At 72.3% G+C, this 115343-nt stretch carries 99 protein-coding genes and 2 riboswitches (2 of these 101 running past the window's edge); of the genes, 44 read left to right on the top strand and 55 right to left on the bottom strand.

Features of this window, described 5'->3' with window-relative positions:
- A protein-coding gene (locus E5083_RS06310; protein ID WP_135784602.1) for a discoidin domain-containing protein crosses the window boundary here: on the top strand, positions 1-2143 show its 3' portion. 14 nt of this gene lie to the left of the window's left edge; the window shows 2143 of its 2157 coding nt (coding positions 15-2157); its start codon lies beyond the left edge, outside the window; its stop codon occupies positions 2141-2143.
- 302 nt (positions 2144-2445) lie between these two features.
- Positions 2446-2682: a chaplin gene (locus tag E5083_RS06305; protein WP_130330423.1), complete on the top strand. Its 237-nt coding sequence runs from the start codon at positions 2446-2448 to the stop codon at positions 2680-2682.
- A 62-nt stretch (positions 2683-2744) separates the two neighbouring features.
- Here E5083_RS06305 and E5083_RS06300 read toward each other — a convergent pair whose 3' ends face one another.
- Positions 2745-3905 carry an acyltransferase family protein gene (locus E5083_RS06300; protein ID WP_135784601.1) on the bottom strand — a complete coding sequence of 387 codons (1161 nt, stop codon included), beginning with the start codon at positions 3903-3905 and terminating at the stop codon, positions 2745-2747.
- Positions 3906-4227: 322 nt separating this feature from the next.
- On the opposite strand from E5083_RS06300, the gene E5083_RS06295 reads away from it, so the two are divergent.
- The 3 genes from E5083_RS06295 to E5083_RS06285 all read left to right on the top strand — a co-directional run bounded on the left by E5083_RS06295 (position 4228) and on the right by E5083_RS06285 (position 7714).
- Positions 4228-4668: a Fur family transcriptional regulator gene (locus E5083_RS06295; protein ID WP_135784600.1), complete on the top strand. Its 441-nt coding sequence runs from the start codon at positions 4228-4230 to the stop codon at positions 4666-4668.
- Positions 4669-4703: 35 nt separating this feature from the next.
- Positions 4704-6944, top strand: a complete 2241-nt coding sequence (gene katG, locus E5083_RS06290) for a catalase/peroxidase HPI (RefSeq protein ID WP_135784599.1) — start codon at positions 4704-4706, stop codon at positions 6942-6944.
- A 167-nt stretch (positions 6945-7111) separates the two neighbouring features.
- On the top strand, positions 7112-7714 hold the full coding sequence (locus E5083_RS06285; RefSeq protein WP_135784598.1) for an Rv1733c family protein: 603 nt from the start codon (positions 7112-7114) through the stop codon (positions 7712-7714).
- 9 nt (positions 7715-7723) lie between these two features.
- On the opposite strand, the gene E5083_RS06280 is transcribed toward E5083_RS06285, so the two are convergent.
- Together E5083_RS06280 and E5083_RS06275 are read right to left on the bottom strand one after the other, a co-directional pair.
- Complete coding sequence (locus E5083_RS06280) at positions 7724-8611, bottom strand: serine hydrolase (protein WP_135784597.1); 888 nt, start codon at positions 8609-8611, stop codon at positions 7724-7726.
- Positions 8608-9471 (bottom strand): LysR family transcriptional regulator, encoded by an 864-nt coding sequence (locus E5083_RS06275; protein WP_135784596.1) that lies wholly within the window; start codon positions 9469-9471, stop codon positions 8608-8610. Before E5083_RS06275 ends, E5083_RS06280 begins: the two co-directional genes overlap by 4 nt.
- 133 nt (positions 9472-9604) lie before the next feature.
- Between E5083_RS06275 and bla the strand changes: the two genes are divergently transcribed.
- The 3 genes from bla (at position 9605) to E5083_RS06260 (ending at position 12094) form a co-directional block, all read left to right on the top strand.
- Entirely contained in the window at positions 9605-10513 is a 909-nt protein-coding gene (gene bla, locus E5083_RS06270; protein ID WP_135784595.1) for a class A beta-lactamase, read from the top strand.
- A gap of 278 nt (positions 10514-10791) precedes the next feature.
- Positions 10792-11721, top strand: a complete 930-nt coding sequence (locus E5083_RS06265; protein ID WP_135784594.1) for a hypothetical protein — start codon at positions 10792-10794, stop codon at positions 11719-11721.
- 190 nt (positions 11722-11911) lie between these two features.
- Entirely contained in the window at positions 11912-12094 is a 183-nt protein-coding gene (locus E5083_RS06260) for a hypothetical protein (protein ID WP_135784593.1), read from the top strand.
- Positions 12095-12106: 12 nt separating this feature from the next.
- Here the strand turns inward: E5083_RS06260 and E5083_RS06255 are convergent, their stop codons facing one another.
- Both E5083_RS06255 and E5083_RS06250 read right to left on the bottom strand, forming a co-directional pair.
- Positions 12107-13078, bottom strand: a complete 972-nt coding sequence (locus tag E5083_RS06255) for an aminoglycoside phosphotransferase family protein (protein WP_135784592.1) — start codon at positions 13076-13078, stop codon at positions 12107-12109.
- 344 nt (positions 13079-13422) lie between these two features.
- The gene (locus E5083_RS06250; RefSeq protein ID WP_135784591.1) at positions 13423-14517 is read right to left on the bottom strand and encodes an ROK family transcriptional regulator; all 1095 of its coding nucleotides are present in this window, start codon (positions 14515-14517) and stop codon (positions 13423-13425) included.
- A gap of 92 nt (positions 14518-14609) precedes the next feature.
- Between E5083_RS06250 and E5083_RS06245 the strand changes: the two genes are divergently transcribed.
- Positions 14610-15878 (top strand): DUF1479 domain-containing protein, encoded by a 1269-nt coding sequence (locus E5083_RS06245; protein ID WP_135784590.1) that lies wholly within the window; start codon positions 14610-14612, stop codon positions 15876-15878.
- Between the two features lie 7 nt (positions 15879-15885).
- Here E5083_RS06245 and E5083_RS06240 read toward each other — a convergent pair whose 3' ends face one another.
- Positions 15886-16662, bottom strand: coding sequence for an isoprenyl transferase (locus E5083_RS06240; RefSeq protein ID WP_244317401.1), 777 nt, complete (start codon positions 16660-16662; stop codon positions 15886-15888).
- Between the two features lie 104 nt (positions 16663-16766).
- Between E5083_RS06240 and E5083_RS06235 the strand changes: the two genes are divergently transcribed.
- Positions 16767-17735 (top strand): TAXI family TRAP transporter solute-binding subunit, encoded by a 969-nt coding sequence (locus E5083_RS06235; protein ID WP_244317400.1) that lies wholly within the window; start codon positions 16767-16769, stop codon positions 17733-17735.
- Here E5083_RS06235 and E5083_RS06230 read toward each other — a convergent pair.
- The 4 genes from E5083_RS06230 to E5083_RS06215 all read right to left on the bottom strand — a co-directional run bounded on the left by E5083_RS06230 (position 17714) and on the right by E5083_RS06215 (position 22069).
- Positions 17714-19072: a HAMP domain-containing sensor histidine kinase gene (locus E5083_RS06230; protein ID WP_244317454.1), complete on the bottom strand. Its 1359-nt coding sequence runs from the start codon at positions 19070-19072 to the stop codon at positions 17714-17716. The genes E5083_RS06235 and E5083_RS06230 overlap by 22 nt on opposite strands.
- Before the next feature lie 23 nt (positions 19073-19095).
- Complete coding sequence (locus E5083_RS06225; protein ID WP_135784587.1) at positions 19096-19767, bottom strand: response regulator transcription factor; 672 nt, start codon at positions 19765-19767, stop codon at positions 19096-19098.
- 72 nt (positions 19768-19839) lie between these two features.
- The gene (locus tag E5083_RS06220; RefSeq protein WP_208753983.1) at positions 19840-21192 is read right to left on the bottom strand and encodes an MFS transporter; all 1353 of its coding nucleotides are present in this window, start codon (positions 21190-21192) and stop codon (positions 19840-19842) included.
- A 118-nt stretch (positions 21193-21310) separates the two neighbouring features.
- Positions 21311-22069 (bottom strand): GNAT family N-acetyltransferase, encoded by a 759-nt coding sequence (locus E5083_RS06215; RefSeq protein WP_135784586.1) that lies wholly within the window; start codon positions 22067-22069, stop codon positions 21311-21313.
- Between the two features lie 123 nt (positions 22070-22192).
- Between E5083_RS06215 and E5083_RS06210 the strand changes: the two genes are divergently transcribed.
- Positions 22193-22822, top strand: coding sequence for a helix-turn-helix transcriptional regulator (locus E5083_RS06210; protein WP_244317399.1), 630 nt, complete (start codon positions 22193-22195; stop codon positions 22820-22822).
- Positions 22823-22852: 30 nt separating this feature from the next.
- On the top strand, positions 22853-23821 hold the full coding sequence (locus tag E5083_RS06205; RefSeq protein WP_135784584.1) for a threo-3-hydroxy-L-aspartate ammonia-lyase: 969 nt from the start codon (positions 22853-22855) through the stop codon (positions 23819-23821).
- A gap of 58 nt (positions 23822-23879) precedes the next feature.
- Here E5083_RS06205 and E5083_RS06200 read toward each other — a convergent pair whose 3' ends face one another.
- The 7 genes from E5083_RS06200 to E5083_RS06170 all read right to left on the bottom strand — a co-directional run bounded on the left by E5083_RS06200 (position 23880) and on the right by E5083_RS06170 (position 30151).
- Entirely contained in the window at positions 23880-24371 is a 492-nt protein-coding gene (locus E5083_RS06200; protein ID WP_135784583.1) for a peptidylprolyl isomerase, read from the bottom strand.
- 202 nt (positions 24372-24573) lie between these two features.
- Positions 24574-25818, bottom strand: a complete 1245-nt coding sequence (locus tag E5083_RS06195) for a cytochrome P450 (protein WP_135784582.1) — start codon at positions 25816-25818, stop codon at positions 24574-24576.
- Positions 25819-25962: 144 nt separating this feature from the next.
- Positions 25963-26118: a DUF6131 family protein gene (locus tag E5083_RS06190; protein WP_135784581.1), complete on the bottom strand. Its 156-nt coding sequence runs from the start codon at positions 26116-26118 to the stop codon at positions 25963-25965.
- Between the two features lie 128 nt (positions 26119-26246).
- Complete coding sequence (locus tag E5083_RS06185; RefSeq protein ID WP_135784580.1) at positions 26247-27320, bottom strand: NAD(+)/NADH kinase; 1074 nt, start codon at positions 27318-27320, stop codon at positions 26247-26249.
- A 107-nt stretch (positions 27321-27427) separates the two neighbouring features.
- Positions 27428-28285, bottom strand: coding sequence for a CAP domain-containing protein (locus E5083_RS06180; protein WP_135784579.1), 858 nt, complete (start codon positions 28283-28285; stop codon positions 27428-27430).
- Between the two features lie 434 nt (positions 28286-28719).
- Positions 28720-29241, bottom strand: a complete 522-nt coding sequence (locus E5083_RS06175; RefSeq protein WP_244317398.1) for an alpha/beta hydrolase family protein — start codon at positions 29239-29241, stop codon at positions 28720-28722.
- A gap of 64 nt (positions 29242-29305) precedes the next feature.
- On the bottom strand, positions 29306-30151 hold the full coding sequence (locus E5083_RS06170) for a helix-turn-helix transcriptional regulator (protein WP_135784578.1): 846 nt from the start codon (positions 30149-30151) through the stop codon (positions 29306-29308).
- Between the two features lie 86 nt (positions 30152-30237).
- On the opposite strand from E5083_RS06170, the gene E5083_RS06165 reads away from it, so the two are divergent.
- Entirely contained in the window at positions 30238-31029 is a 792-nt protein-coding gene (locus E5083_RS06165) for an SDR family NAD(P)-dependent oxidoreductase (protein WP_135784577.1), read from the top strand.
- Positions 31030-31065: 36 nt separating this feature from the next.
- Here the strand turns inward: E5083_RS06165 and E5083_RS06160 are convergent, their stop codons facing one another.
- The gene (locus tag E5083_RS06160; protein ID WP_208753981.1) at positions 31066-31911 is read right to left on the bottom strand and encodes a DUF1206 domain-containing protein; all 846 of its coding nucleotides are present in this window, start codon (positions 31909-31911) and stop codon (positions 31066-31068) included.
- Between the two features lie 134 nt (positions 31912-32045).
- Here E5083_RS06160 and E5083_RS06155 point away from each other — a divergent pair, with 134 nt between their 5' ends.
- The gene (locus tag E5083_RS06155; protein ID WP_208754010.1) at positions 32046-33170 is read left to right on the top strand and encodes an MFS transporter; all 1125 of its coding nucleotides are present in this window, start codon (positions 32046-32048) and stop codon (positions 33168-33170) included.
- A gap of 10 nt (positions 33171-33180) precedes the next feature.
- On the opposite strand, the gene E5083_RS06150 is transcribed toward E5083_RS06155, so the two are convergent.
- Complete coding sequence (locus tag E5083_RS06150) at positions 33181-33597, bottom strand: DUF1398 family protein (protein ID WP_135784574.1); 417 nt, start codon at positions 33595-33597, stop codon at positions 33181-33183.
- 117 nt (positions 33598-33714) lie between these two features.
- On the opposite strand from E5083_RS06150, the gene E5083_RS06145 reads away from it, so the two are divergent.
- Entirely contained in the window at positions 33715-34149 is a 435-nt protein-coding gene (locus tag E5083_RS06145; protein WP_135784573.1) for a MarR family winged helix-turn-helix transcriptional regulator, read from the top strand.
- Between the two features lie 5 nt (positions 34150-34154).
- Here the strand turns inward: E5083_RS06145 and E5083_RS06140 are convergent, their stop codons facing one another.
- From E5083_RS06140 to E5083_RS06130, 3 genes are read right to left on the bottom strand one after another with little or no spacing between them, the layout of a single operon-like run.
- Positions 34155-34775, bottom strand: coding sequence for a hypothetical protein (locus E5083_RS06140; protein WP_135785240.1), 621 nt, complete (start codon positions 34773-34775; stop codon positions 34155-34157).
- 41 nt (positions 34776-34816) lie between these two features.
- On the bottom strand, positions 34817-36397 hold the full coding sequence (locus tag E5083_RS06135; protein WP_135784572.1) for a glycerol-3-phosphate dehydrogenase/oxidase: 1581 nt from the start codon (positions 36395-36397) through the stop codon (positions 34817-34819).
- Positions 36394-36993 (bottom strand): TetR/AcrR family transcriptional regulator, encoded by a 600-nt coding sequence (locus tag E5083_RS06130; protein ID WP_135784571.1) that lies wholly within the window; start codon positions 36991-36993, stop codon positions 36394-36396. The genes E5083_RS06135 and E5083_RS06130 overlap by 4 nt, the downstream gene beginning before the upstream one ends.
- A gap of 80 nt (positions 36994-37073) precedes the next feature.
- On the opposite strand from E5083_RS06130, the gene E5083_RS06125 reads away from it, so the two are divergent.
- From E5083_RS06125 to E5083_RS06110, 4 genes are read left to right on the top strand one after another with little or no spacing between them, the layout of a single operon-like run.
- Complete coding sequence (locus E5083_RS06125; protein ID WP_167513476.1) at positions 37074-38666, top strand: FAD-binding oxidoreductase; 1593 nt, start codon at positions 37074-37076, stop codon at positions 38664-38666.
- 20 nt (positions 38667-38686) lie between these two features.
- Positions 38687-39598, top strand: a complete 912-nt coding sequence (locus tag E5083_RS06120) for a YegS/Rv2252/BmrU family lipid kinase (RefSeq protein ID WP_135784570.1) — start codon at positions 38687-38689, stop codon at positions 39596-39598.
- 41 nt (positions 39599-39639) lie between these two features.
- Positions 39640-40905: a glycosyltransferase family 4 protein gene (locus tag E5083_RS06115; protein ID WP_135784569.1), complete on the top strand. Its 1266-nt coding sequence runs from the start codon at positions 39640-39642 to the stop codon at positions 40903-40905.
- Positions 40902-41696: a transferase gene (locus E5083_RS06110; RefSeq protein ID WP_135784568.1), complete on the top strand. Its 795-nt coding sequence runs from the start codon at positions 40902-40904 to the stop codon at positions 41694-41696. Before E5083_RS06115 ends, E5083_RS06110 begins: the two co-directional genes overlap by 4 nt.
- Before the next feature lies 1 nt (position 41697).
- Here the strand turns inward: E5083_RS06110 and E5083_RS06105 are convergent, their stop codons facing one another.
- Both E5083_RS06105 and E5083_RS06100 read right to left on the bottom strand, forming a co-directional pair.
- Positions 41698-43629 carry a glycoside hydrolase family 5 protein gene (locus E5083_RS06105; protein ID WP_135784567.1) on the bottom strand — a complete coding sequence of 644 codons (1932 nt, stop codon included), beginning with the start codon at positions 43627-43629 and terminating at the stop codon, positions 41698-41700.
- A 129-nt stretch (positions 43630-43758) separates the two neighbouring features.
- Positions 43759-45831, bottom strand: a complete 2073-nt coding sequence (locus E5083_RS06100; protein WP_167513475.1) for a SpoIIE family protein phosphatase — start codon at positions 45829-45831, stop codon at positions 43759-43761.
- A 95-nt stretch (positions 45832-45926) separates the two neighbouring features.
- Here E5083_RS06100 and E5083_RS06095 point away from each other — a divergent pair, with 95 nt between their 5' ends.
- Positions 45927-46514 carry a DsbA family protein gene (locus tag E5083_RS06095; protein WP_167513474.1) on the top strand — a complete coding sequence of 196 codons (588 nt, stop codon included), beginning with the start codon at positions 45927-45929 and terminating at the stop codon, positions 46512-46514.
- 107 nt (positions 46515-46621) lie between these two features.
- Positions 46622-47008, top strand: a complete 387-nt coding sequence (locus E5083_RS06090; protein ID WP_135784564.1) for an NUDIX hydrolase — start codon at positions 46622-46624, stop codon at positions 47006-47008.
- Here E5083_RS06090 and E5083_RS06085 read toward each other — a convergent pair whose 3' ends face one another.
- The 3 genes from E5083_RS06085 to E5083_RS06075 form a co-directional block, all read right to left on the bottom strand.
- On the bottom strand, positions 47009-47359 hold the full coding sequence (locus E5083_RS06085; RefSeq protein ID WP_135784563.1) for a thioesterase family protein: 351 nt from the start codon (positions 47357-47359) through the stop codon (positions 47009-47011). It abuts the gene before it with no gap.
- A 77-nt stretch (positions 47360-47436) separates the two neighbouring features.
- Complete coding sequence (locus E5083_RS06080) at positions 47437-49947, bottom strand: ATP-dependent Clp protease ATP-binding subunit (RefSeq protein WP_135784562.1); 2511 nt, start codon at positions 49945-49947, stop codon at positions 47437-47439.
- 100 nt (positions 49948-50047) lie between these two features.
- Positions 50048-51802: an FUSC family protein gene (locus E5083_RS06075; protein WP_135784561.1), complete on the bottom strand. Its 1755-nt coding sequence runs from the start codon at positions 51800-51802 to the stop codon at positions 50048-50050.
- A 112-nt stretch (positions 51803-51914) separates the two neighbouring features.
- Between E5083_RS06075 and E5083_RS06070 the strand changes: the two genes are divergently transcribed.
- Positions 51915-52556 carry a DUF1345 domain-containing protein gene (locus E5083_RS06070; RefSeq protein WP_135784560.1) on the top strand — a complete coding sequence of 214 codons (642 nt, stop codon included), beginning with the start codon at positions 51915-51917 and terminating at the stop codon, positions 52554-52556.
- Here the strand turns inward: E5083_RS06070 and E5083_RS06065 are convergent, their stop codons facing one another.
- From E5083_RS06065 to E5083_RS06035, 7 genes are all read right to left on the bottom strand, one after another.
- A complete protein-coding gene (locus tag E5083_RS06065) occupies positions 52557-53000 on the bottom strand; it encodes a molybdenum cofactor biosynthesis protein MoaE (RefSeq protein WP_135784559.1) in 444 nt (147 codons plus the stop codon). It abuts the gene before it with no gap.
- Between the two features lie 54 nt (positions 53001-53054).
- On the bottom strand, positions 53055-53330 hold the full coding sequence (locus tag E5083_RS06060) for a MoaD/ThiS family protein (protein ID WP_135784558.1): 276 nt from the start codon (positions 53328-53330) through the stop codon (positions 53055-53057).
- A gap of 47 nt (positions 53331-53377) precedes the next feature.
- Entirely contained in the window at positions 53378-54583 is a 1206-nt protein-coding gene (locus E5083_RS06055) for a molybdopterin molybdotransferase MoeA (RefSeq protein WP_135784557.1), read from the bottom strand.
- Positions 54580-54861 carry a DUF6457 domain-containing protein gene (locus tag E5083_RS06050; RefSeq protein ID WP_341869862.1) on the bottom strand — a complete coding sequence of 94 codons (282 nt, stop codon included), beginning with the start codon at positions 54859-54861 and terminating at the stop codon, positions 54580-54582. The genes E5083_RS06055 and E5083_RS06050 overlap by 4 nt, the downstream gene beginning before the upstream one ends.
- A 34-nt stretch (positions 54862-54895) precedes the next feature.
- On the bottom strand, positions 54896-55927 hold the full coding sequence (moaA, locus tag E5083_RS06045) for a GTP 3',8-cyclase MoaA (RefSeq protein ID WP_135784556.1): 1032 nt from the start codon (positions 55925-55927) through the stop codon (positions 54896-54898).
- A 326-nt stretch (positions 55928-56253) separates the two neighbouring features.
- Entirely contained in the window at positions 56254-57282 is a 1029-nt protein-coding gene (gene cydB / locus E5083_RS06040) for a cytochrome d ubiquinol oxidase subunit II (RefSeq protein ID WP_135784555.1), read from the bottom strand.
- Between the two features lie 23 nt (positions 57283-57305).
- A complete protein-coding gene (locus E5083_RS06035) occupies positions 57306-58871 on the bottom strand; it encodes a cytochrome ubiquinol oxidase subunit I (protein WP_135784554.1) in 1566 nt (521 codons plus the stop codon).
- A 316-nt stretch (positions 58872-59187) separates the two neighbouring features.
- On the opposite strand from E5083_RS06035, the gene E5083_RS06030 reads away from it, so the two are divergent.
- The 3 genes from E5083_RS06030 (at position 59188) to fdhD (ending at position 63773) form a co-directional block, all read left to right on the top strand.
- Complete coding sequence (locus tag E5083_RS06030; protein WP_135784553.1) at positions 59188-61488, top strand: FdhF/YdeP family oxidoreductase; 2301 nt, start codon at positions 59188-59190, stop codon at positions 61486-61488.
- A 160-nt stretch (positions 61489-61648) separates the two neighbouring features.
- On the top strand, positions 61649-62827 hold the full coding sequence (locus E5083_RS06025; protein WP_244317397.1) for an MFS transporter: 1179 nt from the start codon (positions 61649-61651) through the stop codon (positions 62825-62827).
- A 109-nt stretch (positions 62828-62936) separates the two neighbouring features.
- Positions 62937-63773 (top strand): formate dehydrogenase accessory sulfurtransferase FdhD, encoded by an 837-nt coding sequence (gene fdhD, locus E5083_RS06020; RefSeq protein ID WP_135784551.1) that lies wholly within the window; start codon positions 62937-62939, stop codon positions 63771-63773.
- Between the two features lie 45 nt (positions 63774-63818).
- Here fdhD and E5083_RS06015 read toward each other — a convergent pair whose 3' ends face one another.
- Entirely contained in the window at positions 63819-64754 is a 936-nt protein-coding gene (locus E5083_RS06015; RefSeq protein ID WP_135784550.1) for a LysR family transcriptional regulator, read from the bottom strand.
- 326 nt (positions 64755-65080) lie between these two features.
- Between E5083_RS06015 and E5083_RS31965 the strand changes: the two genes are divergently transcribed.
- The 4 genes from E5083_RS31965 (at position 65081) to E5083_RS05995 (ending at position 72046) form a co-directional block, all read left to right on the top strand.
- The gene (locus E5083_RS31965) at positions 65081-66841 is read left to right on the top strand and encodes an FUSC family protein (RefSeq protein WP_279632441.1); all 1761 of its coding nucleotides are present in this window, start codon (positions 65081-65083) and stop codon (positions 66839-66841) included.
- Positions 66842-67052: 211 nt separating this feature from the next.
- Positions 67053-68033: a Dyp-type peroxidase gene (locus tag E5083_RS06005; RefSeq protein ID WP_135784548.1), complete on the top strand. Its 981-nt coding sequence runs from the start codon at positions 67053-67055 to the stop codon at positions 68031-68033.
- 111 nt (positions 68034-68144) lie between these two features.
- Entirely contained in the window at positions 68145-69584 is a 1440-nt protein-coding gene (gene gad, locus E5083_RS06000) for a glutamate decarboxylase (protein WP_135784547.1), read from the top strand.
- Positions 69585-69748: 164 nt separating this feature from the next.
- Positions 69749-72046, top strand: coding sequence for an FdhF/YdeP family oxidoreductase (locus tag E5083_RS05995; RefSeq protein ID WP_135784546.1), 2298 nt, complete (start codon positions 69749-69751; stop codon positions 72044-72046).
- 73 nt (positions 72047-72119) lie between these two features.
- On the opposite strand, the gene E5083_RS05990 is transcribed toward E5083_RS05995, so the two are convergent.
- A complete protein-coding gene (locus E5083_RS05990) occupies positions 72120-72563 on the bottom strand; it encodes an Hsp20/alpha crystallin family protein (RefSeq protein WP_135784545.1) in 444 nt (147 codons plus the stop codon).
- Positions 72564-72767: 204 nt separating this feature from the next.
- Between E5083_RS05990 and E5083_RS05985 the strand changes: the two genes are divergently transcribed.
- The gene (locus tag E5083_RS05985; RefSeq protein WP_135784544.1) at positions 72768-75401 is read left to right on the top strand and encodes an ATP-dependent Clp protease ATP-binding subunit; all 2634 of its coding nucleotides are present in this window, start codon (positions 72768-72770) and stop codon (positions 75399-75401) included.
- 25 nt (positions 75402-75426) lie between these two features.
- A complete protein-coding gene (locus E5083_RS05980) occupies positions 75427-75717 on the top strand; it encodes a hypothetical protein (RefSeq protein WP_135784543.1) in 291 nt (96 codons plus the stop codon).
- Between the two features lie 79 nt (positions 75718-75796).
- On the opposite strand, the gene E5083_RS05975 is transcribed toward E5083_RS05980, so the two are convergent.
- Positions 75797-76264: a GreA/GreB family elongation factor gene (locus tag E5083_RS05975; RefSeq protein ID WP_135784542.1), complete on the bottom strand. Its 468-nt coding sequence runs from the start codon at positions 76262-76264 to the stop codon at positions 75797-75799.
- Between the two features lie 43 nt (positions 76265-76307).
- Complete coding sequence (locus tag E5083_RS05970; RefSeq protein ID WP_135784541.1) at positions 76308-77723, bottom strand: glucose-6-phosphate dehydrogenase; 1416 nt, start codon at positions 77721-77723, stop codon at positions 76308-76310.
- Between the two features lie 218 nt (positions 77724-77941).
- Between E5083_RS05970 and E5083_RS32215 the strand changes: the two genes are divergently transcribed.
- A complete protein-coding gene (locus E5083_RS32215; protein WP_370454205.1) occupies positions 77942-78019 on the top strand; it encodes a 50S ribosomal protein bL37 in 78 nt (25 codons plus the stop codon).
- Between the two features lie 67 nt (positions 78020-78086).
- On the opposite strand, the gene E5083_RS05965 is transcribed toward E5083_RS32215, so the two are convergent.
- Positions 78087-79532 carry a sugar porter family MFS transporter gene (locus tag E5083_RS05965; RefSeq protein WP_135785238.1) on the bottom strand — a complete coding sequence of 482 codons (1446 nt, stop codon included), beginning with the start codon at positions 79530-79532 and terminating at the stop codon, positions 78087-78089.
- Positions 79533-79747: 215 nt separating this feature from the next.
- Here E5083_RS05965 and E5083_RS05960 point away from each other — a divergent pair, with 215 nt between their 5' ends.
- A complete protein-coding gene (locus E5083_RS05960; protein WP_244317396.1) occupies positions 79748-80776 on the top strand; it encodes a cation diffusion facilitator family transporter in 1029 nt (342 codons plus the stop codon).
- A 9-nt stretch (positions 80777-80785) separates the two neighbouring features.
- Here E5083_RS05960 and E5083_RS05955 read toward each other — a convergent pair whose 3' ends face one another.
- Positions 80786-82075 (bottom strand): YhgE/Pip domain-containing protein, encoded by a 1290-nt coding sequence (locus tag E5083_RS05955; protein ID WP_135784540.1) that lies wholly within the window; start codon positions 82073-82075, stop codon positions 80786-80788.
- Between the two features lie 239 nt (positions 82076-82314).
- Here E5083_RS05955 and E5083_RS05950 point away from each other — a divergent pair, with 239 nt between their 5' ends.
- The 3 genes from E5083_RS05950 to E5083_RS05940 all read left to right on the top strand — a co-directional run bounded on the left by E5083_RS05950 (position 82315) and on the right by E5083_RS05940 (position 86893).
- Entirely contained in the window at positions 82315-83670 is a 1356-nt protein-coding gene (locus E5083_RS05950; protein ID WP_135784539.1) for an NAD-binding protein, read from the top strand.
- A 95-nt stretch (positions 83671-83765) separates the two neighbouring features.
- The gene (locus E5083_RS05945) at positions 83766-84308 is read left to right on the top strand and encodes a DoxX family protein (RefSeq protein WP_135784538.1); all 543 of its coding nucleotides are present in this window, start codon (positions 83766-83768) and stop codon (positions 84306-84308) included.
- 281 nt (positions 84309-84589) lie between these two features.
- Entirely contained in the window at positions 84590-86893 is a 2304-nt protein-coding gene (locus E5083_RS05940; RefSeq protein ID WP_135785236.1) for an FdhF/YdeP family oxidoreductase, read from the top strand.
- 65 nt (positions 86894-86958) lie between these two features.
- Here E5083_RS05940 and cydB (E5083_RS05935) read toward each other — a convergent pair whose 3' ends face one another.
- Together cydB (E5083_RS05935) and E5083_RS05930 are read right to left on the bottom strand one after the other, a co-directional pair.
- Positions 86959-87960: a cytochrome d ubiquinol oxidase subunit II gene (gene cydB, locus E5083_RS05935; protein WP_135784537.1), complete on the bottom strand. Its 1002-nt coding sequence runs from the start codon at positions 87958-87960 to the stop codon at positions 86959-86961.
- Positions 87961-87972: 12 nt separating this feature from the next.
- The gene (locus E5083_RS05930) at positions 87973-89508 is read right to left on the bottom strand and encodes a cytochrome ubiquinol oxidase subunit I (RefSeq protein WP_135784536.1); all 1536 of its coding nucleotides are present in this window, start codon (positions 89506-89508) and stop codon (positions 87973-87975) included.
- A gap of 218 nt (positions 89509-89726) precedes the next feature.
- On the opposite strand from E5083_RS05930, the gene E5083_RS05925 reads away from it, so the two are divergent.
- Positions 89727-91163, top strand: a complete 1437-nt coding sequence (locus tag E5083_RS05925; RefSeq protein WP_135784535.1) for a phytoene desaturase family protein — start codon at positions 89727-89729, stop codon at positions 91161-91163.
- On the opposite strand, the gene E5083_RS05920 is transcribed toward E5083_RS05925, so the two are convergent.
- The 3 genes from E5083_RS05920 to E5083_RS05910 all read right to left on the bottom strand — a co-directional run bounded on the left by E5083_RS05920 (position 91148) and on the right by E5083_RS05910 (position 93831).
- Positions 91148-91732, bottom strand: coding sequence for a hypothetical protein (locus tag E5083_RS05920; protein ID WP_135784534.1), 585 nt, complete (start codon positions 91730-91732; stop codon positions 91148-91150). The genes E5083_RS05925 and E5083_RS05920 overlap by 16 nt on opposite strands.
- 52 nt (positions 91733-91784) lie before the next feature.
- A complete protein-coding gene (gene gap, locus E5083_RS05915; protein WP_135784533.1) occupies positions 91785-92780 on the bottom strand; it encodes a type I glyceraldehyde-3-phosphate dehydrogenase in 996 nt (331 codons plus the stop codon).
- A gap of 94 nt (positions 92781-92874) precedes the next feature.
- Positions 92875-93831, bottom strand: coding sequence for a GlxA family transcriptional regulator (locus E5083_RS05910; protein WP_135784532.1), 957 nt, complete (start codon positions 93829-93831; stop codon positions 92875-92877).
- Positions 93832-93939: 108 nt separating this feature from the next.
- Between E5083_RS05910 and E5083_RS05905 the strand changes: the two genes are divergently transcribed.
- From E5083_RS05905 to E5083_RS05880, 6 genes are all read left to right on the top strand, one after another.
- Positions 93940-96696, top strand: coding sequence for an AfsR/SARP family transcriptional regulator (locus E5083_RS05905; protein WP_135784531.1), 2757 nt, complete (start codon positions 93940-93942; stop codon positions 96694-96696).
- Positions 96697-96889: 193 nt separating this feature from the next.
- Positions 96890-97102, top strand: coding sequence for a hypothetical protein (locus E5083_RS31645; RefSeq protein ID WP_244317395.1), 213 nt, complete (start codon positions 96890-96892; stop codon positions 97100-97102).
- Positions 97103-97219: 117 nt separating this feature from the next.
- Complete coding sequence (locus tag E5083_RS05895) at positions 97220-97897, top strand: DUF4232 domain-containing protein (RefSeq protein ID WP_135784529.1); 678 nt, start codon at positions 97220-97222, stop codon at positions 97895-97897.
- A 58-nt stretch (positions 97898-97955) separates the two neighbouring features.
- Positions 97956-98107, top strand: a riboswitch (cobalamin riboswitch).
- Between the two features lie 36 nt (positions 98108-98143).
- On the top strand, positions 98144-98365 hold the full coding sequence (locus tag E5083_RS05890; protein ID WP_135784528.1) for a CbtB domain-containing protein: 222 nt from the start codon (positions 98144-98146) through the stop codon (positions 98363-98365).
- A 21-nt stretch (positions 98366-98386) separates the two neighbouring features.
- A complete protein-coding gene (locus E5083_RS05885) occupies positions 98387-99142 on the top strand; it encodes a CbtA family protein (protein WP_135784527.1) in 756 nt (251 codons plus the stop codon).
- A gap of 113 nt (positions 99143-99255) precedes the next feature.
- The gene (locus E5083_RS05880; RefSeq protein ID WP_135784526.1) at positions 99256-100116 is read left to right on the top strand and encodes an ASCH domain-containing protein; all 861 of its coding nucleotides are present in this window, start codon (positions 99256-99258) and stop codon (positions 100114-100116) included.
- A gap of 14 nt (positions 100117-100130) precedes the next feature.
- On the opposite strand, the gene E5083_RS31100 is transcribed toward E5083_RS05880, so the two are convergent.
- The 4 genes from E5083_RS31100 to E5083_RS05860 form a co-directional block, all read right to left on the bottom strand.
- Positions 100131-100601 carry a hypothetical protein gene (locus E5083_RS31100; protein ID WP_167513473.1) on the bottom strand — a complete coding sequence of 157 codons (471 nt, stop codon included), beginning with the start codon at positions 100599-100601 and terminating at the stop codon, positions 100131-100133.
- Positions 100602-100666: 65 nt separating this feature from the next.
- Positions 100667-101230 carry a histidine phosphatase family protein gene (locus E5083_RS05870; protein WP_135784525.1) on the bottom strand — a complete coding sequence of 188 codons (564 nt, stop codon included), beginning with the start codon at positions 101228-101230 and terminating at the stop codon, positions 100667-100669.
- Positions 101231-101296: 66 nt separating this feature from the next.
- The gene (metE, locus tag E5083_RS05865) at positions 101297-103609 is read right to left on the bottom strand and encodes a 5-methyltetrahydropteroyltriglutamate--homocysteine S-methyltransferase (RefSeq protein WP_135784524.1); all 2313 of its coding nucleotides are present in this window, start codon (positions 103607-103609) and stop codon (positions 101297-101299) included.
- Positions 103610-103770: 161 nt separating this feature from the next.
- Positions 103771-103989, bottom strand: a riboswitch (cobalamin riboswitch).
- A gap of 70 nt (positions 103990-104059) precedes the next feature.
- Positions 104060-105388, bottom strand: coding sequence for an amidohydrolase (locus E5083_RS05860; RefSeq protein WP_244317394.1), 1329 nt, complete (start codon positions 105386-105388; stop codon positions 104060-104062).
- Between the two features lie 184 nt (positions 105389-105572).
- On the opposite strand from E5083_RS05860, the gene E5083_RS05855 reads away from it, so the two are divergent.
- Positions 105573-105746, top strand: a complete 174-nt coding sequence (locus tag E5083_RS05855; RefSeq protein ID WP_031179489.1) for a thiazolylpeptide-type bacteriocin — start codon at positions 105573-105575, stop codon at positions 105744-105746.
- Between the two features lie 110 nt (positions 105747-105856).
- Here E5083_RS05855 and E5083_RS05850 read toward each other — a convergent pair whose 3' ends face one another.
- From E5083_RS05850 to E5083_RS05825, 6 genes are all read right to left on the bottom strand, one after another.
- The gene (locus E5083_RS05850) at positions 105857-107788 is read right to left on the bottom strand and encodes a TOMM precursor leader peptide-binding protein (protein ID WP_208753980.1); all 1932 of its coding nucleotides are present in this window, start codon (positions 107786-107788) and stop codon (positions 105857-105859) included.
- Positions 107785-108537 carry an ABC transporter permease gene (locus E5083_RS05845; protein ID WP_135784523.1) on the bottom strand — a complete coding sequence of 251 codons (753 nt, stop codon included), beginning with the start codon at positions 108535-108537 and terminating at the stop codon, positions 107785-107787. The genes E5083_RS05850 and E5083_RS05845 overlap by 4 nt, the downstream gene beginning before the upstream one ends.
- On the bottom strand, positions 108534-110795 hold the full coding sequence (locus E5083_RS32210; protein ID WP_425276695.1) for an ATP-binding cassette domain-containing protein: 2262 nt from the start codon (positions 110793-110795) through the stop codon (positions 108534-108536). The genes E5083_RS05845 and E5083_RS32210 overlap by 4 nt, the downstream gene beginning before the upstream one ends.
- Positions 110792-111910: a lantibiotic dehydratase C-terminal domain-containing protein gene (locus tag E5083_RS05835; RefSeq protein ID WP_135784522.1), complete on the bottom strand. Its 1119-nt coding sequence runs from the start codon at positions 111908-111910 to the stop codon at positions 110792-110794. The genes E5083_RS32210 and E5083_RS05835 overlap by 4 nt, the downstream gene beginning before the upstream one ends.
- Positions 111907-114639 carry a lantibiotic dehydratase gene (locus tag E5083_RS05830; protein ID WP_135784521.1) on the bottom strand — a complete coding sequence of 911 codons (2733 nt, stop codon included), beginning with the start codon at positions 114637-114639 and terminating at the stop codon, positions 111907-111909. Before E5083_RS05830 ends, E5083_RS05835 begins: the two co-directional genes overlap by 4 nt.
- 64 nt (positions 114640-114703) lie before the next feature.
- On the bottom strand, positions 114704-115343 hold the end of the coding sequence (locus E5083_RS05825; RefSeq protein ID WP_135784520.1) for a SagB family peptide dehydrogenase. 947 nt of this gene lie beyond the right edge of the window; 640 of the gene's 1587 nt are visible here — the last part of the coding sequence; its start codon lies beyond the right edge, outside the window — the gene reads right to left on this strand; it ends in the stop codon at positions 114704-114706.

Raw genomic sequence — 115343 nt, 5'->3', positions numbered from 1 at the left:
CCTGGGGACAGCGCTCGCCGCCACGGCAGCGCTGCTCGCCCTGCCCACCCTCCAACCCCCGGCCGTCGCCGCGACGGACGCCGCCCAGGCCGGCTGCAACACCGCCAACGCCGCGCAGGGCAAGCCCGCCACCGCCTCGTCCACCGAGAGCGCGGGCACCCCGGCCTCCGCCGCCTTCGACGGCGACACGGGCACCCGCTGGTCCAGCGCGTTCGCCGACCCGCAGTGGCTCCGCGTCGACCTCGGCTCGGTGCAGGACCTGTGCGGCATCGACCTGAACTGGGAAGCCGCCTACGGCAAGGACTTCCAGCTCCAGAGCTCGACCGACGGCACGAACTGGACCACGCTCAAGACCGTCACCGGCGGAACCGGCGGTACCAGCTCGTACGCGGTGAGCGGCTCCGGCCGCTACGTCCGCATCAACGGGACGGCCCGCGCCACGACTTACGGCTACTCGCTGTGGGAGATGGCCGTGCACACCGGCACCACCGGTGTCCCGCCGGTGCAGGGCGGCGGTGACCTCGGCCCGAACGTGATCGTCGTCGACCCGAGCACGCCGAACCTCCAGCAGAAGTTCGACAGTGTCTTCGCCAGTCAGGAGTCGAACCAGTTCGGCTCCGCCCGCTACCAGTTCCTGATGAAGCCGGGCACGTACAGCAACATCAACGCCCAGCTCGGCTTCTACACCTCGGTCTCCGGCCTCGGGCTCAACCCCGACGACGTACAGATCAACGGTGACATCACCGTCGACGCGGGCTGGTTCAACGGCAACGCCACGCAGAACTTCTGGCGTTCGGCGGAGAACCTCGCCATCCGCCCGGTCAACGGCACCGACCGCTGGGCCGTCGCCCAGGCCGCGCCGTTCCGCCGTATCCACGTCCAGGGCGGGCTCAACCTCGCGCCCAACGGCTACGGCTGGGCCTCCGGCGGCTACATCGCCGACTCGAAGATCGACGGCACGGTGGGACCGTACTCCCAGCAGCAGTGGTACACCCGCGACAGCTCGGTCGGCGGCTGGACCAACGGCGTCTGGAACATGGTCTTCAGCGGGGTGCAGGGCGCGCCCGCGACCAACTTCGACAGCGGCCCGTACACCACGCTGGACAACACCCCGGTCTCGCGTGAGAAGCCGTTCCTCTACCTCGACGGCTCCACGTACAAGGTCTTCGTCCCGGCCAAGCGCACCAACGCGCGGGGCGTGTCCTGGCCGGCCAACGCCGGCTCCTCGCTGCCGCTCGACCAGTTCTACGTGGTCAAGCCCGGCGCAACCGCGGCCACTATCAACCAGGCGCTCGCCCAGGGGCTCAACCTCTTGTTCACCCCGGGCGTCTACCACCTGGACCGGGCCATCGAGGTCACCCGCGCCAACACCGTGGTGCTCGGCCTGGGTCTCGCCACCATCGTCCCGGACGGCGGCGTGGACGCCATGCACGTGGCCGACGTGGACGGCGTGAAGCTCGCCGGCTTCCTCATCGACGCGGGCAGCGCCAACTCCGACACCCTGCTGCGGATCGGCCCGGCCGGCTCCACCGCCGACCACTCGGCCAACCCCACCACCATGCAGGACGTGTTCGTGCGCATCGGCGGTGCCGGACCCGGCCTCGCCACCAACTCGGTCGTGGTCAACAGCAACAACGTGATCATCGACCACACCTGGCTCTGGCGCGCCGACCACGGCAGCGGCGTCGGCTGGGACACCAACCGCGCCGACTACGGCCTGCGCGTGAACGGCAACGACGTCCTGGCCACCGGCCTGTTCGTCGAGCACTACAACAAGTACGACGTGTACTGGGCCGGCCAGCGCGGGCGCACGATCTTCTTCCAGAACGAGAAGGCGTACGACGTGCCCAACTCCGCCGCCATCACCCATGACGGCATCGTCGGCTACGCGGCCTACAAGGTCGCCGACTCGGTCACCTCGCACGAGGCATGGGGTCTGGGCAGCTACTGCAACTTCACCACGGACTCCTCGATCGTCCAGGCGCACGGCTTCCAGGTCCCGGTGAACTCCGGGGTCAAGCTGCACGACATCCAGGTGATCTCGCTCGGCGGCAAGGGCCAGTACGCCCACGTCGTCAACAACACCGGGGCCCCCACTTCGGGGTCGGACACCGTCCCGTCCAAGATCACGCAGTTCCCGTAGCGGGGAGCGCGGAGCCCGGAAGGCGGGCTCCGCGGGCCGCGCCTAGGGTGGCGTGCACGGAGGGCCGCGCGGCCCTCCGTCGCGGCCCCCGGCCCGGTCAGGCGTCCGAGCGGCCGGCCGCCCAGGTCAACTCCTGGGCGGCCGGGCCGACTTCACCCACCGGGAGCTTCCCGCTCCCACCTCGGACGGTCCCCGGACCGGGGGCTGCCGCCCGAACGGAGTAGCACGGCGGGCGCACCGCCCGGGCTGCCGCTGTGATGGAGGAGTCCCCACCCTCGATTCAGTGAGGCAACCTCATGCGTATGCGCAAGCTTGCTGCAACGGCCGTTCTCGCGGGCGCCCTTGCCCTCTCCGGTGCCACGGCGGCCCAGGCGGCCGACCCCGACCCGACCACCGGTGTCGCCGCCAACAGCCCCGGCGTCGCCTCCGGGAACGTCATCCAGATCCCGGTGGACGTCCCGGTCAACCTGTGCGGCAACACGATCGACGTCGTGGGCCTGCTGAACCCCGCGTTCGGCAACATCTGCGCCAACTCCTGACGGCGCGATGCGAAGGGTGCCGGTCCCTCATCCTTGAGGGGCCGGCACCCGGCTGCCATGGGTCACTCGGCCGCGACCGGCTCCTTCTGGACGGCGGGCCGTTCCTTCGTACGGCGGTCCCGCAGCAGCAGGCGCCGGACCGGGCGCTCCACACCCTCGAACAGCGCCCAGGACAGCGCGAGCGAGATCGCGAACGCGGCCGCGGTCACCCCGATCCCGGCCACGGCGCCGAAGCGCGGCTTGTCGCCCAGCACGGAGATGCCCGCGCGCAGCACCAGCAGATGCACCATGTAGAACGCGAACGACAGCTCCCCGAGCCGCACCAGCCGCCGCCCCCGCCACAGCGTGGGCTGCCCGCGCAGGTCGGCCACGGCCGCCGCCGGGATCAGCAGGGTGAACCCGGCCAGGGTGCAGGAGGTGGCCGCGTAACCGGGCGCCACCTGGGGGACGAGGAAGTAGCCGAGGATGGCCAGGGCCAGCGAGCCCTCCACGCCGGGTCCGCGCCAGCGGCCGAGCAGCACCAGCCGCGCGGTGACCGTGCCGAGCACGAACTCCGGCAGCCGGGCCAGGGGCAGCGAGTACATCGGCTGGTTCAGCCAGTGATGGGCGTCCGCCCAGGCCAGGGTCAGCGCGACCACCGCCGCGAGGCCGCCGAGGGCCAGCGTGCCGCGCGCGTTCAGCCGGCGCAGCAGCCAGAAGAGGGCCGGGAAGAGCGCGTAGAAGAACGCCTCGCAGGCCAGCGACCAGCTCACCGGGTTGAGCGTCTGCCACCAGGGCTGCCACCAGGAGTGCACCAGCGACAGGTTCGCCAGGGTCTGCTTCCAGGTCGGGAGGGCCGGCTTGCCCATGGCGAAGGCGATGGCGACCGCGAGCAGGGCGGTGGCCAGGTGGACCGGGTAGACGCGGGCGATCCGCCGCCGCCAGAAGCCGGGCGCGCGGTCGCCGGGCCGGGCCGACCAGGTCAGCACGAACCCCGACAGGATGAAGAAGAACGACACCCCGGTGCCGCCGGGTGTGAAGGCCCAGGAGACCAGGCGTCCGGCCTGGCCGCCGAGGTAGCCGAAGTTGTTGATGTGCAGTCCGAACACCAGCAGGGCCGCCACCCAGCGCAGTCCGGTGAGCGAGGGCAGCGCGGGTCTGACGCCGTCCGGTGGGGCGGGGGCACCGGCCGCGCCGGGCCGTGCGGGCGGCGTCCGGGGCGTCCGGGTCGTCGCCGTGGTCATCCGATCACCTGCCGCTGGAGATTCGCGTGGGGCATGAAGGGGACTGCTGCCCTCCGGTGCCCCGACATTCACGTCATGCCGGAAACATCACACTGCTGCCGAACGAGAGAGCCTCCGCCCTGCCACGGATGGCGGGCCGGGAGCACCCGGACGAGTGAGCGCCGCCCCGGCGGGGAACCACCCCCTCGGCGGGTTCCGTTTCATTCGGTAAGTGCCGGTGCGTACGGGTACGTACCGGTGTCGACCAGTGACCCTAAGAAGTCAAAAACTTGTACAGCTCGTTTTCTTGAATCATTCGTGTTTAAGGCGCTAGTGTTCCCCCATGACCGCATCCCAGCCTCCGACCACCGCCGCCGCGGAACTGCGTGGTGCGGGTCTCCGCGTCACGGCGGCCCGCGTCGCGCTGCTGGAGACCGTCCGCGCGGGCGACCACCTCGGTGCCGAGGCGATCGCCGCCCAGGTCCGCGAGCGAGTGGGCCACATCTCCGTACAGGCCGTCTACGAGGCCCTGCACGCGCTCACCGCCGCTGGGCTCATACGCCGCATCGAGCCGGCCGGCAGCGCCGCCCGGTTCGAGGGACGCGTCGGCGACAACCACCACCACGCCGTGTGCCGCTCGTGCGGTGCCGTCGCCGACGTCGACTGCGCGGTGGGTCACGCGCCCTGCCTGACCGCCTCCGACGACCGGGGCTTCGTGATCGACGAGGCCGAGGTCGTGTACTGGGGCATCTGCTCCGACTGTTCCACCGGCCGCAGCTCCTAGCGCCGCTTTATCCCGCCCTTTCCGGAAGGATCGACATGCCTCACAACGAAGACGCGATCGTCACCGACCCGAAGCCCGAGGAGACCGGCGGCTGCCCCGTCGCACACGGAGCCAGTGCCACCTCCCTGCACCCCGCCCTGGGCAGCGGCAACGACCGCTGGTGGCCCAAGCAGCTCAACCTGAAGGTCCTTGCCAAGAACCCGCCCGTCGCCAACCCGCTGGGCGAGGAGTTCGACTACGCCGAGGCGTTCTCGAACCTCGACCTGCCGGCCGTGAAACGCGACCTCGCGGAGGTGCTCACCACGTCCCAGGACTGGTGGCCCGCCGACTTCGGCCACTACGGCCCGTTCATCATCCGCATGGCCTGGCACAGCGCCGGCACCTACCGCACCCGTGACGGCCGCGGCGGTGGCGGCACCGGCCAGCAGCGCTTCGCCCCCCTCAATAGCTGGCCGGACAACGCCAACCTGGACAAGGCCCGCCGGCTGCTCTGGCCGGTGAAGAAGAAGTACGGCAAGAACATCTCCTGGGCCGACCTCATGATCCTCGCGGGCAATGTCGCGCTGGAGACCATGGGCTTCAAGACCTTCGGCTTCGGCGGCGGCCGCGTGGACGCCTGGGAGCCCGACGCCGACGTGTACTGGGGTCCGGAGACCACCTGGCTCGGCGACGAGCGCTACACCGGCGACCGTGAGCTGGAAGAGCCCCTCGCGGCCGTCCAGATGGGCCTGATCTACGTCAACCCCGAGGGCCCCAACGGCAACCCGGACCCGATCGCCGCGGCCCGCGACATCCGCGAGACCTTCGCCCGCATGGCGATGAACGACGAGGAGACCGTCGCCCTGATCGCGGGCGGCCACACCTTCGGCAAGACCCACGGCGCGGGCCCGTCGAGCGACGTCGGCCCCGACCCGATGGACGCCCCGATGGAGCAGCAGGGCCTCGGCTGGAAGAGCAGCTACGGCACCGGCAAGGGCCCCGACACCATCACCTCGGGCCTGGAGGTCACCTGGAACTCCACCCCGATCACCTGGGACGTCAACTTCTTCGCCACCCTCTTCGGCTACGAGTGGGAGCTGACCGAGAGCCCCGCCGGCGCCAAGCAGTGGAAGCCGAAGGACGGCGCGGGCGACGGCACCGTGCCCAGCGCCTTCGACCCGGACAAGAAGATCGCGCCGAACATGCTCACGACGGACCTGTCGCTGCGCTTCGACCCGATCTACGAGCCGATCTCCCGCCGCTTCTACGAGAACCCCGAGGAATTCGCGGACGCCTTCGCCCGCGCCTGGTACAAGCTGACCCACCGCGACATGGGCCCGAAGTCGCTGCTGCTCGGCCCCGAGGTCCCCGAGGAGACGCTGCTCTGGCAGGACCCGCTGCCCCAGCCGGTGGGCGAGCCGATCGACGCCGCCGACGCCGACGCGCTCAAGGGCAAGATCCTGGACTCCGGTCTCACCGTGGCGCAGCTCGTCAGCGCCGCGTGGGCGTCCGCGTCCACCTTCCGCGGCAGTGACAAGCGCGGCGGCGCCGACGGCGCCCGCGTCCGCCTCGAGCCGCAGCGCGGCTGGGAGGTCAACGACCCGGACCAGCTCGCGCTGGTGCTCCGCACGCTCGAGGGCATCCAGGAGGAGTTCAACGCCTCCGCCGGTGCCAAGCACGTCTCCCTGGCCGACCTGATCGTCCTCGGCGGCGACGCCGCGGTGGAGAAGGCCGCGAAGGACGGCGGCTTCCCGGTCGACGTGCCCTTCACACCGGGCCGCGTGGACGCGAGCCAGGAGCAGACCGACGTCGAGTCGTTCGAGGCGCTCAAGCCCGCCGCCGACGGCTTCCGCAACTACGCCGGCAAGGGCAGCAACCCCGGCCGCGCCGAGTACGCGCTCGTCGACCGCGCCAACCTGCTGACCCTCACCTCCCCGGAGCTGACCGTCCTCATCGGCGGCCTCAGGGTCCTGGGCGCCAACTACCAGGACTCCGACCTGGGCGTCTTCACCGAGACGCCGGGCGTGCTGACGAACGACTGGTTCGTCAACCTGCTCGACCTCGGCACCACGTGGAGCTCCACCTCCGAGGACCAGGCCACCTTCGAGGGCCGCGATGCCGCCACCGGCGCGGTGAAGTGGACCGGCACCCGTGCCGACCTGGTATTCGGCTCCAACGCCGAGCTGCGCGCCGTCGCCGAGGTGTACGCCTCCGACGACGCCAAGGAGAAGTTCGTCAAGGACTTCGCCGCCGCGTGGCACAAGGTGATGAACCTGGGCCGCTTCGACCTCGCCTGAGTCGCAGCACCCGCGGGGGCGCCCCCGAACCGGTTGGTTCGGGGGCGCCTCCCTGTCTGTTGTACCCCCTCCCGCCTGCGGTTCTTCCGCCCCGGCCGTCCGTACTGCGGGCGCGCCGGGTCAGGTGCACGATGGTGGTGTGGGCAGGCGAGAGGAGGCGGCTGCCGATGACTCGGACACCTCCGGAAACGATCACCCCGATACGACTCTGGCGCTGGCGGCGCAATCCGCTGCGCAGACACGGCGACCTCGTCGAGGCGTGGGTCGTGCTCCTCACCTGGATCTTCGTCGTACTGGGCGGTGCCCTCGCGGGCTGGGCGGCCGCGAGTTCCGTGGACTCCGCGCTCGCCGAGCGCCGCGACCAGGTACATGAGGTCCGCGCGGTCCTCACCGGTCCGGCGCCGAAGACCGCGCCCTCGCGCGGCGGCTACGACGACGACCGGGTGTGGGCCAAGGTCCGCTGGACCGACGGCAAGGGCGCGGTGCACACCGACAAGGCCAAGGTGAGCCCCGGCACCCCGGCCGGCACCACCGTCGACCTGTGGACCGACGGCACCGGACGCACCGTGCCGCCGCCCGCCTCCATGGCCGAGTCCCTGCTTCAGACCGTGCTCACCGGCGTCCTCGTCGCCCAGATCACCGGCACGGCCGTCTGGGCCGGCGGACGCCTGGTGTGCGGCACGCTCGTCCGGCGCCGGCTCGCGGAGTGGGACGAGGAGTGGAGCCGCGTCGGCCCCGAGTGGAGGCGGCTCAGCGGCGGCAGAGGCTGACGCCCGGCCTCACTTCCGCAGCGCCTCGAACGCGCGCCGGGCGGCGACCCCGATCGCCAGGTCGATGTCCGGCGCCAGGGACGCCCTGCGGTCCGCGCGGGTCAGCGCCGCCAGCGCAACCCGGTCGCCGGAGTCCGCCTCCACCACCCCGATCTCGTGCCGCAGATGCAGGAACGACCCCGTCTTCCCGCTGAACCGCAGTGAGTCCGCGCGCAGCTCGCTCACCATCCGGTGGGCGAAGACCTGCAGGCCCATGAGCCGGCGCAGTTCGGCCGTCGCCGCCGGGTCGGAGATCTCGTCGCGCCACACCCGCTCCAGCAGGGAGACCAGCGCCCCGGCCGTCCCGGTGCTGGCGTGCGCCGGGTCCAGCGTCTCGATGGTGTGCCGGCCGGTGCGCTCGTCGCGTACGGCCAGCTCCAGGGCGAGCGAGAAGTCGTTGCCGGAGACGCCGGCCGCGCAGGCGTACATGTGGTGCAGCCGGTGCCGTACCCGCAGGCCGGGGCAGTCCCAGGAGCGCAGCCACTTGTCCACCTCCGGTACCGGGACCAGGTCGAGGAGGAGGTCGGCGGCGGCGTTGTCGCTCACCGAGAGCATCATCAGCAGCAGGTCGCCGACGGCCAGCGTCGCCGGATGGCGGAATGCCGCGAGCCCGGTCGGACCGGCGCTCCCGGCGGAGGGTACGTAGGTCACGGGCCGGGCGGGGTCGAGTGCCCCGGCCGTGATCCGGTCCAGCACGACCAGGGCCAGCGGGACCTTCACCACGGAGGCGAGGGGCACCGGTACGTCTTCGGCGAAGCCCAGCTCCTCGCCGGTGTCGATGTTCCGGGCCAGGAATGAGCCCCGGATGCCGAGCGCGTCCCACTCGCGGGCGATGCCGTCCGCCACCTCGGTGCTCATCCCGTCACCTCCGCCAGGGACTCCGCCAGCCACTGAGGTACCTCGCCCGACTCCCCGTGGGACTCGCTCGCGCCCATCTCGTACCCCCGGTGCAGGGAGGTGTCGGCCAGCGGGGTCCAGCTCGCGCCGTGCTGCCGGGCGAAGGGCTCCGCGCACAGCAGCCGCGCCCGCCCGGCCAGCGTGTCGGCCAGCGCGGCGGCGGCCGGACCGGCCGGCCGTACGAGGGTCTCCGGCAGCCCGGCTCGGGCGGCTGCCCGCGCCAACCGGTCCTGCGCGTACGGCACTTCGTCCTCCTCCAGGGTCAGGATCGGCAGCCCGGCCACCCCTCGGGGCGGACGGAGGTCCTCCAGGTGGAGGGCGCGCCGGGCGAGTTGTCGCCCCGCGGCCAGGCCGAGTGGGACCCGGAGTGCGGCCCGTTCGGGGGCCACGCGGAGCAGGGCGTAGGTCAGCGAACCGTCACCAAGGCCCGACTGCCTTTGCAGCGGCGGGAGTTCGCGTACCGCCAGCGTAGTGCCGTGCTCCGTACCGGCGCGGAGTACGCCCGCCAGGGCCACCGGCGCGCAGTGCGCGGGCACGCCCACGACCCGTGTCCGCGCGGCGCGGGCCGAGCGGGCGGCCTGGTCCAGCCGGCCGGCGCGCTCCAGCACGTCGCGTGCGTACGGGAGGAGTGAGGTGCCGAACTCCGTCACGGTGACCTGGCGCCGGGAGCGATCGAACAACTGGCCGCCGAAGTGCGCCTCCAGCGTCTTGATGCGGCGGCTGAGGAGCGGCTGTGCGATCCCCAGCCGGTCGGCGGCGCGCGAGAAGCTCACCTCGTCGGCCGTTGCGGTGAACGCCGCCAGATGCGCGAGCAGATCCATCCAGGAGTCATATCAATAAGTCATGGAGCGTTCAAAGTTCACTCTTGGACATGAGCGGTGTCCTGCTGTTTCGCTGTCACCCGTCGGTGATCCAACTGGCCCGACGGCCCAACTCCCGTGAAGGAAACCGCACATGACCCGTGCCACCCCCGTCCCGCGACGCACCCTGTTCCGCGCCGGCGCCGCCCTCACCGCCGCTGCCGCCGCGACCTCCGCCGCCCCCGCCTTCGCCGCCCCGAACGGCCCGGCCGTGCTGCGCCCCGAGCTGGCCGCGCTGGAGAAGCGGTACGGCGCGCGGCTCGGTGTGTACGCGCACAACACGCGCACCGGTGCGACGGTGGCGTACCGCGCCGACGAATCGTTCGCCATGTGCTCGACGTTCAAGGCCATCGCCGCCGCGGCGGTCCTCCGCGACCACGGCGGCCGGGCCGCGCTCGGCGAGGTGATCCACTACCCGCCGGCGGACATCCTCGCCAACTCCGAGCAGACCAAGGCCCATCAGGAGACCGGGATGGCGCTGGGCGAGGTGTGCGCGGCCGCCATCCAGTACAGCGACAACACGGCGGGCAACCTCATGCTCCGCCGGATCGGCGGCCCGGCCGGACTCACCCGCTTCTTCCGCTCCCTCGGCGACCGGGTGAGCCGGCTCGACCGGTGGGAGACCGACCTGAACACCGCCGTACCCGGTGATCCGCGCGACACCACCACCCCGCGCGCCCTCGGCCGCACCTTCGAACTGCTCACCCTGGGGCGGGCGTTGAGCGGCGGCGACCGGGAGCAGCTCGTCGGGTGGCTGCGCGGCAACACCACCAGCGGCAAGCGGTTCGGCGCCGGGCTTCCGTCGGACTGGGTCCTCGCGGACAAGACCGGTACCGGCTCCTACGCCACCGCCAACGACCTCGGCGTGGCCTGGACCGGCAAGGGCACGCCGCTGCTGCTGTCCGTGCTGTCCACCAAGCCGACGCCCGACGCGCCCGTGGACGAGGCGCTGATCGAGGAGACGGCACGGCTGCTCGCGGCCACCCTCGCGCCGGGGGAGTAGCCGCATGCGGCCCCGCTCCGACCGGCCGGGCCGACCCGTGCAAATTCGGGGATGTCGGGTCCCGTACCGAAATCTGCCGTCCGTGCTGACCTGCGTATTCGGTTCCGGCGCAACTGTGATGATGCTCAACTCGTGGAAAATTGACGGGAGTTGTAAAGGCGACAAGACTCTGACCGTCCTCGCTTCCGCCTCGGGCGGGCGAAGGGACACGGGGCGCCGCGCGCCGGTTGGCGCGCGCCCTGCCACCTCCCACACCTTTGAACGGACAGAGGCTCACCTTGGCACGCTCGCAACCAGCCAGATTTCTCGCCACGGCCGCCGCGGCCTTCCTCGCGGCGACCGCCGCGCCGCTGATCGGCGCCACCGCCGCCCATGCGCAGGAGGGCGGCGACTGCTCGTCCGCCACCGTGCAGTACCGACTGGTCGACGCCGACGGCAAGGTCGTCGGTGCCGACTGGTCCTCGCAGGGCGGGTTCCACCAGTGGGACACCGTCCCCGGCACCGTCGAGGTCCGCCTCGCGCCCGGCCAGAGCGTGGGCGAGGGGTGCAGCTACCCCGTCTCCCTGGCCGAGTACACCACCGAGGGCCCGAACTGGGCGTCCTCCGGCCGTCAGGAAATGATCGACAAGGCCACCGTCCACCTCACCGCGAAGGACGTCGCGGGCAAGGACGACGACGGGCGCACCTGGCAGAAGCTCAGCATCAAGGCGCCGACCTGCTTCGGCCAGATCGACCTGTACGGCGAGGACACCGCCTACGACGGCAAGGAGGGCGAGGGCCACGGCCCGCTGCCCGACGTGCGCGCCGGCGTCCTCACGCCGTACCACCTGATAGCCGCCTGGAACGGCGGGGACAAGCGGTGCGAGACTGCCGGTACGCCGGAGTCGGCCACGCCGAGCCCGTCCGCGCCGGAGACCTCCGCGAGCCCGGCGCCCTCCGCGCCGCCCGCCGGGAGCGAGCCGAGCGCGCCCGCCGAGGGGAGCAAGCCCCCGGTGAGCCCGAAGCCCGGCGCGACGCCGTCCACCAACGCGGACGTGCCGCCGGCCCAGTCCAGTCCGCCCGCGCCCAAGTCCTCGCCCAACGGCGGTAATCCGCCGCTGGCGGAGACCGGTGCGGGTGCCCCGGTCGGCATGCTCGCGGGTGGGGCCGCGCTCGTGCTGGCCGTGGGAGCCGGGACGGTGTACGCCTCGCGCGCACGCCGTTCCTGACCCCTCCCGCGTCACCGGCGCGGGAAGGGGAGGCAGGAGGGGGAGCCGTCGGCGGACGGTTCCCCCTTTTCGGCTTTACCCCGCCTGGTTTCCCAGTACCGGCAGTAACATGATGATCTTTCTCCGGAAGTTACTCACCAGTTTCAATCAGGCGCCGTCCGCGTGGGCGCGCCCTCCTCCGGAGATGACCATGTCCGCTACCGACGAGGCGTTGGCCAACGCCCGTACCACCTATGAGCAGCACGTAGGGACCTGCCGGCAGTGCCGTGCCGACGGCGCGGCCTGCGCCGTGGCCAAGGTCCATCTGCGCACGTACAACAACGCCCGCCGTGACCATCTCCGGGCCACGGGCGGCGCGGCTCCCAGAGGCTGAGGTCTCCGGGGCTCAGAACGGGGGAGCGTCCCCGGTCTCCAGCAGTGAGCGGACGCCGTTCGTCGCCTCCGTCGCGGACGGGAAGAGCCGGGTCCAGGCGCGGGCCCGGCCCAGCGCGCCCAGCCGCCAGGCGAGTCGGGCCGCGCGGCGGAGTTCCGCGGTCGACAGCCCGAGGTCCGTCCAAGGCTCCAGGTAGGCGTCGCGCAGGCGGGGGAGCACCTCGGGGCCGTACCGCTCGGCCGCCCGCTGGGCCGGGATGCGCAGACTGGCGAAGGGGTGCGAGACGATCGCGTCTCCCCAGTCGAAGTAGGTGAACCGGCCCGGCTCCGGGTGGAAGAGCTGGCCCTCGTGCAGGTCGGCGTGGTCGAGGGAATCAGGGACGCCGAGCGCGTCCAACTCCGCGCACCAGTCGACCAGTCGGGGCCGCAGTGCGTCGAGCCGGGCCCGCTGCTCCGGCTCCAGCGAACCGTTCCCGTCCCGCAACCGGTCGAACGACGCGGGCACTTCGCTCACCCGCAGCGTCGGGACGCCGAGCGCGGCAAGTCCGTTGACGCGCGGAACCAAGGCCCGCTGCATCCTCGCGTACCCGCCGAGCAACTCCTCCCAGGCCCGCGGCGGAGCCTCCACCTCCCGCAACAGCGGCCCACCATCCGGCAGCAACGACCACCCCCGGCCGCCATCCACAGCCAACGGCCGCAGCACATACTCCGGCACCCACCGAGCCAAGGCTGCGGTCAACGGCCCCTCGAACAGGCTGCCAGGCGGATTGGCCTTGAACCACACGGATGCTTGCCCACCCACCGGCACCCGCATCAACACCGACCAGGGCCGCACCCGAACCCGAACCACCCCACTCAACCGCAGCCCATGGTAAGCGAGTTGTGCATCCACCCACCCAAAGACGGCCTCCCGCCAGGCCCCCTGCTCCCAGGGCGTCACCACATCGGGGTACGCCCCCCGATCCACGTCCACCGTGCGCTCCATCGGGCCATCCCAGCACGGCACACCGGCCCTGGCCAGGGGGTTTTCGCCGCGCGGCCCGAGTGGGCAGCCCCGTCACCGCTCGCGAGCCCGGCCGTCGGCCGGCCCCCACGGTCCCTCCGCGGACGGGAGGCGGCCCGTGCGGGGGTCGCCGGCCGGTCCGTGAGCTGGTGCCTCCTTGCCGGCACCGCAGGCTCTCAACGCGACCACCGCCCAGAGGGAGCGGGAGCCGGGCCGATCGCCGTGTGCTGAAGGCGCGCCCCTCACCACCGGCACCGCCCGCTCGCGCACCGCCGTCAGACCCCGGTGGGCCGAGCTTGGCGGTCACCTTCTCCGGCCAGGAGTACTCACCGCGCGTCCCCCACAACCAGCTCCCGCAGCTCCACCACCGCCCGCTCCCGCGCCGCCGTCAGCTCCGGGGAATCGACCGTCGCCGTCACCACCCCCACGGGCCGTGGGCCGGCGGAGAGTTGGCGGTCGATCGCCGCCCGCATCGCCGGAAGGCGCCCCCACTCGCCGCCCAGCACGATCAGGGCCGGGTCCGCCAGGGCAACGGCCGCGCTCAGCACGCCCCCCACCGCCCGCGCCAGCGTCTCCGTTGCACCGGCGTCGGAGGCGAGGGCCGCCTCCAGCGCCGGTACGTCGATCGCCGTCGAGCCCGGCCGGCGGAGGCCGAGCGCGGCGAAGACCTCCGTCAAGGGCATCGCCGTACCGGACGGGCCGATCGTGCACACGTGGGCGATTTCGCCGGCCAGGCCCCCGTGGCCGCGGCGGACGGCGCCGTCTGTGACGACGGCGGAGCCGAGGCCCTCGCCGAGGTGGACGTAGACGAAGTCGTCGACGCCCACGGCCGCGTGTTCGGCGCGGGCGGCCCAGTTGACGTCGTTGTCCACCAGGACGGAGCCGGTGACGTGCGGGGCGAGGACGGTGGCGGGGTCGAGGGCGCCGACGAGGAAGGGGGCGTCGGGGAGGCGGACCAGGCGGCCGGTCGCGCGGTCGACGGGGTCGGCCGCGCTGACGACGGCGAGCCGGGAGGGACCCCCGAGCTGGGACGCCGCCTCGGCCAGCGCCCTGGCCGCCTGGTGCTCGCCCGCGTCGCGGCCGAGGCCGGCGTGAGCCCGGCCCACGGTGTCGCCGAGCGCGTCCACCGTCTCCGCCGTCACGCCGCGCGGCGAGATGCTCGCCACCAGCGCCGTACCGAGCCCCGGCGCGAGCGCGTAGTACGAGCCCGAGCGGCCGCGCCCCGTCGTGCGCTCGCCGGTGTCCACCACCAGGCCGGAATCCGCGAGGCGCTGCACGGCGTCGGAGATGGTCGGCTTGGAGATGCCGGTGCGGGCCGCTATCTCGGCGCGGGTCAGCCGCCGGTCGGCCATGAGGGCGCGCAGCACGTTCTCGTCCGTGAGCGCGCGCAGCATCTCCAGCGAGGGCTTGGCGGGTGTCATGTACGCCAGTCTAGTAAGGACTCTTGCCCAAAGCCGGCGCCCCGCATACCGTTGATTTGGTAAGGAGCCCTCACCAAAGGAGCTGGGCCGCCATGACCCTCACCCGCAGCGAGCTGCCGCACTGGGAGACGATTCCGACAGATCTCCCCGCCGCGATCCGCGAGATCAAGACCGCCCTCCGGACCCGCATCAAGGCGTCCGGCCGCGGCGTCGAGGAGGTCTTCGCCGCCGTCGAGCACCGCGTGGCCGCCCGCGTCGCGGAGATCGAGGCGGCCGGTGACGACGTCTGGCCGGTCGTCGACTACGCCGACATCGAGAACGGCACCGTCACCCCCGAGCAGTCGGCCCGCATCACCGCCCGCGGCTGCCTCGTCGTACGCGGCCACTTCCCGCGCGAGCAGGCGCTCGCCTGGGACGCCGGGATCGTGGACTACGTCGAGGGCAACCGCTTCTTCGAGAACTACACCGGCCCCGGCGACGACTTCTTCGGCAGCGTCGGCTCCAAGCCGGAGATCTACCCGGTCTACTGGTCCCGGGCCCAGATGGAAGCACGGCAGAGCGGGCGCATGGCCCGTGTGCAGTCCTTCCTCAACTCCTTCTGGCGGCACACCTCGAACGGCGTCCAGTGGTTCGACCCCGACCGCGACGCCCTCTACCCCGACCGCATCCGCCGCCGCCCGCCCGGCACCGACTCCGCCGGCCTCGGCACCCACTGCGACCCCGGCACCCTCGACCTGTGGATGACCGGCGCCTACCAGCGGGCGTTCCGCCACCTCTTCGACGGCACCGCGGAGGAGTACGACCCCTGGGACCCGGCCCACCGCACCGAAGGCCCCCAGTACCCCGGCTCCACCATGTGCTCGGCGTTCCGCACCTTCCAGGGCTGGACCGCGCTGTCCGACATGGACCACGACCAGGGCGTCCTGCACACCGTGCCGATCCCCGAGGCCATGGCCTACCTGATGCTGCGCCCGCTGCTGGCCGACGTCCCCGAGGACGACATGTGCGGGGTCACCGTCAACCAGGTCTTCCCCGCGAGCGAGAAGTGGCACCCGCTGCTGATGCGGGCGCTCACCGGCATCCCCGACGTCCGCGCGGGCGACTCCGTCTGGTGGCACTGCGACATGATCCACAGCGTGGCCCCGGTCCGGGACCAGCGCGGCTGGGGCAACGTCATGTACATCCCCGCCGCCCCCTGGTGCCCCCGCAACGAGGCGTACGCCTCCTCGGTGCGCGAGGCTTTCCTCACCGGCTCCAGCCCGGCCGACTTCCCCGAGGAGCACTACGAGCGCACCTGGCCCGACCGCTTCCCGGCCGCGCGCCTCAACGCCACCGGCCGCCGGGGCCTCGGCCTGGACTGACGCCCGCTCAGCGCCCGTAACGCCGCTCGCGGGCCGCGTACGAGCGCAGTGCGCGCAGCAGGTCGAGCTGGCGGAACGCGGGCCACAGCACGTCCACGAAGTGCACCTCCGCGTACGCCGACTGCCACAGCAGGAAGCCGGAGAGGCGCTGCTCGCCGGAGGTGCGGATGACGAAGTCGGTGTCGTGCCCGGCGGGGGAGTACAGGTTGTCGGTGATGTGCTCCAGGTCGAAGTCGGCGGCCAGGTCGCGCGGGTCGCCCCCGGCGCGGATGTGCTTGTCGAAGGCGGCCCGGACCGCGTCCACGATCTCCCGGCGCCCGCCGTAGCCGACCGCCACGTCGACCTTCAGACCGCCCCGGCCGGCCGTCGTGGCGGCGGCCTCCTTCAACACCCGCGCGGTGTCGCCCGGCAGCAGGTCCAGCGCGCCGATGATCTCGATCTCCCACGGCGCGTCGGTCGCGCAGACCCGGCGCACGGTCTCCTCGATGATGTCGAGCAGCGGGCCGAGTTCGGCGGCCGGACGGTGCAGGTTGTCGTCGGAGAGCATCCACAGGGTGACGTGGCTGATCTCGGCGTCGGCGCACCAGTGCAGGAAGTCGGTGACCTTCGCGCCGCCGACCCGATAGCCCTCACGGACGTCGGTGTGCCCCGCGCCGCGCGCCCAGCGCCGGTTGCCGTCCAGCATGATCGCCACATGCCGGGGCCGGGGCAGACCCTCCAACTTGCGGTTCAGCCGCCGCAGATAAACCGCTTCCAGCGCCGAGCGCAGTGCCTTCCATGCCACGCCGAGATCCTTCCAAGGCCGGGGGGACGAGGTCGCAAACGATAGCGGCAATTGCCGGGGGCGCATCGCCCGGCCACCCCCAGCACGGGCGTTACGCTGCCGCGGTGACGGGCCGACCGATCAGCCGACGCGGGCTGCTGCGCTCCGCCCTTCTGGGCGGACCGGCCCTCGCGCTGCCCGGCTGCGCCCGGGACGACGGCCCGCACCGGCGGCTCACTCTGGCCACGGGCGCCCCCGGCGGCCCGTACCACGCCTTCGGACACGCCCTCGCCGCCGAGGCCCCCCGTACCCCGCCGCACCCCCGCCTTACACCGGTGAGCACGGCCGCCAGCGTGGACAACCTCCGCCGCCTGGCCACCGGTTCGGCCGACCTGGCCCTCGCCATGGCCGACGCCGCCGAGCAGGCGCTGCACGGAGCGGCGCCCTTCACGGCCCCGGCCCGCGTGACCGCGCTCGCCCGCGTCTACGTCAACTACACGCACCTTCTGGCGCGTGCCGACGGCCCGGTGCGCTCCGTGGCCGACCTTGCGGGCCGCCCCGTCTCCACGGGCGCGGCCGGCTCAGGGGCCCAGGTGCTCGCCGGGCGGCTGCTGCGGGTGGCGGGGCTGACGGGCGGGCGCGCGGTACGGGAACAGCGGCTCGGGCTCGCCGAGTCGGTGACCGCGCTGCGCCGGGGCACCGTGGACGCCGTGATCTGGGCGGGCGGGGTCCCCACCCCGGCCCTGTCGGCGCTCGCCCGGCAACTCCCCTTGCGTGTACTGCCGTTGGAGGCCGAGGCGGAGGCCCTGCGTGCCGAGTACGGGCCGGTGTACTCGGCGGTCACCCTGCCCGCGGGGGTCTACGGGCTCACCGCCCCGGTCACCACCATCGGCGTCGGCAACTATCTGCTGGCCCGCCCGCAAGTACCGGACCGGGACGCGTGTGACGTACTGCGCGTGGTGTTCGCCCGCTGGCGGGTGCTGCTGCGCGAGGTGACCGCGGGCGCGCGGCTGGAACCCCGCTTCGCCGTCGCCACCGGCGATCTCCCTCTGCATCCGGGGGCGGTGGCGTACTACAGGTCGGTGTACGGCTGACCCGGCAGCCACAGCTCCACCAGCAGCCCGCGCGGAATCCCGGCCCGTACGGCCAGCCGTCCCCCGCTGAGCCGGGCGATCTCGTCCGCGATGGCCAGACCCAGACCGGTACCCGGCACGTTCTGATGCTCGGGCGCCCGCACAAAACGCCGCGTGAGCAGCGGGAGTTGGTCGTCGGGGACACCGGGTCCGTCGTCGGCCACCCGCACCACGACCTGACCGTCCTCGACGGCCTCCGCCGACACGGTCACCCGGCCGCCCGCCGGTACGAACTTCACCGCATTGTCCAGCGCCGCGTCCAGCACCCGCCCCACCGCGTCCGGCACCGACCGCACCCGTAGGCCGGGCGGCACCTCGCTCACGGTGAGCGTCAGCTCCGAGGCGTCGAACACCGGCCCCCAGGCCGCGATCCGGGCCGCCACCGCGCCGGAGAGGTCCTGTTCGGCTCGCTCGGCCGAACCCGACTCCACCCGCGCCAACGCCAGCAGCCCGTCGAGGAGTTCGGCCAGCCGTTCCGCCTCGTCCAGCGCGCGGCTGTGCTCCTCGCGGCCCGGCCCCGGCGCGAGATGCGGTTCCACGTTCTCCAGTTGCAGCACCAGCGTGGCCAGCGGATTGCGCAACTGGTGCGAGGCGTCCGCCACAAAGGCCCGCTGCCGCCCGATCGAGTCCGCGACCGCCTCCGCCATGACATTGAACTGCTCACGCAGGCTCCGGAGTTCGGGCGGCCCGGTGTCCGACACCGCCCGCGCCTCCAGCCGCCCCGAGGCCAGCCGCGCCACCGCCCGGTCGAGATCGCGCACCGGACGCATCAGCCAGCGGGTGATCCCGGCCGCGACCAGGGCGGCCGCCGCGAAGGCCGCGAGCGCGCCGCACGCGATCAGCAGCCAGCGCACGGTCACGTCCCGGCGCGCCGCTCCGGTCGGCACGGCCATCAGCACCGCCCCGCTCACCCGCTCGTCCCGGCCCACCGGCTCGGCCAGCACCAGCCGGTGCGGCCCCCACGGCCGCACCGTCGGCAGACGCTCGGTGGACCGGCCGGTCAGCGCCCGCCCCAGCGCCTCCCGCGCCCGAGGAGACGGCACCGGCACCCCGGCCCGCGCGATGGTCCGCCCCGAGGTGTCCGACACCGCCACCGAGGCGCCGTACAGCCCGGCGTACCGGCGGATCTCCGTGGACAGCTCGGTGCGGTCGGCGGGGGAGCGGACCCGGTCCGCGAGGTCGGCGAACCGGACGGCGTCCGCCCGGCGTTGGAGCAGCAGATGCTCGGTGCGCCCGGCCGCGTACGACTCGGCCAGCGGGACGGACAGCAGCAGGGCCGCCGCTCCCATCAGTACCATCAGCACGGCCAGCAGCCTGCGCCTCATCGCGGGCCCAGTTGATAGCCGAAACCCCTGACCGTACGCACCAGTTCGGCCCGGCCGGTCTTGGCGCGGATGCCCGCCACGTGCACGTCCAGCGAACGGGACGCGGCGAGGAAGGCGTCGCCCCAGATCCGGTCGAGGATCTCCTCGCGGGAGTGCACCTCCTCCGGGCGGGCGGCCAGCATCGCCAGCACGTCGAACTCCCGCCGGGTCAGCCGTACTTCCGTTCCCGCGACGGTGACCGTGCGGCCCGCGAGGTCCACCTCCACGTCCCCGGCGCGCACCGGGCCGGGACCGGCGTCCGGGCGCGGGGCCAGGGCGCCGCTGCGGCGGCGGACGGTATCGATGCGGGCCATCAGCTCGTTCATCCGGAACGGTTTGACCACGTAGTCGTCCGCGCCCGCCCGGAGCGCCTGCACGATGTCCCGCTCCTCGCAGCGGGCCGTCACCACGATCAGGGGTGCCGCGCACACCGTGCGCAGCCGCCGGAGCAGTTCCAGCCCGTCCAGGTCGGGCAGCCCGAGGTCCAGCAGCACGAACTCGGCCTCCCGCACGTGCCGGAGCGCGTCCAGGGCGCGGGCGGCCCGGCGCACGGTGTGGCCGCGCTGGGCCAGGGCCGTGGTGAGCGCCTGGGCCATCCGGTCGTCGTCCTCGACGAGCAGGGCGTGCATGGGAAGTCCTCGTGCCGGGTGCTGACCTGGGCCGCAGCCTATGCGGCGACCCGGGTCCGCTGCCGCACCGGGTCAGCCGGCCGCCTTCGCGGGGGCGCGCCCGGCGCCGGTGTCCGCGTCCGCCTCGGCCCGGCTCAGCGCCGCGTCACGGGTGTCCGGCATCAGCACATAGGTGACCAGCGAGACCAGCGCGCACCCCGAGACGTACCAGAAGAACATCTTCTCGTGGCCGGCGTCCTTGAACCACAGCGCCACATACTCCGCCGTGCCACCGAACAGGGCGTTGGCCAGCGCGTACGGCAGGGCCACACCGAGCGCGCGCACCCGCGTCGGGAACAGTTCGGCCTTCACGGCCGCGTTGATCGAGGTGTACCCGGTGACGATCACCAGCGCCAGCAGGGACAGCGCCAGCGCCGACCAGTACGAGTGCGCCGACCCCAGCGCCGTCATGATCGGGTACGTGCCCACCGTGCACCCCACCGCGAAGGTGATCAGCAGCGGCCTGCGGCCGATCCGGTCGGACAGCATCCCGGCCAGCGGCTGGATCGCCGCGAACACCGCGAGCGCGGTGAAACTCACCAGCGTGGCCGTCGACTTGGCCATGCCCGCGCTGCCGATCAGATACTTGGTGAGATACGTGGTGTACGTGTAGTAGGCCACCGTGCCGCCCAGGGTCAGCGCCATCACCAGGCCGGCCTCCCGGCGGTGCTCCCACAGCGCCTTGAGCGAGCCGCGCGCGGTGTCGGTGCCGCCGCCCGTCTCCTCGGTGAACGCCTCCGTCTCCGTCAGCCGCCGCCGCAGCCAGAACACCACCAGCGCGAACACCGCGCCCAGCACGAACGGCACCCGCCAGCCCCAGCTCTGCAACTGCGCGGTGGTGAGGGTGTGCTGCATCGTGATCAGGATCGCCAGACCGAGCAACTGCCCGCAGGTCATGGACACATACTGGAAGGACGAGCCGAGCCCGCGCCGGTTCCGGGCGGACGCCTCGGTCAGGTACGTCGCGCTGGCCGCGTACTCGCCGCCGATGCTCAGCCCTTGGAGCAGCCGTGCCAGCAGCAGCACCAGCGCGCCGAAGTAGCCCGCCTGGCCGTAGGTCGGCGCGACGGCGATCAGCAGGGCCGCGACCGACATCAGGGTGACGGTGAGGGTCAGCGCGCTCTTGCGGCCGTGCCGGTCCGCCGCCCGCCCCAGCACCCAGCCGCCGACCGGACGCATCAGGAAGCCGACCGCGAAGATGCCGGCCGTGTTCAGCAGCTTGGTCGTCGGGTTGTCGCCGGGGAAGAAGGAGTCCGCGAAGTAGATCGCGAAGCTGGCGTAGACGAACCAGTCGTACCACTCCACGAGATTGCCCAGCGAACCGCCGATCAGGGCGAAACGGCGGGCTGCGGGGGTCACCGTGGGCGGTGCGGCGGACGCGGACATGGCGGCTCCAGACGAACGGGGGACGGGGCCCGCCGTGCGACGCCGGACCCGGATGCCGCCCGAGCATGCGCCGCGCACCCGCCCCGGACAAGGGACGACGCGCAGATCTAACACGCCGCTAAGGAAGCGGCGCGGCCAGCCGCAGATACAGCCGGGTGCCGCCCGGCCGGAAGCCGACCCGCTCGTACACCCGCCGGGAGCCGTCACCGGTGGGCTCCAGCCACACCGACCCCGCGCCCCGCTCGAACAGCACCCCGGCCAGCGCGGAGGTGACGGCCGCCGCGACCCCTTGCCCCCGGTACGCGGGCCGCGTGCCCACCCCGGCCAGCTCCGCCGTGCCCTCGGCGGGCGCCGAGCAACTGGCCGCCCCGGCGCATGTGCCGTCCTCAGCGCGCACGAACCGCACGGCCCCACCCCGCTGCTGCGTCCGCCGCAGCAGCGAGGCACCGTCGGCGGGGGCGGGGAACTCCGCGCCGAACGCCTCGGTCAGGGCCGCGTCGATCTCCGCGAACTCCGCGTCCGTAGCGGGGGATTGCGTGGGAGGCAGGCCGGCGGGGCGGGTGAGCGTGGCCGGGGTGCAGACCAGGTACTCGTGCATCGCCTCGGTGCTGAAACCCGCCCGGCGCAGCGCCGGTTCCACCTCCGGTGCCGCGTCCGGGGCGAACTCCAGCCGGGGGAGCAGCCCGCGCTTCTGGAACTCGCCCACCAGGGCGGCCACTTCGGCCTCCGTGGGGGCGGTACCGGGCAGCGGGGTCGCGTAGTTGACGTAGGGGCTGGTCGTCGCGGGGTCGAAGCCCGCCACGAAGCCGCCGACCCGGACCGGCTCCGGGCGGCGCAGCAGGTTGGCGGCGGCGAAGTTCTGCACATCGAGGGGCACGGCACCGCACGCTGCCACAGCGGGCCCGGCCGGCCAACCGAATTGCGGCCCTGGTGCGGAGGTCGGCGTAGATGTATCGTCCAGAACTGGAAAACCCGTCCAGCGGCTACGGAGGCGATGTCGATGGGGTCCTCCGAGGACGAACATCTGCTGGGCGAGGCCGAGAAGGTCGCCGTCGCGCTGGGGCGGATGTTTCCGGGGCTGTGCGAGGTCGTGCTGCACGATCTGCGGGACCCGGACCACGCGATCCGGGTCATCGAGAACAACCTCTCCGGCCGCGCCCCCGGCGACCCCGCGACCGAGCTGGGCCTCGCCCGGATCGCGGACCCCCGCTACCCGGACGTCGTCCAGAACTACCCCAACCGCTTCCCCGACGGCCGCCCCGCCAAGAGCACCTCCATCGGCATCCGGAACAGCGCCGGCGAGTACATCGCGGCCCTCTGCCTCAACCTGGACGTCTCCGTGCTCTCCCCGGTCGCCCTCGCCCTGGCCAACCTGGTCGCCACCGGCACCGAACACGGCGCCGAGCCGTTGGAGACACTGCGGGACCGGCGCGCGCGGGAGCTGCGCGGGACCGTGGAGGAGCTGGCCGCGCGGCGCGGGGCCACCCCGAGATCGCTGGGCCGGGACGCCAAGCGCGAGCTGGTACGGCAGCTTCACGGCGAGGGCTGGTTCGACGCGCGGGACGCCGCCCGGACCATCGCCGACCTGCTCGGGGTCTCCCGCGCGACCGTCTACAACTACACGAAGTAAGAGCCCACACCACTCCCTGGGGGACCCACCATGCCCGCCGAACCGCACCTCACCCTCGACGACGTCCGCGCGGCCGCCGCCCGCCTGGTCGGCGTCGCGCACCGGACCCCCGTCCTCACCTCGCGCACCCTGAACGCCCGCGTCGGGGCGGAGGTGTTCATCAAGTGCGAGAACTTCCAGCGGGTCGGCGCCTTCAAGTTCCGGGGGGCCTACAACGCCGCCGCGCAACTGCCGCCGGACCAGCTCGCCAAGGGCATCGCCGCCTTCTCCTCCGGCAACCACGCCCAGGCCGTCGCGCTGGCCGCCCGGGAACTGGGCACCACCGCCGTCATCCTGATGCCCGAGGACGCGCCCCGCTCCAAGATGGAGGCCACCCTCGGCTACGGCGCGGAGGTCGTCACCTACGACCGCTACACCGAGGAGCGCGCCGCGCTCGGCGAGGGCCTGGCGAAGGACCGGGGGCTGGCGCTGATCCCGCCCTACGACCACCTCGACGTCATCGCGGGTCAGGGCACGGCCGCGCTGGAACTGCTGGAGGAGACCGGGGAGCTGGACGCGCTGGTGGTGCCGGTGGGCGGTGGCGGGCTCATCGCGGGCAGCGCCGTCGCGGCGAAGTCCCTGTATCCGGCGGTGCGGATGATCGGGGTGGAGCCGGAGGCGGGCGACGACACCAAGCGGTCGCTGGAGGCGGGGGAGCGCGTCACCATCCCGGTGCCCCGCTCCATCGCCGACGGGCAGGTCCTGCCGAGCCCGGGTGAGATCACCTTCGCGCTCAATCAGCGGCTGGTTGACGCCATCGCGCTGGTCAGCGACGAGGAGATCGTCGAGGCCATGCGGTTCGCCTTCGAACGTCTGCGGATCGTCCTCGAACCGAGCGGTGCCACGCCGCTCGCGGCCCTGCTGTCCGGGCGGATCGAGAACCTTCCGCCCAGGGTCGGCGTCATCGCCTCGGGCGGGAACATCGACACCCGGCGCTTCGCGGAACTCACCGCGGGCTGAGCCGGGCACCGGCCGCCGTGCCCCCGGCCTGCGGGGGCACGGCGAATGGCGGGGCGGATCAGACGGTGCCGCTCGCGGAGACCGAGACCTTGGCCTTCGGGGCGCCGCTGCCACTGCCGAGGGACTCGATGCGGTCCACCACGTCCTGGCCCTCGACGACCTCGCCGAAGACGACGTGCTTGCCGTCCAGCCAGTTGGTGACGACCGTGGTCACGAAGAACTGCGAGCCGTTGCTGTTCGGGCCCGCGTTCGCCATGCTCAGCAGGTACGGCCGGTCGTGCTTGAGGTTGAAGTTCTCGTCGGGGAACTTCTCGCCGTAGATGCTCTTGCCGCCGGTGCCGTTGCCGTTGGTGAAGTCACCGCCCTGGAGCATGAACTGCGGGATGACCCGGTGGAAGGGGGAACCGGCGTAGCCGAAGCCGTGCTCGCCGGTGGCCAGCTCGCGGAAGTTCTTGGCGGTCTTGGGCACGACGTCGTCGAAGAGACGGAACACGATCCGGCCCGCCGGCTCGTCGTTGATGGTGATGTCGAAGTACACGTTGTCGCTCATGTAGATCAACCTACCGTCGCTCGGCCCCGGACGTTCGCCGGAGCCCGGCACAGCGGACCGCGTCGGGCCGGTCCATTTGCGGGCACTCGGGGTCAAGTGTGCACGCGCAAACACCCACCGACCCCATCAAGTGACGGCTGATCGCTCGATGTTGGCCCGAATCCGGGCCTCCCTCGTACGCAGGGGCAAACCCCGCCGGGCGCTACCAGGTCACCGGCAGTGTTCTCGGACCGCGAATCAGCCCGTCCCGCTGGAACTCGACCTCCTCGGCCGGTACGGCGAGCCGCAGCTCCGGGAACTCCGTCATCACGGCCTCGATCAGCACCTCGGCCTCCATCCGGGCCATCAGCGCGGCCAGGCAGAAGTGCGGGCCGTGCCCGAAGGCGACATGCCCCGCGCCGGAGCGGTCGAAGTCCAGCAGATCCGGGGTGGGGAAGGCGGACGGGTCCCGGTTGGCGGCGACGTAGGCGTTGTAGACCACGTCCCCCTTGGGGATCAGATGGTCGCCGATCCGCACGTCCTCGGTGGCGATACGGGGGATTCCGACGCCGTTGCGGTGCGGGACGTACCGGAAGAGTTCCTCCACCGCCTTCGGCAGCAGCTCCGGCTCCCGGCGCAGCCGCTCGAACTGGTCCGGGTGGGTGAGCAGGGCGTACATCATGGAGCCGCTGTTGTTGCGCACCGCGTGCCCGCCGCTGACGTACACGGCCATGGCAAGCGAGATCGCCTCGTCCTCGGTGATCTCACCGCTCGCCGCGGCTGCCGCCAGCACTCCGGCGAGGTCCTCGCGGGGCTCGGTGCGGCGGCGCTCCAGCAGCGCGACCACCCGGCTCCGGGTGTCCTGGCGGGCCGCCTGGTTGCGCTCCTTGGCGTTCGCCTTGGTCAGCAGCGCCTCCGAGTTGCCGGCCCAGTTGCGCCAGTCGTCCTCGTCGGCGCCCAGGAAGGCGCAGACCACCGCGATCGGGAACGGTGTGTACAGGTGCTCCATGAGGTCGCCGGGCGCGCCTGCGCGCCGCATGCCCCGGAGCATCTCGCGGGCGGTGCGCTCGGCCAGGGGCCGCAGCCGGGCCATGCTCTTGGCGGTGAACGCCCGCGCCACCACCCGGCGCAGCACGGTGTGCCGGGGCGCGTCGATGTACTGGAGGCCGGCCGTCTGCGAGGCCACCGTCTGCGGCGCCATCGTCGTCACCGAGCGGCCCTGCAGCTCCGCGCGGGAGAAGCGGGGGTCGGAGGTGACGAAGCGGACGTCCTCGTAGCGGGTGACCAGCCACGCGTGCCCCTCCCCGTAGGGCAGGCGGATACGGGTGACCGGCTCGTCGCGCAGCAGCGAGTCCAGGAACGGGTCGGGGTCCAGCGCGGGCAGGTCCTCGACCAGCCATGGCCGCACGGGCGGCGGAGGCGGGGAGGACGGGGGTACGGGTTCGACGGACGCGGAGTCGAAGGTCATGGCGGGTCCCTTCACCAGCAGTGTCCGTCAGCCTCCCGCAGCCGCACGGGTCCCGCATGCGGGGTTCCGCCACATCAGCGGTCCCCCTGGCGCACCGGAGTGCATCAGGGGGACCGCCGGGGCCGGGAGGTCACCACCGAAGGGTCACCAGTAGTGCCGACGGCCGGCGACCGCGTGACCGGTGGCGCCGAGAATCCACAGGACGGCGCCGATCACCGCGAGAATGATGCCGATCGTCCACAGGATCGAGATCCCGGTGAGAAAACCGATGATGAGCAGAATGACACCGATGGCGAGCATGGTGTGCCTCCAGCCGTAGGAGAAGTACCTGCTCTCCTAGTGCCCCGATGCGGGACACATTCTCACTCCGGAGCGGGAAACCTGGACATCCTTTCGAGCTGATTGGCGTCGAGCGGCGTTTGTGCAGGTCAGTGGTGTGGCGGGGGTGCGTCGGGGGACGGGGGCAGGGCCAGATGACCGAGGTCGCCGGGCGGCGGGGAGCGTACCGGCCACAGCGGGGCCGCCTGTCCGTCCGCGACCGCCGCGGGGGCGTCGGTGAGGTTCATCCGCTCGCGCAGCCGCCCGTAGAAGTCCATCGGGCCCAGCCGCACCGCCCGCAGCCGCCGGGGCGAGGCGTACACGCCGATCCAGTCGCCGGGGTTCAGTACGCCCCGCACCTGGCCGTCGATGCTGACGGCGGCCTGGCCGGAGCGCTCCAGCACCCGGAACGCGATCGGCTCGTCCGGCGCCGCCAGCACCGAGCGGTCGAACGTCATGTGCGGGGCGACCGGCGTGAACAGCAGCCCCTCCATGCGCGGCGAGACCACCGGACCCCCGGCGGCGAAGCTGTACGCGGTCGACCCGGTCGGGGTGGCCACCAGCAGCGCGTCGGCGGAGTACGAGGCGAGGAGCTGGCCGGCGATGTACACGCCGACCGACACCTGCCGGTCCCGGGTGAGCTTCTCCACGACCACGTCGTTGAGCGCGGTGACGTTCAGCGCCACGCCCCAGTCGTCGCCGACCGTGCACTCCCCGCGCACCCGTGGCGGCGGCAGCATCGGGCCGCGCCCGTAGCGCACCAGGTCCGCCATGTGCGCGGGCACGCCCAGCGGGCAGGAGGCGCGCATGGTGAGCAGCATCCGGCTCTCGACCTCGTACCGGCCCTCGTACACCGCGTCCAGCGCGGCCCGTACGGCAGGGGCGGGCACCTCGGTCAGGAAGCCGACCCGGCCGAGGTCGACGCCGAGCACCAGGGCGTCGTTCTCGGCGGCCAGGCGGGCGCCGCGCAGGAAGGTGCCGTCGCCGCCCAGGGTGACGATGAGGTCCGGGTCGCCCGCGCTGTCGACCTCCTCGCGGGCGCTGTGCCGGGCACCCTCCTGCCAGACGTCGATGTCGGCGCAGCCCACGTCGTGCGCGGCGCACCATTCGCGCACCGCGTCCGCCGCGGCGACGGCGGCCGGGCGCCCGGCGTGCACGACCAGACCGATACGGCTCACCGTCATCCCGACACCCGTCTCCCAGCCGACCCGCACGAGGGTCCCATCCTCACCGGGAGGCGGACAGGCGTACGGGACGCCACGCCGCCGGGGTGTCGGCGGCACTCCGGGCGCTACCTGGCGGTGCCGAAGTCCTGGGTCCAGTAGCTGCCGGGCTGGGCGAGGCCCACGCCGATCTCCTTGTACGAGCAGTTGAGGATGTTCTCCCGGTGGCCGGGGCTGTTCATCCAGCCGTCCATGACCTGCTCGGGCGTCGCGTAGCCGTAGGCGACGTTCTCCCCGTACGCGCTCCACTGGTAGCCGGCGGCGGTGATGCGCGAGCCGGGGTCGGAGCCGTCGGAGCCGGTGTGCGACATGGTGTTGTGCGCGGCCATGTCGGCGCTGTGGTCCTGCGCGGCCTTGCTCAGCGTGGAGTTCAGTGCGACGGGGGAGCAGCCGGCCTTGGCGCGCTCGGCGTTGACCAGGTCCACGATCCGGGCCACGTCGCCGGAGGCGGTCGCGGCGGGCTGCGGGGTGCTCGGGGCGGCGGCGGTGGCGGTCTGCACGGGGCGGGGCGCGGTGGAGACCTGGCGCACGGTCGGCGTGGAAACCGGCTTCGCGGAGGCCGACTTGAGGGCGGCGGGCTTGGCGGTGACCGGCTGGGCGGTCTTCGCGGGCTTGGCGGCCGCCGTGGTCTTCGCCGCCTTGGGGGCCTGCTGCGCGGTGCGGGTGGGCGCCGAGGTGGGCCGGTGCCCGGTGCGGGTGCTCGGGGAAGCGGAGGGGGTCGCGGGGGCGGCGGTCTGCTTCCGCACCTGGTGCGACGCGTGACGGGGGCTCTGCTCCGTCTGCCAGGCGGTGGCCTCGGTCTGGCGGCCGGAGTCGTCCTTCCAGTCGACGCAGGCCACGGCGGCGGTCGGTACGCCCACCGCGCCCACGGCGACAGCGGCTATGAGCACCCGCCGGTACTGCTGGTTCTTACGGTGCTTTCCCATGCGTGAAACCTCATTCGGTAGGCGCCGGGCGCCGCCGCGCGGCTTCCTCTTGCTGGAACCCGCCTCCCGAACAGCAAAAGACGCCCTGCGAGTCGTCATTCTTAGGACGGTCACACAAGGCATGCAAAGGGATGGTCGTACTACCGTGCTTCGTAGACCTCGGAGCCCCTTGCCAAGGTCACGCAGGCATGCCGACCCGGCAGCAGCGGCTTCCGCCCCCTGCTGCCGGGCCGTCAGAACCCCTCATGATTTGCGAAAGCGAGCTTCTCGGGCGAGTGGATCAGCCACTCCGGGGGACAGCATGATCCAAATGCCCGCCAAGACGGACAAAGCGCACTTGTCGTCACGGCTCGTCACCTACTAAGGGACACCCGTAGGTCATCGGAGCCTGTGAGGGATGTCACGGAACCATCCCCTTGTCCGGGCGCTCGGGGCTACAGGTTCGCCGCGAAGAAGGACTCCAGGCGCTCCAGTGCGGGGCCGGTGAACTTCGGCCGGTCGTACAGGTCGTAGTGGCTCGCGCCCTGCACCACGAAGATGTCCTTCTTCGCCGAGCGCGCCCGGTCGAACAGCTCGAACCCGTCCCGGTACGAGCCGAAGCCGCCCGGCACGTCACCGACGACGATCTGCAGGGGCTGGGCCAGCAGCACCTCGGCCAGGTGGAAGGCGTCGAACGCGAACGCGGCCTCCAGCCCCGAGAAGCGCAGCTTGTTGGGGGAGTTGGGGTGCTGCCCGCGCTCGGTGGTGTAGTAGTCGACGGCCTCGACGATGTCGACGTCGGTGAGCCCGGCCTGCTCGCGCTCCTCGGCCGAGCCGGGGATGTACCCGGTGGTCAGCGGTTCCGCTCCGCGTGCCTCGGCCGTGCGCTGCCTGCCGATCGCCTCCAGGGTGCTGATCGCCGCGTCCGGGGTGAGGTCGCCCTCGCGCATCAGGCGGCCGTAGTTGGCGCCGACCACCGTGGCCAGGGCCTTGATGCCCCCCTGGGCCGCGGACGCCCACGCAGCCGAGGGGCGGCGCGGTTCAGCCTGACACGTCCATCCGCTGGGTCCCCACGACCGACAGCAGCCGGAGCGCCTCCTCGGAGGCGGAGCCCGGTGTGGCGGTGTAGAGGACGATGCGCTGGTCCCGGTCCGGGACGTGCAGGGCATCGCAGTTGACGGTCAGCGGGCCCACCACCGGGTGGTGGAAGGTCTTGGCCAGGGTCGGCAGCACGGACACGTCGTACGCCTCCCAGAGCCGGGTGAACTCCTCGCTGCCCGCCAGGAGTTCGGCCACCAGGCCGGTCACCTCGGGGGAGTCGGGATAGCGGGCGGAGGCCGCGCGCAGCCGCTGCGCCGAGTCGCGGGCGAACTCGGCGCCGTCCGAGACGCCGTACAACGCGCCCTGGTGCGAGCCGAGGAAGACGCGGCGGATCAGATTGCGGTCGCGGCGCGAGAGGGCGGAGAAGTCCTCCATCAGGGCGGCCGCCAGGTCGTTCCAGGCGAGCACCTCGCCGATCGCCGACGTGACGATGGCGGCCGTTCCCGGGAGCCGGGTCAGCAGGTCCAGGATGCTCTGCCGCACCTCGCGCGGGGGGCCGGGCGGCGGGGCCGGGGGCGCGCCGGCGAGATGGTGCAGGTGGTCGCGCTCGGCGTCCGTCAGGCGCAGCGCCCTGACCAGCCCGGACAGCACCTCGCGGGACGGGCGCGGGCCGCGTGCCTGTTCCAGCCGGGTGTAGTACTCGGTGGAGATGAACGCCAGTTGCGCCACCTCCTCGCGCCGCAGCCCCGGCGTACGGCGGCGCGGCCCGGCGGGCAGCCCCACCTCGGCCGGCCTGATCCGCTCGCGCCTGTCCCGCAGAAATGCCGCCAGTTCGTCTCGGTCCACGGGTCCAGTCTGCGCCGTTCCGGCGGCGCCAGCCAGGTACCGCCTGTGCCTGGATGAGCCCGGCCGGGCGGCGCAGGCTCGACGGTATGAACGCCACAGCGACAGACACTTCCGTCACCACTGGACTGCTCCCCGGCAAGGTCGCCTTCATCACCGGCGCCGGACGCGGGATCGGCGCCGCCGCGGCCCGGCTCTTCGCCCGCGAGGGGGCGCGGGTCGTGCTCGCCGCCCGCAGCGAGGACCAGCTCAAGGCGGTCACCGACGAGATCCGGTCCGAGGGCCGCACCGCCGATCACGTGGTGTGCGACCTGGCCGACGGGGACGCGGTGCGCGCCGCCGTCGACCGCGTCGTACAGCTCCACGGACGCCTCGACATCGCCTTCAACAACGGCGCCGCGAACCAGGCGCCCGGCCCGCTGGACGAATTGCCCGAGGACGAGTTCGACCGGCTCTACACCGTCAACCTCAAGGGGCAGTGGCTCGCCATGAACGCCGAGGTCGCGGCCATCCGGGCCACCTCCGGCAGCGGCGCGATCGTCAACAACTCCTCCGTCGGCAGCCTGCGCGGCAACCCTGAACTGCCGGGCTACGGCGCGATGAAGCGGGCCCTGAACAGCATCACCGAGTCGGCGGCCGTCACGTACGGCCCGGAGGGCATCCGCGTCAACGCCATCGCGCCCGGCAACACGGCCACCGAGATGATGCGGGCCTGGGAGGAGAAGGCGCCCGGCCTCCAGGAGCGGCTCCAGGCGCACACCCCGCTGCGGCGGGACGCCCGGCCCGAGGAGATCGCGGAGGCCGCGGCCTGGCTGCTGAGCGACCGCGCCTCCTTCGTCACCGGCGCGGTCCTCCGGGTGGACGGCGGCGCCCTCACCTGAGAAGGCGGGGCGCCGTGGTCGTGGCCGGCAGGAGGGTCACACCTTGCGCCAGCGGGCGTTGCACCAGGAGAACACGCCGAACGCGGCCAGCCCCAGCGCGATCAGCGCCAGCAGCCAGGGCCCGGCGGGCAGGTCCCGGAACGAACGCAGGGTGTCGTCCATGCCCTTGGCCTTGCCCGGCTCGTGCTGGACGGCCGCGATCAGGGCGAACACCCCGGCCACGGCGAAGACGACGCCACGGGCCGTACCGCCGCCCACGCCCAGGACGTCGACGACCTTCCGTACGGTGGGGGACATCTCGCCGGTGCGCAGATGCTTGCGGAACTTCCGCATCACCGCCCGCGCCGCGATGTAGACCCCCGCCCCGATCACCACGAGCCCGGCGGCACCGACGATCCACTGGCCGCCGGGCCACTTCAGCGCCATCGCGGTCACGTCGTCGCTCTGCTGGTCCGAGGAACCGCCGCCGCTGCCCTTCTGGCCGGCCGCGTAGGACAGCACGGAGTAGGAGACGAACGCGTAGAACACCGCGCGCGCCGCGGACATCGCCCGCTTCGACGCCTTGGTGCCGTCCGGGCCGGCGCTGCCGACCACCGCCTCCGACAGCCGCCACAGCGCCATGCCGGCCAGCGCGATGCCGACGACCCACAGCATGGCGGCGCCGAACGGCTTGTCCGCCAGCTCGGAGAGGGCGCCGCCGCGGTCGGCCTGCTTCTTGCCGCCGTCACCGCCCAGGGCTATCTGAAGGGCGATGACGCCCACGAGCAGGTAGATCAGTCCACGGGCGACGAAGCCCGCCTTCGCCGCCGCGGTCATCGCCGGGCTGTCGGCCGCTCGCCGGGCCTGCCCCCGACCGCGCTGTGCCAGAACGCTTGAGTCCATGACACACCCGATGCCCCGGCGTGTCCGCGTCACGCCCGACCGGCGCCGACGTGCCAAGGTGAGGTGTGATCGACTCCTCCCGGCGGCGCCCCGGCCCCGGCTACCTCGGCGCGGCGGGCGTCTTCGCCGTGGGCATGATGGGTACCACGCTGCCCACCCCGCTGTACGGGCTGTACCGGGAGCGGATCGGGTTCTCCGAGCTGATCGTGACCGTGGTGTTCGCGGTCTACGCGGTCGGCGTCATCGTCGCCCTGCTGCTGGCCGGCGGCGCCTCCGACGTGCTGGGACGGCGGCCGGTGCTGGTCGTCGCCCTGGTGCTGTCGGCGCTCAGCGCGGTGTGCTTCCTGCTGGAGGGCGGGCTGCCGCTGCTGTACCTCGGGCGGGTGCTGTCCGGGTTCTCGGCGGGGCTGTTCAGCGGCACCGGTACGGCCGCCGTCCTCGACCTCGCGCCCCCCGGGCGCCGGGGGCGGGCGGCGCTGGCGGCCACGGCGGCCAACATGGGCGGGCTCGGGCTCGGGCCGCTGGTCTCCGGGCTGCTCGCCCAGTACGCGCCCCGGCCGCTGATCCTGCCCTTCCTCGTCCACCTCGGCCTGCTCGCCGTCGCGCTCGTCGTCACCCTGCTGCTCACCGAGACCGTCCACCATGAGGGGGCCCGGCCACCGCTCAGGCCACAGGGGATGCGGGTGCCGCCCGAGGTGCGCGGGGTCTTCGGACCGTGCGCGCTGGCCGCCTTCGCCGGGTTCTCCCTGCTCGGCCTGTTCACGGCCGTCGCGCCCGCGTTCCTCACCGAGACCCTCGGCGAGCACAACCTCGCGGTGACCGGCGCCGTGGTCTTCAGCGTGTTCTGCGCCTCCACCGGCGGCCAGCTCCTCATGGGCCGCATCGGCGCCCGCGCCGCCCTCCCCTGGGGCTGCGCCGTCCTCGCCGCCGGTCTCGTCCTGGTCGGCACCTCCCTCCTCGTGGAGTCCCTCCCCCTCCTCCTCATCGGCGCCCTCACCGGCGGCGCGGGCCAGGGCATGGCCTTCCGCGCGGGCCTCACCGCAGTGGGCGCGGCGGCTCCCGAGGAACACCGCGGCGCCACCATCTCCGCCTTCTTCGTCGTCGCCTACCTGGGCATCTCCCTCCCGGTCGTCGGCGTGGGCGCGTTGACGGTGGGGCTGGGGGTGCGGGGGGCGGGGATGGTGTTCACGGCCTGCGCGATCGTGCTGGTGGTGACGGTGGGGGCACGGGTACGGGTGCATCCGCCGCGCACACTGTGAACGCGGCTCCCTAGAGGGCGACTTCCGGGTACGTCTCTACGTAGCTCTCCTCGCCCGCGCCGTAGTAGGTACAGGTCCGCGCGGCCAGGTCCACGTCGTACCGGACCACGCCCGCCTGCCAGCAGCCCCGGACGAACTCCGGGAAGGCGGTCTCGCCCGCCTGGTCGGCGCGGAGCGCGGCTATCAGGGCCGCGCGGTCGAAGGGCGGTACGTCGGACATGCCGGTGAGCAGGGGCTCGCCCTGCACGGCCACGGGGCCCGCTTCGGTGAGGTACAGCATCGCGTTCGACGGCACGGTCATCGCGCAGCGGGTCACTCCGGCCTGGCGGAGGGCTTCGGCGAGGTAGGGGAAGCCGCCGACCTTGGGACGGACCTCGGCGGCACGGGCCATGGCGGCCTTGAGGGTGGGGATCGCGGGGGTGGACATGGGGAGCCTCCTGGTTCGACTGATGGCAATACGTTGTCATTAAGGCAACATGTTGTCAATGAGGCTCATGGCAAGCTGTTGCCGTAGCGACAGCGCGTTGTCATGCGGGAGGCGTGGATGCGGGACGAGGCAGCCCTACTGGTCGCCGAGGTGTACGAGGCGGCGGGGGCACTGCGCCGGCTGGGGGAGCGGACCGCCGGTACGGAGGGGCTCACCCAGGCGCGCTGGCAGGTGATGAGTGCGGTGTCCAAGGACGGGCTGACCGTGCCCCAGGTGGCCCGGCGGCTGGGGGTGAGCAGGCAGAACGTGCAGCGCGTCGCCAACGACCTCGTCCAGCTCGAGCTGGCCGCCTTCACCGCGAACCCGGACCACCGGGGCTCCCCCCTGCTGGCGCTCACCGAGAGCGGCGGGGTCGCGCTCACCCGCCTCACCGAACGAGCCGAGGCCACCCACCGGGAACTCTTCGGGGACATCCCCGAGGACGAGATCAGGGCGACCCGGACCGCCCTGCGCCGGCTGCTTACCGCGCTCGACCGGCACGAGGACGGCTGACCGGTTCAGCTCGGGGTGCGCACCGTCGTCGTCACCCTGACCTGGCACGGCAGACGCGGAGTCGAGCCGAACCCGAAGCGGACAGGTGGGTCCACCGGGGCGAGGGGGCCCAGGTCGCGGCCCTCGAAGGTGGCCGTCGCCGTCGTGAGCCGGTGGAGGTCGCGGGCGCCGTACCACTCGTAGCGGCCGTTCCCGGCGGAGCCGCGGGTGCGGACGCCCATCAGCAGGCGGGCCACCGGGTCGGTCAGGGCGGCGGAGGCGGGCCGGGAGGTGACCGGGGCCGCCAGGTGGAGCAGGGTGCCCAGGGCGCCCCGGCGGCCGACGGTGAAGCGCAGGTCGAGCAGCGGCCCGGACGTCACGGTCCACCGCGCCCCGGCGGTCCGTACCTCCACCGGCACCACCCGTACCTCGTCGAACGCGTACGTCCCCGCGATGAAGTCCGCCACCTCCCCGGTCGGCGCCAGCAACGTGCGGTGGCCGTCCGGGTGTTCCAGCATGACGTCGCTGAAGGGGCCGAAGGGGGTACGGGGCCAGTGGCCCAGGACCAGGCGGGTGCCGGAGGTGGTGCCGATGCCGGTGATCCAGCCGTCGAAGCGGAGGTCGACGGAGTCGCGCGCGGGGGGCATCACGGGCAACGGATGCCCCTGGCGCGAAGCCGCGAAACAGGTCAGACGCCCGATGGGGTGGCCCGCGACAGGATCTCGGCGGCGACCCCGAGGGCCTCGGCGCGGTCCTCCGGGACGAGGCCGATGCGGGTGCGGCGGTCCAGGAGGTCGGACGGGTCGAGGGCGCCCTCGTGGCGGGCGGCCCAGAGGAGTTCCGCGCGGGTGACGGGGTGCCCGAGGAGCACCGGCTCGGCGAGCGCCGGGTCCCGCTCGGCCAGGGCGAGGACGGCCGGGGCCTCGGTGCCGTAGCGGCGGACCAGGCGGGCGGGCGCGGGCAGGCCGCGCAGGTGCTCCGGGGCGGCGGCGCCGACCAGGGGGAGCGCGGCGGTGGGGGAGGGCGCGGAGGTGAGGCCGCACGCGTCCACCGCGTCCTGCGCCATCCGCCGATACGTCGTGAGCTTGCCGCCCACCACGGTGACCACCCCGTCCGACGAGGTCAGCACCGCGTGCCGCCGCGAGATGTCCGAGGTGCGCGCCGAGCCGGGGGCGCCCGGCACCGACGTGTCCAGCAGTGGGCGCAGCCCGGCGAACGCGCCGTCCACCTCGTCCCGCCGCACCGGCGCGTCCAGCACGGAGCCCAGTACGTCCAGCAGGAAGCCGATGTCCGTCTCCGGCACCTCGGGCACGTCCGGGACCGCGCCCTCCACCGGCTCGTCGGTGAGACCCACGTACGTACGGCCGTCGCCCTGCGGAAGCACCAGGACGAAGCGGTTGGTCTCGCCGGGCACCGGTATGTGGAGGCCGGCCGGGAGCGCGCCGAGGCGCTCGGAGCGCAGGACGAGATGGGTGCCGCGCGAGGGCCGTACGCGGAAGCCGTCGACCAGGCCCCCGGCCCACACGCCGGCCGCGTTGACGACGGCACGCGCCCTGATCTCCCCTTCCTCGCCGGTGAGTTCGTCCCGGAAGCGGGCCCCGGCCGGGCCCAGCGACAGGGCGCGGACGCGGGTGAGAATCCGGGCGCCGTGCGCGGCGGCGGTGCGGGCCAGGGCGGTGACCAGGCGGGCGTCGTCGGTCACCTTGCCGTCCCAGGACAGCAGGCCGCCGCGCAGCCCGGCCGCGCGCACCGAGGGCGCCAGGTGCCGGGCCTCCGCCGCCGACAGCCGGCGGGGCACCGGCAGCACCTGGCGCGGGGTGCGCGCGGCCAGCCGCAGCATGTCCCCGGCCCGGAACCCCGCCCACGCCAGCGACGCCTGCGCCCGCGACACCAGCGGGGTCAGCGGCAGCACGAAGGGCTGCGCGGCCACCAGATGCGGTGCCGTACGCGTCATCAGCACGCCCCGCTCGACCGCGCTCTCGTGCGCCACGTCGAACTGCCCGGCCGCCAGATAGCGCAGGCCCCCGTGGATCAGCTTGGAACTCCAGCGGGAGGTGCCGAAGGCCAGGTCGTGGGCGTCGATCGCGACCACGTCCAGACCGCGCGCCGCCGCGTCCAGGGCGACGCCCGCCCCCGTGGCGCCGAGGCCCACCACCAGCAGGTCGGCCGTGCCGCCCCCGGCCGCCCCGGCCAGCTCGCGGGTGCGGCGGGCGGCGTCGAGCGACGAACCCGGTGCCGCCGTACGGTCGGCGCGGTCGCGGTTGCTCATGGGGTGAGGGTCCTCTCCAGAAGGGTGCGCAGCTCGCCCAGGAAGGCGGTGGCGTCCAGCTCGGCGTCGTCCTCGTCGGTCATGGTGCGCAGCGACAGCGCGAAGGACTGCACCAGCAACAGCACGGCGCGGGCCTGGCGTCCGGGGTGCGTCACCCGTACCGAGCCGTCCGCGTGGCCCTCGCGCAGGGCGTCGGTCAGGAGCGCCAGCAGGGCCTCCTGGGTGGCGCCGCGCCGGTCGAGGACGTAGGGGAGCAGCAGCTCGGGGTCGACGTCCAGGATCTTGTGGAACAGGGGGTGGTCCCGGAACTCGGTGACGCCCGCGACCAGTCCGGTCACGATCCGGGCGCGGGTGTGCGGGCCGTCCGACGCGGCGGGCATCGCGCGGGTGGCCACGGCGAGCCACTCGCGGGTCATCAAGTCGCCCACCAGCGTGCGCAGATCGGGCCAGCGCCGGTACAGGGTCATCCGGGAGACCCCGGCGCGGCGGGCCACGTCGGCGAGCGTGGTGCGGCGGACACCTACGGCCAGGACGCAGTCGCGCACCGCGTCGAGCACGGTGTCGGCGTCCGAACGGTTGTGACGGATGGACGTCATGTGTAACAGTGTAACGCCCCGGCGGCCGGGGGGAGATGGCGCCGCACACACCGAACCGACCTGGCGAGGACGACCGTTCGATGGACATGCTGTGGAACGGCTGGGGCGACCCGGCGAAGGCGGCCCCCCTGCCCGACGCGGTGGCCGGACTCCTGCACGACCTGCTCGGCGTCCGCCCGAGCCCCTCAACTCCCGTGGCGCTGAAAGACCTTGAGCTGTCCGACCCCACGCTCACCCCGGCCGCGCTCAAGGACCTCGCCGACGCGGTGGGCACGGCGGACCACGTCCGCACCGACGCCGAGAGCCGCGTCCGGCACATCCGGGGCAAGTCCACGCCCGACCTGCTGCGCATCCGCGCGGGCGACGTCACCGACGTACCGCAGGCCGTCGTCCTGCCCGCCTCTCACGAGGAGGTGCTCGCGGTGCTGCGGGCCTGTGCCGCACACGCGGTGGCGGTCGTGCCGTTCGGCGGCGGCACCAGCGTCGTCGGCGGACTCGCCCCCGAGCGCGGGGAGTTCATCGCGCTCGACCTGCGCCGGATGGACGCCCTGCTCGACCTCGACCCGGTCTCCCGCACCGCCGTCCTCCAGCCCGGACTGCGCGGCCCACAGGCCGAAGCCCTGCTCGCCGCACAGGGGTTCACGCTCGGGCACTTCCCGCAGTCCTTCGAGTGGGCCACCGTCGGAGGCTTCGCCGCCGCCCGCTCCAGCGGCCAGGCGTCCGCCGGGTACGGCCGCTTCGACGAGATGGTCCTCGGCCTCACCCTCGCCACCCCCGAGGGCACCATCGAGACCGGCCGCGCCCCGCGCTCCGCCGCCGGACCCGACCTGCGCCAGCTCGTCCTCGGCTCCGAGGGCGCCTTCGGCGTCATCACCTCCGTCACCGTCCGGGTACGGCCGCAGCCCGAGCAACGCCTGTACGAGGGCTGGCGGTTCGCCACCTTCGCCGAGGGCGCCGCCGCGCTGCGCAGGCTCGCCCAGGACGGACCCCGGCCCACCGTGCTCCGGCTCTCCGACGAGACCGAGACCCTGGTCGGCCTCGCCCAGCCCGACGCCATCGGCGCCGCCCTCGCCGACGGCGGCACCGGCTGCCTCGCCGTCACCGGCTACGAGGGCACCTCCGCTGACACCGCCCGGCGCCGCGAGGAGGCGGCCGCCGTGCTGCGGGAGTGCGGCGGCACCCTCGTCGGCATCGAACCCGGTGAACGCTGGGCCCACGGCCGCTACGAAGCGCCCTACCTGCGCGACGCCCTCCTCGACGCCGGCGCCTTCGCCGAGACCCTGGAGACCGCCGCGTTCTGGTCCCGGATACCCGAGCTGTACACCGCCGTACGCACCGCCCTCACCGACACCCTGACCGGCGCCGGCACCCCGCCCCTGGTCATGTGCCACATCTCCCACGTGTACGAGAACGGCGCCTCCCTCTACTTCACCGTGGTCAGCGCCCAGGGCGAGGACCCCGTCGCCCACTGGACCCCGGCCAAGCACGCGGCCAACGAGGCCGTGCTCGCGGCGGGCGGCACCATCTCCCACCACCACGGCGTCGGCACCGACCACCGCGACTGGTACGTACGCGAGGCCGGACCCCTCGCCGTCGACGCGCTGCGCGCCGTCAAGGCCCGCCTCGACCCCGCCGGGCTGCTCAACCCCGGCGTCCTGCTCCCCACCGACTGACCGCGCCCGGAGGCACACCGATGCGAGAGTTCACCGCCGTGGTCAACCCGACCGCGGGCGCCTCCACCGGGGCCGCCACGCTGCTCCAGGTGGCCCGGCACCTCCGGGAGGCCGGCGCCACGCTGGAGACCGAGTACAGCAACAGCCTCGCCCACGCCCGCGAGACCGCCCTGCGCGCCGGAGAGAGGGGCCGGGTCGTCCTCGCCGTCGGCGGCGACGGCATGGCCGGCGGCATCGGGGGAGCGCTCAGCGGCACCGGCGCCGTGCTGGGGCTCGTACCCGCCGGACGCGGCAACGACTTCGCCCGCGCCCTCGGCCTGCCCGCCGACCCCGCCGCCCTCGCCGAGATCCTGCTGCACGCCGAGCCCCGGCGCGTCGACACCCTCGAGGTCGAGTCCGCCGTCCACCCGCGCACCGTCGTCCTCGGCAGCGTCTACGCCGGGGTCGACGCCCTCGCCAACCGGTACGCCAACCAGTCCCGGCTGCTGCGCGGCGCCGCCTCCTACTACGCGGGCGGCCTGCGCGCCGTGGCCGGCTGGCGCACCGCCGAGTACCGGATCACCGTCGACGGCGAGGAACAGCGGCACCGCGGCTACACCGTCGTCGCCGCCAACTCCCCCTACTACGGCTTCGGCCGCGCCATCGCCCCCGCCGCCGAACTCGACGACGGCCTCCTCGACATCGTGCTGATCCGCGAGGCCCCGCGCCGCCTCTTCTTCACCCTGATGAACGAGCTGAAGACCGGCGCCCACCTCCGCCGCCCCGAGGTACGGGTGCTGCGCGGCCGCGAGCTGCGCATCGAGGCCGACCGGCCCGTGCCGTACGGGGCCGACGGCGAGGTGGAGGCCGCCCTCCCCGTCACCGTCCGGGTCCGCCCCGCCGACCTGGCCGTGCTGTGCCCTTCACCGGGCCTTGAGGACACGAAGCGGTAACGTCTGGCAACCGCGCCCGTGTCGACAAGGTCTGGACCGGCATGAAGATCTCTTTCCTGCTCCACAACGCGTATGCGATCGGAGGGACGATCACCACCACCTTCAACCTGGCCGGAGCGCTCGCCGAACGGCACGACGTGGAGATCGTGTCCGTACTCCGCAGCCGCGAACGCCCCCCGCTCACCCTGGACCCCCGCGTCCGGCTGCGGCCCCTGGTGGATCTGCGCGCGGAGCAGGACCACCCGGCGCACCGCGAACCCGCGCGGGTCTTCCCGGCCGCCGAGGGACGCCACCGCGAGTACAGCAGACTGACCGACGAGCGGATCGCCGCCCAGCTCGCCGGCACCGACGCCGAGGTCGTCATCGGCACCCGCCCCGGCCTCAACGTCCACCTCGCCCGCCAGGCACCCGACCGCGTCCTCCGCGTCGGCCAGGAACACCTCACCTGGGACCACCACTCGCGCCGGCTGCGCCCCGTACTGCGCCGCGCCTACCGCGACCTCGACCTCATCACCACCGTCACCGACGCCGACGCCCGCGCCTACCGGCGTGGCACCTGGCTGCCCGGCGTCCGCGTCGAGGCGCTGCCCAACAGCGTGCCCGACCCCGAACTCCCGCCCGTCGACGGCGAATCGCGGCTCATCGTCGCCGCGGGCCGGCTCGTGCCGATGAAGGACTACGACACCCTGATCCGCGCCTTCGCGCACGTCGCCGCCGCCCGTCCCGACTGGCGGCTGCGCATCTACGGCAGGGGCGAGGAACGCGACCGGCTGCGCGCCCTCATCCAGCGGCTCGGCCTCAGCGACCACGCCTTCCTGATGGGCGCCGCCGTCCCGATGGAGTCCGAGTGGGTCAAGGCGTCCATCGCCACCGCCTCCTCCACCTTCGAGCCCTTCGGCATGACCATCGTCGAGGCGATGCGCTGCGGGCTGCCCGTTGTCAGCACCGACTGCGCCTACGGGCCCGGCGAGATCATCCAGGACGGCGTCGACGGACGGCTCGTGCCGGTCGGTGACCCGGACGCCTTCGGTACGGCCCTGCTGGACCTGGTCCGCGACGACGAACGGCGCCGCACGATGGGCAAGTCAGCCCTGGAGAACGCCCGCCGCTACGCCCCCGAGGTCGTGGTGGCCCGCGCCGAACGCCTGCTGTCCGAGGCGCTCGCCGCCAAGCGGGCGGGTCAGTGGCCGCCCGGCGAACCGGGTGCCGGGCGCCGTCGGCTGACGGCCGCCCGGCAGAGCGCCCACGACCTGGCCTACACGGCCGCCGCCAGTGCGGTACGCACCGTGCGGGGGTGGCGGCGATGAACACCGAGATCCGCGTGACCTGCGGGGCGGACGCCGACGGCCGCCTCACCTTCGCCCTTCCCCTTGCCACCCCCGGCTCCGCGCACCTGGTCCTGAAGGCCAGGCCCCGCAAGGGCGTCCCCGACCCCGCCGCACGCCGGCTCCCGCTGGAAGCCTCGGGCGACGGGCGGACCCTCGCCGTGCTGGAGCCGCTGCCCGCGCTGGAGGAGGGCCGCTGGGACGCCTTCCTGGTGCGCGAACCGGACGCCGAGCCACAGCAGTTGGTCTCCGGCCCGCTGGATCTGCGGGTCCTCGTGGACGGCGCCCGCGTCGACCGGCCGTCGCCGGTGGCGGTGCGCATCCCGTACCGGGCGCTGGACGGCTTCCTCGCCGTACGGGCCTGGCTGCGGCCCGCCCACGCGGAGGCCGGGCCGATCGAGGTCGGCGACAAGGCCACCACCGTCACCGCCCGCCTGCACGGCACCGACCTGGGCGAGGACGCCGTCGTACGGCTGCGCGGGCGGCGCAGCCGCGAGGAGCGCCTCCTCGGCCCGAGCGTCGACGCGGACGGCCGGGGTCTCCGGTTCACCGTCGACCACGCGGACCTCACCGGCGTGGACGTCCGCTACTGGGACGTCCACGTGCTGCCCACCGCCGGCGCGGCCCCCGTCCGGGTGGGCCGCGTCCTGGACGACGTGGCGGACCGCAAACACTCCTTCGTGTACGCGGCCGCGCCCGAGGGTGGCCAACTGGTCCGCCCCTACTACACGGTCGACAACGACCTCTCCTTCGAGGTCACCGACCCCGGCTGAGCTACGGCAGGGTCCGGCACAGCAGTGCCGCCGGGCCCTGCCGGGCGCCGAGGCGGGTGGTGAAGGCGATCCCGGCCGCGTACTCGTTCACCGCGCACTGGCCTTTGTACGCGCCCTCGGCGAACTCGCCGCCCGCGCCGTCCGCGCCGCCCGCGCCGTCCGGGGGGCGGTTGTCCGAGCGGTCGAACCACACGGTCCGCCCGCTGCCCGCCAGCGCGGAGCGGCCCGGTGCGCACAGCGCCGACGACACCCGCTCGCCGCGCAGGCCGTAGCCGATCAGGAACGCGCCGGACGGGCACTGCAGCTTGGTGTACCCGGACGCCCAGTCGCCGCCGGAGACGAACCGCTCGTCCTTGACGACGCTCTGCGCGCCGTCCGCCGCGCGGAGACCGGCCGCCCCCGCGTCCGTGCACAGCCCGCGCCCGCCCGTGTGGCTCAGCCCGGCCAGCCGCAGCCCGTCAGGGCAGGCCGCCTTGTACGCGCCCGAGTCCCAGTCACCGGTGTTCCGCACCCGGAGCGATTCCACCGCGTCCCCGTGGTCGGTGTTCAGCATCTTCCACACGGCGGCCGTCGGCACGGGCCCGGTCTTCCCCGGTGTGTCCATCAGGTGCCGCCAGGCCGGGGCCCGCCAGTCGCCGGAGTCGAGGAGCCCGGAGCGGCGGCCGCCCTCGTCGTAGCGGAGCAGCGCCCAGTCGTCGTGCCCGTCGAAGCCGACCAGGGGCCAGTACGCGAAGTCGGCGTCGTGGTCGGTGAAGTAGTCGGTGATGTTGCCGAACCAGGCGCGGGTCGCCGGGTTGGTCTCCCCGGCCCCGGCGCCGAACTCGCTGATCCACACCGGCGCGGTGTAGTGGCGCCCGGACTCCTCCACGAAGAACGCCTCGTCGGTGAGCGCCGCGTTCAACTCGTCGCGGGACAGGTCCTGGTAGCGGGCGTCGTGCGTCTCGCCGATGCCGGTGGCGCCGCTGTGCCGGGGGCCGGTGTAGCCGTAGAAGTGGGCCGAGTAGACCAGCTTGTGGGAGTCGACCAGGGTGTGCGAGAGGGTGCGGGCGGGGGTCAACTGGGGGCGGCCGTGCGGGAGTCCGTCGACCGGGAGGCCGGTCCAGTTGATGCCCTCGATCACGATGAGCAGCTTGGGGTTGGCCTCGGTGAGGATGCGGTCGCCTGCCGTCTGGGCCGCCGCGTACCAGTCGTGGGCGTCGCCCAGGCCCCAGTTGGGGTCGTCCAGGATGTCCCGGCGGACCTCGTTGTAGAGGTCGGCGCCGACCACACCGGGCACATTCGCGTAGCGGCGGGCCATGAACACCCAGTCGTCCGCCCACGCCTGAGTGGACTGGCTGCTGTTCCAGCGTTCGTTGCCGTCGATGCCGCAGCACCAGCGGGAGGTGTTGGTGTGGTTGTTCAGGATGACGGCGAACCCGGCCTGGCTGAGCGCGTCCACCACCGCGTCGTACACCTGGAGCGGGGTCTTGCCGCGCAACTGCGGGTTGGCGGTGACCGCCGCGTCCGGTACGGGGGTCGTGCGGTGGACCAGCTCGTTGGAGAAGGGCAGCCGGATGGTGTTGACGCCCAACTCCCGGAAGTCGGAGAGCAGTCGGGCGATCGGAACCCGGTCGAGGCCGAGCGGGATGTCGTGCGCGTTCTGGCCCGCGTGATGGTTGGCCGGGTCGTCCACGCTGCCGCTGCCGTTGTACGAACCCTGTGCGCCGTCCCAGTTGGCGGCCTTCAGCCGGAACCGGTTGCCCCGGCTGTCCACGATGTACCGGCCCTGCGTCGACAGCGGGGCCGACCAGTCGGCGGCCGCCCGGGTCGCGGCGGGCGCGACCGGGGCCGGTGTCGGTACCGGTGCGGCGTGTGCCGTGATGGTCATGCTGGAGGCGAGCAGCAGCCCGGCGGCGGTGGCGGCCAGGCGCAGGGAACGGGGAGCGGTCGGCATGGAGGCGGCCCTCGGCTGTGATGGGGGGTGGGAGCGCGGGAATGCGTGGAGCGCAGTGTCCACCACACCGCACCCGTCACGGAAGGCGCCCGGCAGCCGATCCCGTCACACCCGTTCACACCCCAACTCTCATTCAGGGATGGGCAGTTCGGCCCAGATGGTCTTTCCCCGGTGTTCCCGCCGGGTGCCCCAGCGCTCGGTGAGCTGGGAGGTGATGGTCAGCCCGCGCCCGTGCTCGTCGTCGTCCTCGGCCTGCCGCAACTGCGGGGCGGTGCTGCTGTCGTCGGTGACCTCGATGATCAGGGCCTGGTCGCGGACCAGCCGGAGCCGGATCGGCCCCTCGGAGTAGCGGACCGCGTTGGTCACCAGCTCGCTGACCACCAGGGTCGCGGCGAACGCGAGGTCCGCCAGACCCCAGTGCCGCAGCCGTTCCTCGGTGCGCTCGCGGGCCAGCGAGACCGCCTGCGGCTCGTTCGGCAACGACCAGGAGGCCACCTTGTCGGCGCCCAGGGCGAGGGTACGGGCGACCAGCAGTACCCCGTCGTCGGCCGGACGGTGCGGCGCCAGATCGTGCAGCAGGGCGTCGCAGATGTCCGGCAGGGGGCGGTCCCGTGGCTGCAACGCCCTGTTGAGCCTGGTGAGTTGGTCGCCGGAATCGGGGTTCGCGTCCCGCAGCAGCACCGGGTTGCACAGCACCATCAGCGTGCCTTCCGGCACGTCGAAGTGCCCGGCGCGGTAGCGGGGCGCGCCCCGGCCCAGCGCCGGGCCGACCGGCACCTGCGCGAACATCACCGGCTCGTCGGGCCGGGCCACGGCGGGCGGCGGATGGCCCGCGCTGGCCACCGTGCACCGGCGCGCCACCGGGTCGTAGACCGCGTACAGGCACGAGGTCCCGGCGCGCAGGCTGTCCAGGGACTCGTCCGGATGCCGCGACTCCTCCGCGTCCAGCCGGCTCACCAGGTCGTGCAGCCGCTCCAGCAGTTCCTCGGGCGGCAGGTCGAGCGAGGCCAGCGCGCCGATCGCGGCCCGCAGACCACCCATGGTGACGGCCGCCCGGATGCCTCGCGTGGGCGGTTCTCCGATGACCAGCCCCACCCTCGCCCCGGACAGCGGGATGATGTCGAACCAGTCGCCACTGGTGCTGCTCGGCCGATAGCTGTGGGCGGTGACCACCGCGCTGTGCCCCGGCACGTGCGCCGGCCGCAGACTGAGCTGGAGGATACGGGCCACCGACCGCTCCCGCGTGTACAGCCGGGCATTGTCCAGGCACAGCGCGGTGTGCCGGGTCAGCTCGGTGGCGAGGCGAAGGTCGTCCTCGGTGAACGGCGCGGTGCCCCGGCCCCGGTAGAACCGCGCCAGGCCCAGCACCCCGCCCCGCGCGGCCAGCGGCACCGCCATCCTGGAGTGCGCGCCGTTCGCCTGCGCGACCTCGCGCCCGCTGTTCCCGGCCGGCACCGTGTCGTGCTCGGTGATCAGCACCGGGCGCCCCTCGGTCAGCACCTCCTTGTACCGCGAGGTGAGCCCCGGTTCCATCACACAGCCGACCTCCACCGCCCGGTGCCCGTTCGCCGCCCGCACCGACCGGTACCCGGCACAGCGCAACAACAGATCGCGGCCCAGGGACTCCAGGGACGGCACATCGCCCCGCAGCACCGCGTCCAGCACGTCCACCACGATGGTGTCGGCCAGGTCCGGCACGCCGATGTCGGCCAGTTCCTGCGCGGTGCGCACCGTGTCCAGGCTGGTGCCGATCCGGGCGTTCGCCTCCCGCAGCACGCTCAGCCGGACCTGTGCCCGGTGCCGCTCGGTGGCGTCCACCACGCTGAGCGCCACCCCGGGCAGCCCGCCGTCCGCGTCCCGCAGCCGGAACGCGGACAGCGCCAGCACCCGGTCCGGCGCGTCCGGCGTGGCCCCGCCCGCCACCTCCACGTCCCGCCGGGGCTCCCCGGTGGCCAGCACCTCGCGCAGCATCGCCTCCACCGGCTCCTGGTGCAGACCGGCCGCCCAGTGCCGCAGCGGCTGCCCCAGCGCGCCGCCCAGCGGCAGCACGTCGAAGTCCCCGGCCGCGTCGTTGAACCCCACCAGCCGCAGCGAGCCGTCGAGCACGTACAGCGGGTGCGGCGATTCGGCGAACAGCGCGTCGAGCACGGCCCTGTCCAGGTCACGGCCGCGATCCGGAGCCCTGTCGTGCGATGAGTCCACCCCTCCAGACTGCGCCGCGAGCCACGTCGTGTCGTCCCGACCGGACCCTGTTCGCACCGTTCGTGCCCTACGCCCATCTGTGCCAAGCTCGACACATGACTCCCGCGAACACGACCGGCAACGAAGGCACCACGCTGTACTACGGCGACCTGTCCGCGCCGCACGTGCTCCAGGTCTTCCTGGAGATGCGCGACCGTGCCTCCGCCCGTATGGCCAAGACGCTCCTGGACACCATCCGCAAGGGCGCCGACGACGGAAAGTACGCGGTGAAGTTCCACTTCGCCGGGACGATGGACGACACCGTGGGCGGCAACGGCGACCAGAAGGCGCTCGGCGCGCTGGCCGCCGCGAGCGACGAGGGGCAGCAGCAGTTCATCGAATACCTCGGCGCCCTCTTCGACAACCAGCCCTTCCCGCCCGCCGAGGACAAGTTCTCGCAAGGGGCGGTGCTGCTGTCGGTCGCCGGTGACGTGGACGGCCTGCGCTCGGCCGACTTCGACCGCAAGGTCTCCGACGACACCTATCTGACCTGGGCCGGGGAGTCCATCTCCACCTTCGAGACCTTCGGCCTGCCCGGCACCCCGGCCGTCTGGTACGACCAGGAGAACATCCCGGTCACCACGGTCGAGGGCGAAGTGGACACCGACCCGCAGAAGTTCCTCGCCGCGATCAAGACGTCCTGACCCCGCCGGGTGCGCGCCCGCGCCACTGGGTAGGGAACGACCGTCCGGCCACCGGGCCGGGCGGTCGACGCGCGTCAAGACGGGCGCGCGGGGGAGGGGACGGGGCGATGACTTCGGAGCGGGAGGCCGGCGGCCGGGTGCTGGCGGTCGCGGTGTACGACGGACGGCTGCTGCTGGTCACCCAGGGGGACGGCGGACCCTGGACGCTGCCCTCCGGCACCGCCGAACCGGCCGAGACACCGGGCGCGACGGCCGAGCGGGTCGTCTACGAACTCACCGGCTACCTCGTCGACGGCACCGAACCGCTCGGCCCGGCCGACGGCGAGTCCCCGGACGCCGTCCCGGCGGTGGTCTGCCAGTTGCTCACCGACTCGCCCTCCGGCGGGGCCTCGCTGCCGGAGGAGCAGATCCGCTGGGTCGCCTTCGAGGAGGCCGAGCGGGACGCGCTGCCACCGGCCGTGCGCCATTACCTCCAGGGCCACAGCCCGGTCTGATCAGCCGGCGAGGAACCTCTCCCGGTCCACCACCGCGCGGTCGATCTCGCCCTCCGCGACCACCGAGCCCGTGCCGTCGACGGCCCGCACCAGGAAGGTGAGCCGCCCGCCCGACGTGCCCGGCGCCGGTTCGGCGGACACCGTCACGCGCCCGCCCACCGGCGTCGCCCGCAGATGCCGTACCCGCACGGCCGTGCCCACCGTGGTCCGGCCCGGCCCGGTGAACGGCTCAGCCGCCCGCACGGTCGCCGCCTCCAGCCACGCGATCAGCCGCGGCGTCCCCAGCACCGGCACGTCCCCGCTGCCCAGCGCCACCGCCGTGTCCGCCCCGGTCACCTCGTACTCACCCATCCGTCCACGCTAACGCCCGCACGCACGACAGGGGCGGTACGGAGAGATCTCCGTACCGCCCCGTCAGCCGTGCGGTGTCACTCGGTGGACGCGGCCCCGTCCGGCTCCGGGTGACGGACGCTCAGGTGCAGCGAGTCGTCCCGGACGTCGGCGACGATCGTGTCGCCCTTCTCGACGCCGCCGGACAGCACCAGTTCCGCGATGCGGTTGTCCAGCTCGGTCTGGATCGTGCGGCGCAGCGGACGCGCGCCGAACTCCGGCTTGTAGCCGTGCGCCACCAGCAGCTTCTTCGCCGCCTCGGTGACCTCAAGCCCGATGCCCTGCGCCCGCACCCGCTTGGCGCTGCGCGCCAGCAGCAGGTCGATGATGTGGCCGAGGTTCTGCTCGCTGAGCGCGTGGAAGACGATCGTCTCGTCGATCCGGTTGAGGAACTCCGGCGGGAAGTGGCCCTGGAGCACCGACTCCAGCTCGCCGCGGATCTCGTCCACCTTGCCCCGGTGGGCGAGGATCAACTGCGAGCCGATGTTGCTGGTCAGGATGACCACCGTGTTGCGGAAGTCCACGGTGCGGCCCTGCGAGTCGGTCAGCCGGCCGTCGTCCAGCACCTGGAGCAGCGTGTGGAAGACATCCGGGTGCGCCTTCTCCACCTCGTCGAACAGCACCACGCTGTACGGCTGGCGGCGCACCTTCTCGGTGAGCTGGCCGGCCTCGTCGTACCCGACGTAGCCGGGCGGGGAGCCGACCAGACGGGACACCGTGTGCTTCTCCTGGAACTCGCTCATGTCGAACCGGATCAGCCGGTCCTCGTCACCGAAGAGCAGCTCCGCGAGCGCCTTCGCCAGCTCCGTCTTGCCGACACCGGTCGGGCCGAGGAACAGGAACGAACCCACCGGACGGTCCGGGTCGCCCATGCCCGCCCGGTTGCGGCGCACCGCCTGCGCGATGGCGAGGACCGCCTCGTCCTGGCCGACCACGCGGTCGTGCAGCGCGTCCTCCAGCTTGAGCAGGCGCTCCTTCTCGCTCTCGGTCAACTGCGCCACCGGGATGCCCGTGCGGCGGGACACGATCTCCGCGATGTCGTTCTCGGTGACCGCGACCACGCCCTCGCGGCGCTCCTCGATCTGCGCGAGTTCGGTCTCGATCTCGGCGATGTGGTGCTTGAGTTCCTTGGCGCGGTCGAACTCCTCGGTGGCGACCGCCTCGTCCTTCTCCCGGTTCAGCCGGGCGAGGGCGTCCTCGCGGTCCTGCACCTCCTTGGACTTGCCCCGCGAGCGCAGCCGCACCCGCGCGCCGGCCTGGTCCAGCAGGTCGATCGCCTTGTCGGGCAGGAACCGGTCCGCGATGTACCGGTCGGACAGCTCGGCCGCCGCGACCAGCGCCGCGTCGCTGAACCGGACCTGGTGGTGCGCCTCGTAGGCGTCGCGCAGCCCCTCCAGGATCTGGACGGTCTCCTCGACGGTCGGCTCGGGCACCTTCACCGGCTGGAACCGGCGCTCCAGCGCGGAGTCCTTCTCCACATACTTGCGGTACTCGTCCAGCGTGGTCGCGCCGACGACATGCAGCTCGCCGCGGGCGAGGGCGGGCTTGAGGATGTTCCCGGCGTCCATCGAGCCCTCGCCGCCGGAACCGGCGCCGACGACCGTGTGCAGCTCGTCGATGAAGAGGATCACGTCCTGGGAGGCGGACGTCACCTCGTCGATGACCTTCTTCAGCCGCTCCTCGAACTCGCCCCGGTACTTCGCCCCCGCCACCAGGCCGGCCAGGTCCAGCTCGACGACCCGGCGGCCCTCCAGCGTGCGCGGCACATCCCCGGAGACGACCCGCTGGGCGAGACCCTCCACGATGGCCGTCTTGCCGACGCCGGGCTCACCTATCAGCACCGGGTTGTTCTTGGACCGGCGGGAGAGGATCTCGATGGTCTGCTCGATCTCCTCGCCGCGCCCCACCACCGGATCGAGCTTCCCGGCGCGGGCGTCGGCGGTCAGATCGCGCCCGTACTCGTCCAGCGTCGGCGTGCTGCTCGGCTCCTGCCGGGCCTCGGCCTTCGCGGTGGAACCGGCGTCGCGGGCGACCTTGTCGGTGTCCACGCCCAGATTGCGGGCCACCGAAGCGGCCTGGTCGTTGCCCGGGTCGAGCAGCGCCTGGAGGATGTGCTCCGGCCCGATGTACGAGGCACCGGTGGCCTGCGAGCGGGCGTGCGCGCCGATCAGCACGCGCTTGGCGGCCGGGGTCAGACCCGGCTCGGCCGAGGGGGTGCCGCTGCCCGCGGGCAGGGCCGCCTCCAGCTCCTTGGCCAGGTTGTCCGGGTCGGTACCGGAGCGGGCGAGCAGGGTGCGGGACGGTTCGACCTGGGTGGCCGCCCACAGCAGATGCTCGGTGTCGAGGTCCTCGCTGCCGTCCTCGGCGGCGCGCCGCGAGGCGCGCGCGATGAGTTCACGCGCGGAGTCGGTCAGCAGCCGGCCGACCGGAACGCGCTGCACCGCCGGTGGCGAGGACGCCGTGGACATACCGAAGAAACGATTCAGTAGGTCGGAAAACGGGTCCGACGATCCGAAGGACCCGAACGCACCCATAGGTGGCACTGACATATGCGCATCAGCCTCCTCTGTCTTCCCTCGCGGGAACCCCACCTAATCACAGAGGAGTTGCGGAAGTCGTCGGCAAGCGCACATCCAACTGCCGCCAAAATCAATGGTGGAGTAGCCGTGCCAGCAGCAGATACGCGCGCTGTTCGGCCGCCGCAAGGGCCGCCGGATCGATGCCCGCCGACAGCAGTTCGCCCGCCGCCGCGTCGTCGGCCTCGCGCAACTCGACCACGCTGACCGCGAGATGGACCGGGATCACCGGATGCGGCGGCCGGGACCGGAAGGTCAGCGCCCGCTCCGCCCGCTCGGTCGCCTCGGTGCACTGCGCGAGCGCCCGCTCCACCCGTACCGCCGCCCGGTCGTGCACCACCAGCAGCGCGCACACCAGCCCGATGACGATGCCGAGCAGCGACCCGAGCCCCCGGTCCACGATCAGCTCCTCCGGCGACTCCGGGTCGGCCAGATCGCTCAGCAGCAGCGCCAGCGGGGTCAGGAAGACCACGCCCAGGCCGTAGTTGCGCACGACCATGTACTCCATCAGGAACTCCAGCGCCACGATCACCAGCGCCAGCAGTACCGGCGCCGGATGCCCGGCCAGCACCCCGAGGGCGATCATCAGCCCGAGCGCCGTGCCCAGGGTGCGCTGCACCGCACGCTGGACCGTGGTGCGGACGTTGACCGAGTGCAGTACGGCCGCCGCCGAAATCGCCGCCCAGTAGCCGTGCCCCAGACCGAGCGCCAGCGCGGCACCCCCCGCCACCAGCGTGCCCAGCACCATCCGTAGCGCAGGCACCAGCAGCACCGACACCGGCTTGCGCCCGCCGGGCCGCCCCCGCACCAGCACCCAGGCCCGCCGCGCCCCCGGATCGTCCGGCACCGGCGCACGCGGCGAGAAGCGGCGCCCCGGCTCCGGGGGCAGCGAGGAGTACGCGGCCAGGTCGGCCAGCACCTGCGGATACCGCTGGTGCCGGTCGGCCAGCATGCCCGCCTGGGTCCGCAGCAGCCGCGCCAGCTCCGGAGGGTCCTCCGGCGTGCCGCGTGTGGAGTCGATCAGCAGCGACCAGGACAGGTCGGTCAGCCGGACACAGGTGTTGTCCTCACCGGCGCGCTTGGAGGTGGTCGGCGGTGCCAGTCCGAGCGAGTCGTACGCCTGGAGCACCGCCGCCGTCGCCCGGTGCCGGGAGCGGCCCACCCCGCCCCGCGCCGAGTCCAGCAGCTCGGCGAGCTGGCGCAGCGCGGCGGCGACCGAGAGGCGCTGCGGCCGGTCGGGATGGACCAGGCGGCCCAGCAGCGCCAGCGCCCACGCCAGCAGCGAGCCCAGCGCGGCCATGCCCGTCCGGGGAAGCACCTGGCCGGGCGTGGTCGTGGCGTTGGCGGCCACCGCGAAGGAGAACAGCAGCAGGATCGCGCCCAGCCCGCCGAGCCCGGTCGCGTCGCACACGTACTTGCCCACGCCCGCCACCAGCGCCGTCGCCGCCACCACGACCGCCGCTCCGGCGACACTGGACCAGGGATGCGCCACCGACGCCAGCGCCGAACCGAGGCCCACACAGGCCGTCATGGCGAGCGCCACCCACGCCAGCACCCACGCCCGGCGGCGGTAGGGCAGATTCCGGCCGAACGTCGTGGTGAACGCCCCGAGCATTCCGTACACCGCGAGGTCGGGACGGCCGGCCAGCACCACCGGCAGACCGGCGAGCGCCATGGCCAGGGCCGCGCGCACCGCGAACAGCAGCGCGCCGTCCACCCGCTGGAGGGCCAGCACCCCGCGCGGGAACAGCACCTGCCCGACGCCGGAGGTGTCCCACCGGCGCCCGCCGCCGCTGCCGGCGGGGGAGGAACGGCGCGAAGGGGGCATGTTCGGTGTATACCACCTGGCCCCGCCGCAGTCCTGATCGACGGGTGCGGGCTCTGTGCGGGGGTGTCATCTGCCGGGCCGGAAGCGGCGGGCGGGGCTAGGGTGAGGCCGTATGAGCATGTGGCTGCCGTTGTCCGCGGTTCCCAGGCTCGGCGGCTGCCTCGCCGTCGGAGCGATCGTCGGCCTTGCTGTCGGCCTGACCGGCAATCCGGCGCCGCTGGCCATCCTGTCCGGCATCGCCGCCGTCGGCACCGTCTTCGTGGTCACCGGCTGGATCGTGCTGTGGCCGATGGACGCCGAGACCACCCGCGCCGACGCCCGCCGTGAGGACTTCCGGCCCGCCGTGGACGAACTCGTGGTGGTCGCCGTCTCGCTGTGCGGGCTCGGCGGCATCGTGCTGATGCTGGTCGCGAACCGCTCCGGCGCCGACACCGGGGCCGCCGCGGCCATCGCGCTGCTCGGCGTCCTCATGGCCTGGGCCGCGCTGCACCTGATGTACACGACCCGCTACGCCTACCTGTACTACGGCCCGGCCCAGGGCGGCATCGACTTCAACTCCGAGCTGAAGCCCGCCTATCCGGACTTCTTCTACTTCAGCTACAACCTCGGCATGACCTACCAGGTCTCCGACACCAGCGTCTCCCACCCGCTGATCCGGTCGGTGGCGCTCCGGCACTGTCTGCTGTCGTACCTGTTCGGCATCAGCGTGCTGGCCACCACCATCAACCTGGTCGCGGGCGTCGTCACCGGCTGATCAGCAGGCGCCGACCCACTCCGTGGCGCCGTCCGTGAAGATCTGCCGCTTCCACACCGGCACCTCGTGCTTGAGGGTGTCGATGAGCTTGCGGCACGCGGCGAACGCCTCCGCCCGGTGCGGGCAGGAGACCGCGGTGATCACCGCGACGTCCCCGATCGCCAGCAGGCCGGTACGGTGCACAGCGGCCAGCGCGCGCACCGGGAACTCGGCCGCGATCTCCTCGGCCACCCGGCGCAGCTCCGCCTCGGCGGAGGGATGGGCGCTGTACTCCAGGGACGACACGGACTTGCCGCCGTCGTGGTCGCGGACCGTGCCGACGAACAGGGCGGTACCGCCGACCGCGTCGTCACCGACCGCGCCGTACACCTCGTCGAGGGAGAGCGGGGTGTCGCGCAGGCCGAGCAGACGGATGGGGGAGGGGAGCAGGGTGGGGAGCGACATGAGGTGATCCGGTTTCCGGGTGGGAGGGAAGGGGGTGGGCGGACGCGGGGCTGCTCAGCCGCCGGCGAAGGGCGGGAGCACCTCGACCGTGGCGCCGTCCCGCAGGGTGACCGAGGCGTGGTCGCGGACGCCGACCGGGTCGCCGTCCACCAGGAAGGAGCAGACCCCCAGCACCTGCGCGAAACGCGGCTCGTCCGCGTGGCGGGACCGCGCCTGTTCCAGTGCCTGGGCGAGGGTCCCCGCCCGGTAGGACTCCTCCGCCGTGCCGGCCGCGCCCTTGGCCGCGGCCCAGTAGCGGATGGTGCCGGTGGATGCCGTCTTCGTCTCCATGTCCTTCGCCTTCTCGGGTGGGTCGTCTCTGAGGTGGTCGGGGTGGGTCAGGCGGTGGGCAGCGGCAGCAGCTCCACCGCGTCCCCGGCCGCCGCGCCGCCCGGCGGGACGACGGCCAGCGCGTCGGCCAGCGCCAGTCCGCGCAGCATCGCCGGGCCGTCGTACGGCAGCGGCGCCACACCGGTGCCCGCCGTGCGCACCGGCAGCAGCCGGGTGTCGCCTGGGTGGCCGGGGAGCGCCTCGGCGGTCACGGCACCGCGCGGCTCCGGGTCGGCGTGGCCGCCGAGCGCGCGCAGCAGGGGCGCGGCCAGGGTGGCCGTACCGGCCACGGCGGCCAGCGGGTTGCCGGGCAGGCCGACCAGGTGGCGGGTGCGGCCATCCGCCGTGGCGGGCAGCTCGGCCAGCAGCATCGGGTGGCCCGGCCGTACCGAGACGGAGTCGACGATCAGTGGGGCGTCCAGCAGCCGTAGCGTCTCGTGCAGGAAGTCCACCGGCCCGGCCGCCGTGCTGCCGGTGGTGATCACCACGTCGGCGGGGGAGTGGGCCACCGCCTCGCGCAGCTCCGCCAGCCGGTCCGCCACGCGGTGCCGGCCGATCACCTCGGCGCCGAGCCCCCGCAGCCAGGACGGCAGCAGCGGGCCGAGCGCGTCGCGGACCCGGCCGCCGCGCGGCACCCCGGCGTCCAGCAGCTCGTCGCCCAGGACGAACAGCTCCACGCTGGGCCGCCGGTGCACCACCAGCCGGTCGTAGCCGCTCGCCGCCGCCAGGCCCAGCACGGACGGGGTGACGCTGGTCCCGGCCGGGAGCAGCGGCTCACCGCTCGCGCACTCCTGCCCGCGCGGGCGCACGTCGTGGCCCTCGGGCAGGGGGCCGGGGGCGGCGAGGTGGAGCAGGCTCGTGGACCGCTCCACCTCGCCGTGCTCGCGGCGCAGTACGGCGCTCGCCCCCGGCGGCAGCGGCGCGCCGGTGGCGATCGGCACCGCGGTGCCGGCCGCGAGCGGTTCCGGCTGCTCGCCGGCGAGCACGCCCCGCTCCCCCAACTGCCAGGGGCCGGGGCCGGACACGGCCCAGCCGTCCATGGCGGAGGTGGCGAACGGCGGCAGGTCGGTCAGCGCCGTCAGCGGCTCGGCCAACGCATGGCCGAGCGCGTCCTCCAGGGTGCGCGGCACACCGGGCAGCGCGGGCCCGGCGGCGGCGCGCGCCAGGGAGCGGGCCCGCTGCCAGGAGGGGTGGTGCGCCGGGAGGCCGGTCATAGCGCCGCCGCGCCGTTCTCACGCTCGGCGGCCCACTGCTCGGCCAGCTCGGTCACCTTGCGGTTCGCCTCCGACACCGCACCGGCGCCGCCGGCCTGCAGCGCGGCCGCGTAGCCGACCAGGAAGGAGGTGATCGGGGCGGCCGGGCGGGCCACCTCGTGCGCGACCACCTTGGTCATGTCCAGCAGCTCGGCGATGTCGACATCGAGGTCGATGCCCAGCTCGGCCTTGGCCGCCGCGATCCATTCGTGCATCCGGTTCACTTCGTCGGTCCTCACTCGTCGTGTCGGTACGGGGTGTCGGTACGGATTCTCAGCCGCCGATGGCCGACATGGGCCGGTCGGGACGGCGGAAGTCCTCGCTGTTGATGGCGTGGCCGGGGCCCTTGACGGCGATGCAGGAGCGCCAGGCGGCCTCCAGCGCGTCGTCGTCGGCGCCCGCGCGGAGCAGGGCGCGCAGGTCGGACTCCTTGGTGGCGAACAGGCAGTTGCGCAACTGCCCGTCGGCGGTGAGCCGTACCCGGTCGCAGTTGCCGCAGAACGGCCGGGTGACGCTCGCGATGACACCCACGTACGAGTCCGTGCCGTCGATCCGCCACTCCTCGGCCGGGGCGTTGTCCTCGCGCGGTACGGGGGTGAGGGTGAAGCGCTCGCCGATCCGGTCCAGGATCTCGGCGGCGGTGACCATCTTCTCCCGCTCCCAGGCACCCTGGGCGTCCAGCGGCATCGACTCGATGAACCGCATCCGGTAGCCGTTCTCCACGGCGAACGCGGTCAGGTCCGCGATCTCGTCGTCGTTCACCCCGCGCACCGGCACCGCGTTCACCTTGACCGGGTCGAGACCGGCGGCGCGGGCCGCCCGCAGCCCCTCAAGCACGTCGGTCAGCCGGTCGCGCCGGGTGATGGCGGCGAACCGCTCCGGGCGCAGGGTGTCCAGGCTGACGTTGACCCGGCCGAGCCCGGCCTCGCGCAGTGCGACGGCGGTACGGGCGAGCCCGATGCCGTTGGTCGTGATGGACAGCTCGGGCGCCTTCGGCAGCGCGGACAGCCGGGCGACCAGACCCGGCAGGCCCCGGCGCACCAGGGGCTCACCGCCGGTCAGCCGGACCTCGGTGATGCCGAGCCGGCCCGTGGCGATGCCGACCAGGCGGACGATCTCGTCGTCGCTCAGCAGCTCGTCCTTGGGCAGCCAGGCCAGGCCCTCGGCGGGCATGCAGTAGGTGCAGCGCAGATTGCAGCGGTCGGTCAGGGACAGCCGGAGGTCGCTGTGGACGCGGCCGAAGCGGTCCACCAGCGGCTTCGGGGCGGCGGTGTCGCCGTGCTGGTCGGTGAGCGGTCGGGACACGGGCCTGCCTTCTTCCTGTGCTGCCGGTCGGCGGTCGTACGGTGTGCGGTCCGCCCGCACCGGGCGGCGGTGGCGTGCTCCGGGCGGACGTGCGGTGCGCACCGGCCGCCCGGCGCCGGGGACGCCGCCCGGCTCCACCAGGCGGGGCCGGGGCGTGAGGCGTCCGCGACGCCGGCGCGGCCGGGACACACTCCGATGATCATCACGGTCGGCGGCCCGGCCCCGGGACATCGCCACGCCGTCGGCCGCCGCCCCCCGGCCCGCGCGCTCGGCGCGGGCACGGGAAAGACGGCGCAGGGCGCGGCACGTCATGGCGCGTCGGGTGTTCACGGCGCTACGCGGTGGACCGGTGCGTGGGCGGCGACGGGGATGTGCTGGACGCCGATCCGCTTGCGGAACACCCAGTAGGTCCAGCCCTGGTAGAGCAGCACCAGCGGAGTGGCGAACCCGGCGACCCAGGTGATGATCCCCAGCGTGTACGACCCGGCGGCCGCGTTGGTCGCGGTCAGGCTCCAGGCCGCGTTCAGGCTGGACGGCATCACCTGCGGGAACAGGGCGAGGAAGAGCATCGCGGTGGACGCCACCACGCTCAGCCCGGAGGCGACGAACGCCCGGCCCTCGCGGGCACCGAAGTTGAAGCCCAGCGACACCAGCACCGCGAGCACGGCGACGGCCTCCGCGACCAGGCTGCGCACATTGCCGGTGTCGACCTGGGTCCAGGTCAGGAAGGCCAGCAGGAGCAGGACGGTCAGCACACCGGCGGTCTGGGCCAGATGCCGCGCCCGGTGCCGGATGCTGCCCACCGTCTTCAGCGAGGCGAACACCGCGCCGTGGAAGGTGAAGAGCACGGTCGTGGTGACGCCGCCCAGCAGCGCGTACGGCTGGACCAGTTCGGCCAGACCGCCGTGGTACTCGTGGTCGGCGCCGATCGGCAGGCCGTGGACCATGGCGGCGAACAGCACGCCCCACAGGAAGGCCAGCACCAGCGAGGTGACGAAGACGATCGCCTCCCAGTTGCGCTTCCAGCGCTCACCGTCGCGCTTGTGCCGGTACTCGAAGGCCACACCGCGCAGGATCAGGCAGAGCAGGATGACGAACATCGGCAGGTAGAAGCCGCTGAACATGGTGGCGTACCAGTCGGGGAAGGCGGCGAAGGTCGCGCCGGCCGCGGTGACCAGCCAGACCTCGTTGCCGTCCCAGACGGGGCCGATGGTGTTGAGCAGGACGCGGCGCTCGGTCTCCCCGCGGGCGAGCACCCGGGTCAGGATGCCCACGCCGAAGTCGAAGCCCTCCAGGAAGAAGTAGCCGACCCACAGCAGGGCTATGACGAAGAACCAGAGGTCATGGAGATGCACGGTTCCGGACTCTCTCTAACTGATCAGTAGGCGAAGGCGAGCGGCTTGTCGGCGTCCCTCGGGGAGCCTTCGAGCGTGGAGGCGCCGCCGAGCTTGATGTCCCTCAGCGGTGGCCGCTCGGAGGTGACCGGTCCGCCGCCCGCGTACTTCACCAGCAGCTTGAGTTCGACCACGGCGAGCGCGATGTACAGCAGGCTGAAGCCGATGAGCGTGATGAGCTGCTCGGTGAGCGAGACGTTCGGGGAGACCGCGTCGACGGTGCGCAGCAGGCCGGTGACGGCCCAGGGCTGACGGCCCATCGCGGTGAAGATCCAGCCGAAGGAGTTGGCGATCACCGGGAAGGCCAGGGTGAAGATGCCGGCCCGCCAGGCCAGCCCGCTCGCCATGGCGCCGAGTTCGCGGTTCTTGGTGAGCATCAGCCGGGGCACGTCGAAGGAGCCGGTGCGGTGCTCGGGGGCGACCCAGAACTTCCGCCGCGTCAGCCAGAGTCCGGCCGCGCCGAGGCTGAAGGAGGTCATGCCGAACAGGATCATCGCCCGGAAACCCCAGTACGTCATGGGGACGTTCGGGATGTACTCGGCCGGAGAGCCGCCGTACGCGGCCGCCTCGGCCTTGGCCGTGTCGTTGATGCCGGGGACCGCCGAGTGGAAGTCCTTGTGCGCCAGGAAGGAGAGCAGGCCGGGGACCTGTACGTCGACGGTGTTGCGCTGGTGGGCGACGTCCGGGACGGAGAAGGCGGAGAAGGGGGCCGGGGCCTCCTTGTCCCACAGCGCCTCGGCGGCGGCCATCTTCATCGGCTGCTGCTCGAACATCACCTCGCCGAGCTTGTCCCCGCTGATCGCGGTGCCCAGACCGAAGACCACGGCCAGTACGAGGCCGAGCCGCAGCGAGGTCCGCATGGCCGCGACCTGCTTGAGGTCGGTGGGCCGGCCCCGGCGCTGGAGCCGGGCCGCGCGCCACAGGTGGATGGCGGAGATGCCCATGACGAAGGCGGCGCCGGTCAGGAACGCGGCCGTCAGGGTGTGGGCGACCACCACCAGGTTGAGCTTCTGGAAGAGCACCGCGCCGATGTCGGTCAGATGCGCCTTGCCGTGCGCCTTGTCCAGGCTGAAGCCGACCGGGTTCTGCATGAAGGAGTTGGCGGCGAGGATGAAGTACGTCGACAGGATGGTGCCGATCGAGACCATCCAGATGCACGCGCAGTGGATCTTCTTGGGCAGCTTGTCCCAGCCGAAGATCCACAGTCCGATGAAGGTCGACTCGAAGAAGAAGGCCAGCAGGGCCTCCAGGGCGAGCGGTGCGCCGAAGACGTCGCCCACGAAGCGGGAGTAGGCGGACCAGTTCATACCGAACTGGAACTCCTGCACCAGCCCGGTGACGACACCCATGGCGATGTTGATCAGGAAGAGCTTGCCCCAGAACTTGGTGGCGTGGAAGTACTTCGTCTTGCCCGTGCGGACGTACGCCGTCTCCAGGCCCGCCGTGATCGCCACCAGGCTGATGGTGAGGGGCACGAACAGGTAGTGGTAGACGGTGGTCATCCCGAACTGCCATCGAGCGATGGTGTCCGGGGCCAATGCCAGATACACGGCAGGTCTCTCCCGAATGTGAATTCTTGCTTGCTGTTCGTCGGCCAGCGTCGGGCAATTTGTCGCCCGAGTCAAAGAGGGGCGGTCGATCGGGTAATAGGCGGTAGTTATCCTCGCCCCGAGGGGTGCCTGCCTCGCCAGCATTATGCCTGGTCACGGCCGTGCTGGGAAATGTGCGATGCTTCGGAAGGCGAGCGGAACCGGAAGATAAGCGGTACCTATCGCGTGATCGATACGGCCTCTTTGACTTTCCTTCCGGGAATCAAAGAAAATGCCGTTCGGCGGGATTCGTATTCACGAAAGAGGCAGACACACCATGAGCAGCAGCATCGAGGACCCGATCGACGAACTGACGGTCACGCCTCCCAAGACGTGGGCGACCGGTGTCCCGGCCGTGACGCACGCGCTGGAGTACTCGCTCAGCCAGACCTCCCCGCGGCGCACCATGCTCACGCTGCTGAACATCAACCAGGTCGACGGCATCGACTGCCCCGGCTGCGCCTGGCCCGAGGACAAGAAGCGGCACTTCAACGAGTACTGCGAGAACGGCGCCAAGCACATCAACGACGAGGCCACCTCGCGCCGCGTCACCCGGGAGTTCTTCCAGCAGTACTCGATCGCCGAGCTGGACTCGAAGTCCGACTACTGGCTCAACCAGCAGGGCCGGCTCACCGAGCCCATGGTGAAGTGGCCCGGCGCCACCCACTACGAGCCCATCACCTGGGAGAAGGCGTTCGAGGTCCTGGCGAAGGAGCTGAAGCAGCTCACCTCGCCCGACGAGGCGATGTTCTACGTCTCGGGCCGCCTGAACAACGAGGCCGCCTTCCTCCTCCAGTTGTTCTCCCGCGCGTTCGGCACCAACAACCTGCCGGACTGCTCCAACATGTGCCACGAATCGACCGGTTGGGGTCTCGGCGCCGCGCTCGGCATCGGCAAGGGCAGCGTCTCGCTGGACGACATCCACCACTCCGACCTGATCTTCCTGGTCGGCCAGAACCCCGGCACCAACCACCCGCGCATGCTCGCCGCGCTGGAGGAGACCAAGCGCAACGGCGGCGAGGTCGTCGCGGTCAACACCCTCCCCGAGGCCGGCCTGATGCGGTTCAAGCACCCGCAGAAGGCGCGCGGTGTGATCGGCAACGGCACCCAGATCGCCGACCAGTTCGTGCACATCCGCGCCGGCGGCGACATGGCCCTCTTCCAGGGCCTCAACAAGCTGCTGCTGGACGCCGAGGACGCCGCGCCGGGCACCGTGCTCGACCACGCGTGGATCAAGAAGAACTCCCGCGGGTTCGAGGAGTTCGCCGAGAGCGTCCGCAAGATCTCCTGGGACGACATCCTCCTCGCCACGGGCATGACCCTGGACGAGATCAAGGAGGTCCACGAGCGGGTCATGAAGAGCAAGAGCGCCATCGTCTGCTGGGCGATGGGTGTGACCCAGCAGAAGCACGGTGTCGCCACCATCCGCGAGATCGTCAACTTCCTGATGCTGCGCGGCAACATCGGCAAGCCCGGCGCCGGTGTCTGCCCCGTCCGCGGCCACTCCAACGTGCAGGGCGACCGCACCATGGGCGTCTGGGAGCAGATGTCCGACGCGTTCCTGGACGCGCTCGGCCGCGAGTTCGGCTTCGAGCCGCCCCGCCACCACGGCTACGACGCCGTGCAGGGCATCCGCGCGATGCACGAGGGCAACGCCAAGTTCTTCCTCGGCGTGGCCGGCAACTTCGTCCGCGCCACTCCGGACAGCGAGTACACCGAGCAGGCCATGCGCAACTGCTCGCTGACCGCACACATCTCGACCAAGCTCAACCGCTCCCACACCGTCTGCGGCGACACCGCGCTGCTCCTGCCCACCCTGGGCCGCAGCGACCGGGACATGCAGAACGGCGTCGAGCAGTGGATCACCGTCGAGGACTCGATGAGCGACGTCCACCGCTCGCACGGCAAGCTGCCCCCGGCCTCCAAGCACCTGCTCAGCGAGGTCGCCATCATCAGCCGCCTGGCGATCGCCACCCTCGGCGACAAGTACGGCATCCCGTGGAAGAGCTTCGAGGCCGACAACGACCGTATCCGTGACCGGATCTCCCGCGTCGTGCCCGGCTTCGAGAACTTCAACGAGCGCATCCGGCAGCCCGGAGGCTTCAACCTGCCGAGCCCGGTCAACAGCGACACGTTCCCGACCCCGAGCGGCAAGGCCGAGTTCTGGGCCAGCCAGTTCGAGATGCCGCACGTGCCCGCCGGCCACCTGCTGCTCCAGACGCTGCGCTCGCACGACCAGTGGAACACCATCTGGTACGCGCCCAACGACCGCTACCGGGGCATCCACAACGCCCGCCGTGTCGTCATGGTCAACCCGGCCGACCTGGAGCAGTTCGGCTTCCGCGACGGCGACATGGTGGACCTGGTCAGCGTGTGGACCGACAAGGAGCGCCGCGCCGAGTCCTTCAAGGTCGTCGCCTACCCGACGAGCCCCGGCTCCGCCGCCGCGTACTACCCGGAGACCAACGTGCTCGTCCCGCTGGACAGCGTCGCCGACATCAGCAACTGCCCCACCTCCAAGGGCGTGCTGATCCGGCTGGAGCCGTCCCGCATCCCGGCCCCCGGCCTCGCCGGCTGATCCGGCCCCCGACTCCCCTCCCGACGGTCCGGGAGGGGAGGTGTACCGCGGATGGCCCGGTACCCGCTTCCCCGGCGGGACCGGGCCATCCGTGGATGCCACCCGCGCCACCCCGTTGCCCCCTCGCGTAACGCACGCGTACAGAAAGGCACTTCACGGCATGCCCGCTTCCCGCACCGCGCACGGCTGGCTCCCGGCGGCCGGCGCGGTGTTCGCCGCAGGATGGGGCGCGAACCAGTTCACCCCGCTCTCCTCGGTCTACCGCACCCGCGAGCACTGGCCCTCTCTCCAGGTCGCCCTGATGTTCACGACCTACCTGGCCGGCTTCCTGCCCGCGCTGCTCACCGGCGCCCTCGCCGCGGGCCGCGTCGGGCGCCGCCGCGTCGTACGCCCCGCGCTGCTGCTGTCCGCCGCCGCCAGCGCGCTCCTCGCCTGCGCGGCATTCGTCCGCCCCGCCGTCTACGCCAGCCGGTTCGCCACCGGCGTCGCGGCCGGACTGCTGCTCTCGGTGGGCAGCGCCTGGCTGCGCGAACTGTCCGCCGGCGCCGGACCCGCCCGCGCCGCCCGCCGGGTCACCCGGGCCACCGGCGCCGGCTTCGCCGCCGGCGCCCTCACCGCGGGCGTGCTCGCCCAGTGGTTCCCGCACCCCCTGCTGCTGCCCTGCCTCCTGCACTGCCTGCTCGCCCTCACCGTCCTCCTCGCGCTGCGCCGCACCCCGGAGACCGCGCCGCCACCCGTACGGGACGACCCCGAGGGGCCCTGGCCGCCCGCCGTCACCCACCCCCGCTTCGTCCGCGTGGTGCTCCCGGCCGGCCCCGCCGTCTTCGCCGCCTCCACCGTCGCCTACGTCGTGCTGCCCCCGCTGGTGGCCGAACGGACCTCCGGCTACGCGCCCCTGTTCAGCGGACTGGTCACCGCCCTGACCCTGGTCACCGGGCTCGCCGTACAGCCGCTGGCCGACCACATCGACCACGCCCACAGCGCCCGCGCCACCCTCACCGCCATGGCGACGGTCATCTGCGGCCTGCTGCTCAGCGCCCTCGCCGTCCAGCGCGGCTCCATGGGCCTCGTGCTGCTCGCCGCCGTCCTGCTGGGCGCCGGGTACGGGCTCACCCTCGCCTCCGGACTGCGCGAGATCGAACGGCTGACCAGGGCGCGCGCCAGTCCTTCCGCCCTCTCCCTGTACCACGGTGTCACCTACAGTGGATTTCTCACACCACTGCTGCTCGCCGTGACCGCAGGAGCCGCCCCCTACCCCGCCCTGCTGGCGGGTCTGGCCGCCATCGGCCTACTGTGCCTGATGATCACCGCGTGGCACAGCCGCCGGCACCTTCCCTGACCCCGGCGGCCCGGCAACGGCCCGGCCGCCGACCCCACCCAACCGCCACACACCGGCTCCGGCGGCGACGACAACCCCCGGTCCGGAGCCCGAGGAGAGGAACAAGACCATGGGACGAGTGACCGTGCGGCGTCGAGTGCTCCGCATCCGCGACGGCGCGTCCTCGCACCGCCCGGACACCCTGGCCGCCGAGGAGCCGATGGAGATCCGCGTCGGCGGCCGCCCGCTCACGGTGACCATGCGCACCCCCGGCGACGACTTCGACCTCGCCGCCGGCTTCCTGGTCAGCGAGGGCGTCGCGCACGCCGAGACCGACGTGGCCGGCATCCGCTACTGCCTGGGCGCCACCGACGACGGCAGCAACACCTACAACGTGGTCGACGTCGTCCTCGGCCCCGGCGTCGAGGCCCCCGACGCCTCCCTGGAGCGCAACTTCTACACCACGTCCTCCTGCGGCCTGTGCGGCAAGGCCAGCCTGGACGCGGTACGCACCGTCGCCGCCTGGTCCGTCGCCGACGACGAGCTGCGCATGAGCCCGGAGATGCTGGCGACCCTGCCCGAGAAGCTGCGCGCGGCCCAGAAGGTGTTCGACAGCACCGGCGGCCTGCACGCGGCCGGGCTCTTCTCCTCCGACGGCGAACTGCTCTGCCTGCGCGAGGACGTGGGCCGCCACAACGCCGTCGACAAGGTCGTGGGACACGCCCTGCGCTCCGGGATGCTCCCGCTGCGCGGCTGTGTGCTGATGGTCAGCGGGCGGGCCTCGTTCGAGCTGGTGCAGAAGGCGGTGATGGCCGGCATCCCGATGCTGGCCGCCGTCTCCGCGCCGTCCTCGCTCGCCGCCGATCTCGCGGCCGAGAGCGGCCTGACCCTGGTCGGCTTCCTGCGCGGCGACTCGATGAACGTCTACACCGGCGCCGAACGCCTGGAACCGCAGCCCGTCGCCTGACCCGCCCCGGTGGCCGCGCCTGAACGGGCGCGGCCACGGCCGGCGCTACGCCAGCGGCAGCGCGGGGCCGCCGGGCAGTCGCTCCAGGGCGCCGGCCACGTCCGTCTCCGTGGCGGTCTCGGTCAGCGCGCGGGCCATCACCGACCCCGGCTGCTGGGACGTCGTCACCAGGCCCACCGGCACCGTCCAGTCCGGCTCCACCAGCGGCACCGCCCGCATGCCGTGCGGCACCCCGAACACGTGCAGCCAGGCGTGCGGCACGACGCTCGCCCACCGGCCGGTCCTGACGTGCGCGAACAGCGCGGCGACGGAGTCGGTCTCCACGCGGGGCGCCGGCTTCGCCCCGGCCTTGGCGAACACGTCGTCCAGCACCCGCCGGCCCTGCATCGACTCGTTCAGCAGGCACAGCGGGAGCCGGGCGGCCTCCGCCCAGGTCGCCGTCGACTGATGCGCCAGACCGTCGGCCGCGGTGATCAGCAGCACATAACGTTCCTCATAGAGCGGAATGGCGTGGAATTGCCCCGAGAGTTCTTCCGGCAGATACGTGATTCCGGCGTCGATCTCGAAATTCTGGAGCTGGCGGAGAATGTCCTCGGACTGGAGGTCCGCTATCACTTCCACGGTCACCAGCGGATGCTCCGTGCAGAACGGACCGGTCAGCAGCGAGACGGCCGCGGACGCGGTCGGCACCGAGCCGATCCGCATCCGGCCGCTGAGCCCGCAGCGCAGGGCACCGACCTCGTCCCGCAGCGCGTCACGGTCCGCGAGAATCCGCTGCGCCCACACGACGATGCGCTCGCCCTCCGGGGTGAGCCCCTCGTACTTGCGGCCGCGGCGGACCAACGGCACGTCAAGCTCGTCCTCCAGCTTCCGGATCGCCTCGGAGAGCGCGGGCTGGGAGACGGAGCACGCCTGGGCGGCGCGGGCGAAATGGTGCTCCCTCGAGAGAGCGACGAGGTATTCGAGTTGGCGAAACAGCACGTCATGGGTGTACCCGACCGCTGACCGAAAAGCCAATCGGCGCAGCGGCCCGCCCGGCCCGGACCCCTGCCCACCGGCGGCCGCCGGGCCGGGCGGCGAGGGCCCGAAGGCCACTTCCGCCGCGTGAAGACCGTAGGCGAATTCACACCCCGCTTCACACCCTGCCGGATTTCTCTTCGGGAATGTCCGGCAATTCACCGAGTGCAATGCGCGAGGGCGCTTGACCCTCCCCGATTTGCTAGAGTTAGTGATCTATGAAACGCGGCAACACCTCTCAGCTCATTGCTGGACTGGCCCGTGTTCTCTCGCCACGTGGCTCATTCGCCATGGCCAAGGTCAGCGGGGCGCTCCCTTTCGCGCTGCGGGCCGCGCTCACCATGGCGCTGCCCACCCTGCCGCTGGTGCTGCTCGGCCACCCGAACCTCGCCGTCTTCCCGGCCCTCGGCGCCTTCACCATCACCTTCGAGCGCAGCCTCCCGCTGCGCCGCCGCAGCCGGCTGTGGGTGCTCGCGCTGGTCGCCCTGGCGATGACGGCCGCCGTGGGACTCGGCTCACTGCTCGCCGTCTGGGTGGGCCCCTCCGGCCCCTGGAACCAGGGCCTCGCCGCCGTGGTGGGCATGGCCGCGGTCGCCGGACTCGCCAAGTTCGGCTGTGACTACGCCGGGCTGCGGGGCCTGGGGGCGGTACTGATCCTGGTCGCCTTCGCCATCACCGCCGAGGGCACGCCCGCCCTCACCGACGTACTGCCGCACACCGCGCTCACCGCGCTCGGCGCGGCCATCGCCTGGCTGGTCTGCCTGCCCAACTCCCTCCAGCCGCAGCGGCTCCAGCGGCTCGCGCTCGCCGACGCCCTGGAGTGCTTCGCCCGCGCCCTGGAGGCCGCCGGGCCGATCGAGACCTCCAAGGCCCGCCACCAGGCCATCGTCGCCGCCCTGCGCGCCTACCACGCCCTCAACGACCCCGACGACAGCGACGGCTTCGTCGGTCTCACCCGCCGGGTCCCCGGACGCCCCGCCACCACCGGCTACTCCGCCGACTACGTCTGGGCCCTCCTCACCACCGACACCTGGCGTGACGCCGAGGGCGAGGACGTCGCCCGGCACCTGCGCGAACAGGCGCGGATGCTCTCCGACCGCCGCTGGCACACCCTGCTCCCGCTGCCCGAGGAACTGCTGGAGCCCCACACCGGCGACAGCTCGCCCCGCCGGCCCGGCACCGTCGTCCCGGCCCCGCCCGAGACCCGGCCGCCGACACCTCCCGCCCCCGCCGCGCGCGCCGACGACCACCGGGCCAGGCCGCGTGGACGGCGCCGCCGCCGGGCCGCCGCCTTCCTGCCGACCGCCGTACGGACCTTCGTCGGCACCGCCGCCGCGGGCGGGACCGCCCTCTTCCTCGGCGTCGGCCACAGCTACTGGGCCGCGATCTCCGCCGCCGCCGTGCTGCACTCCATCAATGTGTGGAGCACCATGCAGCGAGCCGTGCAGCGCACCCTCGGCACCGCCATCGGCCTGCTGCTGACCAGCGCCGTACTCGTGCTGCACCCCGGCCCGGTGGCGATCATCTGCCTGATCATCGTCTTCGAGTTCTTCCTGGAGTACGTCGTCGCCCGCAACTACGGCCTCGGCGTCGTCTTCCTCACCCCGCTCGCCCTGCTGCTCAGCGAACTCTCCTCGCCCGTCTCCGCCTCCCGGCTGCTGCACGACCGCGTCATCGGCAGCGGCATCGGCATCAGCGTCGGCCTGGTCTGCGCCCTGCTCCTGGTGCACGGCCGGGCCGCCGTCCGGATGCGGGAGGCGCTGCACCTGTGCACGGTCGTCTCCGACCAGGCCGAGCACGCCCTGCACAGCACGGCCGGCCGGCGCCGGGTGGCCCAGGTGCAACTGGCCGCGTCCGCCGTCGAGCTGTACGAGGCGAAGGAGGCCGCGAGCGGCGAACTGCGGCCCACCGGCGTCGACCCCGCCGCCGTCGCCGCCGCCGAGCACCGCGCGTACGACCTGCTGGGCCGGCTCAGCCGCGCCGTGCTCGCCGACGACCGGGCCAGACGCGGCCGGGGCCGCAGACGCCCCGGAGCGGCTCGGCCATCGTGAGCCTTGATGAGCCTTCGTGAGCCGCAAAGGCTCAGCTTTACTTCCATAAACCCTTCTGCGCCGCACCGGCGCAATGCCGCGTGACGGCGAATTCGCGGGATTCGGCGCGGCCGATGGGAACGGGCCGCGCCGTCGGCGCGAATCCGCACGACATGCCGTCCGGAGCGTCTATGTTCGTCTCGCGTGCAAGCTGATCAGAAAGCAGGTTTCCATGACCGAGACACAGCCCGTCGTCGTTCCTCCGGCCAGGGCGGCGGTATTCCTCGTGGTCACCATCGACGAGGGCGGCGAGGACACTGTACGAGGCTTGCTCCAGGACGTGCAGTCGCTGCGCCGCTCCACCGGATACCGCGATCCCGACGCCCGGTTGAGCTGCGTGGTCGGCATAGGCTCCGCGGCCTGGGACCGCCTCTTCACCGGGCCGCGCCCCGCCGGACTGCACCCCTTCGTCGAGCTGGACGGCGAGCGCCACAAGGCCCCCGGCACCCCCGGCGACCTCCTCTTCCATGTGCGCGGCCGCCGCATGGACATCGTGTTCGAGCTGGCCCGCCAGTTCGCCCAGCGGCTCAAGGGCGCCGCCACGGTCGTGGACGAGGTGCACGGCTTCAAGTTCTTCGACGACCGCGACCTGCTCGGTTTCGTGGACGGCAGCGCGAACCCCGAGGGGGAGCGCGCCGCCGACGCGGTGTACGTCGGCGACGAGGACCCGGACTTCCAGGGCGGCAGCTACGTCATCGTGCAGAAGTACCTGCACGACATGGATGCCTGGCACGCCCTGTCCACGGAGGAGCAGGAGCGCGCCATCGGCCGGTCCAAGCTCGCCAACATCGAGTTCCCGGACGATGTGAAGGCCCCCGACTCCCACGTCATGCTGAACACGATCGAGGGCGAGGACGGCCGCGAGCTGAAGATCGTCCGCGAGAACATGCCGTTCGGCACGATCGGCGACGACGAGTACGGCACCTACTTCATCGGCTACGCCCGCACCCCCGACGTCACCGAGCAGATGCTCCGGAACATGTTCCTCGGCCGGCGGCCCGGACAGCACGACCAGATCCTCAACTACTCGAGGGCCGTCACCGGTTGCCTCTTCTACGTCCCGACCACCGCCTTCCTCGACACGCTCCCCGCGGCCCCGGAGAAGCCGGAGCAGAAGACGGCCGAGCGGGACATAGCCCTCAACGCCTCATAGCCCCCACCCCGCCTGAACGGACGGCACCGGCCCTCTCTCAGGGCCGGTGCCGTCCGTGCGTTCAGGACCGACCCCCTGCCAGCGGACGCTGATCGGACCCAGGAAGCACTCATGTCGCCTCTCTCGCACGGCACTTCCCAGCAGCAGCCCGACGAACCCGCCCTCGCCGTCAACCCCTTCTCCGGGCAGGCGAGCCCGGTGAGCGGAATGACCGAGGACCCGCCCAAGAACCGCCTGGCGGAAGGGCCGTTGGCCCCCGACACCGCCTATCAGGTCGTCCACGACGAGCTGATGCTCGACGGCAACGCCCGGCTCAACCTCGCCACCTTCGTCACCACCTGGATGGAGCCCCAGGCCGGGCGGCTGATGGGGGAGTCCCGCGACAAGAACATCGTCGACAAGGACGAGTACCCGCGCACCGCCGAGCTGGAGCGGCGCTGCGTGGCCATGCTCGCCGACCTGTGGAACGCCCCCGACTCCGCGCAGGCCGTGGGCTGTTCGACCACCGGCTCCAGCGAGGCGTGCATGCTCGCCGGGCTCGCCATGAAGCGCCGCTGGTCCCAGCGCAACGCCGACCGCTATCCGGGCAGCGCCCGCCCCAACCTGGTCATCGGCATCAACGCCCAGGTCTGCTGGGAGAAGTTCTGCAACTACTGGGAGGTCGAGGCCCGCCAACTCCCCATGGAGGGCGACCGGTTCCACCTGGACCCGCAGGAGGCGGTCGAGCTGTGCGACGAGAACACCATCGGTGTCGTCGGCATCCTCGGCTCCACCTTCGACGGCTCCTACGAGCCCATCGCCCAGCTCTGCGCCGCCCTCGACGCCTACCAGGAGCGCACCGGCCTCGACATCCCGGTCCACGTCGACGGCGCGTCCGGCGCGATGATCGCCCCCTTCCTCGACCCGGACCTGGAATGGGACTTCCGGCTTCCGCGCGTGGCCTCGATCAACACCTCCGGCCACAAGTACGGCCTGGTCTACCCCGGCGTCGGCTGGGCCCTGTGGCGGGACAAGGAGGCGCTGCCCGAGGACCTGATCTTCCGGGTCAACTACCTCGGCGGCGACATGCCGACCTTCGCCCTCAACTTCTCCCGCCCCGGCTCCCAGGTCATCGCGCAGTACTACACCTTCCTGCGCCTGGGCCGCGAAGGCTTCCGCGCGGTCCAGCAGGCCACCCGTGACGTCGCCATGTCGCTGGCCCGAAAGGTGGAGGACATGGGCGACTTCAAGCTGCTGACGCGCGGCGACCAGTTGCCGGTGTTCGCCTTCACCACCGCCGACCACGTCACGTCCTACGACGTCTTCGACATCTCCCGCCGGATGCGCGAGACCGGCTGGCTGGTGCCCGCGTACACCTTCCCGCGCAACCGGCAGGACCTCGCCGTGATGCGGGTGGTGTGCCGCAACGGCTTCAGCCGCGACCTCGCCGACCTGTTCGCCCAGGACCTCGCCCGGCTGCTGCCCGAACTGCGCGACCAGCCGCACCCGATGGTCCGCGACCACCAGGCCGGTACCGGGTTCCACCACTCGGAGAACCGCGCGGAACGATAGTCCGTCAAAACGTTCCCTGTACAGGCACTTGACTGTCGCCCCACGTCGCACGCGCGCCGTGGGGCGGCGCCGTTCCTGGTCACGGGCCCGCCCGAGTGACCTAGGCTGGGCCGCACTCGCGTCATGTGCACGCAGCGAGTCGGCCTGGAACACAGGGAGTTGTGATGAGTCAAGACACGTCGGGACGACCCACCGAAGACGCCGGGAAGCGGGCCCCGGAGTTCCAGCCCTACCACCACCCGGCGGCAGGATGGGGCGCCGCCAAGAGCGTCACGCGCTTCCTGATACGCGAGCGCGAGCTCCTCGAAGGCCCCAAGGCCATCCAGAGGATGAACCACGAGGGCAAGGGCTTCGACTGCCCCGGCTGCGCCTGGCCGGACGACCTCAAGGGCCTGAGGCTCGACATCTGCGAGAACGGCATCAAGCACGTCACGTGGGAGATGACCCACAAGCGCGTCGGCCCCGCCTTCTTCGCCGCCCACACCGTGAGCGAACTCGCCACCTGGAGCGACGCCGCGCTGGAGGACCAGGGCCGCCTCACCCACCCGATGCGCTACGACGCGGACACCGACACCTACGTCCCCATCTCCTGGCAGGACGCCTTCGAGCTGGTCGGCAGCACCCTGCGCGGACTCGACAGCCCCGACCAGGCGTCGTACTACACCTCCGGCCGGCTCGGCAACGAGGCCACCTTCCTCTACCAGTTGATGGCCCGCGAGCTGGGCACCAACAACCTGCCCGACTGCTCCAACATGTGCCACGAGGCCAGCGGCCGCGCCATGCAGGCCGCGCTCGGCACCGGCAAGGGCACCGTCGATCTGGAGGACTGGGAGAAGACCGACGCCCTGTTCATCATCGGGGTCAACGCCGCCTCCAACGCCCCCCGGATGCTCACCTCGCTCGCCGAGGCGTACAAGCGCGGCGCGAAGATCGTGCACATCAACCCGCTGGTCGAGGCCGCCGCCACCCGCACGATCATCCCGCACGACTTCGTGGACATGGCCCTCAACCGGGCCACCCCCACCAGCTCGCTCAACCTCCAGCCGCGCATCGGCGGCGACATGGCCCTGCTGCGCGGCATGGCCAAGGCCATCCTCGCCGAGTCGGAGACCAACCCCAAGGCGCTGGACCAGGAGTTCATCGACCGGCACACCTCGGGCTTCGCCGAGTACCGCGCCGTCGTCGAGGCCACGCCCTGGGCGGAGCTGGAACTCCAGTCCGGGCTCAGCCGCGCCGAGATCGAGGCCGCCGCCCGCATCTACTGCGACGCCGACCGCGCCATCTTCAGTTGGTGCCTCGGTGTCACCCAGCACGAGCACGGCGTCGACACCGTCCGCGAGATCGTCAACGTCCTGCTGCTGCGGGGCAATCTGGGCCGTGAGGGCGCCGGTCCGTCCCCGGTGCGCGGGCACAGCAACGTCCAGGGCAACCGCACCTGCGGCATCGACCACCGGCCGTCCAAGGAGTTCCTGGACCGGCTGGCCGAGGTCTGCGAGATCGACCCGCCCCGCGAGCACGGCCTGGACACCGTCAACACCATCGAGGCCATGCACACCGGCGACGTGAAGGTGTTCGTCGGCATGGGCGGCAACTTCGCGCTCGCCGCGCCGGACAGCGCCTACACCTTCGACGCGCTGCGCAAGTGCGAGCTGACCGTGCAGGTCAGCACCAAGCTCAACCGCAGCCACCTGGTGCACGGCAAGCAGGCGCTCATCCTGCCCTGCCTCGGCCGCACCGAGAAGGACCAGCAGGCCACCGGCGAGCAGGGCACCTCCGTCGAGGACTCGATGTCCATGGTCCATCTCTCCGTCGGCATGAAGCGCCCCGCCTCCGCGCACCTGCTCTCCGAGCCCGCGATCATCGCCGGGATGGCGCGCGCCGCCCTGCCCGACAGCGCCACCCCCTGGGAGTGGTACGTCGAGGACTACGACCGCATCCGCGACACCATGGCCAAGGCGCTGGAGGGCTTCGAGGACTTCAACCGGCGGGTCCGGCTGCCGCTCGGCTTCCGCATCAAGCAGCCCGCCCGCGAACTCGTCTTCCGCACCCCCTCCGAGCGCGCCGAGTTCTCCAGCGCCGGCCTGACCGACGTCGTCCCCGGGGCCGGCATGCTCAAGCTCGGCACGATGCGCTCCCACGACCAGTGGAACACCACGATCTACTCGGACGACGACCGTTACCGGGGGGTCAGGAACCTGCGCACGCTGATCTTCATGAACCAGGAGGACATGGCCGAGCGCGGGCTGAAGCTCTTCGACGAGGTCGACATCACCAGCATCGCCAAGGACGGCAGCAAGCGCGGCGTCCACGGCTACAAGGTCATCCCGTACGACATTCCGCAGGGCTGCGCGGCCGGGTACATGCCGGAGCTGAACGTGCTCTGCGCGATCGGCGACTACAGCACCCAGAGCGACCAGCCGCTGATGAAGAACGTCAACGTCGTGGTGACGCCTGTCGCTTAGAGCGCTTGGACTTTACGCCGAAAGCGGCCGGCCTTTTCCGCGAGGGCCGGTCGCTTTCGTGTGTACGGGGTTTTCAGGAACCGATCTCGATCGAGCGCCGGGTGGCCGCCTGGGATTTCGGCAGCCGGACCGTCAGGACACCGTCGGAGAGATCGGCCTGGACGCCCTCCACATTGACGTCACCGGGTACCCGCACCCCGTAGGAGAAACTGCCGTCCCTGCGGCGCAGCGCGTTTCCGCCGGTGTTCTCGTCGAGCGAGCCGTGAATGTGCAGTTCGCGGCCGTCGACCTCGATGTTCACGCTCTCGCGGGGAATGCCCGGCAATTCGGCGCGGACCAGATAGGAGTCGCCCGCGTCCTCCTCCTCGACCAGCGGCATCCAGTGCCGGGACGGCTCGCCCGGCTGCGCGGACTGCTCCACCAGGCGGCTGACCTCGCCCCACAACTGCTGGAGTTCCACCACGGGATCATGTCCGGCCCACCAGGCCGACCTCGCAACGCCCGCACGTTCGCTCATGCCCGGACTCCTCTTCTCCTCGCATGCATATCCTCGCGTACATATAAGGAGTGTGCACAACACGTCCGACGGCGGCAGCAAGGCTCCGGCAAACGGGTGGCGGAAAGCCCGGAAATCCCTTGGGGGAGCTTGCTTCCTCGGGTTGCGAGGCCCTGGACATCGCGGTTCAGTGAAAACCTGATCCGTCGCGCACCAGGAGCTGCCATGTCGATGTCGTTCGGTTCACCGTTCGGTTCCTCCGACCCTTTCAGCGACCTGCTGAACCGGTTCTTCGGCATGTCACCGGCGTCATCGCCCCCTGCTGTGCAGCGAGTTCCCATCGGACGGCTGCTGACGGAGTCCTCGCGGGAACTGCTCAACCTGGCCGCGCAGAAGGCCGAGGAGGACGGCACCTCCGACCTCGACACCCAGCACCTGCTGTGGGCCGCGACCAAGGTCGAGCCCAGCCGCCGCATCCTCGCGCAGGCCGGGGTCGACCCCGACAAGCTCGCCCAGACGATCAGTGAGGTGCTGCCCGGCGAGTCCGGCACCCCGTCCGCCGAGCCGGGTCTCACCCCCGCCGCCAAGCGCACCCTGGCCGACGCCTTCGCCCAGTCCCAGGCGGCCGGCAACTCCTACATCGGCCCGGAGCACATCCTCGCCGCGCTGCTCGACGACGCCGACTCCGGCGCCGGACGTCTGCTGTCCTCCGAGGGCGTCGACGGCAGGAAGCTGGCCTCCCGCACCGAGCAGGCCGCCCGCCAGGACCAGGGCCGCGCCGGGGGAGGGCCGACCAGCACGCTGGACGAGTTCGGCCGCGACCTCACCGAGGAGGCCAAGCAGGGCAAGCTCGACCCGGTGGTCGGACGCGCCGACGAGATCGAGCAGACGGTCGAGATCCTCTCCCGCCGCTCCAAGAACAACCCGGTCCTCATCGGTGAGCCCGGCGTCGGCAAGACCGCCATCGTGGAGGGCCTCGCCCAGCGCATCGTCATCGGGGACGTACCCGACACCCTGAAGGACAAGCGGGTCGTCGCCCTCGACATGTCCGGCCTGGTGGCCGGCGCCCAGTACCGCGGCCAGTTCGAGGAGCGGCTGAAGAAGGTCATCGAGGACGTGCAGGCGTCCGAGGGCGAAATCATCCTCTTCATCGACGAGCTGCACACGGTCGTCGGCGCGGGCGCCACCGGCGAGGGCTCGATGGACGCGGGCAACATCCTCAAGCCCGCCCTCGCCCGCGGCGAGCTGCACGTGGTGGGCGCGACCACCATCGACGAGTACCGCAAGTACGTCGAGAAGGACGCCGCCCTGGAGCGCCGCTTCCAGCCCGTCATGGTGCCGGAGCCGAGCGTCGCGGAGACCGTGCTGATCCTCGAAGGGCTGCGCGACGCCTACGAGGCCCACCACCAGGTCCGCTACGAGGACTCCGCGCTCGAAGCCTGCGCCGGGCTGTCCGACCGTTACATCACCGACCGCTTCCTCCCGGACAAGGCCATCGACCTGATGGACCAGGCCGGCGCGCGGGTCCGGCTGCGCAGCGCGGCGCGCTCCACCGAGGTCGTCGCCCGCGAGGACAAGATCGCCAAGCTCCGGCGCGAGCTGGACGAGGCCGTGTCCGGCCAGGACTACGAGAGGGCGAACGACCTCAAGAAGAAGATCGCGGAGGTCGAGGCCGAACTCGCCGGCATCGAGGAGCGCCGCGAGGGCGTCGTCACCGTCACCCCGAACGACATCGCGGACATCGTCTCCCGCCGTACCGGCATCCCCGTCTCGCAGCTCACCGCCAGCGAGAAGGACCGGCTGCTCAAGCTGGAGGAGGAGATGCACGCCCGCATCGTCGGGCAGAACGAGGCCGTCACCGCCGTGTCCCAGGCGGTGCGCCGCAACCGCGCGGGCATGGGTGACCCCGACCGCCCGGTGGGCTCGTTCCTCTTCCTCGGCCCCACGGGCGTCGGCAAGACCGAACTCGCCAAGGCCCTCGCCGAGCTGCTGTTCGGCGACGAGGACCGCATGATCCGCTTCGACATGAGCGAGTTCCAGGAGAAGCACACCGTCTCCCGCCTGGTCGGCGCGCCCCCCGGATACGTCGGCTACGAGGAGGCCGGACAGCTCACCGAGAAGGTCCGCCGCCAGCCGTACAGCGTGATCCTCTTCGACGAGATCGAGAAGGCGCACCCGGATGTGTTCAGCACGCTGCTGCAGATCCTGGACGACGGGCGGCTGACCGACGGCCAGGGCCGCACCGTCGACTTCCGCCACACCGTCATCATCATGACGTCGAACATCGGCGCCCATCTGATCCTGGCGCACCAGGGCGACGTGTCGGAGATCAAGGACGAGCTGCTGGAGGAGCTGCGCGGGCGGTTCCTGCCGGAGTTCCTCAACCGGATCGACGACATCATCATCTTCCACAGCCTCACCGAGGACGACCTCTCCCAGATCGTCGACCATCTGCTGGACCAGTCCCGGCGCCGGGTGAAGGCGCAGGGAATGCAACTGGAGGTCACCGAGGCGGCGAAGAAGCTGCTGATCGCCCACGGCCACCAGCCCGAATTCGGCGCCCGCCCGCTGCGCCGCACGATCCAGTCCGAGCTGGACAACCGCATCGCCGAGCTGCTGCTCAGCGGTCAGGCCGAGCCCGGGGACACGATCGTCGCCGACGTCAAGAACGACTCGCTGCACGTCACCGTGCGCGGAGCGGACGACAAGAAGTCGGAGAAGTCGGAGAAATCCGAGAAGGGCGACGAGTCCGGGAAGAAGGCGGCGGCGAAGAAGACCGCGTCCGGCGGCAAGAAGAAGGCCGACTCCAAGGACGCCGACAGCAAGGACGCCGACGCGAAGGACGCCGGGGCCGAGTAGGACTTACGGCGGCAAGGAGAACCCCATGGCGCACCACCACAAGTCCAACAAGAAGGTCGAGGGCGACCCCGACCGCGGACACGGGCGGGGCATGCCCCGCCGCCCGGACGAGACCGAACTCCAGGAACGCACCCAGGAGGACCGGCGCGACGTCGGCCTGCCGGTCCGGAAGCAGGAGAGTCCCGAGCGGATCTACGAGCAGGAGAGCGCCGAGATCGACCGCCAGGTCGACCGGGGCGAGGTGGAGACGGGTGACCTGACGCGCCGGCAGCGCGCGGAGGAGGACCCCTTCCCGCCGTCCCACTACGAGGGCTGACCTGAGCCGACGACAAAGAGCCTGGGCGGACCGGACGCGATGTCCGGTCCGCCCAGGCTCTTGTCGTCGCTGTCTGTCCTCAGCCCTTGTCGCCCAGGGAGACGACGACCGCCGTGGCCTCGCCGTCCGGCGCGTCGTACCTGACGGTGTCGCCGGGGGTGTGGCCGAGGAGCGCGCGGCCCAGCGGGCTGTCGGAGGTGACCAGCTTCGGGTCACGGGCGTCGGCGATCTCGCCGATGTGCAGGGTGTCCGTGGTGCCGTCCGAGAACCGCACGGTGACCGTCGTGCCCACCCCGACCTTGTCCGTGGGCACCGGGCCCCCGATGCCGGCCTGCCGCAGCCGGTCCTCGACCCGGTCGATGCGCTCGTCCAGCCGGTTGAGCTGATCGGCCCGCTGGATCTCGTCGGCCTGGTCGGCGCGGTCCCCGACCTCGTCGGAGTCCTTCAGCGTCGCGGCGACCGTCTTCCGCTCCTCATGCAGATCGGACAGTTCCTGCTCGAGCGCCTTGCGTGCCTCGGCGCTGATCGGCTCGGGGTCACCGGTCATACCTGCTCCAGTGCTACAGAGGGAAGTGCTGGACACAAGCACCCTACTGGCGCGAGCCCGGCGCCGGGGGAACCTCCGGCACCCAGGGCCGCTGCCACGGCGGGCTGCCCGCCACCAGGGCGTCCGCCTGGGGCGGGCCCCAGGAGCCGGGCGGGTACGGGTGGACCGGCGGGGGATAGGTGAGGAGGGGCTGGATGATCCGCCAGCACTCCTCGACCGCCCGCTGCGGGGCGAAGTACCTGTCGTCACCGGTGAGGGCCGCGTAGAGGAGACGCTCGTACGGGGCGAGGGGTTTGCCGAGTTCGCGGGCGAAGATGGTGTCCAGGGGGACCAGCCGCCACGCCGACTCCTCGTCCAGGGCGGAGAGTTGGAGGCGCATACCCGCCTCGGGGTCGATGCGCAGCACGATCTGGTTGGCGGCGACCTGGCAGGGGTCGGGGAGGAAGCCGAGCCGGGGAGGCTCGCGCAGGATCAGCCGTACCTCGGTCACCCGTACCGGGAGCCGCTTGCCCGCGCGGATGAAGACGGGCACGCCGTCCCAGCGCGAGTTGTTGATCTCCAGCCGGAGCGCCGCGTACGTCTCCACGGTCGAGTCCGGTGCCACGCCCGGCAGTTGCTGGTAGCCGATGTACTGGCCGCGCACGTACGCGTGCACATCCGCCTCCGGCATCGCGCGCAGCACCTCGATGCGCTTGTCCCACAGGTCGGTCGCGCTCGGCCCGACCGGCGGGTCCATCGTCACCAGGGCCAGCACCAGCAGCAGGTGATTCTGGATCACATCGCGCAGCGCGCCGACGCCGTCGTAGAAGGCGCCGCGGTCCTCGACGCCGAACTCCTCGGCCATCGTGATCTGGATGGCCACCACGCTGTCCCGGTGCCACAGCTCGGCCAGCGCGGAGTTGGCGAACCGCAGGTACTCCAGCTCGATGACGGGTTCCTTGCCCAGGAAGTGGTCGACCCGCAGGATCTGGTTCTCGTCCAGCACCGCCGTCAGCTTGCGGTCCAGCGCGCGGGCCGAGGCCAGGTCGTGCCCGAACGGCTTCTCCAGCGCCACCCGTGCCTGCCCCAGCAGCCGGGCCGAGGCGAGCTGGTCCACGATCGGCGCGAACAGCGCGGGCGGCGTCTCCAGATAGAACAGCGGACGCCTGCGCCGCCCCAGCTCCTGGGCGAGCCGCCCATAGGTCTCGGACGCGTTGAGGTCTCCGGCCACATAGGCCATCCGGCCCGCGAGTCGCTCGAACACCGCCCGGTCGACCGACCCCTCCGCCTCCTCCACCGCCCCCCGGACCAGGCCGGCCAGCTCCTCGTGGCTCATCTCGCGCCGGCCGACACCGATCACCGGGCAGTCGAGCAGCCCCCGGCCCTCCAGCTTGTACAGCGCGGGGAACGTCATCTTCCGCGCGAGATCCCCGGTCACCCCGAAGATCACCAGAGCGTCGGCTTCCCAGGTTCCGGCCATCGGCGGATGCTCCTCACCCCGGCGGCGGGCGCGCGCGACGGCGCCCCCTTTCTCGGTCTCTCGTATCGTCCGTGCCCCGGACCCGGCGCGCGACTCGGAGCGTGCGCCCGGCGACTGTGCTCGCGGGGCATACCCGCATGTATGGTGTCCGGACCGCGGGGCAGGCGATCATCCGTCCCCGCACCGAACGTGTCCGACCACGCCAGAAGGAGGCCCGCATGTCCTCGAAGCGACGCCGGAAGAAGAAGGCCCGCCGCAAGAACGGCGCCAACCACGGCAAGCGGCCCCAGTCCTGAACGACGGCCGTACCGGGCCCGGTCACCCCACCACGGGGCGGCCGGGCCCGGCCCGTTTCCCGGCTCCTCAGATCCGGCTGCGGTCCCCGGCCCGGCGGGCGGTGTCCTCCCCGGCCGGCCCGGAGCGCCCGAACCGGGCCTGGAGGGCCGCGTCGACCTCCTCGAAGGAACGGTCCTTCGTCTCGGGCACGAACCGGGCCACGAACAGCAGCCCGCAGAAGCAGATCGCGGCGAACACCAGGAACGTCTCGCCCTGCCCGATCGCGGCCGCCAGCGGCAGGAACGCCTGGCTGACCGCGAAGTTGGAGATCCAGTTGGTGGTCGTCGCCGTGCTCGACCCCAGCGCCCGTACCGCCGGCGGGAACAGCTCGCCGACCAGCACCCAGAAGATGGGCCCGAGGCCGCCCGCGTACGCGGCGATGTAGAGGATCATGCAGAGCAGGGACAGCTCGGAGTTCCAGCCCGCGATGAAGCTCAGGCCCAGCAGCGCGACCAGCAGCGCCATCCCGGCCAGCGAGATCAGCAGCAGGGTGCGCCGTCCCGCCCGGTCGATCAGCTTGGTCGCCACAATGGTCATCACCAGGTTGATCACGCCGATGAACACCGAGTAGAAGATCGAGTTGGAGGCGCTGAGCCCGGTCTTCTCGATGATCGTCGGGGCGTAGTAGATGATCGTGTTGATGCCGCCGAACTGCTGGATGACGGCCATCGTGACGCCCACGATCAGCGCCGGGCGCACCTTCGGGCCGAGCAGCGTACGCCAGCCGGGGCGGGGCGCGTGGCTGCCGTCCCGGTGGCGCAGCCCGGTCAGCACCCGTTCCGCGTCGTCCTTCGGCAGCACCAGCGTCAGCACCTCGCGGGCCTCGGTCCAGCGGCCCTTGCGCACCAGCCAGGGCAGCGACTCCGGCAGCACCAGCAGGGCGCACAGCGTCAGCACCGACGCCGGGACCGCGCCGAGCGCGAACATCAGCCGCCAGTCGCCGCTGCCGGAGAAGGCCAGGTCGATCAGGTACGACACCAGGATGCCCACCGTGATCATGAGCTGGTTGGCGCTCAGCACCCGGCCCCGGATCGCGGTCGGGGAGATCTCCGAGAGGTACACCGGCACGGTCGCCGAGGCCGCGCCCACCGCGAGCCCGAGCACGACCCGGCCGACCAGCAGTTGCCAGTACGTCGGCGCGGTCGCGGCGATGGCGGTGCCGACGATGAAGACGGCGCCCTCCAGCGCCACCGCCTTCCGGCGCCCGATGGCGTCCGCGAGCCGGCCCGCGAGCAGCGCGCCCGCCATGGCGCCGACCAGCAGGACGGAGACGATGGTGCCCTGCTCGGCTGCGGAGAGGTGGAAGTCGCGGGTGATGAACAGCAGGGCGCCCGAGACCACCCCGGTGTCGTAGCCGAAGAGGAAGCCGCCGACGGCGATCAGCGCGGCCCAGCGGTAGATCTTCCGCAGCCCTTCCGGGAGCACCTGGTCGACCGGTGCGTGCGTGCCCGGTTCACGGGAGAAGCCCTGCATCTGCACGTCCTGTCGTCGTCGGTTCTGCTCGCCGGTCATGGCCGGCGGCCGGCACAGCGCGGCGCGGGCAAGGTGTTCCGCGCGAGGCCCCGGCGGAAACGGCTCCCTCACCCGCCCGGCACCCGAATCCCCCGTACGGACGGCAGCGCTCGCCGGTGCCCGCCGGGCGGCCGAGACTGAACCGCGCACGAAGGGAAGAGGGTTACTGTCCGGCTATGAGCGAACAGGGTGAGCCCGGAATGGAACGAGGGACGAACGCGGGCAAGGGCCCCTACCTGGACCACCGCGTGGGCTCCGCGGCCGGCCCCGGCGCGGGCGGCTCGACCTTCACCGTCCTCGTGGCGGCCGCCGCCAACTTCGGTGTCGCGCTCGCCAAGGCCGTCGCCGGTGTGCTCAGCGGCTCCAGCGCCATGCTCGCCGAAGCCGGGCACTCGGTCGCCGACACCATGACCGAGGCCCTGCTCTTCGTCGCCCTCAAGCGCAGCAAGAAGCCCGCCGACGAGGACCACCCCCTCGGCTACGGCCCCGAGCGGTACATCTGGGCGCTGCTCGCCTCCGTCGCCACCTTCGTCGGCGGCGGCGTCTTCGCCGTGTACGACGGCATCCACGCCCTCACCCACGACGAGAAGCCCGGCAACCCGCTGATCTCCTACATCGTGCTCGCCGTCGCCTTCGTGCTGGAGGGGCTGTCGCTGCGCACCGGCTGGCGGCAGGCCACCGGACGGGCCGAGCACTTCCGGGTGCCGATCCTGCGCTACCTCCAGCACACCCCCGACACCGCCGTGAAGGCCGTCGTCATGGAGGACTCCGCCGCGCTCATCGGCCTGGTGCTCGCCGCCCTCGGCCTGCTCGGCGGACAGCTCACCGGCTCCGGGATCTTCGACGGCATCGCGTCCATCCTCATCGGTGTGCTGCTGATCGTCGTGGCCTACATCCTCGGCCGCGCCAACACCGAACTCCTCGTCGGCCGCGCCCTGCCCAGGCCGATGCGGGAGGCCGTACGCCGGGAACTGCTCTCCGTGGACGCCGTCCAGGACGTGCTGGAGCTGACCACGCTGGTGCAGGGGCCGGGGGAGATCCTGATCGCCGCCAAGGTCGACTTCCGCGACGTCTCCACCTCCGCCCAGATCGAGTGGGCCTGCGAGGAGGCGGAGACCCGGCTGCGCACCCTGATCCCGGCGGTCAAGCGCGTCTATCTCGACCCGACGCCCCCGCGGACGAGCCCGCCCGGCCTTACGGAGTAGCGGGCCCGGTCAGCCCGGCTGGGGCACCATCCGGTGCAGGCCCCGGCGGTCGTAGTAGCGGGTCGCCGCGAAGCCGAACGCCAGGGCCACCACGAAGCCGATCGCGATCATCACCCAGCCGCGCCCGAGTCCCGCGTCGGCGCGGGCGTCGAAGTAGAGGATCGCCCGTACCCCGGCCGCCAGTTGGCGCATCGGCTCGAAGGCGCCGAGGAACCGGTAGAAGCCCGGCACCGCCTCCAGCGGCACGGTGGCACCCGAGGACGGCAGCGCGAACGCGATGAAGACGAACATCGACACGAGCTGGCCCAGGCTGCCGAAGGCCGCGTTGATCGCCTGCACCCCGAGCCCGACCGTCAGCACGGCGCAGTACGAGAACACCCACAGCAGACCGGCGTGCGGGGCGTCCATGCCCAGCACGCCGATCGTCGCCAGCATGATCAGCGAGGTGGTGAGCAGCGCGAGACCCGCCGTCATCGCCATCTTCAGCACCAGCGTCTGGGTCCGGTTGATGTGCACCGTCGGGCGCCGCGAGTGCCAGGGGCCGATCTCTGTGTCGGCGTAGCCGAGTCCGCTGTCGACGCCGTTGTGGATGATGTTGCCGCCGATGAACCCGGCCAGCACCAGCAGCAGCGCGTAGTAGAAGGCGCTCAGCCCCAGCCCGCTGTGGGCGCCGATGGGATGGCCCACCTGGGTCCGCACCTCCACCGGGTCGGCGATCAGCACGCGGGTGGCCGCGCTCGCCTGCTTCACCTGCGCAGACGCCGACAACTGCTTGCCGACCGAGACCGACACCTGATGCGCCGCGCTCTGCGTGATCCGCCCCGCCAGCGAGGAGGCCAAGCTGCCGACACCGGGGTTGGTCAGCACGGTCAGCGCCGGGCGGGACTTGGCATCCGAGGTGGCCAGCGCCCCCACGGTCGCCGTGAAGTCCTTCGGGATCACCAGGGCGCCGTACACCCGGCCCGACGCCAGCTCGTCCTGCGCCTTGGCCCGGGACATCGGGCGCCAGCGGACCCGGTCGTCGGAGGAGCCGGCGGAGAGGATGGAACGGGCGGCCTGCGTGCCGACGTTGGCCTGCTGCCCCGGCAGCGGCTTGCCCTCGTCCTGGTTCACCAGCGCCACCGGCATCCGGTGCAGGCTGCTCTCCGGGGTGAGGATGCCGCCCATGTACAGCAGCGACAGCACCAGTGCGACCAGCGAGCTGAGCACGGCGGGCATCAGCCACAGCTTCCACCGCCCCAGCAACCGCCCCGCGCTCACCGAGGGTCCGGACGCGGGCGGGGGCATCCCGGAAGCCATTCCACTCCAAGAGGTGCAGTCGGCGGCAACCGCCGAACGGGCTGCGGCGAGGGGCCCGTACCAGCACGTTCGGCCGCCGGACCGCACCGCCTGCGGACGCAAGCCGACGATAGATCGCGGACGGCGAAACGTCCCGCCACGACACCGGCCATCTGCTCCGGGTGACCGCAGCGGCCGGACCTCGTAACGTGTCCCCTCCAGCGCACCCGTTCCCTCCCCCCGAAGGGACCGCCGCCGCCGTGAACCCAGAGCACCGCCCCTACGTCGTCATCGGCGGCACCAACCTGGCCCGCCGCGTCTGCGCCACGCTCCAGGACCGGGGCCGCGCGGTCGCCCACCTCACCGCGCCCGGCGACGCCGAACTGCGCGCCGCCCTGCGCGAGAGCCCCGAGGGCGTCGCCATCCTCCTGCACGACGACGTGGCCGCCCTGCGGTACGCCCTCGCCGTCGCCCACCTCGCGCCGGACGCGCCCATCGTCGCCACCGTCTTCGACCGCACCGTCTCCGACGAGCTGGAACGGCTGCTGCCCCAGTGCGACGCGACCTCGCCCGCCGAACTGGCCGCCCCCGCCCTCGCCGGCCCCTGCACCGACGCCGGCAACCTCGCCCTGCGCCGGTGCGGCGACGGCGTACGGGCCGTGCGCATCCGGGGTGAACTGCCCTGCGGGGAGCAGTGGCTGCCGGACCGGCGCGGGCCCTGGCGCCGGCTGGAGAAGCTGGCCGCGCAACTGCGGCCGCACGACGCGGGCGCCCGGCTGCTGCTGTTCGGCCTCTGCGGCATCCTCACCGTGCTGCTCGCCGACTGGTCCTGGATGTTCGCCCACGGCCACCCGCCGGCCGAGGCGTTCTTCCATGCCGCCCGGGTCGTCGCGGGGGTCGGCCCGGCCACCGCCGGGGAGGACGAGACCGGCTACCAGATCGCCTCCGGCCTCGCCATGCTCGCCACCCTCGTGTTCAGCGCCCTGTTCACCGCCGGTGTCATCGAGCGGATGCTCGGCCCCAAGCTGATCGGCCTCATCGGACCCCGCACCCTGCCCCGCTCCGGCCATGTCATCGTCGTCGGCATGGGCCAGGTCGGCATGCGGCTGTGCACCGAACTCCAGGCGCTCGGCATCCCCGTCGTCGGCGTGGAACGCGACCCGCACGTCACCACCGCACGGCTCGCCCGCTCCCTCGGCATCCCCGTCATGACCGGCCACGGCGGCGACCGCGCCGTCCTGGAACGGCTCCGCCTGCGCCACGCCCGCGCCCTCGCCGCCGTCGGCTCCGACGACCTGGACAACATCGCCGTCGCCATCGCCGCCCACGGCATCTCGCCCGCCACCCGGATCGTCGTCCGGGCGGGGGAGCACGAGGCCATCGCCGAGACCCGGTCGCTGCTGCCGATGGGCACCGTCCGGGACGTCACCAGCCTCGCCGCCGCCTATGTACTCGCCCGGCTGCTGGGCGAACCGGTCACCGGGGTCGTCGCGCACGAGAACGGCATCTGCCTGGAGACGGCGGAGGAGACCTTCGTGCCCTGGCCGCTGACCGCCCGCGAACGCTGCGCCCACGTCCAGGGCGACACCGCGGCGGCCGCGGCGCCCTCCTGGTGAAGCGCCGGCCTTCCGTCTTTCGGGGGGCGTACCGCCCCGTCGGTCGCTAGCGTGTTGCCCAGTTGGGACCGCTCCGCAGACGGAAGGACCTCCCCATGGGCCGACGCAAGGATCTCGGACTGCTGGCCGTACGACTGGGCACCGGCGGCGTACTGGCCGCCCATGGCGCGCAGAAGCTGCTCGGCTGGTTCGGCGGGGGAGGGATCGAGGGCACGGGCAAGTTCATGGAGTCCATGGGCTTCCGCCCCGGCAAGGCGAGCGCCATCGCGTCCGGCTCGGCCGAGCTGGGCGGCGGAGTCCTGCTCGCGCTCGGTCTCGCCACGCCCGCCGCCGGTGCCGCCGTGGCCGGGGGCATGGGCGGCGCCGTCTCCGTGCACCGTCCCAACGGGTTCTTCGCCACGGCGGGCGGCTACGAGTACCCGGCCTACCTCGGTTACATCGCCACCTGCATCGGCCTGACCGGGCCCGGCCGTTACTCCCTGGACCGGCTCATCGGCTACCGGCTCGACCGGCCCCGGCTGGTCCTGCTCTCCTTCGCGCTGAGCGCCGCCGGCACTGCCGTCGTCGTCGCCCGGCGGGAGCAGGTGCTCTCGGCCCAGCGGCGCGAGGAGGCGGCGCCGGCGACTCCGGCTCCCTGACGGGGTCGCACCTGCGGGCTTGATCCTTATTACCGCCTGGAGAATGCGGCACGGAACTCGGTCACCACGACCGGATTCCGTGCCGTTCATTGTTATCGGGAAATCTTTTCCGGAAGCCTGATGAAAGAATTCCCGATACCTGGTCGAAAACCGCGTTCGCCCTTTGTTTTCAAGGTTGCGCGTCGCGTGGCGGGTGCTGATACCCCGACATACTCTGGCCTAAAGCTCCATATAGCGGAAGGGTGAGAGCCTTGAGCACCTTGGACGAAGAACAGTCACGGATGATGGAGGCGGAGTCGGACCTCGAGCCCCGCGTGGGCCCGATCCCCAAGGGGGAGCCGTACTTCCACCCTTACCATCACCCCGCCGCGGGATGGGGCGCCGCCAAGAGCGTGACCAAATTCCTGCTGGACGAGGGAACGCTGATCGAGGGCCCGCGGGCCATCATGAAGATGAACCACGAGAACGGTGGTTTCGACTGTCCCGGATGTGCCTGGCCGGATGACACCAAGGGTCTGAAGCTTGACATCTGTGAGAACGGAATCAAGCACGTCACATGGGAACTGACGCACAAGCGGGCCAACCGCGAGATGTTCGCGCGCCACACGGTGAGCGAAATGCACGAGTGGAGCGACTTCAAGCTGGAGGACCAGGGCCGGCTCACCGAGCCCATGGTCTACGACGCGGCCACCGACCACTATGTGCCGATCTCCTGGCACGACGCCTTCGAACTCATCGGACGCCACCTGCGCAACCTGGAGAACCCCAACCAGGCGTCCTACTACACCTCGGGCCGGCTCGGTAACGAGGCGACCTTCCTGTACCAGCTCATGGCGCGCGAGCTGGGCACCAACAACCTGCCCGACTGCTCCAACATGTGCCACGAGGCCAGCGGACGCGCGCTGGCGGCGGCCCTCGGCACCGGCAAGGGCACCGTCGACCTCAAGGACTGGGAGGCCACCGACGCCCTGTTCATCCTCGGCGTCAACGTCGCCTCCAACGCGCCCCGCATGCTCACCTCGCTGACCGAGGCGTTCGACCGGGGCGCGCAGGTCGTGCACATCAACCCGTTCATCGAGGCCGGCGCCACCAAGGCGATCATCCCGCACGACTTCCTGGACATGGCCACCTTCCACGCCACCCGGACCAGCACCCTGGACCTCCAGGTGCGGGTCGGCGGCGACATGGCGCTGCTGCGCGGTATGGCCAAGGCGGTGCTGGAGCAGGCCAAGACCGACCCCAAGGCCATCGACAGCCAGTTCATCAACCGGCACACCGTCGGCTTCGATGAGTACCGGGCGCTGTGTGAGGCCACGCCCTGGGAGGAGCTGGAGCGTCAGTCCGGGCTCAGCCGCGCGGACATCCTCAAGGCGGCCCGGATCTACACCGACGCCGACCGCTCCATCATCAGTTGGTGCCTGGGCGTCACCCAGCACGAGCACGGCGTGGACACCGTCCGTGAGATCGTCAACCTGCTGCTCCTGCGCGGCAACCTGGGCCGTGAGGGCGCAGGTCCCTCGCCGGTGCGGGGGCACAGCAATGTGCAGGGCAACCGCACCTGCGGCATCGACCACCGCCCCGAGCCGGAGTTCCTGGACCGGCTGGCCGAGGTCTGCAAGATCAACCCGCCGCGCGACCACGGCCTCGACACCATCGGCACGCTCCAGGCGATGAACCGGGGCGACGTCAAGGTGTTCATCGGCATGGGCGGCAACTTCGCCCTGGCGGTGCCCGACTCGCCGTTCAGCTACGAGGCGCTGCGCAACTGCGACCTCACCGTCCAGGTCAGCACCAAGCTCAACCGCAGCCATGTCGTCCACGGCAAGGAGGCGCTGATCCTGCCCTGCCTCGCCCGCACGGACAAGGACCACCAGCGGGGCGGCGTGCAGAGCACCTCCGTCGAGGACTCGATGTCGATGGTGCATCTGTCGGTCGGCATGAAGCGGCCCGCCTCCAAGCACCTGCTCTCCGAGCCCGCGATCATCTCCGGCATGGCGCGCGCGGCGCTGCCCGCGAGCCCCACGCCGTGGGAGTGGTACATCGAGGACTACGACCGCATCCGGGACACCATGTCCGAAGTCCTGGACGGTTTCGAGGACTTCAACCGCCGGGTGCGGCTGCCGCTGGGCTTCCGGATCAAGCAGCCCGCCCGTGAGCTGATCTTCTTCACCCCCTCCGGCAAGGCGGAGTTCTCCAGCGCCAAGCTGGCCGACGTGGTGCCCGCGCCGGGCATGCTGGCACTCGGCACGATGCGCTCGCACGACCAGTGGAACACCACGATCTACTCCGACAACGACCGCTACCGCGGCATCAAGAACCTGCGCGAACTCGTCTTCATGAACGAGGACGACATGCGCGAGCGCGGGATCTCGGAGTTCGATCCGGTGAACATCGTCGCCACGGCGAAGGACGGCAGCCACCGCTATCTCGACGGCTATCTCGCCATCCCGTACGACATGCCGCGCGGCTGCGCGGCCGGGTACATGCCCGAGATGAACGTGCTGATCGCCCTGTGCGACTACAGCACCCAGAGCGACCAGCCGCTCATGAAGCACGTCAAGGTGCACATCACCGCGGCGACCTGACCGGGCCACGGCACACGGGCGGGCCCCCTCCGGATTCGGAGGGGGCCCGCCTTTGTCGGTACGGCTCAGTGGCCGGCCGGGATGTGGTGCACCGCGATGCGCTTGCTGAACACCCAGTACGTCCAGCTCTGGTAGATGATGATCAGCGGGGCGAAGATCGCCGCGACGATCGTCATCACCGTCAGCGTGTACGACGCGGACGAGGCGTTGGAGACCGTCAGCGACCAGGCCGGGTTCAGCGTCGACGGCATGACGTCCGGGAACAGGGTCAGGAACAGCATGGCGAACGACGCGACCACGGTGAGCGCGGAGAAGACGAACGCCCAGCCCTCGCGGCCCAGTTGGTTGAAGAACAGGGCGATGGGCAGCGCCACGAACGCCACGATCATCACGCCGAGGCTCTGGCCGTTGCCCGAGTTCGCCTGCGTCCACAGCAGGAACGCCAGCAGCAGCAGGAGGGACGCCAGGCCCAGCACCGGCACCAGTTTGCGGGCCCGCTCGCGGATCTCGCCGTCCGTCTTCAGCGCCGCGAAGATCGCGCCGTGGCAGGTGAACAGCACCAGCGTGGCGAAGCCGCCGAGGATCGCGTACCCGTTGAACAGGTCGCCGGGGGAGCCCACATAGGACTTCTGGCGGTCGATGGCGATGCCCCGGACCATGTTGGCGAAGATGACGCCCCACAGGAACGGGATGATCACCGAGGTCCAGAAGGTGATCTGCTCCCAACTGTGCTGCCAGCGCATGCTGTCGCGCTTGGCCCGGTACTCGAAGGACACCCCGCGTCCGATCAGACAGAGCACGATGATCAGCAGCGGGATGTAGAAACCGCTGAACAGGGTGGCGTACCAGTCGGGGAAGGCCGCGAAGGTGGCGCCGGCGGCGGCGATCACCCAGACCTCGTTGCCGTCCCAGACCGGGGCGATGGTGTTGATGAGGACGCGCCGCTCGGTGCTGTTGCGGGCCATCGTCTGGGTGAGGACGCCGACCCCGAAGTCGAACCCCTCCAGGAAGAAGTAGCCGACCCACAGGAGGGCGATCAGGATGAACCAGAGATCGTAGAGATGCATGGCGATCCGTCCTCAGTACGCGATGGAGAGCGGCTTGTCCTGGTCGTCCGGGGACATGCGCAGGGTCGGGTCCTTGGTGGGGGGCCGCTCGTCGACATCGGGCCCCGGTCTGGAGTACTTGACCATCAGGCCGCCCTCGACCACCGCGAGGATCGCGTAGACCACGGTGAGCGCGACCAGCGAGCCGACCTGGGTACCCACGCTGACGTTGGGCGAGACGGCGTTCGCGGTCTTCATCAGGTGGAACACCACCCACGGCTGACGGCCCATCTCGGTGAAGATCCAGCCGAAGCTGTTGGCGAGCAGCGGGAAGCCGAGGGTCAGCGCGACGATCCGCCAGCTCCACTTGGTGAAGAAGTCGTTCATCCGGATCTTGTCCGTCATCATCAGGTTCGGCGGCTCGTCCTCACCCGTGCGGAACCTGGGTCTGACCCAGAATTTCTTGCGGGTGAGATAGAGCCCGAGCAGACCGATGGTGAAGCTGGTCATGCCGAAGAAGATCATCAGGCGGAATCCCCAGTACGTCATGAAGATGTTGGGGATGTAGTCGGCGCGGGTGCCGCCGAACTGCCGTACCTGCTCGTCGGCGCGGTCGTTGATGCCGGGGACGGGGGAGTGGAAGTTGCTCTTGGCGAGGAAGGACAGCGCACCGGGGACCTCCAGCGCGACGTCGTTGCGCCCCTTGCCGACGTTGCCCACCGAGAAGATCGAGAAGGGCGCCGGTCCCTGGGTGTCCCACAGGGCCTCGGCCGCCGCCATCTTCATCGGCTGCTGCTGGAACATCACCTTCGCCAGGCGGTCGCCGCTGAGCGCGGTGAGGATGCCGGCGACGGTGCAGACGATCAGGGCCAGCTTGAGCGAGCTGCGCATGGCCGCGATCCGCTTGCGGTTGGTGTCCTTGCCGCGCTTGGCCCGCCACAGGTGGTAGGCGGAGATGCCCATGACGAAGGCGGCGCCCGTGATGAACGCCGCCGTCAGGGTGTGGAAGACCTGCACCAGGGTGGTGTCCTGGAAGAGGACCCGCCAGATGTTGGTGAGCCGGGCCTTGCCGTTCGCCGGGTCGATCCGGTAGCCGACCGGGTGCTGCATGAAGGAGTTCGCGGCCAGGATGAAGTACGCGGAGAGAAGGCTGCCGATGGTGACGACCCAGATCGTCGCCAGGTGGATCTTCTTCGGGAGCCGGTTCCAGCCGAAGATCCAGAGTCCGATGAACACGGACTCGAAGAAGAACGCGACCAGCGCCTCCATCGCCAGCGGGGCGCCGAAGACGTCACCGACGAAGCGGGAGTAGCTCGACCAGTTCATGCCGAACTGGAACTCCTGGAAAATGCCCGTGACCACACCCAGCGCGATGTTGATCAGCAGCAGCTTTCCCCAGAACTTGGTGGCGTGGAAGTACTTCTCCTTCCCTGTCCGCACCCAGGCCGTCTCCAGACCGGCGACGATGCCTCCCAGGCCGATGCTGAGCGGGACGAAGAGGAAGTGGTAGACGGTCGTGACACCGAACTGCCACCGGGCAATGGTCTCCTGAGCGATTGCTAGTTCCACTACGTCCTTCTCTCGCTCGATCCGGCCGCAATCTGGATAAAAGGTATCTCCAGTGCATAGTCGCGTCGACTTGGGGAAAGCGCTGTGCCTACGTATCCCGATGGGGGTCGTATGTGCGTGGAGAGATATGCTTTCAGGGTGGTAAATGCCTATGTGGACGCGCCGGAACCGTGGAATGAGCGCGTAATTCTTGACCGTCGGTAAGGCAGAATCGGTCCATGACATCCACGGCCGTAGTCGTCGGCGGCGGGCCCAACGGGCTCGCCGCGGCCGCGCTGCTCGCCAAGGCGGGGCTCGACGTCACGCTGCTGGAGGCGGCCGACGAGGTCGGGGGCGGCACCCGCAGCTACGAGGATCTGCTGCCCGGCCTGCTGCACGACCACTGCTCCGCCATCCACCCCATGGCCGTGAACTCACCGGCCCTGCGTGAACTGGAGCTGGAACGGCACGGACTGCGCTGGCTCCTGCCCGAGGTCGACTGCGTCCACCCCCTGGACGACGGCACGGCGGGCGTACTGCTGCGCTCCGTCGCGGAGACCGCCCGCCTCCTCGGCCCCGACGGCGACCGCTACCGGGCGCTGATCGAACCCTCGGTACGGCACTGGGACGCGCTCGCCGGAGAGGTGATGGGCCCGCTGCTGCGCGTCCCCTCCCACCCGTTGCTGCTCGCCCGTTTCGGCCTGCCGACCACCCTGCCCGCCACCGCGCTCGCCCGGCTCTTCCGCACCCCGCAGGCCCGCGCACTCTGGGCCGGGGTCGCCGCCCACGCCTTCCGCCCGCTGGGCCGCCCGCTCACCTCGGCCATCGGCCTCGGCATCCTGGTCTCCGGGCACGCCGCCGGATGGGCCGTCGCCGAAGGGGGCTCGCAGTCCATCGCCCGCGCGCTGGAGAAGGTGCTGCGCGCATACGGGGGACGGGTCGAGACGGACGTCCGCATCACCGACCACCGGCAGATCCCGGCCGCCGACGTGACCCTGCTCGACCTCGACCCCGGCCAGGCCGCGACCATCTACGGCGACCGGCTGCCCGCCCGGACCCGGTCCGCGTACCGGCGCTTCCGCCGGGGCCCCGGCGCCTTCAAGCTCGACTTGGCGGTCGAGGGCGGGATTCCCTGGACCCATGAGAAGGCCCGGCACGCGGGTTCCGTCCACCTGGGCGGCACGGTGGACGAGATCGCGCGGGCCGAGCGGGACGTCACGACCGGACGCATGCCCGAGCGGCCGTTCGTCCTGGTCGGCCAGCAGTACCTCGCCGACCCCGGCCGCTCGGTGGGGAACGTGCACCCGGTCTGGGCGTACGCGCACGTCCCGTACGGCTACACCGGCGACGCCACGGATGCGATCCTGGGCCGGATCGAACGGTTCGCCCCCGGCACCCGCGACCGCATCGTGGGCCTGCGCGCCACCACCCCGGCCGGCTTCGCCACCGCCAACCCCAACTTCACGGGCGGCGACATCCTCACCGGCGCGAAGACGGCCCCCCAACTCATCCTGGGCCCCCGCCCCACCCTCGACCCCTACTCAACCGGCCTGCCCGGCGTCTACCTCTGCTCGGCCGCCACCCCACCGGGACCGGGCGCACACGGCATGTGCGGGGCGGGGGCGGCGGCTTCGGCGCTGCGGTACCTGGGGGCCGCCCCTCAGAAACCGAGCTGAGCCTCGCCCAGGACCTCGCCGCCTATGTGGGCGGCGAGCTTCCGTGCTCTGGGCAGGTCGCCCCAGTTGTTGACGTGGACGAAGACCGTGTGGTGCTCGGTCCAGCGGTCCGCCTGCGCCTGGTCGCCGTGGAACACGACCTGGACGCCGTCGTACTTCGCCGAGCCGTGCTGGTCCGCGTCCGGGTCCTCCGGCCACGAGCCCGACCACTGGATGGAGGCGGTGCCCTGGCCCAGAGCCGTCAGGAAGCGGTGATCCGCGCTCTTCACCGGATAGAACTCCCCGATGTCCAGCGGCAGATGCGGCCGGAGTTCGGAGGCGGTCGCCGTCGTCAGGTTGAGGTCGGCCCACACGGACTCACCCGAGGGGTCCGTCCGCACCTTCACACCGATCCTCGTGCCGGGCAGGACAGCGGCCATCCTCCGGACGTCGGCGACCGTCAGCAGATCAGCGGTCAGGTAGACCTCGTCGTCCTGCATCGCCAGCAGCGCGCACAGGCGCATGGCCTGTGCGTACGCCGTCGGCCTGTCGGTGGTCCGGAACACGGGGTACGCCTTGGAGTTGCCCATGCGTCGAACCGTCACACCTTCCCGCCGGTCCGGGCCAGCGAGTTTCCTCCGGTCAGCGCGCCAGTAGCTCCAGCGTGTCGATCACGCGGTTGGAGAAGCCCCACTCGTTGTCGTACCAGGCGACGACCTTGATGTGGCGGCCGTCGACGCGGGTGAGGGCGGAGTCGAAGATGGAGGAGGCCGGGTTGCCGACGATGTCGGAGGAGACCAGGGGGTCCTCGGAGTACTCCAGGACACCGGCGAGCGGGCCCTCGGCGGCCGTGCGGTAGGCGGCGAGCACCTCCTCGCGGGTGACGTCGCGGGCGACCGTGGTGTTCAGCTCGACGATCGAGCCGACCGGCACCGGGACCCGGATCGAGTCGCCCGACAGCTTGCCGTCGAGGTTCGGCAGGACCAGGCCGATCGCCTTGGCCGCACCCGTGGTCGTCGGCACGATGTTCACCCCGGCCGCGCGCGCCCGGCGGGGGTCGCGGTGCGGGCCGTCCTGGAGGTTCTGCTCCTGGGTATAGGCGTGCACGGTCGTCATGAACCCGTGCTCGATGCCCGCCAGTTCGTCCAGCACGGCGGCCAGCGGAGCCAGCGCGTTGGTGGTGCAGGACGCGTTCGACACGATGGTGTGCAGCGCCGGGTCGTAGGTGTCGCTGTTCACCCCGTACGCCAGCGTCACGTCGGCACCGTCCGAGGGGGCGCTCACCAGCACCCGCTTCGCGCCCGCGTCGAGGTGGGCGCGGGCGGCCTTCGCCGAGGTGAAGCGGCCGGTCGCCTCCAGCACGATGTCGACGTCCAGCTCGGCCCACGGCAGTTGCGCCGGCTCGCGCTCGGCGAGGACCTTGATGCGGCGGCCGTCGACCACGAGGGTGTCGCCGTCCACCTCCACCGGCCGCCCGAGCCGCCCGGCCGTCGAGTCGAAGGCCAGCAGCCGGGCCAGCCCCGCGGGTTCGGTGAGGTCGTTGACCGCGACGACCTCGAGGCCGGTGTCGCGTTCGAGCAGAGCCCGCAGCACGTTGCGTCCGATGCGGCCGAATCCGTTGATGGCGATGCGCGTCATGAATGGTGTCCCTTCCGTTCGCCCTCAGGTTCGCGGGCGGGGACCGTACGCGGGAGTGGCAGGAGCGCCATGGTTCACAAGGATCGCGCCAGGGCTACTCGCCCCGCGCGAACGTCCGCCGGTAGTCGCTCGGCGTGGTCCCCAGCACCCGCTGGAAGTGCAGCCGGAGGTTGGTGCCGGTGCCCAGCCCCACCTCGTCGGCGATCTGCTCCACGCTCCGCTCCGAACGCTCCAGCAGCTCCCGCGCCAGGTCGACCCGCGCCCGCGTCACCCACTGCATCGGCGTGTACCCGGTGTCCTCCGCGAACCGCCGGGAGAACGTACGCGGCGACACGGCCGCGTGCCGGGCCAGCGACTGGAGGCTCAGCGGCTCACCGAGCCGGTGCAGCGCCCACTCCCGCGTCGCGGCGAACCGCTCGCCCAGCGGCTCCGGCACACTGCGCGGCACGTACTGCGCCTGACCCCCGCTGCGGTAAGGCGCTGCGACCAGGCGCCGGGCCGCGTGGTTGGACGCGGCCACGCCCAGCTCGCCGCGCAGCATGTGCAGGCACAGGTCGATGCCGGAGGCCGCGCCCGCCGACGTCAGCACGCTGCCCTCGTCCACGAACAGCACGTTCTCGTCCACCCGGATCAGCGGATACCGGGCCGCCAGGGCGCGCGCGTAGTGCCAGTGCGTGGTGGCCCGTCTGCCGTCCAGCAGCCCGGTGGCCGCCAGCGCGAACGCCCCCGTGGAGATCGCCGCGAGCCGAGCACCCCGCCCGTGCGCCGCGACCAGCGCCGCCACCACCGGCTCCGGCGGGTCCTCCCGGTCCGGGAACCGGTAACCCGGCACGAACACCACGTCCGCCCACTTAAGCGCCTCAAGCCCGTGCGCCACGTGGTACGACAGACCGTCGCCGCCTGTCACCAGACCCGGCGCGGCCCCGCACACCCGCACCTCGTACGGCATGCTCGCGCGGGTCGTGAACACCTGCGCCGGGATACCCACGTCGAGCGGCTTGGCGCCCTCCAGGACGAGGACGGCGACACGGCGGAAACGGGAGGACGGCACGGGCAGCAGCGTACGCACCCTGGGGCGCGAAACCCCCGCAGGGCGCCGGGCAACCCCCCGATATGCTGCTGTTTTCTCCCGTACCGGCCGCCTCGGAAGGAATGCCCCGTGGAGTTCCGGCTGCTTGGCACCGTCTCCGTCGACACCCGCCGAGGACCGCTGCCGCTCGGTCCGGCCAAGCGTCGCAGCCTGCTCGCGGCGCTGCTGCTGTCGGCCAACACCCCGGTGCCGATGGGCCGGTTGACCGCCTGCCTGTGGGACGACGAGCCCCCGAGCCAGGCGCGCGGTGTCATCCAGGGCCATGTGTCCCGGCTGCGCGCCCTGCTCGCCGAGGGCGACGCGGAGGCGTACGGCGTCGAACTCCTCACCGCCGGGGACGCGTACGCGCTGCGGCTGCCCGAAACCCTGGTCGACGCCCAGCGGTTCGAGGAACTCCTCACCCTCGCCCGGGAACAGCGCGACCCCGCCGACGCGGTGCTCATGCTCGGCGACGCCCTCGCGCTGTGGCACGGCCCCGCCCTCGGCGGCGCCTTCGCCGGACCGCCGCTCCAGGCCGCCGCGCACTCGCTGGAGGAGTCCCGGCTCTCCGCGGTGGAGCAACTGGCTCTCGCCTACGGCAGGTTGGGCGAGCATCACCGGGCCGCCGCCGTGCTGCGTACCGAGGCCGTCGCGCATCCGCTGCGCGAGTCGCTGTCCGCCGCGCTGATGACCGCCCTGTACCAGGCGGGCCGGCAGTCGGAGGCGCTCGACTGGTTCCACCGCACCCGTCGGCTCCTCGCCGACGAACTCGGCATCGACCCCGGCCGTGAACTCGCCGACGCCTACGGGCTGATCCTGCGCGGCGACCCCGTACCCGAGCTGCCGGCCGCGCGTACCCAGGCCGAGCCCGTGGCCGAACCGGTGCGGCCGCCCGTACCGCCGCGTCCCGCGCTCGTGCCCGCCGAGGCGCACGCCGACCTGCTGCCCCGCGCGCCCCGCGGCTTCCACGGGCGCGGTGCGGAACTCGCCGCGCTCGGCCGGGCCGCCGCCGGGGAAGCGCCGGTGTGCCTGGTGACCGGGCCCGCCGGGGTCGGCAAGACCGCCCTCGCGCTGTGGTGGGCGCACCGCAACGCCGACGCCTTCCCCGATGGGCGGCTCTTCGCCGACCTGCACGGCTTCAGCGACACCGGCGAGCCGGCGGTGACCGAGGTACTGCGCGAGTTCCTGCTCGCGCTCGGGGTGCCGCCGCGCCGGATACCGGAATCGGCCGCGGCCGCCGCCGCGCTGTTCCGTACCCTCACCGACCGGCTGCGGCTGCTCGTCGTCCTGGACAACGCGCGCGACTCCGCCACCGTCCGCGCCCTGCTGCCCGGCGGCGCCGACTGCGTCACCGTCGTCACCAGCCGCCACCGCCTGGAGGGGCTCATCGCCTCCGACGCGGCCCGGCCCGTCCCGCTCGGCACGCTGGACGCGCAGGACGGTACGGCGCTGCTCGCGGGGGTCCTCGGGGAGGAACGGGTGGTCGGGGAGCCGGTGGCGGCGCGCAGGCTCGCGGAACTCTGCGGGGGGCTTCCGCTGGCCCTCAGGGTGACGGCGGCCCGGCTCGCGGGGCGCCCGCAGTGGAGCCTGGCCCACCTCGCGGACGAACTGGCCGACGAGCGCGGCCGGTTGGCCCACCTCGCGGTCGACGACACCGGGGTGCCGGCCGCCCTCCGGCTGACCGTGCAGCACCTTTCCGGCGAGGCCGCGCGCCACTTCGGCCGGCTCGGCCACCACCCCGGCACCCACTTCGACTCCTACACCGCGGCCGCCCTCGCCGGCACCGACCCGCCGGCCGCCGCCCGTGCCCTCGAACGCCTCGGCGCCGCCCACCTCGTCACCGAGACCGCGCCCGGCCGCTTTGAACTGCACGACCTCGTACGCCTCTACGCCCGCGACCTCGACCCCGCGACCGGCCCGCAGGCCCTCCGGGGCGTCCTGGACCACTACATCGCCACCGCCCTCGCCGCCGCCGAGACGGCCCAGCCGGGCGGCGAGCCCTGCTTCGCGCTGCCCGCGGGCTTTCAACGCCCGTCCGCCGTACGGGACTTCGCCGACCGTGCGGAGGCGATGGGCTGGCTGGCCGCCGAGCGGGAGGACCTGGCACGGGCGGTGTCCGCCGCGCGGGCCGCCGGGCTGGACGACCGGGCCTGGCGGATCATTCTCCTCCAGTGGCCGCAGGTCGTCTGGCGCTCGCGGGACAACTGGGTGCCGCTGCTGTACACCGCCCTGGAGTGCGCCCGGGCCGTGGATGACCCGTACGCCGAGTCCCGCGTCCGTACCCTGCTGGGCTGGGTCCTCAGCGAGGAGGGGCGTCTCGCTGACGCCCTCACCCTCCTCGAACCCTCACCCGCCCTGGCCCGCCGCACCGCCGACCGCCTCGGCGAGGCCACCGCCCTCATCAACCTGGCCGTGGTCCAGTCCGCCCAGGGCGACCTGGACGCGGCCCTGGCCAACTGCACCCGAGCCGCCACCCTGGCCCGCGAGGAGGGCAACCCCCACACCGAGATGCTCGCCCTCCTCCACCTCGCCCGCACCCACCTCACCTCCGGCGCCCCGGACGCGGCCCTGGGGGTCGCCCAAACCGCCCTGAACCTCGGCCCCGAACACGAGGAAGCCGCCCGCACCTCCCTCCTCCACACCGTCTGCGGCGAAGCCCACCTGGCCCTCGGCAACAAACCCGAAGCCCTCCACCTCCTCGAACGCGCCGCCGACGAAGCGGAGTCCACGGGCTACGACGAAGGCGCGGTCCGCGCCCTCGAGGCGTTGTTGCGGGTGAGCGGCCGAGCGGACCACCGACGCCGGCACGAGGAGGCGGTACGGAGGCTGGCGGGAGAGGACTTGTAGCGGTCGCTACGGTGACCCCGTGTGCCTCTACGCCGTGAACCCCTACAAGCTCCACTACGCGTGCCTCTCGTGCCGGGTCAGTTTCAAGCGGCATGCGGACCGGGAGCACGCGTGCCCGAACTGTGCCCGGCCGCTGGTCTGTGCCGGGCGCGACTTCGCTCCGCCGCGTAGGCGGGATGTCGCGGGATGGTCCGTGGTCGCCGCGGTGCTGGGGGAGGGGCTGCGGTTCGACGGGCGGTCGGGCTGCGGGTGCCGGAAGGAGCCGAAGTACCGGCCCCGGACGCGGGCGGAGTTGCGGATGCGGCGGATCGTCGCCCTGCGGGACGGGGTGGCGCTGGCCGAGGTGCTGGGGCGGGTTGATCCGGCGGACGGCAGCGGCCCCGGCTCTGCGTCAGAGGGACGTTAGCCGGACGTCAGTGGGACGGCAGTGGGGGTGGGGAGAGTGGGGGTGTCAGCAGGTCAGGGGCTGGCCGGCGGTTCGGATGGGCCGTTGTCCGCGTTTCACCTCCCGGGGGAATGAATCATGAACGCTTCGCGCCGTACGGCACTGTTCTCCGTAGCTGCTTCCGCCGCGCTCGCCTTGTCGCTGTCCGCCTGCCAGAGCGGGGAGGGGGCCAAGGCCGAGGGGGCGGCGCCCGTGGCCAAGGAGACGGTCTCCGCGCCCGCGTCCGCCGCCGCCGGCACGAGCACCAGCGACAACACCGGCTCCGGCACCAGCACCGCCGTCGGGACCGCGCACAAGTCCAACTCCCCGTCCTCCGGGGCCAAGAAGGGCACCGCCACCCCGCTCTGCCGGGCTCAGGACGTCAAGGTCAGCTCCGAGCGGCAGGACGGGCCGCCGTACACCCACATCATCCTGACCGCGCGGAACACCTCGGGTCACCGGTGCGAGATGGCCGGGTTCCCGCACATCCAGTTCCTGGAGAGCCACAAGCAGGACGTGCCGTCGGTGGCGAAGAGCAAGCCGGCCGTGCCGACCGTGCTGAACCCCGGTGACCCGGCGTTCGTGCTGGTCAAGCTGTCCGACGGCGGGGTGGACGAGGACAACGAGGTGGTGAACGCGTTCCAGCTCGTGCTCCAGGGCGACTCCACCGTCATCGCGGTGGACTCCTCGGCCGGCGGCGGCCTCGCCGTCGACCCCGCGAAGACGCTCACCGGCTACTGGACGACCGAACTGCGCAACGGCGCCGACGACTTCTGATCCGTACCCGGTGCGGACGCCCCCTCGGGAGAGGAAGATCACCCGTGGGGGTGCGCTCTTGGCCAGGCAGGGCGCACGCGGTACCGTCGGGGCGATATCGACGACGGCGAAACGGAAGCCGGTGAGAAACCGGCACGGTCGCGCCACTGTGTGCGCGGTCCCTCAAGGGGCCGCGCGAGTCAGACCCGTGGCCGTCGTCCTGTGCACCACCGAGATGGGACGCGAACTCCCAGAGGAGGTACTGCCATGGCGCAGACCGTCGCTCAGCCGACAGCCGGAAACCCCGCCGTTCCCGCCAAGCTGCCGCTGAAGGAGATAGCGCCCTGGGCGGTCTTCTTCGGCGTGCTCATGCTGGTCCTGCTGTACTTCGTCGGCGCCGAGCAGGGCGCCACCTCCGTGTTCAACGGCACGGACGTCCACGAGTGGGTGCACGACGCCCGCCACCTGCTCGGCTTCCCCTGCCACTGACGCGAGGGACGCCGCACACCCATGAACTCCGCAACCGTGAGAAACCTCCTCGTGCGGGGCATGCTCGCCGGCCTCGGCGCCGGAGTGCTCGCCCTGATCGCCGCGTACTTCCTCGGCGAGCCGAACGTGGACAGCGCCATCAGCTTCGAGGGCCACCACTCCCACGAGCACGAGGTCGAAGTCGTCTCCCGCTCCCTCCAGTCCACCGCCGGACTGGCCACCGGCGTCCTCGTCTACGGGGTCGCCTTCGGCGGCATCGCCGCGCTCGCCTACTGCTTCGCGCTCGGCCGCGTCGGCCGCTTCGGCCCCCGCGCGACCGCGCTGCTGCTGTCCGGCACCGCGCTGCTCGCCGTGTACGTCGTACCGTTCCTGAAGTACCCGGCCAACCCGCCCTCGGTCGGCGACCCGGACACCATCGGCAAGCGCACCACGCTGTACTTCCTGATGATGCTGCTCAGCATCCTCCTGGCGATCGGCGCCACCCTCCTCGGCAAACGCCTCGCCCCCCGCCTGGGCAACTGGTATGCGACCTTCACGGCCGTGGCCGCCTTCGCGGTGGCCATCGGTCTGGCCTACGCCTTCCTCCCGGTCATCAACGAGGTCCCGGACCACTTCCCGGCCACCCTCCTCTGGCGCTTCCGCCTCTCCGCACTGGCCATCCAGACAGTGCTGTGGACCGCCTTCGGCCTCCTCTTCGGCGAGCTGGCCGACCGCCTGCTGAACCCCCGCCCTGCGGCGGAGCGCAGCACGGGCCAGGCAGTCGCCGCCTCCCACTGAGCCAGGGATGTGAGGAGGGGCCCCGGAGTTTCCCGGGGCCCCTTTTCACTCAGTTGTGTCGCATCCTCTTTTCGTAGGTCAGCCTCCGCCGAAATTCCGTGGAGCCCACCTGCGTGGCGTGGAATGATCTTCGGCGACTGCTGGCGGAAGAGAAGGCTGAAACCGTGTACGTACCGTCATCCGCACGAGCCCTCGATGATGACGAGCGTGAGCTGGTAGAGCTGGCACGCCGCACGATAGACGCGCATACCGACGCCGGGCCCGACGAAGACGGGGTCCACACGATGGGCGCGGCGGTCATGGCCGCCGACTACCGGATGTTCGCCGGAGTGAACCTCTACCACTTCACCGGCGGCCCCTGCGCGGAACTCGTGGCTCTGGGCGCCGCACGAGTCCAGGGCGCCCGCCAGATGCGCTGCATCGTCGCCGTGGGAAATCACGGGCGCGGGGTCATCGGCCTGTGCGGGCGCGATCGGCAGGTCTTCGTCGACTACTACCCCACCATGCGCGTCATCGTGCCCACGCCCGAGGGGCCCAGGTCCGTTCTCGCCGCCGACCTGATGCCGCTGACTCAGCGATGGACTCCGGAAGGCATGAGCGAGCTCGACCCGTCGCTCTATCAAGACCCCGAGACGGCCGGTCCCCCGATCATCCGGTTCAATCCCCGCTACCTCGAAGCCGTCCGCTCCGGCGCCAAGACCAGGACCACCCGCTTCCGGGACGCGGCCCAACTTGGGCCCGCACGGCTGGTGTTCGAAAGCGACCCCGAGGTCGTCCTGCCGGCAGAGGTGACCGGCATCAGGCACTGCCTGGTCGGCGACCTTACCGACCAGGACGCCCAGGCCGAGGGACTGACGACCGTAACCGAACTCCGGGAAGCCCTCCAGGGCCACTACCCGGACCTGGCGGCAACCGACGCAGTCGACGTGATCACCTTCCAGATCAACGACAAGACAGGCGCCGCTACTCAGTAGGTGTCCAGTGGTATTCATGCAGTGTGGATACCGCGATAGGCGCCCGTGACCTCCCCTTCGATGCCGTCTTGTGTGACCTCGACGGGGTGATCCGCTTCTATGACACCGTCGAGGTGACACGCCTGGAGGAGGCAGCGGGCCTGCCGGAGGGCATCACGGCGGCTATCGGATTCGCGCCGGAGAACGACCTGCCCCTGTTGCTCGGGCAGATCACCAGAGATCAGTGGGCCCAGTCGATCGTGCATGGCCTCAGATCCCATGTTTCGTTGCGTGACGCTCACGCGCTGGCCAAGGCGTTCACCGAAGCCGGCTTCTGGGCGGACGAAGCTGTCGTCAGCCTTCTGCGTCAGGTCCGGGAGCATTGCCCAGTCGTCCTTGTCACGAACGCGACGGTGTGGCTCGACGAGGACCTCGCGGTGCTCGGACTGGCTCGGCTTCGGCGGGTTGAGGCAGTGGCTCATAGTCCCGGCAGTTGCGGCGAGCATGTATCCGTCCCGGCGCCGCGGCATGGCCTACTCGCACACACCTACCGGCCAGAGTGCAAAGACACCTACTCACCCCCGAGCGGTCGTCCCAACCGCAGGTTCCAGCGGCGCGCTCGTCCCGAGAGTTCCGTCGCGGTGAGCGGTGGCACGTCCAGCCGCCAGAAGGTGCCAGTGGGTAGGCCCAGCGCGTGGACCACGGCCGCTCGCACCACCTCGGGCTCCACGACGGCGATCGTGCGGCCCTCGGGCGTTGACTCCAGCCAGTGGCCCACCCGTGCGCACAGGTCCTGTACCGACTCGCCGTCCGGTGCCGGGTAGTCCGGGTCGGTCAGCCAGTGGGTCAGTGCTTCCCCCTCCGTCGCGGCGACCTCGGCCAGGGTGCGGCCCCGCCAGCGGCCGGTGTTTAGTGGGGCGAGGTCCGTCGCCACCGTGCCGCGTAGGCCCAGTGCCTCGGCCGTGGCCCGGCACCGGGCACCGGATGACAGGACCACCCGGGCCGCCTCCGGGAAGGCCGCGCCTGCTGCCCGGGCGGCTGTCGCGTCGTCGATGGACGAGGAACCGTCGTAGAACCGGGCCTCCCGGAGCGCGGGGCCGATGGCGGGCGAGATGAGCACCAGGCGACTGGTCACTCGGGGAAACCTCCTGGTCGTAAGTCCCGGCCCCGCGGCGGGGGCCGGGACGAACGGGTGGTCGGGCTAGCGCAGTTCACTCCGCACGGTACGGGCCGCCGTCACCAGGTTCTCCAGGGACGCCCGTGTCTCCGGCCAGGCGCGGGTCTTCAGGCCGCAGTCCGGGTTGACCCAGAGCCGTTCGGCGGGGATCGCCTTCAGCCCCGTACGCAGCAGCTCGGCCGCCTCTTCCGCGCTCGGCACGCGGGGGGAGTGGATGTCGTACACACCCGGACCCGCCTCGCGGGGGTAGCCGTGCGCGGCGAGTTCGCGGGCCACCTGCATGTGGGAGCGGGCGGCCTCCAGGCTGATGACATCGGCGTCGAGGTCATCGATGGCCCGCACGATGTCCCCGAACTCGGCGTAGCACATATGGGTGTGGACCTGGGTCTCCGGCCGGACGCCCGCCGTGGTGAGCCGGAACGCCTCGGTGGCCCAGGCGAGATAGCCGGGCCGGTCGGCGGCGCGCAGCGGGAGCGTCTCGCGCAGCGCGGGCTCGTCCACCTGGATCACCGAAGTACCCGCCGCCTCCAGGTCGTTGACCTCGTCGCGCAGGGCGAGGGCGACCTGGCGTGCGGTCTCCCCGAGGGGCTGATCGTCGCGGACGAAGGACCAGGCGAGCATGGTCACCGGACCCGTCAGCATGCCCTTGACCGGGCGGTCGGAGAGGGACTGGGCGTACGTCGTCCAGCGGACCGTCATCGGCTCGGGGCGGGAGATGTCGCCGGCCAGGATCGGCGGGCGGACGTAACGGGTGCCGTACGACTGGACCCAGCCGTGCTGGGTGGCGAGATAGCCGGTGAGCTGCTCGGCGAAGTACTGCACCATGTCGTTGCGTTCGGCCTCGCCGTGCACCAGGACGTCCAGGCCGGTCTTCTCCTGGAAGGAGATCACCTCCCGGATCTCGGCCTTGATGCGCTCCTCGTACCCGACCGTGTCGATCCGGCCCGCCCGCAGGTCCGCGCGCGCGGTGCGCAGCTCGCCGGTCTGCGGGAACGAGCCGATCGTGGTCGTCGGCAGCAGCGGCAGCCGGAGGTGGGCCCGCTGGGCGGCGGCCCGCTCGGGGTACGGCTGGGCGCGGCGGGCGTCGGCCTCCGTTACGGCCTCCGCGCGGGACCGGACCGCCGGGTCACGGGTGATCGGGGAGCCGGTGCGGGAGGCCAGGTCGGCCCGGTTGGCGGCGAGTTCGGCGGTGATCGCGTCCGTGCCGCGCGCCAGGCCCCTGGCCAGGGTGACGATCTCGGCGGTCTTCTGCCGGGCGAAGGCCAGCCAGCGCAGGATCTGCGGCTCGATGTCCCGCTCGGGGGCGGTGTCCAGCGGTACGTGCAGCAGGGAGCAGGAGGCGGCCACGTCGACCCGGCCGGCCAGCCCGAGCAGGGTGCCCAGGGTGGCGAGGGACTTCGACAGGTCGTTGACCCAGATGTTCCGGCCGTTGACCACACCGGCCACCAGCCGCTTGCCGGGCAGCCCGCCCACTGCGGCGAGCGCGTCCAGGTTGGCGGCCGCGGCCTCGGTGAAGTCCAGCGCCAGCCCCTCCACCGGCGCCTTGGCCAGCACCGGCAGCGCCTCGCCGAGCCGGTCGAAGTAGGAGGCGATGAGCAGCTTGGGCCGGTCGGTCAGCGCACCCAGGTCACGGTAGGCCCGCTCGGCCGCGTTCAGCTCGGCCGGCGTCCGGTCCTGCACCAGCGCGGGCTCGTCGAGCTGGACCCACTCCGCCCCGGCCGCGCGCAGATCCGCCAGCACCTCGGCGTACACCGGGAGCAGCCGGTCCAGCAGGGTCAGCGGATCGAAGCCGGCGGGGACACCGGGCGCGGGCTTGGCCAGCAGCAGGTAGGTGACCGGGCCGACCAGTACCGGCCGGGCGGCGAGGCCCAGCGCGAGGGCCTCCTTCAGTTCCGCGACCTGCTTGGCGGAGTCGGCGGAGAACACGGTGTCCGGTCCCAACTCGGGCACCAGATAGTGGTAGTTGGTGTCGAACCACTTCGTCATCTCCAGCGGCGGCACCTCTTGCGTACCGCGCGCCATGGCGAAGTAGCCGTCCAGCGCGTCGGCCTCGACGGCGGCCCGGTGCCGCTGGGGGATCGCGCCGACCATCACGCTGGTGTCCAGCACATGGTCGTAGTACGAGAAGTCGCCGGTCGGAACCTCGTCGATCCCGGCTTCGGCGAGCGCCTGCCAGTTGGTGCGGCGGAGGTCGGCCGCGGTGGCCCGGAGGGCGTCGGCGGTGACGCGGCCCTTCCAGTAGCCCTCGATCGCCTTCTTCAGCTCCCGGTCCTGGCCCTGACGCGGGTAGCCGTACACGGTGGACCGTGCTGCCGCGGCTGCGGACTTCGGTGTCACGGAGATCTCCTTCACGAGATGAATCCCTGAGGTCCCGGCGACGGGACGAGCACGTGAAGGGGTGACGGCCAGGCGGCCCCGGCCCGCGCGCTGCGGCGCGGTGGTCCGTCTGGTTGCGTACGCCGACCCGCCCTCGAGGTCACCGGAACTCCGTACGCGAGTACGCGCACGGGCAGTTGGCAGGTCTTCGGACTCGCGGGCGCGTCCTCACCAGGAGGACACCTACTGGCCGTCGCTTCCCGGGTCCGTGCGTCGGACCCAGTGCGTATGACGGCGGTCGTTCCCGCTCACCGCTGCGGGGCAGTCCCGGATTCCCACCGGGTTCCCTCTTGCGACACCCCGCCTGGCGGACGGGGCGAACCAGCTACGGGGATCAGCCTACGGGCCATGACGGCGCGCCGCCGGTACCGTCCGGCATTCGGATGGTGATCCGGGCCACGCGTACGGCGGTCACTTCGCGGCCGGGTCCAACTGGGCCAGCGCGGCCGTGACCAGGGCGGCCGTGCCGGTGTCCAGGGTGAGGCGGACGCTGGGGAGGTAGCGGGGGGAGTGGTTGTGGGGGAGGCCGCGGAACTTCTCGGCCGGCCCGGTGCCGGGGGCCGCCGCCCACTGGGTGGGGCCGACAGAGCCGAGCATCCAGTAGGCGCCCCGGATGCCGGGCCGGCCGTGCAGATGGCCGCCCGCGCCGGTGAGCAGCGGGAAGTCCTCCGTCGCCGACGACGCCGGCCAGCCGGTGACGCGGGCGGCGCCGAAGGCCGCCTGGTGGGCGGCGCGTACGGCCGCCGTCACGCCGGGGTCGGGCCGGGTGACCCCGGAGCGGGCCAGCTCGCGCACGGTGACCCGCGGCGGCAGCGCGGCCGAGGCGGCCTCCGCGCGCACCACCCGCTCCACCGCCGCCGTGCCCCGGACGAGCGCCGCCTCCGACAGGGCGCGGACGGTGACCCGCAGCTCGGCACGGGTGGCTATGACGTTGCCGGTGCGCCCGGTGTCCCCGGCGCGCAGCGAGGACGCGGTGACCAGCAGCCGCTCCGCCGGGTCCGTCTCGCGGGCGGCGACGGCCGGGAGCCGGGTCACCGCACCGGCCGCCGCCAGCAGCGGATCGGCCGTCAGGTGCGGGGTGGCCGCATGCCCGCCGTCCCCCTCGAAGACCACCTCCAGCGTCACGCTGCCCGCCATCAGCGGCCCGTCGGCGTGCGCCACCATCCCGGCCGGGAACGCGGCGGTGTGCTGGGCGAGCACCACGTCCGGCGCGGTGATCCGGTCGTACAGGCCGTCCTCCAGCATGGCGCGGGCGCCGCTCAGCGTCTCCTCGGCGGGCTGCCCGACGACCAGCAGGGTGCCGCGCCAGCGGTCCCGGTGCTCCGCGAGCCAGCGGGCGGCGGCTGCCGCGCACGCCAGGTGGGCGTCGTGCCCGCAGGCGTGCATCACCGGCACCGGCCGCCCGTCCGGTCCCGGCGCGGTCGCGGTGCTGGCGTACGGTACGCCGGTCTCCTCGGCCACCGGCAGCGCGTCCAGCTCGGCGCGCAGCAGCACGGCCGGGCCGTCGCCGTTGGCCAGTTCGGCGGCGACCCCGTGCCCGCCGACCCCGCGCAGCACCCGGAAGCCGTCGGCCGTGAGCCGGTCCGCGAACCGGGCGGCGGTGCGCTCCTCGGCGCCGGACAGCTCGGGGTGCCGGTGCAGGTCGAGATACAGCTCGGCGGTGGACGGCAGCAGGGCGTCCAGACCTGGCGGCACACCACCGCCCACGGTCACGGACGGACGGGACTGGTCGCTGCTCACGGCGGGGCTCCAGGGGGTCGTCGTACGGGGGTGTCAGCGAAGTGACAGCCATCGGTCAGGGAGTTGGTGCCGGACGCGCGTAGAAAGGTGGTGTCGGGGGGCGCGCTCCTCCGGCTGGTTCAGCGCACCACCGGACGGGGCCGTCCCGGCCGGCCGCAGGTCACCTGACCCGGAAGGAGCCACCATGGCTGACAACACCCTCGCCTCCCTCGCCCAGGAGATCCTGGACCTGGAGTCGGAGACCTTCGAGATCACCGACTACTCGGACGCCAGCGAGGTCATGCTCGGTTCGTCCACGAGCTGTTCCTCCACCAGCACCTGCTCCAGCACCACCAGCACCACCTCCTGCACCGCCTGACCCAGGCGCTCGCACCCACGGTCCCCGGCCCGCCTCGGCGCGCCGGGGACCGCCGGTGTGCGCGGGCCCCTTCGACGGCCCGCGCCCGACGAGCAGAACGCCTGCCCCGCTCACGGGAACGGATGCGGCACCCGCCGCAACTCCTCCTCCCGCAGCGGCGCCGGAACCATGCCCGCCCGGTACGGCGCGGTCCGCAGCCTCGGCATCGTGAGGGCCCGCTGCCGCGGCCAGCCGAAGTCGATCGGCAGCAGCCCCGGAGCCAGCGTGGCCACCGTGCGCAGCCCCATCCGCCGCTGCTCGGGCGTGGTCTGGTCGACGGCGATCACCTCGCAGCCCGCCCCGCCCAGCAGGTCCCGCACCAGCAGCAGATCGTCACGGAGGTCACCAGTGCGCGGCCGCCGCTCCTCCCAGGACGCGAACAGCTCGTCCAGCGGAGCCGTGCGGGGCGGCTTCAGATAGCCGGTGGCGTGGACCCGCATCGCGGGCAGCCCGAACAGCGCCGCGTGGTCCGGGAGGCGCTTGACCAGGTCGAAGTCCTCGGTCATGGCGGCGAGTTCGGCGGGCCGTTCGGCGACCTGGCCGGGCAGGTGCGGGATGTAGGTCAGGATCTCGGAGACCGCCGACTCCACGGCCGTCTCCGGGTCGAAGGACGCGCCCGCCGCGAAGGCCAGGGAGCCCGGCGCGTCGTCGCGGCGGACCGCGAGCCCGGTGACGACGGGCACCGGGAGGTCCACCCGGTTGTCGAAGACATGCACGTCGTACCCCTGGAGCGCGGCCCGCGCCACCATCGCCCGCACGCCCGGCGAGCGCACCGAGTCCAGGTCGATCTCGGGGAGCGGGAGATCGCCGTACCAGCCGAGCAGGAAGGCGTCCCGCTCGATGAGTTCGAGCAGGCCGAAAAAGACGGCCTCTTCCCAAGTGCTGCCGATGGCGCAGCCGTTGGAGCACTCGAAGACGAAGTTGTCGGCGGCCGTGCCCGCGCTGTAATAGACGAGCCGGGCCGGGACCAGCACCGGGCGGCCGTCCCGCAGCGACCAGCCGGTGACCCAGGGGATCGGCCGGGCCGGGTCGAAGGGCTCGACCATCGGGTCCTCGGCGTAGGTGCGCGGACCGTACAGCCCGCAGGTGCGCGGGTCGAGGGCGCGGTCGCCCAGCTCGTCCAGCGAGGCCGTCACCACCGGCGCGCGGTGTCGGCGATGGGTGCCCGCGTACCGCTCCAGGCCCTCCAGGAAGGCCAGGTCGCGGCTGGCCGCGAAGGAGTTGGCCTGGCCGCTCCAGGTGACGTCGGTGAGACCGGCGTACCCCCGCATGAAGACGCTGCCCGCGACCGGCGCGGTGGTGGGGGAGGTGACGTCGATCCAGGTGCCGCCGCCCAGCACCCCGCACACCGGGTTGGCCAGCGCCTTCACCGGCAGCGAATGGTCCGACGCCCGGCGCAGCCGGTAGGAGTCCGGGCGCGGCTTGGGCAGCGGACCCGGCGCGGGGAGTGTCGCCTCCGCCGCCGCGCGCCGGGCCGCCTCCTCGGTGAAGGGACGGCAGCGCGGGCACATCGGCTCCGGCAGCAGCGGGAACGTCCGTACCCGCAGCGTCTCCAGGTCCACCTCCGTGACCTGAGGCAGCTCGGCGTCCGGGCCCTCGGCGGTGTGCCGGGCGGCGCCGGAGGCGATCAGCCGGTGCAGCGACCACACCGCGTCCACCGTGTGGTCCGGCAGCACCGGCCACGCCCCGGCCGCCGTGGTCTGCGTACCGGTCTCCAGCGCCTCCCGCTCGGTACGGGTACGCAGCCGCTGGCGGCGCATCGCCAGGCAGGTCCCGCAGGCCGGGCCGGCCGCCGGGGTGCCGCCCCAGGGACCGAGCAGTACGGCCTGCGCGGTCAGGTGCACGGTGGCCGGGTCGGCGGGGAGCCCGGTGTCGCCCAGCACGTTGGTGTCGCCGATCCGGGAGACGGCGGGCGCGGGCAGCCCGGCAGCCGTGGCGCGTACCGCCAGCCGGGAGTGGAGGTCGGCCCGCGCGGCCTCCAGCGCGGTCATCGTCGTCGTCATGTCCGGTTGCTCCAGCGGAAGATCCGGGTGGCGACCACCCCGAAGACCAGGGCGAACACGGCGAGGCCCGCGCAGTCCAGCGCGATGTCCCCGAGGTCGCCCCGGCCGCCCATGGCGTCGGTGAGGCCGTCGTTGAGATAGTGCAGCGGCAGCACCTTGGCGGCGGTGCGCAGCCAGCCCGGCATCAGGTCGTCCGGGAAGAACGAGCCGGACAGGAACGCCATCGGCACCATCACCAGGTTGGCGATGGCCGCGACCGCCTCCGGGGTGTCCGCCAGGCTGCCGACCACCAGCCCCATGGCGAGGAACGCGGTCACCCCCAGCACCAGCAGCGGCAGCGCCGCCCACCAGGGCCCCATCAGCTTCAGCCCGAAGAACGGCAGCAGCGCGACGGCGGTGAAGAGCACGGTCTGCGCCAGCGCCACCCCCATCGCCACCGTCCACCGCGAGGCCAGCAGGGTGCGCAGCGGGGTCGGGGTGCGCCAGATCAGCCGGAGCAGGTCGTCCCGGCGCCACTGCATCAGCGCGAACCCCACCGAGAACACGGCCGCGTTGCCCACGCCCCAGGACAGCACGCCCGGCGCGATGTAGTTGATGGAGGCCAGCCCGCCGTTGACCTTGTCCCCCTGGAAGATCAGGCCGAACAGCACCAGGAAGGCGAGCGGGAAGGCGAAGGTGAAGAAGAGGGTCGTCTTGTCGCGCACGCTCGCGACATAGGTGGCCCTGGTCAGTGCGGCGTAGGCGCTCAACGGTGGTGCTCCGATCCGGTGCCGGTCAGCGAGAGATAGGCGTCTTCGAGGGTGGGGGTGCGTACGGAGACCGAGTCGATGTCCACCAGGTCGCCGAGGGCGGGCAGCACCCGGTTGGGCACCGTCGTCTCGATGACCAGGTCGGCGCCCTGCACGGTGGCCCGGTCCACGCCGGTCAGCGCGAGCGCGGCCTCAGGGGAGACCTTGTCGGCGGGGACCAGCAGGCGGGTCGGCGCGGCCAGGGCGCGGATCAGGCTGCGGGGCGTGTCCAGCGCGACGACCCGGCCCCCGGCGATGATCGCCACCCGGTCGCACAGCGCCTCGGCCTCGTCCAGGTAGTGGGTGGTGCAGATGATCGTCCGCCCCTCCGAACGCAACGACCGCAGCAGCTCCCACAGTTCACGCCGCGCCTCCGGGTCGAGGGCGGCCGTCGGCTCGTCCAGGAAGATCAGCTCCGGCTCGTTGAGCAGCGCGGTGGCCACCGCGAGCCGCTGCCGCTGGCCGCCGGAGAGATGGTCGATCCGGGCGTCCGCCTTCTCGGTCAGCCCGACCCGCTCCAGCGCGGTCTTCGCGGCCTCCGGCGCCATGCCGTACAGCGCGGCCACCGTGCGCAGATGCTCGGCGGCCGTCAGCCGGGCGAAGAACGCCGACGCCTGGGTCTGGACGCCGATCCGGGCCAGCAGCGCGATGTCACGCGGCCAGGGGCTCTGCCCGAACACGGTGACACGGCCGGAGTCGGCCTCCCGCATGCCCTCCACGATCTCCACCAGGGTGGTCTTCCCCGCGCCGTTCGGCCCGAGGATGCCGAAGAACTCCCCGTGGCGCACCTCCAGGGAGACGCCGTCGAGCGCCGTCACCTCCCCGTAGCGCTTGCTGACGCCGTCCAGGGCGACGACGGTCTCGGTAGCGGCGCCGCGCGGGGCGGCCTCCGTCCTGCTGTCGGGTGCGCTCATCTCGCCTTTCCTCAACTGGTCTACTGCGGACGGGACGTGGCGCCCCGGTTCGGACGTGGGGGAGGCGGCCGGAGCCGCTTCGGTGGTACGCCGGTCCCGCAGGCGCCGGCCGAGCCCGCCCAGCACCCACAGCACTAGGACGGCGGCGAGCAGCGCGGGCGGCAGCGACCAGGCGAGCACCGCCAGGCCGTCCGGCAGCATCGTGCGCAGCGCCGCCCCGCACAGCACCAGCAGCGCCGCGCTCTGCACCGCCGTCAGCAGCGCGAACCCGCCGTACAGCAGCCGCAGGCGCGCCGGGTACGCGGCCAGGCCCGGACCCCGCCGGAACAGCGCCCGCGCCGCGAGGCCGGTGAAGGTACGGGCGCCCTCGGACAGCGCGGTCACACCGAGCGCGTGCCCGAGCGCCTTGTAGCCGTCCAGCGGGGGCAGCGGGAGCAGGTTGGCCACGCCGAGGACCGTGCCGAGCAGCAGCAGCGCGCCCAGCGCGGGCCGGGCCTCGGCGCCGGACGGGAGCAGCGCCCACACGGCGTAGAACGGCACCAGGAACAGCAGGTTGGCGAAGACGCCCGCGCACGCCGTGGCCACCTTCCGGGCCCGGCTGCCGAGGAACTGGACGTCCTCCACCTCGCAGTACAGATACGTGGTGAAGCAGATCCAGCGCAGCCCGATCTCGGTGACCCGCCCGCCCCAGGCCCGCGCGAACAGCCCGTGCGCCAGCTCGTGCAGGGCCAGCCCGCACCACAGCACACAGCCGATCGCGAACAGCAGCACCGGCTGGCGCGCGGTCTCCTCCGTCTGTTGCCACAGCGTCCCGGCCTGCGCCGCGACGGCGACGAACACGCCGACCGCCAGCGCCGTCAGCACCGCCAGCACGGCTGGTCGCCGGGCGGGCGCGGTGAGCCGGTGCAGCCGGTCCATCAGCGCGGGAGCGTCCGCCACCATGCGGGTCCGCCCGGCCAGAATCCCGTTCGGCGGCCGCTCCGGACCGGCCGGGGGCGCTGCCGCCGGCGCGGGGGAGCCCTCCAGCAGACCGCGCCCGTGCAGCAGCCGGAGCAACTGCCCCCACTGCGCCTCCCCGAGCCGGGCCCCGAACGCGCCCGCGTACTCCCCGCCGATCTCCTCCAGCGTGCGGGAACCGTCCAGCCGGGTGATCAGGAAGTGCTCCTTCGGCCCCAGCTCCAGCCGCCGCCCCGTACGCGGGTCCTTCAGCAGATGGATACGGGCCGCACCGCGCACCAGCCGGGGCCCCGCCACCAGATCGGGGCGCACCCTGGGCCGGCTGGCCAGGAACGTCCCCGTGGTCACCCCTCACCCCCACGACGCCAGCCCGCCAGCGAGTCGCCCGCGTCGGCCTCGGCACCCCGCGCGCCGCCGTCCCGGAGGGCGCGGGCCAGCACGTACGACAGGAACGCCTCGTCGCGCACGGTCGTGCTGAGCCGGTTGTTGGTCATGTGCAGATACGGCGAGAGCAGCATCGGCAGCGCCTGCGCCGGGTCGGTGGGGCGCAGGTCGCGGGTGCCGTCCCAGGAGCGGAACACCAGCGCGCCGTCGCGGGTCAGCGCCAGGGCCCGGTCGCGCAGCTCGGCGCAGTGCTCGGCCCAGCCGCGCAGGAACACCGGGAGCCGCCCGGTCTCGCCCGCCGCGACCGCCGCCCGGATGTCCCGGAACCGGCCCGGCAGACTCGCGCCCATCGCGGTGTACGCGCGGTCGTAGCCGTCGTCGGCGGTGTAGTTGGTGCTGGAGAACGCCCGGTTCCAGAAGGTGTGATAGCGGTCCAGGAAGGACAGCAGGGCCTCGTCGTCCCGGAGGAACGTCCCGGCCATCACCATCATCAACTGGGCGGACAGCCCGAGCAGTACGGTGCGCAGATGGAGGTTCATCGAGCGAGCGGCCTCGATGACCAGGTCGCTGGAGTGCTGGAAGTGCCACTCCGCCAGCTCGATCCCGGCCGGCCCGCCGTACTTGCCGTACTCGGGCTCGTACGGGCGGTCCTCGAAGGAGTTGTTGGGGCGCAGCACCATCCGGCCGTCCGGGCCGAGGTACTCCGCGCGCTCCTCCTCGCCGAACTCCAGGGCGAACAGGGTCTCGTAGAGGTCGGCGAAGAAGCCGTCCCTCACCTCGTACAGCGCGGGCCGCTCGCGCAGGAACGTCTCCAGCGCGGCGTGCGCCCGCTCCCGGACGACGGGGGTGTCGGCCGCGCGGGCCGGTTTGAGGCGGAGGCGCAGATGCGGGCCCTCCAGCCAGTAGTTGATGAAGAAGTACCCGGCGAGCAGGCCCTCCTCGGTGAGGGCGTCGACCAGCGGGCGGACGCACTGGACGAGCAGCGGGCGGTGGCTGGCCGCGTAGAAGACGTGCACGGCCAGCCACTCGCCGGGCGCCTGACCGGGCAGGGCCGATGCTTCGGTGGGAGCGGTCGTCATGGGGTGGCGTCCTCCTCGGTTCGGGTGGCCGGTACGGGCAGCAGTTCGACGGCGAGTTCGGCCACGTGCCGTCCGCGCGGTGAGGTGACGTGCAGTTCGTCCTCGGCGGGGAGCATCTCCTCGAAGACGGTCCGGGCCCGTTTCCCGGCGAGGAGCCCTTCGAGGGCGGTGAGCGAGAGCGGGCTCTCGAAATCGACGTACTGCGGCTTGGACCCGCCGAACCAGGCCGCGCCCTGCCCGTCCGCCGTCTCCTCGTGGACGGTGGCGAAGACCCGGGCGGGCAGGCCGTGCCGGACCCGCCAGCGGTGCCAGGCGAGATACCAGTCGGCGTCCGTGGTGCCGGGCGCCCGCAGCGGGAGCCGGCCGTCGGCGACGGTCCAGGAGCGCCGCTGGAGCACCAGCGCGTGGTGGCGGACGCGGGGGCGCCGGGTGACGCCGTCCGTCGCCTCGCCCGTCGGCACCCCGCGCCACACGTCCGGCACCGAGCGGGAGGTGGGGGAGAACAGCAGCAGGGTGCGCGGGATCTCGGGCAGCACCATCGGCACCAGATAGCCGAGGTACACCGGGACGACCTCGCGGTCCAGGCGCCGGGAGCGCAGCAGCAGCCGGTCCTCGGTCTCGTCGTGCACCGCGTACAGGTCGTCCAGGTGGAGACGGGCCGCTTCGGGAGCGGTGCTGTTCTCGCCGGGGCAGACGATCTCGTAGTCGGTCAGCCGGCCGTGCAGATTGAGGTTGGTGGTCGCGGCACCGGCCGTCACCTCGGCGAGCACCGCGCCGGGCGGCAGCACCGAACGCAGCGCGTTCCGGAGGGAGTTGGTGAGCCCGGGGCCGTCCGCGCCGTCGAAGCAGTGCGTGAAGCGGGTGAAGGGGAAGCAGAGACCGCCGTAGGAGTTGTTCAGCACGGCCAGCGGGCCGTCCTCGCGGCGGGCGAGCTGGAGGAAGTGGCTCTGCGGACGAAACGCGGGCGCGGCGGCGCCGAGCGCGTCGGCCATCTCGTCCACGGTCGCGTCGTCGAGTACGAACTCCTCCGCTTCTGAGGCGAGTTCGGCCCAGCGTTCCCGCATCCGGGCGGCGAGGGTGGCGCGGGCCCGGTCGACGGAGGTGATCTCCGGGACGCCGAGCCAGTTCTCCTCCGGGGCGTGGCTGCCGTCCGGCAGGTAGCCGTCCTTGGCCGCGGTGAACTGGAGGTACTGGCGGAAGATGTCCTCGTGGAAGTCGTGGACCAGCCGCAGCAGGTCCTCGCAGCGGCCACCGCGCCCGTACCGGGCGACGAAGAAGCCCTTGAGGGTGAGCCGTTGGGGCAGCGCCACGTCGAAGGCGGGCAGCACCCGGCCGATCGACCGCAGTGGCGCGGCCACCGGCTCGGCCCACTCGGCGAGCGGCGCGCCGGTGGTACCGGCCGACACGTCCTCGTAGAGCAACGTCTGCGGCAGTACGGGCCGTTCGGCGCCCAAGTGGGTCTGCAGGGCGGCGAGTGCGGTACGCAGCTCGGCCAGCAGGGCGCGTCGGGTGGGCACATCGGCGTCCCCGTACCGCGCGACCGCCTCGGCCGGACCCTCCAGCCGGGCGGCGATCGTGTCCGCCCACTCCACCCCCAGGCTCCGCAACGCCCGCTGGAAAGCGCGCAGCGGGTCGGGACTGTGCACGCTCGTGTCCAGCAACGGGAGTTGCAGCATGCCCAGTTCACGCAGCGCCGTCAGATAGTGGCCCGCCTCCTCCTCGCCGGCGCCCGTGGTGGCGGCCAGCCAGCGGGCCAGGTCGCCGTGGGTCAGGGTGCCGTCGGTGTCGCGCAGCAGCGTCAGCATCCCGTCGAGGGCGCCCTGCCGGCGCAGGAAGAACAGCCGGTCCTGGGCGGCGTCGAAACTGACCGGCGCGCTGTCGTCCCCGGCCGTGACCGCCCGCCGGACATAGCTCACCCGGTCGTCGTCCCGCGTCCAGCCCGAGGCCGGCGCCACCGGCAGGTCGGCGCGCCGGGCCGGGTCGGCCACGATCAGCTCGGCGAGCCGGGTGAGGACGACCACGTTGAGCCGGGGGTGGCTCGTCCAGCCGTCACCCACCTCCGTCAGGTCGCCGCCCTCCGCGAAACCGCCCAGCGCCACCCCGGTCAGCGTGCTGAACGGGCTGGTCTTGCAGGCGGTCCGGTACAGGTACGACAGCAGCGAACGCTCCATCTTCCGGGCCCGCTTGCCCGGCGCCGGAGAACGGTCGGCGGCGAACGCGTCGAGCCGCTCCTCCAGCGTGGGCGAGGCCAGCAGCAGGCCCCGGCGCAGCCGGTCGTCCAGCGCCAGCCCGCGCAGCGCGGCACGGGTGCGGGCCAGCGCGCCGCCCAGCACCGACTCGCCCTCGGCGCGCAGCTCCTCCCAGCGCAGGCGCGCGTCCAGCCACGCGGTGAGGTCCGCGCCGGTGTCGCCGTCCAGTCCCGAGGCGAGGGTGCGGGCGGCGGGGAGGTCGGCGGGCAGGCGGTTGTTGAAGACCTGGCGGCGCAGCGCGAGCAGGCGGCGGCGCAGGGCCGCGTCCTCGGTGGCGCCGACGGCGGCGGAGAGGGGGTCGCTCAGCCGGGCGCCCAGCGCGCGCAGCCTGTCCTCCTCGGCGGCCGTGCGGGCGGCCCAGTCGGCGGTCTCCGGGGCGCGCAGCACCTTCACGGTCTCGACCGGGAGACCGGCCACGCGCAGCATGAAACGGCGGTGCAGGGTCACAGTGGTGTCGGCGGCTGTGGTGGCCGGGCTCATACCGTGCGGCCCCTTTCGTGTCGGGACTCCCGCGGACCGGGCAGGAGGCGGTCGGTCGGGCGGGTCATGGGGCGACGATGTCGTAGCGGTAGTCGGCGGGCCGGGGCCGCTCCTCGCCGATCATCATGATCAGCAGCGGCACCTCGCCCCGGCCGGCCACCCCGAACTCCTCCGCGTACGACACGCAGTCGAAGCCCAGCGCGACCCCGCAGCCGGTCCCGGCGGCGGAGGCGGCGGTGTAGACGGCCTGGGCGATCGCGCCCACGGCGGCGTTGACCAGCCGCAGCCCCCGGTCGCCCACGGCGTCCAGCACCGCGTACGTCCGCGCCACCGGCACCAGCACGGCGGCCGCCTGCTCCAGGTTGTAGTTGGCGAGGAAGTAGTTCTCCTGGAGGAACGCCCCGAAATCACCGGACTTCAGCAGCACCAGCCCGCCGGTGTCCCGGTCGTACTCGTACAGCCCCGGCGGTACGTCACGGACGTGGTTGACGAAGACGTGGAACCGGGTCAGCGGCGCCCCGCCCGGCGTCTCCACATCGCTGTCCAGGGTGGCGGCCGTGACGGCGGCGGCCAGCGTCACCGCCAGCTTGGCCGGGTCCAAAGGCTCACCCGCGCTGAACCGGCCGAAGCTGCTGCGCCGTTCCCGCAGCGCCCGCCGCACGGTGGTGTCCAGCGGCGCCGGAGCGGGCAGCGGCACCCGCTCG

Origin of the sequence: Streptomyces bauhiniae (assembly GCF_004784475.1) — a bacterium.
In the GTDB taxonomy this organism is placed as follows: domain Bacteria; phylum Actinomycetota; class Actinomycetes; order Streptomycetales; family Streptomycetaceae; genus Streptomyces; species Streptomyces seoulensis.
This window is presented reverse-complemented; position numbering and strand designations above follow the sequence as displayed.

Bases quoted from the DNA above. Each gene is read 5' to 3' on its own strand.
- E5083_RS05925 (WP_135784535.1), top strand. From the start codon at position 89,727: ATGACATCCACGGCCGTAGTCGTCGGCGGCGGGCCCAACGGGCTCGCC.
- gap (WP_135784533.1), bottom strand. From the start codon at position 92,780: ATGACGCGCATCGCCATCAACGGATTCGGCCGCATCGGACGCAACGTG.
- E5083_RS06105 (WP_135784567.1), bottom strand. From the start codon at position 43,629: ATGCCGACCGCTCCCCGTTCCCTGCGCCTGGCCGCCACCGCCGCCGGG.
- E5083_RS05955 (WP_135784540.1), bottom strand. From the start codon at position 82,075: ATGGCTTCCGGGATGCCCCCGCCCGCGTCCGGACCCTCGGTGAGCGCG.
- E5083_RS06260 (WP_135784593.1), top strand. From the start codon at position 11,912: ATGTCCGCTACCGACGAGGCGTTGGCCAACGCCCGTACCACCTATGAG.
- E5083_RS05980 (WP_135784543.1), top strand. From the start codon at position 75,427: ATGGCGCACCACCACAAGTCCAACAAGAAGGTCGAGGGCGACCCCGAC.
- E5083_RS06185 (WP_135784580.1), bottom strand. From the start codon at position 27,320: ATGACGGTGAGCCGTATCGGTCTGGTCGTGCACGCCGGGCGCCCGGCC.
- E5083_RS06130 (WP_135784571.1), bottom strand. From the start codon at position 36,993: ATGACGTCCATCCGTCACAACCGTTCGGACGCCGACACCGTGCTCGAC.
- E5083_RS06155 (WP_208754010.1), top strand. From the start codon at position 32,046: ATGATGGGTACCACGCTGCCCACCCCGCTGTACGGGCTGTACCGGGAG.
- E5083_RS05890 (WP_135784528.1), top strand. From the start codon at position 98,144: ATGGCGCAGACCGTCGCTCAGCCGACAGCCGGAAACCCCGCCGTTCCC.
- E5083_RS05940 (WP_135785236.1), top strand. From the start codon at position 84,590: ATGATGGAGGCGGAGTCGGACCTCGAGCCCCGCGTGGGCCCGATCCCC.
- E5083_RS05850 (WP_208753980.1), bottom strand. From the start codon at position 107,788: ATGACGACGACGATGACCGCGCTGGAGGCCGCGCGGGCCGACCTCCAC.
- E5083_RS06295 (WP_135784600.1), top strand. From the start codon at position 4,228: ATGACCGCATCCCAGCCTCCGACCACCGCCGCCGCGGAACTGCGTGGT.
- E5083_RS06230 (WP_244317454.1), bottom strand. From the start codon at position 19,072: ATGGTACTGATGGGAGCGGCGGCCCTGCTGCTGTCCGTCCCGCTGGCC.
- E5083_RS06140 (WP_135785240.1), bottom strand. From the start codon at position 34,775: ATGCCCCCCGCGCGCGACTCCGTCGACCTCCGCTTCGACGGCTGGATC.
- E5083_RS05985 (WP_135784544.1), top strand. From the start codon at position 72,768: ATGTCGATGTCGTTCGGTTCACCGTTCGGTTCCTCCGACCCTTTCAGC.
- E5083_RS05990 (WP_135784545.1), bottom strand. From the start codon at position 72,563: ATGAGCGAACGTGCGGGCGTTGCGAGGTCGGCCTGGTGGGCCGGACAT.
- E5083_RS05885 (WP_135784527.1), top strand. From the start codon at position 98,387: ATGAACTCCGCAACCGTGAGAAACCTCCTCGTGCGGGGCATGCTCGCC.
- E5083_RS06180 (WP_135784579.1), bottom strand. From the start codon at position 28,285: ATGGGAAAGCACCGTAAGAACCAGCAGTACCGGCGGGTGCTCATAGCC.
- gad (WP_135784547.1), top strand. From the start codon at position 68,145: ATGTCGCCTCTCTCGCACGGCACTTCCCAGCAGCAGCCCGACGAACCC.
- E5083_RS32215 (WP_370454205.1), top strand. From the start codon at position 77,942: ATGTCCTCGAAGCGACGCCGGAAGAAGAAGGCCCGCCGCAAGAACGGC.
- E5083_RS06245 (WP_135784590.1), top strand. From the start codon at position 14,610: ATGACCCTCACCCGCAGCGAGCTGCCGCACTGGGAGACGATTCCGACA.
- E5083_RS06305 (WP_130330423.1), top strand. From the start codon at position 2,446: ATGCGCAAGCTTGCTGCAACGGCCGTTCTCGCGGGCGCCCTTGCCCTC.
- E5083_RS31965 (WP_279632441.1), top strand. From the start codon at position 65,081: ATGGCCAAGGTCAGCGGGGCGCTCCCTTTCGCGCTGCGGGCCGCGCTC.
- katG (WP_135784599.1), top strand. From the start codon at position 4,704: ATGCCTCACAACGAAGACGCGATCGTCACCGACCCGAAGCCCGAGGAG.
- E5083_RS06150 (WP_135784574.1), bottom strand. From the start codon at position 33,597: ATGTCCACCCCCGCGATCCCCACCCTCAAGGCCGCCATGGCCCGTGCC.
- E5083_RS06125 (WP_167513476.1), top strand. From the start codon at position 37,074: ATGGACATGCTGTGGAACGGCTGGGGCGACCCGGCGAAGGCGGCCCCC.
- E5083_RS31100 (WP_167513473.1), bottom strand. From the start codon at position 100,601: ATGCTCGCCGCAACTGCCGGGACTATGAGCCACTGCCTCAACCCGCCG.
- E5083_RS06090 (WP_135784564.1), top strand. From the start codon at position 46,622: ATGACTTCGGAGCGGGAGGCCGGCGGCCGGGTGCTGGCGGTCGCGGTG.
- E5083_RS06160 (WP_208753981.1), bottom strand. From the start codon at position 31,911: ATGGACTCAAGCGTTCTGGCACAGCGCGGTCGGGGGCAGGCCCGGCGA.
- E5083_RS06080 (WP_135784562.1), bottom strand. From the start codon at position 49,947: ATGTCAGTGCCACCTATGGGTGCGTTCGGGTCCTTCGGATCGTCGGAC.
- E5083_RS06095 (WP_167513474.1), top strand. From the start codon at position 45,927: ATGACTCCCGCGAACACGACCGGCAACGAAGGCACCACGCTGTACTAC.
- E5083_RS06025 (WP_244317397.1), top strand. From the start codon at position 61,649: ATGCCCGCTTCCCGCACCGCGCACGGCTGGCTCCCGGCGGCCGGCGCG.
- E5083_RS06200 (WP_135784583.1), bottom strand. From the start codon at position 24,371: ATGAGCGACAACGTGTACTTCGACATCACCATCAACGACGAGCCGGCG.
- E5083_RS06285 (WP_135784598.1), top strand. From the start codon at position 7,112: ATGACTCGGACACCTCCGGAAACGATCACCCCGATACGACTCTGGCGC.
- E5083_RS06055 (WP_135784557.1), bottom strand. From the start codon at position 54,583: ATGACCGGCCTCCCGGCGCACCACCCCTCCTGGCAGCGGGCCCGCTCC.
- E5083_RS06220 (WP_208753983.1), bottom strand. From the start codon at position 21,192: ATGTCCGCGTCCGCCGCACCGCCCACGGTGACCCCCGCAGCCCGCCGT.
- E5083_RS06075 (WP_135784561.1), bottom strand. From the start codon at position 51,802: ATGCCCCCTTCGCGCCGTTCCTCCCCCGCCGGCAGCGGCGGCGGGCGC.
- E5083_RS06190 (WP_135784581.1), bottom strand. From the start codon at position 26,118: ATGCTCGCCATCGGTGTCATTCTGCTCATCATCGGTTTTCTCACCGGG.
- E5083_RS05895 (WP_135784529.1), top strand. From the start codon at position 97,220: ATGAACGCTTCGCGCCGTACGGCACTGTTCTCCGTAGCTGCTTCCGCC.
- E5083_RS05920 (WP_135784534.1), bottom strand. From the start codon at position 91,732: ATGGGCAACTCCAAGGCGTACCCCGTGTTCCGGACCACCGACAGGCCG.
- cydB (WP_135784537.1), bottom strand. From the start codon at position 87,960: ATGCATCTCTACGATCTCTGGTTCATCCTGATCGCCCTCCTGTGGGTC.
- E5083_RS06110 (WP_135784568.1), top strand. From the start codon at position 40,902: ATGAACACCGAGATCCGCGTGACCTGCGGGGCGGACGCCGACGGCCGC.
- E5083_RS06135 (WP_135784572.1), bottom strand. From the start codon at position 36,397: ATGAGCAACCGCGACCGCGCCGACCGTACGGCGGCACCGGGTTCGTCG.
- E5083_RS06250 (WP_135784591.1), bottom strand. From the start codon at position 14,517: ATGACACCCGCCAAGCCCTCGCTGGAGATGCTGCGCGCGCTCACGGAC.
- E5083_RS06280 (WP_135784597.1), bottom strand. From the start codon at position 8,611: ATGAGCACCGAGGTGGCGGACGGCATCGCCCGCGAGTGGGACGCGCTC.
- E5083_RS06195 (WP_135784582.1), bottom strand. From the start codon at position 25,818: ATGACCTTCGACTCCGCGTCCGTCGAACCCGTACCCCCGTCCTCCCCG.
- E5083_RS05975 (WP_135784542.1), bottom strand. From the start codon at position 76,264: ATGACCGGTGACCCCGAGCCGATCAGCGCCGAGGCACGCAAGGCGCTC.
- E5083_RS05835 (WP_135784522.1), bottom strand. From the start codon at position 111,910: ATGACGACCGCTCCCACCGAAGCATCGGCCCTGCCCGGTCAGGCGCCC.
- E5083_RS06145 (WP_135784573.1), top strand. From the start codon at position 33,715: ATGCGGGACGAGGCAGCCCTACTGGTCGCCGAGGTGTACGAGGCGGCG.
- E5083_RS06005 (WP_135784548.1), top strand. From the start codon at position 67,053: ATGACCGAGACACAGCCCGTCGTCGTTCCTCCGGCCAGGGCGGCGGTA.
- E5083_RS06300 (WP_135784601.1), bottom strand. From the start codon at position 3,905: ATGACCACGGCGACGACCCGGACGCCCCGGACGCCGCCCGCACGGCCC.
- fdhD (WP_135784551.1), top strand. From the start codon at position 62,937: ATGGGACGAGTGACCGTGCGGCGTCGAGTGCTCCGCATCCGCGACGGC.
- E5083_RS05995 (WP_135784546.1), top strand. From the start codon at position 69,749: ATGAGTCAAGACACGTCGGGACGACCCACCGAAGACGCCGGGAAGCGG.
- E5083_RS06070 (WP_135784560.1), top strand. From the start codon at position 51,915: ATGAGCATGTGGCTGCCGTTGTCCGCGGTTCCCAGGCTCGGCGGCTGC.
- E5083_RS05965 (WP_135785238.1), bottom strand. From the start codon at position 79,532: ATGCAGGGCTTCTCCCGTGAACCGGGCACGCACGCACCGGTCGACCAG.
- E5083_RS06030 (WP_135784553.1), top strand. From the start codon at position 59,188: ATGAGCAGCAGCATCGAGGACCCGATCGACGAACTGACGGTCACGCCT.
- E5083_RS06255 (WP_135784592.1), bottom strand. From the start codon at position 13,078: ATGGAGCGCACGGTGGACGTGGATCGGGGGGCGTACCCCGATGTGGTG.
- E5083_RS06210 (WP_244317399.1), top strand. From the start codon at position 22,193: ATGGGGTCCTCCGAGGACGAACATCTGCTGGGCGAGGCCGAGAAGGTC.
- bla (WP_135784595.1), top strand. From the start codon at position 9,605: ATGACCCGTGCCACCCCCGTCCCGCGACGCACCCTGTTCCGCGCCGGC.
- E5083_RS06065 (WP_135784559.1), bottom strand. From the start codon at position 53,000: ATGTCGCTCCCCACCCTGCTCCCCTCCCCCATCCGTCTGCTCGGCCTG.
- E5083_RS06225 (WP_135784587.1), bottom strand. From the start codon at position 19,767: ATGCACGCCCTGCTCGTCGAGGACGACGACCGGATGGCCCAGGCGCTC.
- E5083_RS06205 (WP_135784584.1), top strand. From the start codon at position 22,853: ATGCCCGCCGAACCGCACCTCACCCTCGACGACGTCCGCGCGGCCGCC.
- E5083_RS05970 (WP_135784541.1), bottom strand. From the start codon at position 77,723: ATGGCCGGAACCTGGGAAGCCGACGCTCTGGTGATCTTCGGGGTGACC.
- E5083_RS05830 (WP_135784521.1), bottom strand. From the start codon at position 114,639: ATGAGCCCGGCCACCACAGCCGCCGACACCACTGTGACCCTGCACCGC.
- E5083_RS05960 (WP_244317396.1), top strand. From the start codon at position 79,748: ATGAGCGAACAGGGTGAGCCCGGAATGGAACGAGGGACGAACGCGGGC.
- E5083_RS05855 (WP_031179489.1), top strand. From the start codon at position 105,573: ATGGCTGACAACACCCTCGCCTCCCTCGCCCAGGAGATCCTGGACCTG.
- E5083_RS05945 (WP_135784538.1), top strand. From the start codon at position 83,766: ATGGGCCGACGCAAGGATCTCGGACTGCTGGCCGTACGACTGGGCACC.
- E5083_RS06115 (WP_135784569.1), top strand. From the start codon at position 39,640: ATGAAGATCTCTTTCCTGCTCCACAACGCGTATGCGATCGGAGGGACG.
- E5083_RS06275 (WP_135784596.1), bottom strand. From the start codon at position 9,471: ATGGATCTGCTCGCGCATCTGGCGGCGTTCACCGCAACGGCCGACGAG.
- E5083_RS06060 (WP_135784558.1), bottom strand. From the start codon at position 53,330: ATGGAGACGAAGACGGCATCCACCGGCACCATCCGCTACTGGGCCGCG.
- E5083_RS06085 (WP_135784563.1), bottom strand. From the start codon at position 47,359: ATGGGTGAGTACGAGGTGACCGGGGCGGACACGGCGGTGGCGCTGGGC.
- E5083_RS06120 (WP_135784570.1), top strand. From the start codon at position 38,687: ATGCGAGAGTTCACCGCCGTGGTCAACCCGACCGCGGGCGCCTCCACC.
- E5083_RS06165 (WP_135784577.1), top strand. From the start codon at position 30,238: ATGAACGCCACAGCGACAGACACTTCCGTCACCACTGGACTGCTCCCC.